The organism is Verrucomicrobiia bacterium, assembly GCA_019634625.1.
Taxonomy (GTDB): Bacteria; Verrucomicrobiota; Verrucomicrobiia; order Limisphaerales; family CAIMTB01; genus CAIMTB01.
In genome coordinates this window covers 173,015-288,357 of sequence record JAHCBA010000002.1, presented here as the reverse complement: position 1 = coordinate 288,357, position 115,343 = coordinate 173,015, and the positions used below count along the sequence as shown (strand labels likewise).

The window sequence follows — 115,343 nt, the reverse complement described above, 5'->3', positions numbered from 1 at the left end:
ATGGCCTCCAGTTGGGAGGCCATCATGAACGCCGAACTGTGCAGGGTGGTGACAGTGGCCGGCAAGGTGACCTCCCGCAGGCCGGTCCATGCGAAGGCCATCTGCCCGATGCTCTGCAGGTTCTCAGGAAGCGTCACGTGGACCAGGTCGACACAGCGGGTGAAGGTCTCCGGCTCGATGGCGGTGATGCCGTTGGGGATGACGATGCTGGTGATGCCGCTCATGGAGAACGCCTGGGAGCCGATGGCAATCAGGCCTTCCGGCAGGGTGATCTTCTTGAGCCCGGTTTTGCCACGGAACGCTCCGCTGGTCACCCGGGTCACCGGCATTCCGTCGATCATGTCGGGAACGGTCAACTCGGCGGCGGCACCGGTGAAACCCGTGATGGTGATGGTTCCGGCGCTGCTGGTGGTGTACTCCCACACCACGGGCGGGGCCGAGCCGCCTTTCGCCTCGGCGAACGTGGTTGCCACCACCACATCGTCCACGGTCACGGCCCCCATCCCGTTCCCGCTGATCAGCCGTTGCCGGAAGGCGAACGCCTCGATCACCCCCGGGGCGCCGCCGTCCGAAGGAAACACGACTCCCGTGTCCTCGCTCTCGGGATCCACCCACAGCCGGGCGCCGAAGCCACCGGCGATGTCGAGTCGAACGACGACGCGGTAGGGTGTGTCGAGATTGAGATTCACCGGGTGAGTGCCGGTGGGAAAATGGAGGGCGGAGGCGATTCCGATGCGGAAGGTTCCTTCGGCCGCGCCCTGGGTGGTGGTGTAGATCCGTCCGACGGTTCGCGGGCCGTTGGCGGCGGAGAATGCGGCGAAATCGCTGCCTGTTCCGGAGGGCAACGTGGTGACCGTGACGGTGAAGCCCGCATACAAGGTGGAACCCTCCCCGTACGGCCCTCCGGGGAGGGGTGCTTCGACGATCTCGAATTCGCCTTCAACCGCCCGCAGGGCGCCATTCACAACCCGGATCTCGCCCGGTGCACCGGTCAGGGTCCGCCACACGGCACCCCCGGTTTCCACCAGCGGTCCGTCGGGATAGGAGAAGTTGTCCGAGAAGAGGATTTCAGCGGTCGCCGGAAGGGAGGCGGCGAGGGTTGCGGAAAGGACAAGGCGCCACGCCCTGCCCCTGAAACGATGCCCGGGGGGTAGTCGTCCGGGTGATGGAATTCCGGTGACAGGGGTTCCTCCGGGCGGGATGGCGGTCGTGGAGAAAGGACTGGGTGGGTGTGCGTTCATATCGGCGATGGTCGATGTCACTGTCTTTGCGCGACATATCGGGGCGATATGGGCCAAGAATATTGCGAGAGGTGCGAGGATCCGCAGAGGGACGCGGATATGGGAGGGGAGCGTCGGGTTGAGGACCAGTCCCGGGGCGTTGCCCCAGGCTGGTATGGAGATGCGCCGTTGGCGCGGAAGATGGTACACGCTTCAGCGTAAGCCTCCCAAACCACCCCGACACGCTGAAGCGTGCACACCCAACGAGGGCCCGGGGTGTGGGCTCGGAGGGCGGAGTTCCACGAGGCCGCAGGGGAGTGGTGCTTTGGGTTGAGGACTCGCGGAGCTCGTCCCTCCGATTCGCTCGATTCGCTTCAGCGGGAGGCGGACCGGGTGGGGTGTCAACGCCGGCGGGCGCGGTGGAACTGATGAGGGGTTCCGGCAGGGTCCGGGATCTCGATGTCCAGGGGGCCGGACTGCAGTTCGGCGTCGATCCAGGGAGTCCAGGTCCGGAGGTCGTCGCTCCGTTCCAGGCTGAACCCGAGTCCGGGAGGTCCTCCCACCTGGAGACTGAAGGCGCCCTGTCCGGGCCGACGCGTAAGGGTCAGCGTCAGAGGCGGTGGCGCGACCGGGTCGGCGACGAGGATGAGGCCGGCAGACTCGTGGGTGAGGAGGATATGGCCGTTGTGGGCGAGGAATCCCGAGGGAGGGGCGCCGGTCACCAAGGCCGCCACCTCCACCGGCTGGGCGGGGTTGGCGAGATCGTAGATGCGGGTCGGTTGCCGTCCGGTGACATAGAGATGGGTTGGAGTCGTCGCCACCGCTGTCGCGAAGCCGGTCGGAAAGGGCCCGAGGTATGCGGGAGCCGCAGGATTGGAGGCATCCACGATGTCCACCCCGATCGTGCCGATGGCGTAGTAGGCGTGGTGGCCGGAGACGGCGAAATGCTCGATGGGCGGCAGGCCGGGCATCATTCGGAGTGCGGGATGGTCGGGGTGGGTCAGGTCATAGATGGCCCGCATGCCCGATCGCTGGCTGGCGTAGAGCTGGTTCCCTGACACCACGAGGGTATCGGGCGCGACGGCAGCTCCGAGTTCCGCGGGGAACCGGACGGTGCGAAGGAGGCGGGGTTGGGTGGGATCACTGACATCGACCACCTGGAGGCCTGCTTCGCCGGCCACCGTTCCTCCCACATAGCAGCGATCTCCGAGTCCCAGCACTGCGCCGGGAGCGCGGATGTTGGCGATGGGCAGGGAACCCACGATCTGCGGGGTGGCCGGCTGGCGGATATCGATGACACTCAGGCCCGCTTCGCCCACGGCGAAGGCGAGATCGCCGGCCACGGATACCCCGGTGATGCGTGACCCCACGGTTGCCACCCTGACGGGTTGCTGTGGCTGCCCCAGGTCGATGACGTGCAGGCCCTGGAGCAGGTCCGGCACGTAGGCATGGCGTCCGGAAACGACCGGCCGCAGGGTGCTGCCAAAGGCTTCCTCGAAGCCGTCCTGTCGGCGGGCGGCCGGATCGTCGAGCGGATGAACCCGTCGGGGTTGGGCGGGGTCGCGAAGGTCGATCAGGCGGATTCCGCCGCCTCCCAGCGAGCCGATGTCGGTGACGAAGGCGTGGTGGCCTGCGACGACGAGGCCCTGCCAGTCGCCTTCGGCCGGACCCAGTTGCAGGTGGCCGGTGCGGATGGGGGCGGTGGGATCGGAGACATCCACCGCTCGCAAACCGCCGGTTCCGGCCGCCACCCAGGCCTGAGTTCCGACCACGGCGACCCGTCCCCCGTTGGAGAAAGGCGCGCCTTCGTTGCCGGGTTCCTGTCCAAGGAGGACCGGGGCCGCGGGGTCTGCCAGATCGAACACGGCCAAGGCGCCGGTGACGGCATCGAGGGCGTAGCCACGTCCGTCCAGAAGGGCTTCAAAGAGGACGGTGGTCGAGGCGATCCGGACGGGTTCGAGCGGCTGGGTGAGGTCGAAGAATTCGCCGCCGTCGTTGCCCCAGGTGAAAGCCAGGTTGCCCGAGACGAGAATCACCCAAGGAGATGGCCCGGTTTCGAAGGTCCCGACCTGGCGCGGGCCGGTGGGTTCGGAGAGGTCAAGGATGGCACCACGGTCGGATCCCGGGTCCACGACGTAGGCGAGATGCCCCTGGATGGCGAGGGCGCCACCCGGGACGTCGAGCGCGCCGACGGCGACGGGACGGGCCGGATCGCTGATGTCCAGGACGTGAAACGACTGGCCTGTGGCGTAGAGGTGATTTCCCGCGGTGGCGAGACTGCCAAAGCTGGTGGGCTGTTCGAAGACGCCCAGCCAGGCGGGCCGGGAGGGATCGGTGAGGTCGAAGCGGGACAGTCCCTGGGCGGAGACATAGGCATGCCCGTGGGTTACCACCAGACTTCGCGCCCAGCCGCGCGGGAGTTCCGGCCATTGTCCCACGATTTCGCCGGGAGGGATCGCCTGCACGGCAACGGCCTGGAATCCCACCAGGCACGCGAGCATGGCGGCGCCGTGGTGGGGTTTGGGGCGGACCGGGAGGGATTCGGGATTGGCACCCTGGCGGGGAGTCGAGGGATGGTACGGCGGGTGGAGGGTCAATGGATGGGGGCTGGGTGTCGGATTCATCGGATTCGTTCGAGTGGGTTGGGCTGATTACGGGGCAGCATCGGGATGGGAAGGACGCAGCAGGAGGCGGGCTTCCTGGGCGGCCAGGGCGAGGATGAAGTCGTTGCAGGTGAATTCGTTCATCGGGGGCACACGGCCATCCACTGGCCATGGCCTGGCGGTCTCGAGACTCTCCTCGAAGAGCTGTCGTGCCTGGACTGCGTCGCCCGTGCGGGACAGGCACATGCTCCGGTAGAGGCGGATGATGCCGCGGAGGCGCACGCGGTTCACCAGGCCGATCTGGCCGGCAGCGTCGTCGGCCTCGATGAGGGTTTGCACGGCGGCCGGGTACAGTCCGCTTCGGTACTGGGCCATGCCGAGGGCCAGGAGGAACCAGGAGTGCATGGGATGTTCCCGACCGGTCTCGACGGTCCGCTGGGCGAGGGCCAAGGCCTGGGCGGCTTGGGAAGGGTTGGGGTAGTCCCGCAAACCGGCCAGGCGGCCGACCCAACCTCCGTGAACGGGGTTGACGATGCCTGGAGACCAGGCGAGCAGGCGGGCGCGGGTCCGCTCATGTCCCTCGGGATCGTTGCGCCAGAGCTGGAGCACGGCGAGGTCGAGTGCGGACTCGGGATTGAGGTTGTCGCCCGTCGAGAGGTTTTCCAGGAGCTGCATCGCCTCGTCGGGTCGTGCCACCTGGAACAGCGCGGACGCCAGGGCGAGTCCGGCGCGGTAGGTGTTGGGGTCCTGACTGCCGAAGAGGCGGCTGAACAAGGGCAGGGCGGCTTCGAGGACACGAATGGCCTCGTTCGGGCGATGGGCGGCACCGAAGGCGCGGCCGAGGCTCACCAGCCAGAAGGCGGTACCGCGGGAATCCGGTCCGAAGGTTCTGAGAACCTCCCGTTCGGCCTCGGCACACAGGGCAGCCGCTTCGTCGTGACGTTCCACGTGGGCCATTGCGGTGGCCAGCAGGGCGAGGCGGCTGGCGGTGAGGGTGCTGTTGGGGTCATGGCGCCGGGCGATGGCATGACTTTCCTCCAGCACCCGGATGGCGTCGTCCCAGCGGGTTCCGCCGGAATGGTGGAGGTAGAGGTTTCCGAGGGCCTCCATGAGGCCGAGGCTTTCGGTATCCCCGGCGGACTGACGCATGCCCAGGACGGCGGCCTCCCCGAGTTCGGCGGCCTCGTCGATGCGGCCGACCCGGGCGTAGGCTTCGGCGAGTTTCATCTGGGCCTGCAGGGTGTTGGGAGCATTGGGATCCGAGAGCTTCCGACCGAGCGCGACCACCTCCTCGAACGACCGGATGGCGTCCGCGGTGCGGCCGGCACCGAGTTGAAACCAGGCGAGGTTGTTCAGGATGGTGCGAGTCTCCTGATGTTCCGGTCCCAACACGCGGCGGGACAACTCGAGAGCCTGCTCCGACAACCGGATCTTCTCCGCGCCGGGACTGGCATCTCCGAAGGGGGTATAGAGCGCCAGGCGCATCAGGGCCCCGATGGTATCGGGGTGTTCCTGACCCTTCTCCCGCCGGGTCTGTTCCAGATTGGCCGCGGCCAGTTCGGTATGGCGCTCGAAGGAATTCTGGGTCGTTCCGCCCATGTAGAAGAGGCTCAATTCGGCGTTCCGGGTGTCCGTGTGGTCCGGGCCCAGGTGTTCCCGCCGGATCTCCAGCACTTCGCGAACCATTCGGAGGGCATCCTCCTGGCGGTCGATCATGCGGTTCCAGGAATAGGCGAGTTCGATCATGGCGCTGAGGCGGTCGGGATGTTCGGGCGGCAGTTGCCGGTTCCGGACGGTCACCACCTCCTCCCGGAGTGCCGCGGCCTCCTGCCAACGTCCCAGGCCATGGCGGGCCGAGGCCAGCTTCGCCTTGAGTTCAATGGCGAGCGGATGGTCCGGGCCCGAGACTTCGTGGCGATACGCCAGCACCTGTTCGAAGAGGGGAGCCGCCTCCCGGAACAGGCTCAGGCCCAGGTAAGTCTCGGCCATGGCGGTACGCAGCGTCGCCTGGCGCCCAGGCTGCCCGGCCAGCTCCCGTGCCACCCGTTCCGCCGCCCGGCCCAGCGTGGCGGCCACGGTGACGTTCCGGCCCTCCACGTTGGGATCCGGGCTCCGGAAGAGGTCTCCCAGGAAGCGCGCCAGCGCTTCGGCCTCTTCGCGTGCCTCCGACTCGGCGTGGGCCCGGGCCACCGCCTCGCGGCGCGCCTCGCGTTCGGAATGCGCCGCTTCTCCGGCACGTTGGGCCTCCCGGCTGGCCCGTTCCGCCTGCCAGGCGCTGAACGCGGTGGCCATCACCAGCACGCAGGCAATGGCCAATGCCACGCCGAACGCGGCGCGGTTCCGCCGAAGCGCCTTCCGCAACCGATAGGCCGCGCTCGGTGGCCGGGCCAGGACGGGTTCGCAATTCAGGTGCCGCCTCAGGTCGTCGGCGAGTCCGTTGGCTGTCTCGTAGCGACGGGTCCGGTCCTTTTCGAGGCACCGCATCACGATCCAGTCGAGATCGCCCCGAAGCTGGCGCAGCAATCGTGGCGGCTCGGTGGACCGGCGCTTGGCGGTGGTGCTTTGTTCGTCGTTCCCCAGGGTTGCCAGGCGGGTGCTTGGGGGCACGGGTTCCTGTTCCCGCACCATCCGGCGCATGGCATCCAGGCCGACCGCCATCAGGCGTTTCGGTTCGAACGGGGTCCGGCCCGACAGCAGCTCGTAGAGCAGCACTCCGAGACTGTAGATGTCGCTGCGGGTGTCCACATCGAGGCTGGTCATCTCCGCCTGTTCCGGACTCATGTACGCCGGTGTGCCGATGAACTGGTGGAGCTGCGTCACGACGGTCGCGTCGCCGAGCTTGCCCTCCGTCGCCTTGGCGATGCCGAAGTCGATGATCTTCGGCACCGGCACGCCGTCATGATCGCCGACCAGAATGTTCGAGGGTTTGATGTCGCGGTGGATGACCCCTTTTTGGTGGGCGTGCTGGATGGCCTGGCAGACCTGGATGAAGAGGTTGAGGCGATCGACGGTGCAGAGGTGGTTCTGATCGCAGTACTCCGTGATGGGAATGCCATGGACCCGTTCCATCACGAAATAGGGGCGGCCGCGCGCGGTGGCGCCTCCATCGAGGACCTTGGCGATGTTCGGATGGTCCATCAGGGCCAGGGCCTGGCGTTCCCCTTCGAAACGGGCGACCACCGACTGGGTGTCCATCCCGAGCTTGATGATCTTGAGCGCCACGCACCGTCGCACCGGCTCGGTCTGCTCGGCGACATACACCACGCCGCAGCCGCCTTCGCCGAGCTTCTCCAGCAACTTGTACCGCCCGATGACCTCGCCGGGTTGTTCGCCGGGCGACGCGTTGGCGGGCAGGGGAGGATGGGGTCCCGGTTTGCCTGGCAGGAAGGCCGTGGCCACCTCGTGCGCCACCAGCAGCGCCTGAACGCGTTCGAGCAACGCATCGTCCCCGGCGCAGCTCTGAAGCAGGAACGCCTCCCGCTCCGCCGGGTCGCCGATATCGAGGGCCTGCTCGAAGATCTCCTTCTCGCGATGGGGGGGCGTCATGGGAGAAGGGGGGGCCGGGGGCGTGTTGGTTGGAAGACCATGGTGGGGGTGGATGATGCCCGGCGTGTCCAAGCCGGCGAGTCACCCCCCCAGCGCGCCGTTTCAGAGGGAAATGGGCCAGGGAAATTGGAAGGGCGGCCGTTGCGGGTTTCAGCGCGGCGGGCGCTGGAGGTTGGGCGGCGGCGAACGGCGGAGGACGGAGACCGGGGTCGGAACGGGTTGCGCCCGTTGCCCGGGCTGCATGGATACGGCTGAGGGGCTTCGGCGACCCAAGGCAGGGGTGACGCTGCCGGGATTCGAAGCCTCGATGCCGGGTTCGAACGCTGGCTAGACTCTGGAACCCGTTCGGGCTTCCCCGAGCCGCAGGGCCCGAGGCCAGGTGGGGAGGGTCGGGATCAGCGTCCGCAGCACTGTTTGAACTTCTTGCCGCTTCCGCAGGGGCAGGGGTCGTTGCGGCCGACCTTGGGACCGGGGCGCTGCTGGGGTTTGGTGCTGCGGGAAACCTCGTCGGCGACCTCGTCCACGACGGCAGCGCCGCGTTCGCGTTCCTCGGGGGAGATCTGGGCGGCGGGGGAGGGGGCGGGACCGAAGGCGCTGACCTCGGCGTGGAGGGTCTTCTGGGGGAGCTTCCGGAGGAAGTTCTGGAAGGCCATGAGGCTGGAGGCGGAGAGGAAGATGTTGCGGCAGATCTCGCTCTTCACGTTGACCATGAGCTCCTCGAAGAGCTTGAAGGCCTCCGACTTGTACTCGATGAGGGGATCGCGCTGACCGTAGGCGCGGAGGGAGATGGACACGCGGAGGCTGTCCATGTTGTAGAGGTGCTCCTGCCACTGGCGGTCGATGGCGCTGAGCATGGTGTAGCGCTCGACGGTTTTGAGGGCGTCGGGATTCTCGACGCTGATCTTGAGATCGTAGGCGCGGCGGACGGCGTCGCAGATGAAGGTGGCCACCGCGAACTGATGGGCGGACAGGCCATCGAAGAGGGACTGGGGCAGCGGGGTTTCGGTGCCGGAACGGGCGGCGGTGAGGACTTCCTCCTCGGGCAGACCGAGAGGGAAGGTGAGGTTCGCCCAATCGACCAGGCTGCGGAGGTTCCACGAATCGAGTTCATCGCCGTCGTCGGTGAACTGGCGGACCTTGTCCACCACCACCTCCTCGAGGATGTCCATGAGGCGGTCACGGACATCGTCGGAGCGGATGATGTCGTTGCGGAAGCCGTAGATGACCTCGCGATGACGGTTCATGACGTCATCGAACTCGAGGGTGCGCTTGCGGATCTGGAAGTGGTGCTGCTCGACGCGTTTCTGGGCCTGCTCGATGGAACGGTTGAGGAGGGGATGCTCGAGTTCCTGACCCTCCTCCAGGCCCATCTTTTCCATGTAACGGATGATGCGGTCGGAGCCGAACAGGCGCATCAGGTCGTCCTCGAGGGAGAGGAAGAAGTGGGAACTGCCGGGATCGCCCTGGCGGGCGCAGCGGCCGCGGAGCTGGCGGTCGATGCGGCGGGCCTCGTGGCGTTCGGTGCTGACGACGTGGAGGCCGCCGATTTCGGGGACACCGGGTCCGAGTTTAATGTCCGTTCCGCGGCCGGCCATGTTGGTGGCGATGGTGACCGAGCCGCGCTGACCGGCGCGGGAGACGATCTCGGCCTCCTGCTCGTGGAACTTGGCGTTGAGGACGGAGTGGACGATGCCGGCCTTCTTGAGGAGGCGGGCGAGATGTTCGCTGGCCTCGACGGAGACGGTGCCGACGAGGATGGGGCGGCCCTGTTGATGGACTTCGGAGATCTCGCGGATGACGGCGTCCCACTTCTCCCGTTTGGTCTTGTAGACGGTGTCGTGGGCATCCTTGCGGAGGCAGGGTTTGTTGGTGGGGATGACGAGAACGCCGAGGTGATAGATGTCGAGGAACTCCTGGGCCTCGGTTTCCGCGGTGCCGGTCATGCCGGCGAGCTTGGTGTAGAGGCGGAAGTAGTTCTGGATGGTGATGGTGGCGTAGGTCTGGGTCTCGCGCTCGATTTCGACGCCCTCCTTGGCCTCGACCGCCTGGTGGAGGCCGTCGCTCCAGCGGCGGCCGGGCAGGGCGCGGCCGGTGTGTTCGTCCACGATGATCACCTTGTTTTCGTGGACCACGTAATGGACGTCCTTTTCGAAGAGGCAGAAGGCCTTCAGGAGCTGGGAGATGACGTGGATCTTCTGGGCCCGGGACTCGAATTCCTTCTGGGCGGCCTGCTTGAGTTCGAGGCGCTGGCGGGCCTCGAGTTCGGGCTGGGAATCGATCTCGTGGAAGCGGGTCCCGATGTCCGGCAGCATGAAGGCGTCGGGATCGTCGGGGCGGAGAATCTGGCGTCCCTTTTCGGTGAGGTCGGAGTCGTGGCCTTTTTCGTCGATGGCGAAGAACAGTTCCTCCTTCTCGCCGTAGAGGAGTTTCTTGGTCTGGTCGGCGTGGAGGGAGAGCTCGGCCTTGTTCATGAGGCGGAGATTCTCGGCCGATTCGAGGAGGCGGAGGAAGGCGGGGAGGCGGGGTTGGCCCTGCTTGACGCGGAAGAGGAGGATGCCGATCTGGCGTTCGAGTTCGTCCTTGTCGGCGGGGTTGGAACCGTCTTCGGGGTGGAGTTTGCGGATCAGGGATTCGGCCTCCGACGCGAAGCGTTCGCAGAGGCGCCGCTGGGCATCGACGATGCGCTGGATGGCCGGCTTGAAGTCGTCGTAGATCTTGTTGTCGGTGTGGACCACCGCGGGGCCGGAGATGATGAGCGGGGTGCGGGCCTCATCGATGAGGATGGAGTCCACCTCGTCCACGATGGCGAAGTAGTGTTCGCGCTGGACCTGTTCGGCATGGGTGGTGGCCATGCCGTTGTCGCGGAGGTAATCGAAGCCGAACTCGGAGTTGGTGCCGTAGGTGATGTCGCAGGCGTACTGGGCGCGGCGGACGTCGGGGGATTGGTTGTGCTGGATGCAACCGACGGTCAGGCCGAGGAAGCGGTAGATGGCGCCCATCCATTCGCTGTCGCGGGAGGCGAGGTAATCATTGACGGTGACGACGTGGACGCCGCGGCCGGTGAGGGCGTTGAGGAAGGCGGGGAGGGTGGCGACGAGGGTCTTGCCTTCGCCGGTGGCCATTTCAGCGATCTTGCCGCTGTGGAGGGCCATGCCGCCGATGAGCTGGACATCGAACGGGATCATCTCCCAGACGATGGGGTGATTGCGGACGATGACCTCGGTGCGGCGTTCGGTGAGGCGGCGGCACGCGTTCTTGACCATGGCGAAGGCCTCGGGGAGGAGTTCGTCGAGCCGGGCGGCGAGAGCGGCCTTGTCGTCGATGGCCGACAGCTCCGCCTTCCAGGCGGCGGTCATATCGCGGAGTTCGTCGTCCGACCGGGATTGAAGGCCCTGTTCGAGGGCATTGATGCCATCCACCAAGGGACGGAGGCGCTTCACTTCGCGCTCGTTCTTGGTGCCGATGATTTTCCGGACGAAGTAACCCAGCATGGTCAAGCCCCGTTTGAAAAAGGGTCGGCCAAGCTACGCCCCGGCCCGGGTAGCGTCAAAGGCAATCCCGGCGGGGATCAGGCCGTCCGCGAATCCGGGAGGGGTGGGGAGGAGGCGGCGCGGCGAATCGGAGGGACGAGCTCCGAGAGTCCTCAACCGTCCTCAACCCAACGCTCCACCCTGTTGCGGCCTCGTGGAACTCGGCCCTCCGAGGCCACGCTTCGGGAAGCTCGCACTTCTTCCTACCACTCGGGGATGCACCGTCAGGCGGCGGCCGGTGCGTCGGAGGCGGGCGGGAAGCGTTTGGCGACGATGGTGTCGGTGATTTTGCGGGCGAGGTCGGGTTTGTCGGCGAGGGTCTTGCGGGCGGCTTCGCGACCCTGGCCGATCAGTTCGCCGGCGAACTGGAGCCAGGCGCCCTTCTTGTCGATGACGCCGGCTTCGAGGCCGGCATCGAGGACACCACCTTCGCGGTCGATGCCGTGGTTGAAGAGGATGTCGAATTCGGCCTCGGCGAAGGGTGGGGCGACCTTGTTCTTGACGATCTTGGTCTTGACGTGGTTGCCGATGGCGGCGCCGGAGGGGTCCTTGAGGGTTTCCTTGCGGCGGATGTCGATGCGGACGCTGGCGTAGAATTTGAGGGCCTTGCCGCCCGGGGTGGTTTCCGGGTTGCCGAACATGACGCCGACCTTTTCGCGGATCTGGTTGGTGAAGAGACAGGTGGTGCGGGCCTTGCTGAGGATGGCGGTGAGTTTGCGGAGGGCCTGGGACATGAGGCGCGCCTGCATGCCCATGGTGGCCATGCCCATTTCGCCTTCGAGTTCGGCCTTGGGGACCAGGGCGGCGACGGAGTCGATGACGATGACGTCGAGGGCGTTGGAGCGGGCGAGGGTTTCGCAGATGGTGAGGGCTTCCTCTCCGGAATCGGGTTGGGAAACGAGCAGATCGTCGAGGTTGACCCCGAGGCGGCGGGCGTAGTTGGGATCGAGGGCGTGTTCCGCATCGATGAAGGCGGCGAGGCCGCCGGCCCGCTGGGCGTTGGCGATGATGTGGAGCATGATGGTGGTCTTGCCGGACGACTCGGGGCCGAAGATCTCGACCACCCGGCCGCGGGGCACGCCGCCGACGCCGAGGGCGAGGTCGAGGCCGAGGGAGCCGGTGGGAATCACCTCGATGCGATGACGGGCCGCGACCTCGCCCAGGCGCATGATGGCGCCGTCGCCGTACTGCTTGGTGATGGTGGAGATGGCCGCATCCAATTCCCGTTGACGGGGGTGAGCGGCGGCACGGGCGGCGTCGGTGGGCTTGGAGTCGGCAGGCTTCGGGTCGGCCGACTTCGCGTCATTCTTGGGCGGCATGTCAGGGATTCCTCCGGCACTGTCTTAACTCGAAGGCGGGTGGACGTAAAGGACGGGTAAGTGAGTGGAGTGAGTTCGGGGAGCGAGTGAGTGGGCTTGGGACGGCGATGGAAAATTTGTCTGACTTCGGTTTTGACACGCCCCCGGCTTCCTGATAACCGGCAGGCGAACGCGGACACTTCGTCCGTGTCAAGGAGGTAAGCAAACCATGAAGCAAACCGCAGGACTGCTGCGGCTGGCAGTGTCTATTGCCGCCGCCATCATGGCCGTTTCCGCCAATGGGCAGGGGACGAGCCAAACGGGGCCTGGAAAGGCCGCAACCCTGACTCCCACGAACAGCGCCGCCGCGGTCGAACGACCGGCGACGGGAACCCGGAGGGACACCTATCCCTTCCGGGGAACCATCGCGAGGGTGGATCTGGAGGAGCGCACGGTGATCCTGGAGGGCCGGCAGGCCCGTCGGGTGATCCGCGTGCTGGAGACGACCCGGCTGGAACGGGAGGGTCGGCCCATGACCCTCGAGACGCTGAAGCAGGGGGAACGCGTGGGGGGCACGCTGCGTCGAAACGCCGCCGGGCAGGAGGAGGCCACGTTGGTGCGGGTCGTGGCGACCCGTGTCGAGGAGGAGGGCCGGGCCGGGCGGGCGCCGTCGCGAACGGCAGAGGGGAGGGAGGAGAGCTAGGGAACGCAAGGCACGACCCTCCCAGGGGGAAGGCAGGGCGCGGGCCCTGCCTTCTTTTCCTCCGGGGATCGTTGTTTGACCCCCGTTGGGGGGCTCCCTAGCATGCGGACTTCATACATGATGAAGATTGTCGTGTGCGACCCGGTGTCGCCGAAGGGGATCGCGCTGCTGCAGCAGCGGGCCGAGTTTCAAGTGGATGTGATCGGCCGGAAGCTGCCGGAGGCCGAACTGATCGAGCGCGTTCGGGACGCCGTGGGCCTGGTGGTACGGTCGGAGACGAAGATCACGCGGGCCGTGATTGAGGCGGCGTCCGTGCTGAGGGTGGTGGGCCGGGCGGGAGTCGGGGTGGACAACGTGGACGTCGAGGCGGCGACGGAGCGGGGCGTGGTGGTGATGAACACGCCGGCGGGGAACACGATATCGACTGCGGAACTGACCTTTTCGATGTTGCTGGCGCTGGCGCGCAGGATCCCCCAGGCCCACGCATCGATGAAGGCCGGGGAATGGAATCGCAAGGCCTTCTCGGGAACGGAGGTTCACGGGAAGGTCCTGGGGGTGCTGGGGATGGGGCGTATTGGAACCGAGGTGGCCCGGCGGGCACGAGCCTTCGGAATGAGGGTGCTGGCCTACGATCCCTACCTCTCCCAGGCCCGGGCAAAGTCCATCGATGTCGAGTTGGTCGAGCTGGAGGCGGTGTATGCGCAGGCGGACTTCGTGACGGTGCATCTTCCGATGACCGACGAGACCCGGGGAATGATCCATGCGGGGGCGATGGCGCGCATGAAGCGGGGGGTGCGGCTGCTGAACTGCGCGCGCGGGGGGATCATTGTCGAGAGCGACCTGGCGGCCGCGATTGCCGGGGGCCAGGTCGCGGGGGCGGCGCTGGATGTGTACGAGACGGAGCCGCCGCCGGCGGATCTGGCCTTGAGGACGTTGCCCCAGGTCATCATGACCCCGCATCTGGGGGCGAGCACGGAGGAGGCGCAGGAGAACGTGGGCATCGAGGTGGCGGAGGCGATCACCGCCTACCTCCTGGAGGGGGAGGTGCGCAACGCCGTGAACGTGCCCGCACTGGATGCGAAGACCTTCGCGGTGCTGCGTCCGTACCTCCAGTTGGGCGAGAAGCTGGGGCGCCTCCTGGGCCAGCTCGCGCCGCGGCAGATCGACCGGGTGAAGGTGACCTATGGCGGGGAGGCGCGGAATCTGCCCGCGACGGATCCGGTGACGCGGGCGATTCTGCGGGGGCTGCTGGAGCCGGGAAGCGGTCCGGAGGTGAATTTTGTCAATGTCCGGTCGATCGCGGCCAACCGCGGGCTGGTGGTGGAGGAATTGCGGTCGGACGAGGCGGTGACCTTCAACGAGTGGCTGCACGTGGCGGTGCACACGGGAGACACGAAGGTCTCCGCCGGCGGTACGTTTTTCGGGTCTCCGGACAATCCGCGGATTGTCCGGTTGTTCAGCACGCCGACCGAGATCCCGATCAGCGGGGTGCTGCTGCTGTTGCGCAACCGCGATCGGCCCGGGATTGTGGGTCACTTGGGGACGCTCCTCGGGCGCCACCAGGTTAATATCGCCAGCATGACCCTGAGCCGGGACCGGGTCGGAGGCGAGGCCCTGACGTCGGTGGTGCTGGACAGCGTGCCCCCGGACGAGGCCTTGACCGAGCTGGGGCGGGACCCGGACATCACCCATGTGCGGGTGGTACGGCTATGAAAGGCAACGGCATGGCAAACGGGATTCCATTCGGACGATCGACGGCACGGCTGACGGGGTTGCTGGTCCTTGGGGCGGCGGTGTGTTGCGGACCGGTGGCGATGGAATCGGGGGCGGCGGTGCTGGCGCGGGGCCGCGGGGTGGAAGTGACCCAGGAGCAGTTGGACGAAGCCTTCATCAACCTGCGGGCGACGCTGGCGGCGCAGGGGCGCGGCATTGCCGAAGGGCAGCGCCGGACCATCGAGCGGCAGTTGGTGGAGAAGCTGGCGCTGACCCAGTTGCTGTTGCTTCGGGCCACGGACGAGGATCGCCGGGTGGCCGGGGAGAAGGTGGCGCGCCTGATCGACGAGCAGCGGGCGAGGGCGAAGAGCCAGGCGCGCTTCGAGGCGCAGGTTCGTGCGGCGGGACTCGATCCGGAGAGCTTCGAACGGCAGTTGCACGAACGGGCCATTTGCGAGGAGGTGCTGGGCCGCGAGCTGAAACCCCTGTTGGGGGTGACGCCTGAGCGGGTGCGGCGGGTGTATGACGAACGGTCGGAGGAGTTCCGAAGACCGGAGCGGGTGCGGGTGCGTCAGGTGGTCATCGCATTGCGGGACCCGGCGGGGGGGGAGTTGAGCGCGACGGAGCTGGCCGAGAAGGAGACGCTGGCGCGAAGGCTCGCGGATCGGGCGCGGCGCGGGGAGGACATCGGGGCGCTGGCGCGGGATTTCTCGGATGACCCCGCCGGCCGGGAGCGGCAGGGGGAGTATGTGTTTCCGCTGGGGCGGATGGTTCCTGAGCTGGAGGCGGCGCTGCGGAAGCTCGAACCCGGGAGGGTGAGCGACCTGATCCGGACCGAGTTCGGGCTCCACGTGGTGAAGCTGGAGGAGCGTCTGCCGGGCGAGAAGGTGCCCTTCGAGGAGGTTCGGGAGGCGTTGGAATCGAGAATGGAGCTGGAGGCGACGCAGGAGGCCTTGCCGAAGTACCAGGAGACCGTGTTCCGCGAGGCGGGGATCGAATGGGTGGGATTTCCTTAGCCGTAGCCATGCAGCAAGGTCGGGGGCGCTGGCTTGATCTTTTCGGGCAAGCGCTTCGTCGTTTGCTCGTTACGTATCTGGTTCCGATACGCGCCTCGCTCACTCCTCGTCCTGCCCGAAAATCTGCGGCGCCATCGCTTTCCTCCTTACTGCATGGATACGGCCCAGGTTCGTGGCCGAATGGGGAATGGGGTGGGGGTGGCAATGGGGTTTGTCAGGGGGGCGGTCGAGGTTAGGCTGGCGGCCATGATTCGGAAGGCGATCGTCGGCGGGTTGGTGGCGGGGATCTGTGCGGCGGGGGGCTGGGCCGGGGCGGAGGAGCAGGAAGGAGCCAGGAATGGGCGAGTCGGATTGCCGGAGGCCCCGCCGGTGGCGCCGCCCTGGATGCAGCGGGTGTCGGACGCGGGCGCGGAGTCGTTGCGCCGGGCGGGAAGCTCCCAGCACGACATGGGGGATCCGAGCGACGAGGAGCAGCTTTATCTGGAGTTCATCAATCGGGCACGACGGGACCCGAGGGCGGAGGCGGAACGGTTGGCGGCGACTTCGGATCCGGATGTGATGTCGGCGATCGAGTTCTTCTCAGTGGATCTGGAGTTGATGAAGGGGCAGTTCGAGACGCTGGCGCCGGCGCCGCCGCTGGCGTTGGAGGCGCGCCTGACGGAGGCGGCGCGACGGCACAGCGCGGACATGTTCGAGGCCGAGTTCCAAGGGCATGGCGGGTCGGATGGGAGCACGAGCCAGCAGCGGATCGAGGGCACCGGGTACCCTTGGAACCGGTTTGGGGAGAACGTGTTCTCGTATGCCCAGGGGGTCTGGCATGGACACGCGGGATTCAATATCGACTGGGGTCTCGGACCGGGCGGAATTCAGGAGCCGCCCGGGCACCGGCTCACCATTCACAACCGGGAGTTCCGGGAGATTGGCATTGGGGTGGTCCTGGGCAGGAAAGGCCCGGTGGGTCCCCAACTGGTGACCCAGGTGATGGCCAGTCGGAACGGGCTGCCGGCCCTGTTGACCGGGGTGGCGTACTACGATCTGGATGGCGACGCATTCTACGGGCTGGGCGAGGGGATCGGAGGGGTGACGGTGCGCCTCGAAGGGAGCGGGGCCGAGACGGTGACCTCGCGGTCAGGAGGTTACGTCGTGCCTCTGCCCGGGAATGGCAGTCACTCGGTGGTCTTCTCCGCGCCGGGTTTGCCGGCCGAAACGCGGGTCTTCGAGGTGACCGGGGGCGCGAATGTGAAGGTGGACTTCACCCCGGCCTATGCGCCGCCCCAGGTCGAGGGACCGTCCGTGACAGGGACCGGGAGGGACCGGACCTATTCGGTGACGCCGGTGGGGGCGGCCACGGGGTACGACTGGCGATGGCGTCAGTACTGGCCCTGGACCGAGCCGGAGGGGGGCGAGGATGGCCTCGGCATGCTGGAGGCGAGCGTGGCCGGGGGATATGCCGTCGTGCAGGGCGAGGTGCGACAGGCAGGCAACGCCGCTTTCCATCTCGCGCATGTCGAGCCCATCGATCAGGTGCTGCGAGTCCGAAGCCCCGTGCTCATCGGCGTGGACAGTGTGTTGTCGTTTTGGAGCCGCCTGGGCTGGGCTTCGTCGGCGCAGCGTGCGCGGGTCCAGGCCATGACCAACGCGGCGACCGGTTGGGCAACGCTCTGGGAGCAGGCGGGGACGGGCAACGCCGGCGAGACGTCGTTCGTGAGGCGGGAGGTGCCGCTGAGCGGCCTCGCCGGCCAGATGGCCGAACTGCGGTTCGTGTACTCGACGGGACGGGGGAATTACTTCCCCCAGTCGGATCCGGGAGTGGGCTGGTATCTGGACGAAATCCATGTGTCGGATGCGGCGCGGGTCGGAGAAGCCACCGAAGGGCCGGTGGGCGAGGGTCGAGACCTGACGTTCCGGCCGGTGTCCGAGGGACGCTTTCTCCTGTCGGCCCGGGCGCGGATTGGAGATCGGGTGCTTCCCTGGGGTCCGGATCGCGAAGTGGTCGCCGAAGAGGCGCCGCCAGGCCCGAGCGCAGTACGGTTGATCCGCGTGGAACGGGATGGGTTGGGGGCCCTGCTGGTCCGGTTTGTCGTGGAAGGGGGAACGGCGGAGGCCCTTGAGATGGAAGCTGCCGGAACGGTGGCCGGTCCGTGGCAGTCCATCGACGATCCGGGGGTCGAGCCGGACGAGGGGGCGGGGGCGTATCGGGCAAGGGTGACGTTGGATGGCGGGGTGCCGGCGCGTTTCTTTCGGGTGCTGGCCCGTTGAAGGGAGAGGGTGGGACGGGCCCCGGGCGGTCGTGTCCGAAGGGTCAGGATCCGCCCAGGCGTTGGCCTTCACGAACCGTCTGGCCGGCAAGAAAGTCGCGGGCGGGGAGGGGCCGCCGGCCTTCGCGCTGAAGGACGTCCAGTCGCAACGCGCCTTCGCCCGTGGCAACGATGAGTTCCGAACCCGAGGCGCGCAGAACGACACCGGACGGTCCCTGCTCCGGGACCGGGGTGGCTCTCCAGATCTTGAGCAGGAGCGGACGACCGGCAGGATCCGGGAAGGTGGTGAAGGCGCCCGGCCAGGGATCCAGGGCACGGATGCGTCGCCCCAGGGCAAGGCAGGATTCGGACCAGTTCAGGCGACCGTCTTCCTTGGTCAATTTGCGGGCGATCGTGATGCCTTCGGCAGGCTGGGGCACCGGCGGGAGACGGCCGGCGAGCCAGTCCGGGAGGGACCGGACAAGCAGGGACGCGCCAAGGTCCGCCAGTCGATCATGGAGCGTCTGGCTGGTGTCCGTGTCCTGGATCGGGATCGACGAGGTTGCGAGGATGTCGCCGGTGTCGAGTCCGGCGTCCATGCGCATCAGGGTGACACCGGTCAGGCGGTCGCCGGCGAGGATGGCCCACTGAATGGGGGCGGCGCCGCGCCAGCGGGGGAGGAGGGAGGTATGGAGATTGAGGCAGCCGTGGCGGGGAATGGCGAGGAGGTCCGGGGGGAGGAGTTGGCCGTAGGCCGCCACAACGATGACGTCGGGCGCGATGGCCCGGAGGCGGTCGAGGAAGGCCGGATCCCTGGCGGATGAAGGCTGATCGATGGGGAGACCGCGGGAGACGGCCTCCTGCTTGACGGGAGGCGGCTGGCAGGCGAGGCCGCGACCGCGCGGCTTGTCCGGCTGGGGAACGACAAGTGCAATGTCGCCAGGGGTCTCGTCCGCCAGCGTGGACAGGACGGTCCGGGCCAGAGTGGGAGTGCCCATGAAGACCAGGCGCGGGCGATCGGAGGGCATGCCGGGGAACGACCGGGTTGACGGAGAGGGGAAAAGGACGGGAGCGGGAAAAGGCGGAGTTCAGGAAGCCGCCTGATCGAGTTGCTCCGAAAAGGTCGTTGTCCCGTCGCTGATGGCGGGTTTGGGCAGGCGCGCCAGAATCTTGAGGATGTCGAGAAGGACGCGGAGGGGTTCCTGAGTCGAGTCGATCTGGTGAATGATGGACTCGGGATAGCATTCCAGGACGGCCCGCGTCTCGCGCTTGTAGGTTTCGAGGCGGCTGCGGATCACCTCGACATTCGCGTCGTCGAGGCGGTTCTCACGGACGGCGCGCCGTTGGAGGCGGACGACCAGCTTGTCCATGACGGGACAGAAGAGATTGAAGACCGCCTTGACGTCGATGACGTCGTCCATGAGGCGGACCTGGTTGGGGTTGCGGGGGATCCCGTCGAGGATGAGGGTATCGGCCTCCTCGTTGAACCGGCCGTTGGCGATGAGGCCTTGAACGGAATGATGCCAGAGTTCGATGGTGGGCTCGTCGGGGACGAGTTGACCGCGGGAGGCGTGCTGGACGAAGACACGACCGAGCGGGGAATCGACGCGGAGACTGCGGAAGGCGTCGCCCGACGAGAAGTGGACGAAATTTGGGATTTCGCCGAGAATCTTGCCCTGGGTGCCTTTTCCGGCGCCGGGGGCGCCGAAAAGGAGGATGGCGCGGTACTTCAGCCGCGGCAGTGGACTAGGAGGATTTGGGTCGAACATGGACCTCGGAGATTTCGCCGAAGCGCAGTTGGACCTCGTTGCCCTTTTGCGTGACGAGGCCAATCTCGTTGGCACTGATCCGGGAGATGCGTATGGCGACCACCTCGCCCTTGCTGGACTTGACCGCCAGAACGGCATCCTTGTCGGAGTCGCTCCGGGTGAGGCGGAAGAAGAGGGGGAAGGTCCGTTCGAAGAAGCTGCGATTGAATTCGACTTCGCTCCCGCGGTACACGGCGGCCTGGGCGCCCTGGGAGGGTGAGGATGCCTTACTGGCGCTGAGGGACAGGGCGGAGCCCGCCAGACCGGCGGCGGCCAGTTCCTGTCTGCCTGTCGTTTCGACTTCCTGGGGCGCCTCGAATTGACCCATCGGGGTCGGGGCGTCATGCAGTACCCGGGTGGGCATGCACAGGAACAGGAGTGGGCCGAGCCAGGGGAGGATCACGGAAGTGCCCATGACCGCGGCAGCCGGGTAATTCCGAAATACGGCGATTTCGTAGGCGGCGTACAGATTGGCTCCAAAGAGGACGAGGAGAATGAACCAGCCGGCAGGGGTTGCCAGGGCAGAGAAGAAGCCGGGACGGCGGTCGGGTCGGTGGAGTTTGCCTGGGGGCGGGCGGACCACGACTTCGGGGACAACCGATTGAGCCGGTTCAGGGTGATCGATGAATGCCTCGACGAGCTCCCTGAGGCGCGGATCGGCGACCATTTCCAGGAGGGTTTCCTGGGCGAAGAGATCCCAGCTCAGCCGGCCGGTGAGGCCCCCGGAGGCGCGGCGGATCACGGTGCCGTCTTCATTCGGAGCGACGAGTTCACCCGTAATCACAGAGCCATCCGCCATCTTGAAGTCCGGCGCTGGCGCTGGCAGGGCGATCAGACAGAAGAGCAGCGCGAGCGCGGTTCGGAACAGCTGACGCATTGTTCGCAGTGGATAACAGACGGTTCCCCGGAGGAGAAAGAAAAATTCCGGAGCGAAGGAAGGAGGCCGTAAATCGGAGGGACGCAATCCGCAGGTCCTCAACCCAACGCTCCACACCGGTGCGGCCTCGTGGAACTCGGCCCTCCGAAGCGCAGTTCGCAGCTCTCCCCACAGTCCCGGGATGCAGGGGGTGGGAGGGGGCGGTCGGGTTGGGGTTGGGGGTTGGAAGACACCATGGATTGAGTTGGGGATGTTGAGGGAGGGATGGGACAACCGATCCGTGAAAGAAGCCCGGCAGAAGAGTGACCTTGACCCCAGCCTTCTCTGGATCGAACCCGGCATAGTGTTGTTGACGATCCGGATCAGGGCAGCCCCAGCGCCCCAATGGGATGGCTCCGTGCCTGGGAAGTGTTGGGAGGAGCGTGACGTCAATAATACCGTGCCTGACCAAATGAATAGCGTTGTCGGGTCATAAGGTCGCAAAGTCAACAACATGAGGCCGAATCGATTATCGTGTCGCGTTAGCGCCATTGGGGGATGGGTGGCTGGCCAACAGCCCGGAGCCCGGGCGAATCGAATTGTCAATGTCCGATGGGCCTGTTACAGAATTCCTAATTCATTGTACGCGACAAGATCATGAGAAATGCGATCGCCGGGGAGACGCTGGAGCCCACGACTTCTCGATACGCTCGGAAAGAGGCGATCGGCTTCACGCTGATCGAGCTGCTGGTGGTCATCGCCATTGTGGCGATCCTGGCGAGCATGCTGCTTCCGGCCCTGGCGCGCGCCAAGGTGAAGGCGCAGTCAGTTCAGTGCGTGAGCAACCAGAAGCAGCAGTACCTGGGTTACCACATGTATGCGGACGACAACCGTGACCGGTTTCCGGTGCACGGGGACTGGGCGACGGTTGGAGGCATGATCTGGACCAACCATCGTCCGCGGGTGCATGACACGCAGGGCGAGACCAACCGCCCCCTGAACATCTACGTACCGGCCCCGCTCACCTGGAAATGCCCGTCTGACCGGGGTGACAGCTACTGGGCCGCGGAGTCGAGACCAAACTGTTTCGGGGCATGGGGTAACAGCTACCTGCCGATGTGGGCGTTGGACTGGTTTGGGGTGAAGCACGTCACGGGGGACAAACTGGCGCCAGCAGGCAGCGCCCAGGCCCAGCCCATCGGAACGGCCGAGATTGCGCAGCGTCCGGCCACCAAGATCATCCAGGGAGACTGGCCCTGGCATGGCACGCGGGACGCCGGCGATGGGCGCGTGCATCCGCAGCACCGCGAGAAGGGGCTGTGGCACAACAACCGGGGGAAGCGCGGCTGGAATATGATGTACGGCGACGGGCATGTGCAGTTGTTCGTGTTTCCGGCGGCCTACAACGCGGACTGGATCAACCGACCGGTCAACATCAATCACGACTGGTGGTAGGGGTTGGGTGTGTCTGATGGGATCGGCGCCGGGTTTCTTGACGCTCGGAGGGCCGGCCACTAGGTTCGCCACCCAATGCAAGCGCTGAACGAGGGGGGATTCTTGGTACCGTACGTGGTGGAGCAGACCGGACGTGGGGAGCGCGGCTACGATATCTATTCCCGGTTGCTGGTGGATCGGATCGTGTTTCTGGGAACGCCGGTGGACGACATGGTGGCCAACGTCATCATCGCGCAATTGTTGTTCCTCCAGATGACCGATCCGAAAAAGGACATTCACCTCTACATCAATTCACCGGGGGGCAGTGTGACGTCTGGGTTGGCCATCTATGACACGATGCAGTTTCTCACTTGCGACGTGAACACCTACTGCATCGGGCAGGCGGCCAGCATGGGGGCGGTTCTTCTGGCAGCGGGAACCAAGGGCAAGCGTTATGCCTTGCCGAACGCCCGCATCATGATTCATCAGCCTTGGGGCGGCGTGCAGGGGCAGGCCACGGATATCAGCATCCAGGCAAAGGAGATCCTGCGGCTCAAAGACCGGCTGAACGAGATCCTCTCCTCCCACACTGGAATCTCCCTTGAGCAGATCGGCCGGGATACCGATCGCGATCGCTTCATGTCGTCCGAGGAGGCCAAGGAGTACGGGTTGGTGGACGAAGTGGTCAAGTCCCGCAAGGAACTGACGGAAGCGACCAAGACCGCCTGACTCGCGTGGCCCGCCCAACCCAACTCACGATGTGCAGCTTCTGCGGCAAGTCGCACGCAGAGGTGAAGAAGTTGATTGCCGGACCCGGAGTGTACATCTGCGACGCTTGCGTCGCTGTGTGTAAGCAGGTGCTGGACAAGGAGTTAGCAGGCGAGGACCGCAAGCCGGCCCCGCGTCTCTCGATTCCCAAGCCCTCGGAGATCAAGCGTCATCTGGACCAGTATTGTGTGGGACAGGACCGCACCAAGCGCACGTTGGCGGTGGCGGTGCACAATCACTACAAGCGGATCGCGTCGAACCCGCCAGTTGCGACCGGCAAAGACGGTGCGCGAGAATCGGAACCTGCCAGGGAGGGGCCTCACAGCGAGGTGGAAATCGAAAAGAGCAACATCCTGCTGCTGGGTCCGACGGGCTGCGGAAAGACCTTGTTGGCCAGGACCTTGGCCAAACTGTTGGATGTTCCCTTTGCGATTGCGGATGCCACGACGCTGACCGAGGCGGGATACGTAGGCGAGGACGTGGAGAATATCGTTTTGCGGCTGCTGCAGAACGCCGACTACGACGTGAAGCGGGCCCAGTTGGGCATCGTGTATATCGATGAGATCGACAAGATCGCCCGCAAGACGGAGAACGTTTCCATCACCCGGGATGTCTCCGGCGAGGGGGTTCAGCAGGCGCTGTTGAAGATGCTGGAAGGGACGCTCTGCAATGTTCCTCCCCAGGGCGGGCGCAAGCATCCTCACCAAGAGTATATCCGGATCGACACGACCGGGATTCTGTTCATCTGTGGGGGAGCCTTTGTGGGGATGGACCGGATTATCCAGCGTCGGCTGGGACGCCGGGTCCTCGGGTTCGGGGCCGAGTCGGGCCCGGAGTCCAGGGCATCCCAGGATCCGGAGCGCCTGATGGAGTGGATCGAGCCTGAAGATTTGCTGAACTTCGGTTTCATCCCGGAATTTGTGGGTCGGCTCCCCATCGTCAGTGTTTTGGAACCGCTCGATGAGGCTCAGTTGTCGGTCATCCTGACGGAACCGCGCAATGCCCTGACCAAGCAGTTCGCCAAGCTGTTTGCGATGGACGATGTGGAACTGGTGTTCACGGCGGACGCCGTACGGGAGATTGCCTTGCAGGCGATGAAGAAGGGGACGGGTGCGCGGGCGTTGAGGGGCATTTTGGAGAAGCTCATGTTGGAGCAGATGTTCGAGATTCCGGGATCACCGGAGATCGAATGCGTGACGGTGACCCGTTCGGTGGTGCTGGGCGAATCGGGTCCGATCATCCGCCGACGGCAGGAGAAGGCGGCGGCCTAGAGCCTGTGTTTGTCCATCCGCAGGCGTACGATGTCATCGTCGTGGGGGCCGGCCACGCCGGCGTAGAGGCGGCCCTGGCAGCGGCCCGCATGCAGTGTCGTACACTGCTGCTCACCATCCAGTGCGACACCATCGGGCAGATGTCGTGCAATCCCGCCATTGGCGGTTTGGCGAAGGGGCACCTGGTTCGGGAGATCGATGCGCTGGGTGGGGAGATGGGCAAGACCACCGACCTGACCGGCCTCCAATTCCGGATGCTCAATACCAAGAAGGGACCGAGCGTCTGGGCGCCTCGCGCTCAATGCGACAAGAAGGCGTACCAGTTCCGGATGAAGTGGGTCTGTGAACGCGAGCCCAATTTGGATGTGCGGCAGGCCCAGACGACGTCCTTGATCGTGCATGACGGAGAGATTCGAGGGGTTCGAACCAGTCTGGAGGTGGAGTACCAGGGTCGATGTGTGGTCATCACGACTGGAACTTTCCTGCGGGGCCTGATGCACATCGGGGGGAATCGGCAGGCGGGCGGGCGGGCGGGCGAAGCGGCGGCGATGTCCTTGAGTGACTCGCTGAGGGAGCTCGGAATGGAGCTGGGACGGCTGAAGACGGGGACCCCTCCGCGGCTGCTCAAGCGGACGATCGATTTTGGGAGGACGGAACGGCAGGAAGGGGACGAGCCACCGCCCCGGTTTTCCTTCACATGGGAGGAATTGTTCCACGTGGAACATTCCGGTGAAGAGGAGGAATTGGGCGATGGGCGGGCGTGGCTCCCTGGCGGGCTGACGGAGCAGCCCCACGATTCCTTCTTCCGGACGCGGGCTTATCCGGGGATGACCGGAACAACGGGAAGGCAGGTGCCCGAGATCCCGACCCGCTTGCCAGGTTCCATTCTGGCCCAGATCGGCAACCAACTGCCGTGCTACATCACCTGGACCACCTCCCAGACGGCCGACTTGATCCGCGCCAACTTGCACCGATCGCCCATGTACGGCGGGGTCATCGAGGGGGTCGGGCCGCGGTACTGTCCGTCGATCGAAGACAAGATCGTTCGCTTCGCGGAGAAGGAGCGACACCAGATCTTTCTTGAGCCGGAGGGGATTGGAACGGACGAGATCTATGTGAACGGGCTCTCGACCAGTCTGCCCTACGACGTGCAGGTCGAGGTGATCCGGACGGTGATCGGTTGCGAGGAGGCCGAGATCCTGCGTCCGGCCTATGCCGTGGAGTACGACTTCGCCCCACCGACCCAGCTCCATTCCAGTCTCGAGACCAAGTGTTGCCACAACCTTTTCCTTGCCGGACAGATCAATGGAACATCGGGGTACGAGGAAGCAGCGGCGCAGGGGTTGATGGCAGGGATCAATGCGGCCCGGCGGGTGCGCGGAGAACCGCCTGTGGTGCTGGGACGGGACCAGGCGTACATCGGGGTGCTGATCGACGATCTGGTGACCAAAGGGACCACCGAGCCGTATCGGATGTTTACCAGCCGGGCGGAGTACCGGCTCCTGTTGCGGCAGGACAACGCCGACTTTCGGTTGAGTACGCTGGGCCATCAGCTGGGGCTCCTGCCGGACCGTGTGTACCGACGGTTCCAAGCGAAGCGGGAGGCGGTGGAGAAGGAATTGCTGCGCTTGCGCGAGAACCGGGTCCATGGCCAGACCTTGGCGCAGGTGCTCAAGCGTCCTGAACTCGGTCACGGGGATCTGCCCGGCCCGTCGCCATCCCTGGACCCCGAAGTCGTCCGGCAAGTCGAGATCGCCATCAAGTACGAGGGGTACCTGCAGCGCGAACAGGCGGATGTTGCCCGGTTCCGTTCCCTCGAGGATCGGCCGATTCCATCGGGATTCGATTACGAAACGCTCCCCGGTTTGCGCAGCGAGGCCCGCCAGAAGCTTGGGGCCATCCGACCGGGAACGGTGGGACAGGCAGCCCGGATCTCCGGCGTGACTCCCAGCGACATCAGCCTGGTCCTCGTCTGGTTGAAGCGCGGCTCCGGGGTGCGCGGAACCTGATTGAAAGGTGGGACGATCCTCCGGATGGGGAGGGCGTCGGGTCCCGCCGTTCTGACGCGCGCATTGACGTTCGGGTTGGGCGCAGGATGATCGAGGGCATGGCACGCAAGCAGACCGGCAAGGAAGAACTCCTGGTGCCGACGGTGTACGACTGGCGGACGACGGACGAGGAGGAGATTGAGCGGAGGCGGTTGCGGGCGCAGACCGAGACGTTTCGAATTCTCAACCGCGATCCGCATCACCCGATCTTTTCGAATTTCGAGGTTCTATCGGGGAGCGGACTGACCTACTCGGTGGAGATCCGGCGTCTGCGGGAACGCCAGGTCGCCTGCACCTGCGTGGATTTCCGGATCAACGGCCTGGGGACCTGCAAGCATGTCGAGGCCGTATTTCTCCTGCTCGAGGGGCGCTTCCGGAAGGCGTTTCAGTTGGCGTTGGAAGTCGGATCGGACCGGTTGGATCTCTTCCCCGATCCCGCCACGGGACGCTGGCGGATGGAGGGCGACCGACGTCGGTTGCCGAAGGTCTTGCGGCAACGCATCGATCCGGACGGGTGGTTGCTTGGTGAACCAAGTGAGGACGAGATCAAGGCTTGGAGGAAGCTGTCCCAGAATGGGTGTCCTTCCTTGAGGGTGTCGCAGGAGGCGGACTCATGGCTGGAACGGCGATGTCGGGAGGAGGAGCGTCACCGATTGCGTCGGGAATACGAAGCCAAGGTGCATTCCGGGGAATGGCCGAGCCACGAGACGACGGTTCCCCTGTATCCGTACCAGCGGGAGGGAATGCTGCACCTGGCTTTCACGGAGCGGGCGATGTTGGCGGACGAGATGGGGTTGGGGAAGACCATCCAGGCCATTGCGGCGTGCGCGTTGCTGCACCGGCTGGGGAAGGCGGAACGGGTGTTGGTGGTCACGCCGGCATCGTTGAAGACGGAATGGGAAGAGCAGGTCCAGCGCTTTACGAACTTATCGTTACAGTTGGTGTTCGGACCTCAGAAACAGCGACTGAAAGCCTATCGGAACGCCCCGTTTTTTACGGTGGTCAACTACGAGCAAATGCTCGCCGATGCCCTCGAGGTCAACGAGCACCTGCACCCGGACGTGGTGGTGCTCGACGAGGCCCAACGGATCAAGAACTGGAACACCAAGACCGCACGGGCCATCAAGCGCCTGCGGAGCCGGTACGCCTTTGTTCTCACCGGCACCCCGATCGAGAATCGGATCGACGAGTTGCATTCGCTGATCGACTTCCTCGACCCCGCCGTTCTGGGTCCGCTCTTCCGGTTCAACCGGGAGTATTACGTGCTTGATGATCGGGGACGACCGGATGGGTATCGCAACCTTCAGCAGCTCCACGATCGCATCCGTCCGCTGATGGTGCGGCGCCGCAAAGCGGATGTGGAAACCGAGCTGCCGGATCGCACGGACAAGCATCTCTTCGTCCCCTTAAGTCCATCGCAAGCCGTTAATTACGAAGAACATATAGTTATCATCGGACGGCTCCTCCAAGCGGCACGCCGGCGGGCTCTGACGCAGGGTGAGCAGGAGAAGCTCTTCAAGCATCTGGCCATGGCCCGGATGACCTGCGACACCAATTACATTCTCGACCGGACGGACCGGACGTGCCCGAAGCTGGGGGAATTGGAGAAGCTGCTTGAGGCGGCCCGGGACAATGGGGCGAAGGTGATCGTGTTTTCCGAGTGGGAGGGGATGTTGGAATTGGTGCGGGACCTCTGCAAGCGGATGAATCTCGGGTACGCCTGGCACACGGGGAGCGTGCCGCAGCGGCGGCGGCGGGCGGAGATCAACGCCTTCAAGGGCGATGCGAATTGCCGGGTATTTCTGAGCACGGATTCGGGATCGACCGGGTTGAACCTCCAGAACGCCAGCGTGGTGATCAACTGCGATCTTCCGTGGAACCCGGCCCGGCTGGAGCAGCGGATCGCGCGGGCCTGGCGGAAGCACCAGACCCAGCCGGTGACCGTGTACCACCTGATTGCGGAGAAAACGATCGAGCAGCAGATGCTGGAGACGCTGGCCGGCAAGCAGGCGCTCGCGGATGGCGTGCTGGACCTGAGGGGCGACCTGGCGGAACTGAAACCACGCGGCGGCCGGCAGGCGTTCCTTGCGCGGCTGCGGCAGCTTTTCACCCAGCGACAGGATGGCGAAACCACCCCACCGCCTCCCCGTGGACCTTCCCTGCCGGCAGACCGGTCACTGGGATTTGCCGAAACCGTTCACCAACGCATCAACGGGGCCCTGGTCCAGTGCGAGGAGCGCTTCCCGAAGGAAGGCGCCCATTCCGTGTTGTACGTCGTGGTGGAACGGGATGCGGGCGTGCATCGGGAACGGTTGGCGTCGTTGCACCAGGAGTATTTCGGCGAAGGGCGTGCTGACCCGCTGGCTCCGGTACGCCTCGAAGTGGTGGATCGGGCAACGCACGATGCGTTGGAACGGCTCGCGGCGGCCGGCCTCATCTGCGCCACCACCCGTGGGGCCCGGCCTCTCTTCCCGGGAGGCGATCCGGCGGCGAAGGCGTTGACGGACGAGGAACGGCGCCGCCTGGCGGAACAGGCGGGGTGGGCGCAACGGCAGGCGCGGTTGGCGCGGGTCCTGGGGGCGGCCGGGTTCGTTGCTGAGGCCCGGGACAAGGCGTTGGAAGCCCTGGTGGCCGGGGCACGGGCGGTGGCGGTGGCGGGGCGATTGCCCGAACCGGGCTCGCCGGAAGAGGCGCTGCAGGCACCCGTGGCAACGGCGTGGGGAGCGGGTTTGGAACCCTTGCGGGCATTCCAGCAGACCGCCGCCGGCCCATGGGAACCGGCGGTTGCCGAGATCGAGCGGGTGGCGAAGGAATTGACGGCGCAGGCCGGGGTGAAGGCGTGAGGTCCGCCGGCCTGGTTCAGGGTCCCCAACGAAGGCGGTAGGTGCCGGTCCCGGCGTGGGTATCATCGCCGACCACGATTGTGTACTGGCCGGGCACGGCCAGATGGACGGACCCCGGGTCTGTGCAGCCGAGGCAGGCGGTGAACAGCGCGGTTCCGGAGGGATCCAGGAGGCGCCAGGTGACGGAAGTCAGGGCGGCCACGGCATCCATGGCCTCAAAGCGCAGCGTCGTTCCGGCGGCGAGGTGGAAGCGATAGATGTCCGCAGTCCCGGGCGTTTCGAGGTGGCCGGCGCCGGCACCGGGTTGCCCGGGAGCGATTTCCGCGGTGGGCCCGACTTCAAACGTCTGCGGGGTGGCATCCCACACCGTGAAGGCGTAGTCGCCCGTGGCATCCGCCATGCCCCGAACGGAGATGGCGTACTGCCCGGATTCCGGGAGGGTGAGCCGTCCGGCATGGCGTCCGCACCCGGTGCCGCCGAGGGTTTCTTCGAAGAGAACATCACCCGATGGCGACGTGGCACTCCAGCGGAAGGGCGAATTGCAGGTTCCCAGCGGTTCCTCGAAGAAGACACGCTGCCCGGCGCTGCCCTGGAAGTGGAACAGATCGCTGGAACCGGGGGTTTCGATGCGGCCCGACCCAGGCGTCGGTTGCCCGGCCAGCACCGGCGTTCCCACGGTGATGGAGACAGGCTGGGCCTGGGGAACATCGTAGAGGGCGATGCTCCACGGGTGGACGACCCCGGGTTGTCCGTCGATGACGATCTGATACGTGCCATCCGCCGGCAGAACCCGCAGGCCGGCATCGACGCCACAGCCCAGCCCGCCAAGGGTCTCCTCGAAGAGCACCGACTGGTCCGGGGCCACACAACGCCAACGGATCCCGCTGGTACAAGTGCCAGTCACTTCATCGAAGTAGAGGGCCTGACCGGCGCGCCCGACGAAAGCCAGTTCGTCCCTGACCCCCGGGCGCTCGATGGCGCCGCTGGCCGCGACGAAGCCGCCGCCGGTCAGGTCGGCGTGGACCACATGGAATTCCCAGGTGACGGCGTCGCGGAGGCGGTTGCCCGCGGGATCGGCGATGTCGGGGGTCAGCACAGCGCGGTAGGTGCCGGGCGGCAAGGATTCGGGAATGCTGCGCCAGGCGGTCTGGACATCGGCCCGATACCCGGCGCGACCGGACTCGATCACCCGTTCGTCGGCATCGCCGAAGCCGCCGGTGGGACCGGGCGCCAGCAGCCGGAACGAGGTTGTCGAGAGCGTGGCCGGATCCAGATGCTTCGAAAATGCCGCGCCGATCACGATTCCATCGAGGCTGGCGAAATGCCGTCCGTCGCCCGGTGCCGTGAACATGACTTCGGGGGGCTGGGTGTCCGGGGACAGGCTGACAACGAAGGGGTCGCTCCAGGCGGCGTTACCGGCGACGTCGATGGCCCGTGCCCGCAATGAGATCGAAGTGCGGTCCGGTGTGCGGAGGGGCGCCAGGATCGTCCGGGTGAAGGGCGCCCGCCCGGCCGTGGCAGCCAGGGTGTCGTCGAGGTAGAACTCCACCGCCCGGACCAGGTCATCGTCCACGGCCCGCGCGGCCACGCTGAAAGGCTGTCCCTCGGCGACCGCCGTCGGATTGCCCAGGGCCGGATCTCCGAGGGTGACGAATGGAGGTGTGGCGATGTTCTGGGGCGGGCGGAAATGAACGACCTGAAGACCGGCGCGGTCGTCGGCGACGTAGGCGAGGCCCTTCCATGGTGCCACGGCGACGGCGACCCCCGGGGTGGTCAGGGTGGTGAGGAAGACGGCGTTGGTACCGGTCGGACCGAGGTCGTAGAGGTGGAGATGGTGGGCGTTGCCTTCGGTCGAATCGGGACCGAGCGGGGCCACGGCGAGGCCGGGTTGGACCGGCACGAGCTGTTTCCATCCGAACTGAGGCGTGACGTGGTCCTGCAGCGCGACCGGGGCGAGCGGTTGGGCGACATCGAAGACGGTAAAACCCTGGCGATGGCTGGCGTAAAGGCGGTCTTCGGCGGCCGCGAGGCGTTTGCGACGGAACGAACCCGGAAGCAGTCCTGGCGCGGAAACCCGGCTTGCGACCTCGACCGGTGGGAGGCCACGGGGCATGGCGAGCAGCTCCGTCGAGGTCAGCACGTAGAGAACCTCGCGATGAACGATGAGATCCTGAATCGGCTGGCCACCGGTCAACCGGGTGCGCCCGTGCTCCAGGCCGGTGAAGAGATCCACGGCCACGATCTCGCGAGACTCCAGCGCGGCGAAGGCCGTGCCGCGATCGGCCGCAACCGCAACGACGGCGGAACCGAGGTTGAGTTGCTGCCGCACGCGAAGCGGCAGGGCGGCGGTGAGATCGAGGATGGCGAGTCCCTGCGGCCCGTCCGCCACGGCAACATGGCGCGCGGACATCGCGACGCCCCGGGCGTCGCCCGGGGTATCGACCTGGGCGGCGAGAATGGGGCGAAGGGGATTGGCGAGATCAAAGACGGCAACGCCACTCTGACCCGCGGCGACGATGGCCAGATCATCGTCGGCTGCGACGTCCACGGCCCTGCCCGGCATCTCGACGGCAGCGATCACGCCGGGACGGACGGCGATGCCATCGAGTGGATCGGCGCCTTGCGCGACCTCGGTACCGTCCGGGACGCCGTCGCCATCGGTGTCGGGGTTTTCGGGATGGGTGCCCAGGACGACCTCCGCGAAGTCCGGCAGTCCGTCTCCATCGCGATCGGGTGCATCGACGGGAAGGGAGTGCAGGTGCAGGCGTGGGGCCTGGAGGGCGGATCCGGGCGACCGATTGGGGAAGACGATGGCATAGGTTCCGGCGCGCGGGTCGTAGAACTCGATGTGCAGCAGGAGCCCGTCCTGCGGCACAAAGAACTGGTAAGCCCCGAACGCCTCGGTCTCGCCCCGGATGGAGAACAGTCCCTCCGGTCGATCCACCACGGCACGAAACGGCACCGGATAGGGAGGCGCATTGCCGGGGTCCTCACCGAAGGACAGGAAGACGGCCGCCCCCAGCTCCTCGGTGAGAAGGCCTTCCCGGAAGAAATGCATCCCGAGGTCGCCACCGGCCCGGGATTCGGCTTGGGCGATCCAGCCTTCGGCCTGAAGGCGTGCCGCTTCGGGAATCTCCTGATCGTTCATGACATACGAGGCCAGCAGCGCCCCGGCCTGTTCCAGAAGTTCGAGGAGGTCCTCGGAGGCGCCCGGCACGCCGTGGGGCCGGACGGACGACGCCGCACCGGCCGGATGGGGCATCGGCCCGGCCAGCAGGGGCGACGGCATGACATCGCCGGGGACGCACGGGGCGCAGGCGGCGGTGAAGTCTGTCTTGAGTTGATTGCAGTTGAGCGTCGCCTGGAAGTAGAGGCGCGCGTAGGAGTCGAGGCAGGCCCGGACGGCGGGATGATTGCGGCCCAGGCGGCGTTCGGCCTCCTGACACTGCTTGCCGTACTTGTCGAGGGACGCGTGCTTGGCTTCGTCGCAGCGCTTCTTCTCCGCATTGGCCCGGGCCAGGCACGGGTCGAGGCCGCCCTCGGGACAGGAAGGTTCGGAATCCGCGCCGCCGCCGCCTCCACCCCCCGGTCCACCGCCTCCCGGCCCGCCCCCGCCTGAACCGGAACCACTGCCCGAACTGCCGCCCGGACTGGGTCCGCCCCCGCCTGAACCCGGAGAACCGGGGTTGTGCCCGCCGGGTGCGGAACCGCCCAGGACTCCGTCGCCGCCGGTTCCCGAGCCGGCCCCACCGGAAGAGCCTCCGGACGCCCCTGCGCCCGTGCCGGTACCGGTGCCGGGTCCGGAACCCACATTCGGGGAACCGCGGAAGGCCGGGACGCCGGCCCCATGCCAGCCGGGTTCGCGGATGCCGACGCCCGGGTCCGTGCAAAGCAGCGAGCCGTCGGCGGCCACGGACATGGGCCCGACACTCTCCCAGACGCCCTTCTTATGATCGAACGAGATCAGGTCGCGTCGCGTTCCCGGCGGCAGCGGGGCACCAGGAACCATCTGGGGGATGTTCGGGAGGCACACGGACGCCGGGCGGTCGAAGTTGCCCGGACCGTCGGTCTGCACGGTGAAGACCGACGGCAACTCCAGTCCGGTCGGCAGCGGACCGGGCAATCGATCCGAGGGGACCGGGGCGAGCCCGATGCGACCCCCGCGGTTTCCATCGTTCGCGTACAGCGAGTTGGGTGGAACCACGATCCGGGCCTGGGCCAGTTCGGGATGGTCCTCCACCACAGCCGGGGCAAAGGACACCACGGTGGCCTGGCTGGCGCTGGCGGAGACCATGGCATCTCCCTGGATGCGCGGCAGGAAGATCTCCCCGGTGCCCCCGGCGAGGTTGGTGGTCACCCCGGCCACGGCGTCCCAGGACTTGCCGACCGTCGGATAATACGCGCCGTTCGGATAGGCGCTGTCGAGGGCGGTGCGGCCGTCGATGTGCACGAAGAAGCGCCCCGCCGGGACCGGTTGAAGGCGGAAGAACCCCTGGGCATCCGTGACGGCCCGCAGATCCTGTTCCCGTCCGTCCACCGAGACAGTGACGCCGGCCAGCGGGCGGTTCCGCGATGACCCATCGGCGCCGGTCTCAGGCTCCGCGGCATACACATTTCCGACGACGGCGGTTCCGGCGATGGCCGTGAGGTTCAGGGTATCGAACCAGAAACGCGCCTCGCCTCCGGGGACGCCGTCGCCATCGGCATCCAGGGGCCAACCCCATTCGTCCTGCAGATCGTCGCCATTGAAGACCACGGTCAGGCGGGCGTTGCCCGGCAATGGTTCGAGGTAGAACAGCGTGGCGCGTCGCCGGTCCTGGGAGACCTCCACCCGTGTCAGCAGGCGGCGCCCGGCATGCAGCGCGTAGAACCGATCCAGCCCGACGGTCGCCGTGGACGCCAGGGCGGAACTGAACCGCACGACCGTCTCGCGACCGACCGAGACGCCCAGTTCCCCCTGCCGCGGCGAGGTCTCCGTCACCTGGGTGAGGGGCAGCCGCAGGCGGTAGAAGCGGGCATCCGCTCCTGGCAGAACCTGGACGCGGAATGTCCCCTCCGACTCAGTGGCGGCCCGCTGGACCGGTGTCCATGAGGCGGCGGCGGGAAGGGCGGGCGCCGACTCGAGTACGAACCGCGCGAAGGGGGATTGCCAGACCAGGTGCAATGCCCCGGTAGGGGTAGGTTCCAGGAACAGGGTCGGCGTCGGAGGCGGAGACGCCACCGCACTTGCGGCAAACAGGCCAGCCAGCGTAACGAGTGGAATTTGGGTGGAGCGGGGACGAACAAGGCTTTTCATGGACCGTCGATCTTCGCGATGCTGATCGGCAACGCTGCAGCCCGGGAATACCCATTTTGAGGGATGGACCTTTTCCGGGCCGGCATGGTGACGCCCCCATGAAGATCAAATGTCATCTCGAGGACTACCGGATCGAGCCCGGGTCGAAGGTCGATCTGACACGGCGCCCGACCGAAGTGAAGCCGTTGTACCAGACCAAGAAGGAGTATGCGCAGCGGCTCGAGGAGTACGTGTCCGAGCTGAGGGACCTTCAAAGCGTTCTGTACGCCCACAACCGGTATGCTCTGCTCCTGATCTTCCAGGGGATGGACGCCGCGGGGAAGGACGGCGCCATCCGGCATGTGATGTCGGGCGTCAATCCCCAGGGCTGTCAGGTGTCCAGCTTCAAGGAGCCGAGTTCGGAGGAACTCGATCACGATTTCCTGTGGCGCACCCATCGACGTCTGCCGGAGCGGGGCCGCATCGGGATCTTCAACCGGTCCTACTATGAGGAGGTGCTGATCGTGCGGGTGCGTCCGGATGTGCTCGCCCGGCAGCGCGTCCCCGAGGAATTCGTCCGGCCACCCGCACTGTGGCGCGAACGGTACCGGGATATCGTGAACATGGAGGATTACCTCCACCGCAACGGCACGCGGATCGTGAAGTTCTTCCTCCACCTCTCGAAGGAGGAGCAGCGTTGCCGCTTCCTCGCCCGAATCGATGAGGGCGAAAAAAACTGGAAGCTGGGCCCGGCGGACATCGAGATGCGAAAGCACTGGGACGCCTTCCAGGATGCCTATGCCGACTGCCTAGGCGCCACCAGCACAAGCCATGCGCCCTGGTATGTCGTTCCCGCCGACGACAAGAAGAACGCGCGGTTGATCATCTCGCACGCGATCGTTGAGACGCTCAAGACGCTGAAGATGGCTTACCCTGAACCCACGGAAGCCGATCGAAAGGCCCTTCGTGAAGCCCGTAAAGGGTTGAAGAAGTGAAGGGTCAGCATGCGATGGGGGCGCATGTGCTCCCTGCGGGCTTGCGGTGCGGGGCCGTTGCCGTTAACACGCCACGATGCGCCCCGGAATCCTGCTCCTCCTCGCCCTGATTCCCTGGCTGGCCGCGGAAGCCGCCACGAACGTTGCGCAGGTCCGGCTCTTCTCCCTGTCGGTGCGGGTCGAACCCGGCACGGCTTCAACACTGGGCCTGACGTACACGCTCGCCTTTGGGTCGGCGGATCCGCGGACGCCGAACCACGAATTCTTCTCCACCTTCGAGGATGACCTGACCCACGGCACCTATTTCCGGATGGATGGCCCCGAATTCCCGGAGCCGCTTCTCGGCGAACTGGTGGTGCCGGCTCCCGAGCATCTCGATGCGAACGAGAACGGGATTCCCGACTTCTACGAGGTGTCCGAGGGCATCGACTCGTGGACAGGCACGGCGTACTGGGCCACGGAGATCACGTGGGGTGAGGGAACGATCGCCTGGCAACGGGCCCCGGGCGATTACCACGGCATTCTCAGGCTTCGCCTCGAAAGCGACGAGTTCGGGGCGTTGCCGGAGTTCACCCATCGGTTCGAGATCATCGAGTACGCCGGCACCCTGACCTATCAACCCAGCCCTGATCCGGTCCTCGGCCACCTCATGCTTCGGCGCGTCGGCCTCGAGGAGGTCTTCATGGCCGGACCCATGAACCTCACCCGGGAGCCCACCAATCGCCTGAACCATTTCGCGATCGGCGAGAGCACCCTCACCAATCACCTCGGCCAGCTCATCGAGATCTCCCTTGGCGATGTCGAACGGGACCCGGACTACGCCAAGGACTACTTCGGGGCCCTGGCCTTCTGGGATGGCGATCCCGGGACGCCGGAGCCGGACTTCGAGATCTACTTCATCGGCATCGATGATCCCAACGACGCCAACGGCAACGGGATTCCCGACCTGACCGACGACACCGCACCACCGCCCGACCCGCCCCTGCTGGAAGTGGGCCGCCACGCCGACGGATTCCTCCTGACGGTCCGCGGGCAGATCGGAGTGACGTACGTGCTGCAACGCGCCTCCGGGCTCGATCCCGATCTGTGGGTGGAGGATCGGAGGATCACCCCGGCCGCCGAGCACGAAGAGATTGTCCTGCCGGCACCGGCCGCTGCCGAACGATTCTGGCGTCTCCGGTGGCCTTGAGCGGGTGGACCCCGGGCACCCCCTCTTCACGCACGATTCTCTCGGGAGCGGACTGGAAAGCGGGAGGATTGGCGGGGCCGGTCTTGGTGATGCACCGCCCATTCCCGGTTCGCGGCTTCTTCGTCCTCGCGCCCCAATCGCCAGGATCCAAATTGTTGACCCATAACCCTGTCCCAAGGTCCGAAGTCAATAAACCAAATAGAAAGACCGGCTAGATACAGTTGACCCAGAATTAACATAACAAGTCAGGCTTAATAATGTTGTCGGAAATTATATAAAGGCAGGCAGGCTCTTATTGACCCACCGGCAATATCGGAATCCACTGCGGCCTGAAGCAACTCATGGCCGCTCCGGGCTGCAACAGGGCGTCAGCAATTATCTGCCAGGCCTTTTAAACCAGGCGTTCTAAACGGCGATCAATCCGACGGCTCGGCACCCGCTGAAGCGCGGACACCCAACCCCAGAACCGCCCAAACCGCCGCTCTCCATTCCACTCGACTCCGTGTTGAGCGCCTTGATACCGGCCTGAGGATCCGATCGCCGGCGCGATCGTGTCGCGCATTCCAGACTCGCCCCCGGGCTTCGCGGTGAGGAACGCTCAACCCAACGTGCGATATGCAAACCTATAAGAACCTCATTGGCGGCGAATGGGTGGGCGCCGGGGACGGGCGCACCTTCGAGACCCTCGATCCGTCCGACATCCGGCAGACGGTGGCAACGTACCCGAGTTCCGGTCGGATCGACGTCCGGCAGGCCTTCGACGCAGCGGCCAAGGCATTCCCAGAATGGGCCGCACTGACCCCTGTGGCCCGTGGACGCATCCTGAGTCAGGCGTCGCAGGGACTCGCCAGTCGCAAGGCCGCACTCGCCGAGCGGTTGACCCGCGAAGAGGGCAAGACCCTGGCCGAGGCCACCGGCGAAGTGCAGCGGGCCATCGACATTTTCCGCTATTACGGTGCCCTGGGGTACGTGCTTGGCGGACAGACCCTGCCCCACGATCTGCCAGCCAACCTGCTGTACACCCGCAGAGATCCCCTGGGGGTCGTGGCCCTCATCACTCCCTGGAACTTTCCCGTGGCCATCCCGGCCTGGAAGGCCGCCCCCGCCCTCCTTTGCGGCAACACGGTCGTCCTCAAACCCGCCAGCGCCGCCCCCGCGCTCGCCCTCGAACTGGCCCTCGCCCTCGTCGAAGCCGGGCTCCCCGCCGGCGTGCTCAATGTGGTCACCGGCCAGGGACGCGATTTCGGCGAGGAAGTCGTCGCCCATCCCGCGGTGGCGGCGGTGAGTTTCACGGGTTCACGGCAGGTCGGCACCGGACTTCACACCGCGCTGGCCCCCCGCATGATCCGCAACCAGATGGAAATGGGAGGCAAGAATCCCACCCTGGTCCTGGCCGACGCCGATCTTGATCTTGCCGCCCGGCTGGTGGCCACCGCCGGTTTCGGGCTCACCGGACAGGCCTGCACCGCGACCAGCCGCGTCATCGTCGAGCGCCCTGTCCTCGAAGCCTTCACCGAGAAACTCGTCGCCCGGGCCCGCGCCGTGGTCGTCGGATCGGGACTGCGGGACGGAGTGACCATGGGACCCGCTGTCAGCCAGGCCCAACGCGACACCGATCTCGACTATGTCCGCATCGCCACCGACCAGGGCGCCCGGGTGCGGTTCGGCGGACGCCGCCTCGACCAGGGCGAGCATGCCCATGGCTGGTTCCTTGAACCCACCGTGCTGGACGAGGTCCGACCGGACACGCGGCTCGCCTGCGAGGAGGTGTTTGGGCCGGTGGTCGGCATTCTGGCGGCGGACGATTTCGACCATGCGATCGCGCTGGCCAACGGGGTCGAGTTCGGCCTCAGCGCCAGCGTGGTGACCCGCGATTTTGCCAAGGCGCTTCGGTACGTGGACCGCATCCAGGCCGGAGTGGTGAAGGTCAACCAGATCAGCACCGGCCTGGCACTCCAGGCCCCGTTCGGCGGGGTGAAAGGCAGCAGCACCGACAGCTTCCGGGAACAGGGCCTCGCGGCGCTCGATTTCTACACCCGGACCCGGACGGTCTATCTGGACTACTCCGCCTGACACCGGGAGACCGGGGAACCGGCGGCGGGCGGTCAGACGCGGCCAAACCGACGATCCAGTTCGCGGAGGCTCATCTCGATCAGCGTGGGGCGGCCGTGGGGACAGGTGTACGGCATGTCGCACCGGCGCAGGTCGTCGAGCAGCGCCTCGATCTCCGGAACGGCCAGCGGATCGTTGGCCTTCACGGAATGGCGGCACACTGTCTTGGCCACCACCGCTTCGCCGAGCCGCCATGCGTTGACCGACGACCCGGCGGCCCGCAACTCGTCCACCAACTCCAAAGCGAACTGCCGCGGCGCCGCCGACTTCACAAAGGCCGGCAACGCATCCAGCAGGAAGGTCCGCTCGCCAAACTCGCTCAAGCCCACCCCCAGCCGGCCCAGCGCCGTCAGGTTCTCCCGCAGAAACGCCGCGTCGCGCGGGGACAATTCGAGAGTCTCGGGAAGCAGCAGCCGCTGGGACGGTGCCCCGTCACCCTTCTCCATCCGTCGCAGCATCTGTTCGTACAACACCCGTTCGTGGGCCGCGTGCTGATCCATCAGCACCAGACCGCGATCCGATTCCAGCACCACGTACAACCGGCCTACCACCCCGACCACCCGAAGCGGAATCGCCAGCAGCGGCAAGGGCTGAACCAACGCCGGCGCCGTCGTCGCGGCCCGAGCGGACGCGGACGGGACACCGGCCGGACCTGCGGATGAGCCTGCGGAAGGGATCGTGGCAGGCGAATCCGGTTCCATCCGCGACCCTGGGTCCGCTTTCACCCCGTCGATCGGACCTGACACAGCGCTCGTTGACGCAGCGTCTCCACGAGGAGCACTTCCCGCCGGCGGGTTTGGTGTGGGCGCAGCCAGCGGCGCTGCGGTCGAGGGGCGGGCGGGTTGCGTCCCCGTCACCTGGTGCCACTCCGGTTGCACCGGAGCCGGCGGCAACCGCGTACCTGACTCCGATCCGACAGCGGCCGGACCGTGGGCTGAGATGGGGTTGGGCGGGACGGCCGAGGGGGTGGAGTTCCCGCCGGTGGCCGAAAGGTGCCAGTCCTTGAGGGCTTCGCGCACGGCGCCGGCCACGAACCGGCGCACCGCCCATTCGCGGTGGAACTTCACCTCGCGCTTGGCGGGGTGAATGTTCACATCGACCTCGGCCGGATCGAGTTCGAGAAACAGGCAGGCCATCGGATAACGGCCCTTCATGAGGGCGTTGTGGTAACCCTCGAGAAGCGAGGCGTTGAGCCCGCGGTTCTCGACCGGGCGCCGGTTCACGAAAAGATGCTGATCGTCCCGCGTCGCCCGCGAAACCCCGGGCGCGCCGATCCAGCCCCAGATCCGAACGGGGGACGGCGGCGAGGTTTCGGGCGGAGCTTCGGGCCGTTCGGGAGCGACGCGGGCCGCACCGAGTTCCCCTTCGGCATCGACGGCCACCCACTCGAGTCCGTCGCCCACCAGCAGGCGCAGGCGTTCCCGAAGACTGCGGTGGACGTCCGCGGGCGTCTCACGCGCCGCCTCTGCCGGAAGGTGCCAGACGGTGCGCCCTTCGACCGACAGACTGAACGCCACATGCGGATGCGCCAGAGCGGCGGTCGTCAGCCAATGCTGGATGTGGGCCCGTTCCGTCTCGTCGCTTCGCAGGAACTTCCGGCGGGCCGGCATATTGAAGAACAGCCCCCGCACTTCAATGACCGTGCCCGGTGCCCCACCCGACTCCCGGACTTCAAGAATCTTGCCGCCGTGGATCACGATCTGCGTGCCCGGCGCCGTGCCGTCCCCCACGTCCCGCTCGCGCGTCGTCAGCGAAAACCGCGAGACGCTGGCAATGCTCGGGATGGCCTCGCCCCGAAACCCCATCGTGGTCACCCGGATCAGGTCGTCCGCCGCCGTGATCTTGCTCGTGGCATGCCGTTCGAGGCACAGCAGCGCATCGTCCCGGCTCATTCCCGAGCCGTCATCCGTCACCCGGATCAGCCCGCGCCCGGCCGCCGCAATTTCCACGGCAATCCGCGTGGCTCCGGCATCCAGGCTGTTCTCGACCAGCTCCTTCACCACGCTGGCAGGACGCTCCACCACCTCCCCCGCCGCGATCTGGTTCGCCACCTGTTCGGAGAGAAGGCGGATACGGTTCATGACGACAGGCCGGCGGACGGATACTCCAGCGACATCGTTGGAAAGCCTACGTCCCCGGCCCGACGCTGGAAAGCCGGCTGGCGTCCGAAACGCCTGCTTCGCTGCATCCCGATCCGATTGACCCCGGGGACGGGGAATATAGGATCCCTATATGGGCAACGCCGTGTATCCCCTTCCACTCGATGAGCACCTGGCGCGGGACGTTGCCAAGGCCGCTGAAGAGACCGGTCTGAGCCGCGCCGAACTGATGCGCCAGGCTCTCGCCTTCGGACTTCCGAAGGTCGTGGAGGCCTTGAAGCGTTCCGCCGGCAGGCTGACCACCGTCGATCCCTGGCCCGCAAGGACCGCCCGGGCGCTGTACCGGCAGGAAGACGACGATCATGAGCAGATCCGCCGGCTGATCGGAGCCCAGCGCTTCAAGGAGGTCGATTGAAGGCCTGGGACATCCATACCGCCGAGGTTTTCGGAGACCATCCGTGTGTTCTGGTGTCCTGCCAGGCGGCGTGAGATCGCACAGCGCATCCTCCAAGGCCTGGCCATCGCCGGCATGTAACGCGTCGGCCTGAGCGCGGAGCGGGAGCCCATCTTCACTTGGGAGGGATCAGATCCGGGAGTCCTCAAGCCCATCGCACCACTCCCATGCGGCCTCGTGGAAATCGGCCCTCCGAAGCACCTCTCCCCACCACTGCGGGATGCACCCGCGGGGCGGTCGCTTCCGGCACCGCGCTTGTCGGTTTGGGATCGGCTGGGCATGGTCCCCCACTCATGCGCCGTCCTGCTTCACGTCCCGCGACCGAGGACAAGTCCGCGCCGGCCTGGTCGATGCGCGGCACCGGGTTCCTGCCGCTGGTCCTCGTGTTGATCGTCGTCCTCGGCTTCCTTTTCCGCGACAGCTTCCGCCCCGGCATGGCGCTGTTCGCGAATGACGGGCCGCTGGGACTGGTGGCCTCCGAGATGAACGCCATGCCCGAGGGGTGGAGGAGGGTCTGGCTCGACCTGAACTGGCTGGGCTTCGATGGTGTCAGCCGCCCTTTGACCTGGAATTTCCTCTGGCTCTGGCTGCTCGGGCCGCACGGCTACATCAACTTCGCCCCAGCCCTGGCAAGTCTGTTGCTTGGTGTCAGTGTCGGATTGTTCTGCCGCGCCTCCGGTCTTCGTTCCGAGATCGCGCTTCTGGCAGGGCTGGCGGGCGCCTTGAACTCCGATTTCTTCAGCTACGGGTGCTGGGGGCTCCCCACCCTGACTGTCTGTGTGGCCTCGGCCTTCCTGGCCCTCGCGGCGTTGCAGTGGAAGACGAGACCGTTCTGGGTCCGAGGAACTCTCGCTGGCGCGGCGCTGGGGCACGCGGTCATGGAGGGCTTCGACAATGGCGCCATTCTCAGCCTGTATGTCGCAGCATTTGCCGTGTTTCAAGCGTGGAACGAACGGGGATCAGCCCCTGCCCTGGCGCGATTGGGAGCCGGACTCGTTCGCACGGCGGTGATGGCCCTGGCGGCCGGCGTGGTGGCCATCCATGTGATGCTGGGTCTGATCCAGACTGGAATCACAGGGACGGTCGGCATGACCCAGGATACCGAAAGTCGGGAGGCCCGGTGGGGTTATATCACCCAATGGAGTCTTCCTCCGAAGGAGACACTGCGCGCTGTCATTCCGGGTCTCTTCGGATACCGCATGGACACGCCTGGCGGTGGTGAGTACTGGGGCAAGGTCGGCATGGATATCGCCTGGGACGATTACTGGGCGTCGGATCGTCGGGACCCCGCGGACGCGCCACCGGCTCAATTGCGACATTCCGGAGCGGGTCACTACGCCGGCGTGCTGGTGGTCTGGGTCGCGATGTTCGGAGTGGTCCTGAGTCTGCGTCGGAATTCCGACATCTTTACGCCGGTCGAGCGGCGCTGGATCTGGTTTTGGGGAGTGGCGGCGATTGTCTCCCTGCTGTTCGCCTACGGGCGTTTCGCACCGTTCTACCGGATCGTCTATGCGATCCCGTACCTGAACACGATCCGTATTCCGATGAAGTTCCTGCATCCCTTCAACATCGCCCTGGTCATCCTTTTTGCGTACGGATTGCAGGGGCTGTGGCGGGGCTGGGTTGCACGTTCGCCGATAGGGCGAGGCGGTCTGGTGAGTTCCTTTCGTGAGTGGTGGCCCAAGGCCGCGTCATGGGAACGGGGTTGGATGTATTTCTCGGGGCTGGCGCTCGCCGCGGCGATCATGGGCTGGCTGATGCTGGGATCGACCCATGGGAGCCTGGCGCATCTGAGACACCTGGCTGAAGTGGGATTTCGCGGACCGGACGCCGAAGCCGTCGCGCGCTTTGCTCGTGGCGAGGCCGGCACCTTCGTGATGGTGCTGGCAGTCTGTGTGTTGCTGATGACCGCCATGCTGACGCGCTGGTTATCCGGTGACCGCGCCCGTGCTGCCACGATCGCATTGGGGCTTTTCCTGGTCCTGGATCTGGCTCGGGCCAATACCCCCTGGATCATCCACTATAACTGGAAGGATCGCCTGGCCACGAACCCCGTCTTCGACACCCTCCGCGCGGAGCCCCATCTCGGCCGGGTCAGCGGGCGCATGCCGTTCGCCATGCCGGGAGAGGCCGGGCAGCTGCTGCGAACCCTCGGAAGCGTCTATGGCGGGGAATGGCTTCAACATCAGTTGCCCTATTATGACATCCAGGCGCTGGAAGTGGTCCAGATGCCGCGTCCACCAGCCGACTATATGGCCTACGCGGGCGCTCTTCGTGCCAATCCCCTTCGGGAATGGGAACTGACCAATACGCGCTACCTCCTGGCGCTCGCGCCTCTTGTGGAGGCGATGAACCAGCAGCTGGATCCCGAGCGGCGGCGATTCCGTGTCCACACGGCATTCACTTTGGGGCAGACTCCGGACGGGTTGATTCAGCTCAGCACCAATCGCGAGGGGCCGTTTGCACTGATTGAATTCTCGGGCGTCCTTCCCCGAGCCATGCTGTTCGACCAATGGCGGGAAGGCATTTCCGACGAGGATGCGCTGCGGCTCCTGGCGTCCCCGGAGTTCGATCCCCGGGCCGAGGTCCTCGTGGCGCAGGCCATCCCGAAACCCTCGGTTGAAACCTCTCACCAGCCGGCTGGTACGGCAGACTACATCGAGTACGGACCGACCCGCTTTGTGATTCGGACGGAGGCCAGAACGCCGAGTGTGCTTCTCGTCAATGACCGCTTCGCCCCGGGATGGCAGGTGAAGGTGGATGGAAGGGATGAACCCATGCTCCGGGCCAATTACGTAATGAGGGGTGTCTATCTCAGCCCAGGTGCTCATGAGGTGGAGTTCCGCTTTGAACCCCCTGCCAGGACGCTTTGGACATCGCTCGCGGCGCTGTCCGCCGCGTTTGGCATCCTCGGATGGGCTTCCACAGGCCGGTTTCGGGACCCGCTCCGCGAGGTGTCCGCCGCTGGCAAATCCTCCACCTGAAGTCCAATCCAAGGTGTGAATGGCCGCCCCGTGGGGCGGACCACGCCGGGCAACCGGTCAACGCCGCTGGCGCGGCACCGGCGTGAACGATCGCCGGTTGCGGAAGGTCCACTCCGGATTCCATGTCGAATAGCGAAATCCCTCAAGCGCCCGCGCCAATCGGGGAAAGCGCTCGAGCAACAGGCGCTTGATCCGGTCCAGCCTGGCCGAGGCCAGTCGGTCCACTTCCCCGCTCTGGGCTGGAGTTGCCTGATTCGACCACTGAGCACTGCAGTCGCTCTGTTGCGGGTCGTCCCGCAGGACCGCGGTCATGGCGGTGCGGCGGGCCCGGACGAAGAGCATCACCGGATACGTGTTGATCAGGGCGACCCGTGCGCGGATCCGGGCCGGGTCGGCGACCTCGTACCAGCGCCGGCGGGGTCCGTATTCCACGGCCACCATGCGTTCGACACAATACCCGTTGGCTTCGCACAGCACGCGATGAAACAGCTCGGGACTGAACTGGTAGAAGCCGTGGCCCAAAAAGTTGTTGGCGGGTGTCATCAGGAACAGGTGCCCGCCCAGATCCACCATTTCCATGCAGTTCTTCAGCGCCACCGGGAGGTGGAACACATGCTCAAGCGTCCCAAGATCGCACACCGCATCAAAGCGCCGGTGCCAGTCATCCGGGATGGGCCGGTTCAAGTCGTGTACCCACGTGGCGCCTTCGTAACTCGAGGCGTCCAGCATCACCAGCTCCTCGGTGCCAAGGACCTCCCAGAAGTCTTCGGAGTATCGGTACCGCGAATACTGCTGCGCGAAAAGCTTGGGAAACTGCGCCGGGTCGATCCCGTTCTCCCGCAGCAGGACTTCTGCCTCCCGATTGCCGAGAAAGTAGTTCTGCCGCCCCAAAGTGACGCAGCGCCGGAACGACGCTCCATCCCTCCGGCTGGACAGGAGGAAGCGGGCCGTTTCGGTGTCTAAACCCATGGGATCAGCGGTCTTTGATGGTGTCAGGTCTTCGGCAATCCGCCCGGTCCGTCTCGCGCATCGCGCGGGGGACAACGACGCTAGGAACCTGGCACCCGAATGCAAGACTCTCCTCCGAGGTTCTCCCCCCGCCGTGCGACGATGCAGTGGCCAATTGTCGCTTGCCACGATCCGGGCCGCCTGATAGTCAGCACCATCGAGCCGATTACATTCGCAAGTTAGAACCCCCCCCCCTGCCATGAAGGCGCCCCTTCGTAAGCCGCTACGGTCCGCATCGAGTTTGCATGCCACCCGGTTGCGTCACCCATATGGGCCGTGCCCGGCCCTTCTCCTCGCTGCTTTGCTGCTTCCGGGAGGGCTCGCTGCGCACGGACAGATTCAGTGGCAGAAGGTCAATGCTCCGGCGATCGACTCCGTATCGCGGTCGGTCCTCACCGCTGCGTGGGGAGATTACGATGGCGACGGGCGCCCGGACCTCTACATGGCTGCGGTCGATGTGGGCAGTGGAATTCTCATTCGGAACCGGTCCGAGGGATTTCAACGGGAGACCACAGGGCCCGTTGCCACCGATATCGCCTCGCGGAGCGGCGTGGCATGGGGGGATTGGGATAACGATGGACGCCTGGATCTGTTCGTGGCAGCCGCTGGTGCAACGCCCGATCGTTATTACCGAAATCTGGGTTCAGGAACCTTCGAGGTCGTCTCGGGAGCGACCGAGCAGGCCGGCCAGGTGGGCATGAGTGCGATTGCCTTCGACTACGATCGGGACGGATGGCTGGATCTTTTTGTGGTCAACGGCGGCGGGGCCGCGCCCCAGGGTGATTACCTGTATCGCAATTCGGGCAACGGCACCCTGGTGTGGGTTGACGATGTTCCCGTGGTGACGGAAGCGATGTACTCCCATGGTGCGGCAATCGGGGACTACGATGGCGACGGGAATCCGGATATCTATGTGGGACATGCGTGGACCCAGGTCAGTTCCCTCTTTCGCAATCTGGGGAGCGGACGGTTCGATCGAGTGTTGGTGCCCCCCATCGCCGGACCCGACTCCCCCGCAGGCGTGGCGACGGTGGCCTGGGGGGACTACGACAACGATGGCGATCTCGATCTGTACATTGTCGGAACCGAGAACCTGCTCTTTCGCAATGACGGGCCGGCTGGGTTTACACTGATCAGCAATCAGCCGGTCACAGGGGCCGGTGCTGATTCGGCCGGGGCGGTCTGGGCAGACTTTGACAATGACGGTTGGCTGGATCTGCTGGTGAGCAGGCGCTCCGGTGGGCAACGGCTGTACCGATCGCTCGGGAACGGGCAGTTCAGTCCTCTCCCCGCTGCCGTAAGCGCATTGCTTCCGAACCGGGCAAATGGGGTGGCGATCGGCGACTACGATGGCGACGGACTGCTCGATGTGCTTTTCTCGAACTGGGAAGCTTCCGACGGCGCCCCCTCCCTCTACCGCAACACCTCCTCGCCGACCAACGGCTGGTTGCGGGTGCAGCTCAGGGGGGTGGAGTCGAATCGCCTTGGGATCGGGGCGGTGGTCCGGGTCGAGGCCACGATCGGGGGGCGCACGTTGCGGCAGATGCGTCAGGTGGGCGGCTTCGACAGCGTGGGCACCCATGAACTGGCGGCCCATTTTGGCATGGGCGATGCCGCGATCGCCGACACGGTCCGGATCGAATGGCCCTCGGGGATCGTGCAGGAACTCCACCAGGTGGCGCTGAACCGGGTCCTCGAAGTAGCCGAAGGTCCCCTGGCACCGATCGGGTTCACGCCGGCGGGCGGTTCGTTCACCAATTCCGTCCGGGTCACCCTGACCGCCGGGGTTCCGGGTGCCGAGATCCGCTACTCGATCGACGGCTCGGAACCCGTTCTCGACTCCAACCTCTACGCGGCCCCGTTCACCCTGCATGCCACGACCACGGTGAGGGCGCGGCTTTTTCTCAACGGGTTTCCCGCGAGTGACATTGTGTCCGCGGTTTACACGGCGGATCCGGGGCTCCGCTTCGTGCCCAACGGCGGTCTGTTCACCAACCGGCTGGAGGTCTCCGTGGTGACGCGGCTCGCCGGGGTGTCGCTGCGGTACACGACCAACGGGACCGAACCGACGTTGCAGTCGGCGGAGTACGGCGCGCCGGTATCCATCACCGCCGCCACCACCTTCCGCGCGAGGGCGTTCCTGCAGAGTTTTCCCGTAAGCGAGGTGATCACCGCCGTGTTCGAGCGGGTGTACGCCTTCGACAACGACGGCATTCCGGCCGACTGGCGCATTCGCTACTTCGGCGAGGGCTACCGGACGGATCCGCGGGCCGCGGTGGATGCCGATCCGGACGGCGACGGCTCGACGAATCTCCAGGAGTTCGTGGCCGACACCGATCCCCTGGATCCGTTGTCCGGTTTCGCGGTCGGGATCCGGGCGGTGCCGGAGATCCGCTTCGCCTCGGTGCCGAGCCGGACCTACCGGATCCTGCGCCGGACGTCGGTGACGTCTCCGGAATCCACCGTGGTGGCGACCGTGGTGGCGACCGGCGACGCGGTGGTCCATGTGGATCTCGAGGCAGGTCTCGCCGTGAACCCGTCGCTGTACGTGGTGGAACTGGTGGAGTGAGCGGCGGGACACGATGGGCGGGACCCTGGCATGCGAAGCCGGGGACGTGTCTGGGGCTGGGGCGTTTGCCAGCGGGGATCCCGGTTCCCGGGCGACCGGGGTTCCAGGTCTCCGTCAACGTTCCCCGGCGACGAAATCCACGCTGATGCCCCAGTCCGCCCGTGCCTCGGGATCGAGGCCGCGCGGGAAGTCGTCGGGTGGGAGGAATGGCCACCAGCGCCGGGGTTCGTCCGGTCCCACTTCGATCTGTCCGTGCGGGGCGGAGATCAGGTTGCGACCGGATCCGAGAAAGACCCGGGCCGGCTGGCGGCCGAGGGGTTCGCGCATGTGACCGGTGGCCCAGAGGGTCCAGGCGCCGTTGGTGGAGGGGCGCAGGTGGAACTGGCGCCAGGCATGGGCGCTGCCCGGATCGGGGATGATCGAGAAGGTGAGATCGGGCAAATCGATGGGAATACCGTTCGACCAGGCCGTGAACCGGGCCTCGATCGGCCCTGCCGGGATCCGGCGGATCTGGGCCGTGGCCTGCAGCCCTTCCGTGGCGTGGCGATGCGGCGGGGGGCCCGATGCAGCCAGCAGTTCCTTGCGGAGAGCGATGGCCTGACCGATTCCGGCCGTCACCAGGCAGGGTGGCAGGAGAAGGATCCCCGACGTTGCCAACACCACCGGCCAGCCCGTCCGACGTGAGCCACCGCAAGCCCAGCGCCAGGCCCCATAGGTCATCGCCATTCCGATCAGGGTTCCCGCGACCACGGCAACGGGGATCCACCAGAACTCTACACGGAAGGTCCAGTTCCCGCCCTCGGCCAGGATCCAGCGGGAGGGACGGGACGGTGCTGCGGCCGTGAGGATCATGGCCAACCCGCCTCCCACCACCAGGCATGGCCAGGTCATGGTCCCGAGCAGCGCCCGGGTCATGCCACGTCGCCCGCCCCGGGCCTCGCGCAATTCCCCGAGGGCCCCCATGCCGACCAGGGTTCCGATGAGGCCGGGAACGGCGAGGATCAGGCCGGGAATCAGACCCAGGAACAGGGCCCAGCGCGGCTTCATCGAGTGGGATCCCTCGTCGGTGCTCCGCGTTCCAAATCCAAACCCCACGCTGGGACGACCGCGATCGACTCCCAACGTCACGGGGTCCATCTGAACCGACGTCCGGAGATGCGACCTCGCGACGCCATTGAGACCGAAGACCAGCAGGAACCCCAACGCCAGGATCGCGCTGCTGAGGCTTAACACGGCCGACAGAGTCGCGCCCCGCGCCGGGGTTTCCCGGGCCGGTCGAAGCGGTGCGGGTGAGGCAGGGGCAGGCGCGGCACGGGCAATCGGCGGCACCGGGGGCGGTGGGCTGGGAGGGCGGCCTGAAACCCGCTCGACTTCGGTCGCGAACTGCGTGGCGCTCTGCTGGCGGGCTTCGCGTTCCTTGGCGAGGGCGCGCAGGACGATGGCATCGACCCGCTGATCGAGGGGCGTCCGGGCCGATGGCGGCACGAATCGGCCCAGAGGCAGTTCGCCGGTCAGCAATTCGTAGAGAACCACGCCGAGGGAGTAGATGTCGGCACGGTGATCGACCGAGGCCGGGTTCTCGATCTGTTCCGGAGCCATGTAGGCCGGGGTGCCGAGACTCGATCCGCTGGACGTGAGGATGGGTTCCTCCCCCGGCCCGCCCTGAAGCCGGGCGATGCCGAAGTCGGCGATCTTCACGCGGCCGCGGCGGTCGAGGAGGATGTTCTCCGGCTTGATGTCGCGGTGCAGGACGCCCTCGTCGTGGGCGAATTGGAGCGCCTCGCAGATCCGGGGAACCAGGGCCAGCGCTTCCACCGGAGTGAACCGGCCGGCCCGCATGGCCTGGCGGAGATTGACGCCGTCCACGTACTCCATCAGCAGGAAGCAGAGTCCGCCCGTCACCCCGAAGTCGTGGAGGGTCACGATGCTGGGATGGTTGAGGCGCGCCAGGAGCCGGGCTTCCCGGTGGAAGCGCTCGACGAACTCGGGACGGACAGCCAGGGATTCGGGCAGGATCTTGAGGGCCACCCAACGGTCGAGATGGGGTTGCCGCGCCTTGAACACCGCTCCCATGCCGCCCAACCCGATCAAGCCTTCAATCTGCAGATGGGGGAATGCGGCGGCCACCCGTGCGAGGGACGGCACCGCGGGACGCGTACCGCCGATGCCGGTTGCGGGTTCGGTGGGAACCGCGGCCCCGGCAAGCAGGCAATTGGGACACATCCCGCGCGGGGCATCGGCCGGAATGAGGGCGCCGCAGGTGGGGCAGACGGCGGTGGGGGGTGTTGAGGGCGTCGTGTCCATATACCCCTACCTGATGAAATTCCGGCTGCAGGTTACCGGCGTTCTCATGAACTCAGGGTACGGACCAGATGACGCAATTCCTCCTCGACCTGGGCCGGGTCCGCCAGGGTCTCGGCGATCTCCGCCTTGACCGCGTCCCGGAACCGCCGCCGTAGGCGGTGAATGGCCACCTTCAATGCCACCACGCCGAGCCCCAGCCGCGGTGCCAGCTCGGCCTGGGGCGGCGGCGGTTCGGGTCCTGACAGATAGGGCTTCAGCCCCTCGAACTGGGCGCTCCGCCCCTCGGCGCGCATCTCGCGCTCGAGCCGGTCGAGGGCCCGTTCCAGGAGTGCATTCGCCCAGCGCCGGTCGAATTCGGTCCCGGCCGCGACGGACGTGGGATCCGGAAGTTGCAGGCCGGATTCGGTGTCGGTGTCAGAATCGGGTCCGGCTTCCAAGGGAACGTGAACCAGGTCCCCGCCCCGTTTGGCGGCGCGCCTTCGGACCCGTTCATCGTGGAGGAAGTGCTTCACCGCCCCCAGCAGGTACGACCGGAACCGGCCCCGATCCGGGTTCGCACCGGCGACCCCGCCACCCCGCAGCAGCCTGGCAAAGAACTCCTGGGTGAGATCCGGCGCCTCGCCCGGATTCGCCGCGTGCCGTCGAAGGAAGGCTTCCACCGGCGCGTAATAGGCCTCACACAGCTCTCCGAGGGCCAGCCTCGCCCCCTCCCCGGTGCCGCACGCCCGTGCCACCCGCGACCATCGCGTGGTGAGGAACCGCTGCCGATCGGTGGTGGAAACGGGGCAGTCGCTCGTCATGGCGGGTGCCCATTTTAGACACTCTCCCTGTGCCGGGCGATCCCCGATCCCCGGGGCCCACGCCTTGCGGTGCATCCCGGGGTTGTGGGTGAGGAGACAGCGCATCGGAGGGAAGAACTCCGCGAGTCCTCAATCCACGGCACCCCTCCGCTGCGGCCTCGTGGAACTCGGCCCTCCGAGACGACGCTTCGCGATGTTCGCAGCTCTCCCCAGACCTCCGGGATGCACGACACGCCTTGTCGTTGGAGCGGCAAATAAAAAGCGCCCGGCCCATTTTGGAGGGCAGAGTGTTGAGTTTTGTTGACGACCCCGATTATGCGCCAGACGCGATGTTGCTGACGCATTGAGCTCAGCTTTCTGCTTTGTTGACGATCTAGTCTATCAGCCAGGCGCTTTGTTTTTGACGCTCGGCAGTTAACAGGCCAAGTGCACAGGATAGTATTGTTGACGGCTCAACTCCCGAGCCCAGGTGCGCTCAAGAATGTAAGTAAACTTATTATGCCAACCTATGGAGTTATGAGTCGTTGATGATTCAAAGATTAAGGCAGGCGCAGAGTTGTTGACGGATCGATTCCCGGGCACAGGCACGCTGAAGCGTGGACACCCAGCCGCCGGTCCCCCTTTCCTCGTCCCCGCTGGGTGTCCCGGTTTCAGCCAGGCCGAAGGAGTGCTCCAGCTCCCTGGTCGAGCGGCAGAGAATGCGCCAGACGCTGTTTGGTTGACTCGATTCCGATGTCGTGCGGGGGCGCGGACCCGTGATGGACACGTGGGTCCGAATCGGGGCAGCGTCTCGGTGGCGGCGTGGCGCGCATGGAAGGCACCCAGCCAGTGACGACGATGACGGACGGGACGGACTCCTCACGGGTGCGTGCGCTGTTTCGTCTCGCGCTGGAGGAGAACGACCGGCGAATTCTGGGTCCGGAACTGGACCACGGCCGCGGTTTGGTGGAGGAGCGGACGGCCCTGCACTCCCGGCAGGTGGCGGCCTGGGCTGCGGACCGGCAGCGGGCCTTCGGCTATGACCGGCCATTCGCCGTCGTCGCGCTGGGGGGTACCGGACGGCGCGAAGTGACCCCGGCGTCCGACTTGGACTACGCGCTACTGTTCGATGACGCGCTGGAGGGCAACGGGTTTCTGCTCAGCCTGCAGGACGAACTGCTCCACACAGGGCGCTTCGAGGAGCAATTCGGATTCCGATGGCAGGCCCTGCCCTTTCAATTGGAGGACGCGCCGCGCCTTGCGGAGAAGCAGCTCAACTCGTTCCTCGATCTTCAGCCCGTCCATGACCCGACCGGTCTGACCCCGCGGTTCCGGGAGCGGATCCGGGCCACCTACGATGCCTTCGAGCATTTCCTGCATGTGCGCGGCTTCTGGCAGGATCGATGGGAGAAGGCGGCCGGACAGACCGAGCGCCTCGACCGGTTTGACATCAAGAACGACGGGTTGCGGGTCTTCCTGGCGGGGATCTGGACCTGGGCTGGCAAGGGATTCGAATCGAGCCACGACGTGTATGCGCGCCTTGAGGACCCGCGCGACCTCGCCGCCTACGAGTTTCTCCTTCGCATCCGGTGCTTTGTTCATCTCCGCCGTGCCCGGAGCGGGGAAGTCCGCCGTGGGGGCGATGACTCCCCGGATGTGCTGCATTTCGACGACTTTCTGGCGTTTGGAGAGATGTTGGGCCCCGGGGCGACGGAGCGGGAACGATTCGAATTTGCCAATGAAGTGCGCGCACGGCTGCTGGCGGCCCGCCGCCGGGTCGCACGGTTCGCCAAGGCCGTCATCGAACGGGAACTTCGCGAGGGTCGGTCGGCCATGCCCGGCGGACGGGTGGTGTACGGCCTCGGCGGGCTCACCCATGCGGCGTTGCCGGCGTCGGCCACCGACGAGGAACGCAGCGGGGCCGCGTTGACCCTGGTTCTGGCCGCCCAGCGGTACGGGGTGCCGATCGACCCGACGGAATTGCAGCGGACCTTCCGTCAGGCCGGCGACTGGCTGAAGCCGGTGCCCGAACTGACGGCGCTGCTGTACGAGGAGCGCGGGAACCTGGCGGATTCATTCGGCTTCCTGTCCCAGTTCGAAGGTGCGGAGGATCGGTTGTTCCCCGGCTATGCCCGGTTCGAGGCTTCCCTCGACGCCAGGGTGATGGCCGAGGGACGCTCTCTGCGAAGCGGCCTGGAGCGGGAGAAGCTCCGGACGCTGGAGGGGATGGTCGCCGACGGGCGCCGCAAACTTGCCGAGGCGGTGTCGCCGGGGCGGCTGACGGACGTGCTGCGGACAATCGATCCGGCGGTGGAGGCGGCGTTGCTGGACGCCGACCATCTGGCGGCGGTCAAGCTCGCCCTCAAGACCAAGCGCCTCCCGCTGACCGCGGAGGACCTCCGTGCGCGGGACGACGCCCGCCTGCCCCTGTATGAGCGGTACTCGTCCGGGATGTCGGACATTCCGCTGGCGGAGTATTACCGGCCGTACTGCCTACGCTGCCGGCTTCCCGAAGAGGTGGCACGCCTGACGGAGTCGCTTATCGCCAACCGTCGTGCCTTCAAGGAATACGCGGAAACGCCCAATGACGCGATCCAGGTCGAGGACTTCGCGCGGCGCTGCGGCGACGCCGGTTTCCTGCGGGCGCTGTTCGTATTCACCTGCGCCGACCGCGCCCATTGGGAGTCGGAGCGGGACGATCCGGCCCGCTGGTTCAACAGCCGCGAACTCTATTCCAAGACCCTGGTGCGCTTTTGTCCCATCCAACGCCCGGCGGATCGCATCCATCTTCTGGGTTGCCCGGAGGAGGATGCGGAGGTGCTGCGGGATTTCGGGGAGGACTTCTGGGCCGGGGAATATCGGCAGTACGCCACGGTCTTCGTCTCGGCGCTCCGGGCCATGATGGAATCCGGGAGCGCCACCGCTGCGAAGGCGGTGCTGTTGTCGCGCGGCACCTCGCCCATCCTGGGAATCGCGGCCCGGGACTATCGCGGCCTGGCGGCGTCGATCACCGGGGCCCTGTGGGGGGCCGGGGTGGATCTTCGCCAGGCCCATCTTTTCTCGGCCGGCCGCCATGGACTGGCATTGGACTTCTTTCACCTCACTCCCAACGGCCAACCCTGGGGTCGCGAACTCCTCAGGACTATCGAGGAGGCCGTCCGCGAACGGCGCCACATCCCCCACGAAGCCCCGCCGGATCTGCCCCGTCTGGCCGGCCGCCTCTCCCTCACCCAATGGCGTCCGGGCCTTTACCGACTCCGGTACGAGACTGGACAGAATGCGGGGGGGCTGGTGTACGCCCTGTCCTACCTCGTGTACCGCCACCTCGGCGGCAACATCTTCGGCCTCGTCGCCCACGCCGTCCGTGGCGGCGCCTTCGTGACCGTGTACCACAGCCTGCCGCCCGGACTGGAACTGGATCGGGCCCAGGCGATCGTCACCCAGCGCTTTTGCTGAAGCGCTTCGGATGCGGCCTCGCCGGCGCCCATCGCCGTGCGGCGCCGACCGAAGCGTGCGCTCTCCAGAAAATGGTCGGTCGTCCCACGGTCGCGCTTGCCCGCCGCCCCCAATCCCGGAAGCATCCGCCCCACCATGAATCCCGCCGCCTTCCCCTGCTCCCGTCGTGACTTCGGTCGCACGCTGGCCGTCGCCGCGGCCGGCACCGCGCTCACACGGTCGCTGCCCTCGCTGGCCCAGGCGCCGCAGACGCGGATCAAGCTCGGTCTCGACAACTTCGCCGTGCGCGCCATGAAGTGGACCGGCCGCCAGTTGGTGGACTATGCGGCGTCGCTCGAGATGGACACCCTGTTCATCACCGACCTTGCGGGCTTGGGGTCCCTCGAGGAGGCCGCAGCCCGGGAGCTTCGCCGCTACGCCGCAGACAAGGGAATCGAGATCCTCCTCGGCTCATGGAGCATCTGCCCGACTTCCCGCACGTTTCGCAAGGACTGGGGCACCGCCGAGGAGCACCTTGCCCTCGGCCTGCGTTTGTCGAAGGCCGTCGGCTCCCCCGCCTTTCGCGTGGTCCTTGGCTCGCGGGAGGACCGCCGCACCCCCGGTGGCATTGACGCCCGTATCGAAGACACCGTCGCCGTCCTCAAGTCGCAGCGCGCCCTCGCCCAGGATCTCGGCGTGAAAGTCGCCATGGAAAACCATGCCGGGGACATGACGGCGGACGAGTTGATCACCCTGATCGAGGCTGCAGGCCGGGACTGGGTGGGCGCCAACATGGATTCGGGCAATGCCGTCTGGACCCTCGAGGATCCCCTCGACAGCCTCGAAAAACTGGGCCCCTACGCCCTCACCACCAGCCTCCGCGACAGCGCCATCTGGGAGACCGAGAAGGGGTGCCGGGTTCAGTGGACCGCGATGGGCGACGGCGGGGTCGTGGACCTTAAGCACTACTTCGCCCGATACGCCGCATTGTGCCCGGGGGTCGCGGTCAACATCGAAACCATCGGCGGATTCGCCGTCGAGTTCCCCTACCTCGAACCGTCCTTCTGGGAGGTCTGGCCCAACCGCACCGCTGCCGAACTCGCCCGGTTCCTCAGTCTGGCCAAGCGTGGAACCCCCCGGGAGACCTACAACGCCAATGATCCGGACCGGCAGCGCGAAGACCTCGAACGCAGTCTCCGCTATTGCCGCGACGTCCTCGGACTGGGCGTCCGTGGGCGGGCCTGACGAATTCGCTTACGCACTTTTCGTGTTTTGTCCGACCCTGCGGAAAGCCTTTGACTGGAAGAGGGGCATTCAGGCGAAGATACCGGTCAGAGCGGTCCCGTCGCTCGAAGGTCTCAAGGTGGCCTTCGGACCTTCGGACCAACCGCCGCCCCTAAATCCTCTGAACGCCAGATGAACTCCACCCAGTGCCCGGTTTCGGATTCGTGTGTCCCCGTCCGGTCCCCGTCGCGGACGCCCCGGTGCTTGTCAGCCATCGCCCTGCTGGCGGCCCTGCTTGGATCGGGGGCCTTTGTGGCCCAGGCCGCGGTTGTGTACAGCGGGCCGCTGGATATCGACATCGACCGGTTCGATGCCCCGACCATCTCCATCGATCTGAACGGTGGCGGCAACGACTTCCATTTCTTTGTGGATGAGCTGCCGGATGGCGCCTCCCAAAATGTGGAAGTCACCGGCGCCATCCCCCATCTCATCCTGATTGCGAATGTGGCCGAGAATACGGTGATTGGACCGGACACGACCGGGTATGCCTCGTCGGGAGCCCTGGGCTTTTGGGAGGAGTCCCCCCCCAGCACCGGAGGACCGTTTCTCGCCACGCGCGGCTTCCTGCCCATCGCTCTCAACACCGGCACGCCCGGCGATTATCAATTCGGCTGGATCGACTACAGCGTCGCCCCCGATGCCAACACCGCCACCATCCACGGCTGGGCCTACAACACCGATGTCAACGCCACGATCCTTGCCGGCCAGGTGCCCGAACCCGCCACGGCGGCGGTCGCTTTCGCCCTGATTGGCCTTGGAGTTGCGGGAGTGCGCCAGTGGCGGCGGCGCCAGTCCTGAATGCCCTGAAAGTTCCGGGCCGGATGGATCGCACCCGGCCCGGTGTACCCAGTTGGAAACAGCGAGTCTAGGCCCTCCTCTCCCGGGCCCGCTTCATCCGCTCGGAACGCCCGCGCCCGCCCGGCACGCGCCGGAAGTAGCGAATGGTCACCGTGCCGGTCCACCTCCCGGACCCGGTTGGGAAGCGAATCGGTTCCGGCCGAACCAATCCAGGATTCTCAGGATTCAGTCCGCTCCGAATCGAATGGCCCCCCGCAGCGACGTTCCCTTCAGGTTCATCGCCGAAGCGGGCTCCCGTTCAAGCGGAGAAACCCGGCGAATCCCGCCAGGATTTCTTCCGAATCCGGCACACCGACCCTAATGCGACCCTACTGCGCGGTTGTGGGTCAGGGTCCCGCGGAACTGCCGATCCCCGTTCGAGGCGCGCGAAAGACGTGGATGCCCCCATTGCCCATGGGCCAGCCGCCGGCACCGGTCAGCCATTGGTCGTCCGGCGAAAATGCCAGATCGGAAAGCACCAGTCCGACTTTTCGGACGCTCAGCAACTCCTGAAGCGACGCGAGATTCCAGAGCTTCGTCGTGCTGTCGTCGCTCGAGGACGCGAGCGTGCGCCCATCCGTCGAAAAGGCGAGCGACCGCACGCCCTGTTTGTGTCCCAGTAGCTGCCCGCGCCCGTCGCCCGTGCGCGTGTCCCACAGGCGAATGGCGTGATGGGGATCGTTGGGACCGCCGCTGACCGCCAGCCAGTTCCCATCGAACGATAGCGCCCCGGCCAGACCCGCGGGCGGCTCCACCGGGAAGCCTGCAACCTGGGAGCCGGTCGCCATATCCCACCGCGCCACGCTTCGGAAGTCCGGGAGGGCGATCAACGTGCGCCCATCCCCGGCAAACAGCAGCCGGTGCCCCTCGATCTGCACGACATGCGGCCATCCGGTCCCAACCAGGTCCTGAACCGTCCACGGCCCGGTCCAATCCCGACCCAGCAGGTACCGTCCATCGGGGGAGAGTTCCAGATGCACCACCGGCCGGTCGGAGATTCGAACCCGACGGGGGACGATACCATCCCGCTCCCAGATCTGGACGTCGCCCTGTCCATCGCCCACCGCGAGGACGCCCGGCCCGGCCGCGTAGGCAAAAGGACGTCGGAGAGGCTCCGCGAAGCCGGGAACCCGCCGTATCGCCCCCACCTCGAACCTCTCCAAACCGATCTCGACAATCGCGCCCTCGCCAGGATCCAGCACCGCCAGCCTCCGTCCGTCCCCCGTATAACCCAGGGGCACCTTGAACCCGGCCAGAAACGCATCCGCCCTGGGCTCCTCCACCGGCCACAGCCGCACCTCGCCGTCCTTGGCGCCGCTGGCGACCATCGCGCCGTCCGGAGAAAACGCCACCGCCCAGACCTCGTTCCTGGAACCTTGCAGCGTGGCCAGCAGCCGCCGGTTCTCAATATCCCATAACCGGATCGAATGATCCCAGCTCCCGGTCGCGACAACCGGTCGCGTCGGGTGGAACGTCAGAGCGGAAACAACCCCGGTGTGCTCCACCCGGTCAGGGTCGGCCGGAAGAACCCCCCATTCCCTCCCCGTGCCGGCTTCCCACGCGCCCACCACGAACAGTCCCTTGGCCGACGGCACATTCCGGGCCGCGACAATCCAGCGTCCGTCTGGAGCGACCGCCAGCACCGACGCGGTGCGCAACCAGTGGCGTCCCACCGCCCATGCCATATCCGAATCCTCCAGGAGCCCCATCGCGTTCCCGTCCTCCACCCGCCACAGGCGCAATCCGTCCTCCGTTCCGCTGACCAGCAGGGCACTGTCCCCGGAGAAGGCCAGCGGTCCCGCAGCTCCGGCCAGAAGGCGGTTCTCCCGTTGGCGGGTCAGGTCGCGGAGCCATACGCCGTCCCGGATGGAAATCGCCAGCCAACGTCCATCCCCCGATACCGCCATGGGTGCCCCTTCGTGGTGCCAGCTCTCGACCTCCGTTCCGTCGTCCAGATCCCACAGCCCGGCCGACTCGAATCCCGCCGTCGCCAGGAACCGGCCATCGGGCAGGAAGGCGAGGGAGATTCCCCCGGCGGGAAGCACCCGCAACCGGGTCCGGGATGACACCTCCCACACGTGCACCGCGTCGCGCAGCCCGACGGCCAGCCGGTTGCCGTCGGGGGAGAAGGCGACCGCATGGACACTGCCGTCATGGGGCGGCAGGGCGACATGGGGATCACCCTGCACGAGGTTCTTCAGGTAGCGCCACTCGAAGCCGCGCAAGTCCGTCGCACCGGCCCGGACCGCGTGTTTCTCGACCAACTGGGATGCGCGCCCGAAGTTGCCCGCGGCGATCGACTGCTGCGCCAGGTTGATGTCGGCGACGTACTCATTGAGTTGGGCCAGGGCGCGTTCCCGCTCCGCCTCGCGCCGCAGCCGTGCCTCCTCATGTTGTCCATCGAAGGCGCGACGCTCCGCACGGGTGGCGCGCACCGCCTGCCAGGAGCTGAAGGCGACGCCCGCCAGCAGCGTGACCAGCACCGCCATCGAGGCGGTCACCACACCCCGATGGCGCCGGGTAAACCTTCCCAGCCGGTACCACGGGCTGGGCGGCCGGGCCACCACCGGCTCCGCGGAAAGGTGCCGTTCGAGATCCTCCACCAGTGCGCTTACCGTCGCGTATCGCCGGGCGCGATCTTTCTCGAGGCACTTCATCACGATCCAGTCGAGGTCCCCGCGCAACCGGCTCAGCCGCCGGGCCACCTCGGGATCGGCGGTTCCCGGGCGCGACAACAGCCGCCGGGAAGGCCGTTCGGGTTCCACCTCGCGCAGAATGCGGCGGCACTCGTCCAGACCTGCCCGGGTCAGCATCTCCGCCTCGAACGGCGTGCTCCCTGCCAGCAATTCATAAAGCAGCACCCCCAGCGCATACACATCGCTGCGGGTGTCGATGTCCCGGCCCATCGACGCCTGCTCGGGACTCATGTACGCCGGTGTGCCCAGGAAGGCGTGCATCTCGGTGAGCAGCGTCCCCTCCCCGGGCGCCGTCTCCATCGCCTTGGCAATGCCGAAGTCGATGACCTTGGGCAGCGGCGCCCCGTCCTGGTCGATCACCAGGATGTTGGAGGGCTTGATGTCCCGGTGCAGCACCCCCTTCTGATGGGCATGCTCGATCGCCTGACACACCTGGACAAACAGCCGCAGGCGGGCCTCGGTGGAAAGCCCGCGACTCTCCGCGTACTCCGTGATGCGCTCGCCGCGCACCCATTCCATCACGAAGTACGGTCTCCCGCCCGCCGTGGTGCCGGCGTCGAAAACCCTGGCGATGCACGGGTGATCCATCAGCGCCAGGGCCTGCCGCTCCGCCTCGAACCGGGCGATGACCTGCCTCGAATCCATCCCCGGCTTGATCACCTTGAGCGCCACCCGGCGCCGGACCGGTTCCTCCTGTTCGGCCAGGTACACCCGCCCGCACCCCCCCTCGCCGATCGGTTCGACCGTCACATACCGCCCGATCCGCTCGCCTGCCTCCAGACCAGAAGATCGATCCGTCTGGCGCCCGGCCCCCAGCGCCGGCTGTTCGAGAAATCCGCCCAGTTCCGTGTGCGCCTGAATCAGCGACTCCGCCCTCGCCCGGAGATCCGGACACGACCGGAACGCTTCGTCGAGGAAGGCGGTCCGTTCTGCCGGGTCCTCCCGTTCCAGTGCATCCAGCACCACGTCGCGCCAGTGCGAATCGGCCGGAAACCGGCGCTCGGTCGTTGCCGGACGTTGAGGGGAGGCAGCCATGGTCGGGGGAACGTCCGGGTCGCACGCCCGTGGACGGAGTCTATCCGGCGGGTGCCGCCCGGGAATCCCCATTTGCCGTCCCCGTCTCGATGTCCGGCGCCAACCGTCCGGCCAGCCGGCCCCTATCCGTCTCGATCGCCGACGGCTCGTCCGTCTCCCATCCGAACCGCCACCACCGCACCGTCCCCACCACCCGCCCCTGAATCCGGTCCTCCGCCACCACCGCGTGCACCAACTGGTTCGCCGGCAGGGCAAAGTTGTCGCCCAGGACGGCAAACCGCCCCTCGGCGAGCCGTCCCCGGCCGATGGTCAGCAGGCCTTCCCGGATCGGGTGGTCCGGATCGAGGCGGCGCCCATCGATCAGCAGGGTTCCCTGCCGGACTTCGACCTCCTCCCCCGGCAGGCCCACCACCCTTTTCACCAGCGTATCGTCGCGGTGCGAGGCCACGACCACGTCGCCCCGGCGGGGCGGGGCATCGCGGTAGGCCAGTCGGTTCACGATCAGCAGATCCCCGGATCGGAAGGTTGGGCTCATGCTTTCGCCGATCACCTCGACCCTACATGCGGGATTCGCCGCCCGATCCCGCCAGATCCTGACCTCGTTCCAGGATCCGCACCGCCGCCTGTCGGACCTGCTCGACCAGTTCGGGCGGTTCCAGGGCGACCGCATGCCCGCCCCAACCGAGCACCCAGCGCTGGATCTCGACCAGGCTTCCGAGACTCAGCCGGAGTTCCAGCCCGCCATCCGGCAGGTCCGTCAGCCGCTGCGACGGATGCCACCGCTTCTCCCGGATGTAATCCGCCACGGTCTCATCGAAGCGGATCCTCACCTCGAACCGTCCGTCGCTGGAGAAGATCCCAAAACTGTCCCGCAACTGCCGCTCGAGGACGAAGCGGTCCGGTCGCTTGAAGGTGGCCCCGGTGGGCGTCGCCTCGAGGACACGCGCAGGCACGAAGGTCCGGATCGCTTTCCGCAGGTGATCGTACGCAAACAGGTACCAGTCCCCGTTCACGTTCGCGAGTTGGTACGGATCCACCACCCGCGGCTCCACCTCCCGCGCCCCGGGCTTGCGGTAAAGGAGCCGCAACTGGCGCCGCTCCTGAATGGCCCCGGCCAGCCCCTCCATCACCGCCGCGGCCACGATCGGTTCCGCACTGGTCCGGAAGGAGATCGCGTGGTCCCACTCGGACAGGTTCAGGGACACCGTGTCGGGCAGGGCCCGTTCCAGTTTCCGCAGGGCGCTCACCAGCCGCTCCTCGAACGGTGTGCCCCGGTACTGTTGCAGGGCCTTCTCGGCCACCATCAATGCAAACAGCTCGCCCTCGCTGATCTGCAGCGACGGGAACGATCCCACCTCCTCCGTGTACCGGTAGCCGTTGCGGACCGCATCGTACTCGACCGGCAACCCCAGCCGGTCCCGCATGAAGTCGATGTCCCGGTGGACGGTCTTCACGCACACTTCCAGTTCCCCCGCCAGCCGCGTGGCGTTCGGGTGATGCCCCGCCTGCAACGCCCGGTGGATCTGCATCATCCGATCCAGGGGCGGACGCGAGGAGAGGGGAGGGCGCGGCCCGCGGCGCCGTAAGGCGGGTCGCTTTTTTTTCGGGGCGGCCGGCATGACGTTCCGCGCCAGGCGCGCCGCCCGCGCCTTACAGGGCCGCCGCCACCAGGTCGCCGACTTCGCTGGTCGAATACCCCATCCGGCCGGCGGCGAGGTCCTTCAGCTTGTCGCGCACGACCCCGATGATCGCCTTCTCGATGGCCTCGCCGGCCGTCGTTTCACCCAGGAACTCGAGGAGCATCTGGGCGGCGGCAATGGCGGCCAGCGGATTGATGACGTTCTTGCCGGTGTACTTCGGGGCGCTGCCGCCGATCGGCTCGAACATCGACGTGCCGGTCGGGTTGATGTTGCCGCCGGCGGCGATCCCCATGCCGCCCTGGATCATGGCCCCGAGGTCGGTGATGATGTCGCCGAACATGTTGTCGGTGACGATCACATCGAACCACTCGGGGTTCTTCACGAACCACATGGTCGTGGCGTCCACGTGGGCGTAATCGCGGTTCACGTCCGGGTACTCCTGCTGGCCCAGCTCCTCGAAGGCCCGGAACCACAGGTCGAAGGCGTAGGTCAGGACGTTGGTCTTGCCGCACAACGTCAGCTTGCGCGCCCGGTTCCGGCGCCGGGTGAACTCGAAGGCGTACCGCAGGCAACGCTCGACGCCGCGCCGGGTGTTGATGCTCTCCTGCACCGCCACCTCGTGCGGCGAACCCTTGAACAGACTGCCGCCCGCGCCCGCATACAGCCCCTCGTTGTTCTCGCGCACCACCACGAAATCAATGTGCTCGGGCTTCTTGTCCTTCAGCGGACAGAACCGCTCGTCGTAGAGCTTCACCGGACGGAGGTTGATGTACTGCTCCAGTTCGAAGCGGGTCCGCAGCAGGATCCCCTTCTCGAGGATCCCGGGCTTCACGTCCGGATGCCCGATGGCGCCCAGCAGGATCGCCGGGAACTTCCGCAACTCGACCAGCACGCTGTCCGGCAACGCCTCGCCCGTCCGCAGGTAGCGGTCGCCCCCCAGGTCGTAGTGCGTGTAGTCGAACTTCAGGGAGAACTTCTGCGCCGCGGCGTCGAGGACCTTCAGCGCTTCACGGGTCACTTCCGGCCCCGTTCCGTCCCCGGGGATCACGGCAATCTGATAGCTTTTCATTCGTGGTGGACCGGCGCGTCGCTCCCGACACGCGGGAGGCGCAGGCTACCGGCCGCGCCCCGGCTGGCAACAGGCGTTTTCAGGCGCCATCCTCCTTCCATGCGCATTCTCCTCGCTGGCTGCGGTTACCTCGGCCTCGCCCTCGGCGCCCGCCTCGCCACCGAAGGCCATCATGTCACCGGCCTCCGCCGCTCCCCCGACGCCGATTCCGTCCTCCGCAAGGCCGGCATCGAACCCTGGATCGCGGACTTCACCCAGGCCGCCTCCCTCGCCTCCCGTACCCCGGACTGGGACTGGGTCGTCCATTGCGGCGCCCCGGACGCCGGCGATCCCGACGCCTACCGCGCCACCTACCTCGAAGGTTCCCGGCAGCTCCTCGCCTGGCTCCGTCCGCGCCCCCCGTCCGCCTACGTCTTCACCGGAAGCACCGCCGTCTACGCCCAGACCGACGGCTCATGGGTCACCGAGGACTCCCCCACCACCCCTGAATCCGCCACCGCCCGCATCCTCCTCGAATCCGAAGGTGTCCTCCGTCAGGCCGCCACCGAAGGGTTCCCCGCCCGGATCCTCCGCATCTCCGGCATCTACGGACCCGGCCGCAACCGCGTCGAGATGCTCCGCCGGGGCGCGCCCTGGCCCTCCGGCGATCCGCAACGCTGGCTGAACATGGTCCACCGTGACGACCTGGTGGAGGCGATCCTCCTCGTCGCCGCACGCGGCGTCCCCGGCAGCCTCTACAACGTCTCCGATCTCACCCCTGTCCGGGCGGAGGCGTTCGAAGCCTGGCTGGCAGAACGTCTCGGCCCGGAATTCCTCCCGAATCGCAGCGCCGCCAGTGCCGCCCGCTCGGCCCGCGGCACCGCCAACCGCCGGATCGACACCGTCCGACTCCGACGCGAACTCGGCTGGCAGCCGCGTTATCCCAGCTTCCGCGAAGGCTACGCCGCCTGGGTGAAGCCCTGAAAGCCACGGGCATCTCCGAGGTGTGGGTGAGGAGGCAGCGAATCGGAGGGATGAGCTCCGCGAGTCCTCCATCCCATCGCTCCGCTCCCCTGAGGCCTTGCAGAGCTCGGCCCTCCGATATCACACCGTCCGTTTCGCAGAATGAATGGCATGCCCAGCGCACGCATGGTAGGCAACGGGCAGCCGGCGGGTCATGGAATCCCTTCCCGTTCCTGCCCGATGGCTCGGGCCTGACGCACGGGCGGGAAGGCGTGCGGCTTTGCCAGCAATAACCCCTGTCAACCCATGGAAAGCCGGCCGGTGCGCCATTCGGATTCGGAGCTGGAGTCGCTCCTCTCAAGCCTCGAATCGGATTGGGTCGAGCGGAAGGAAGCCTGGTCGGGGATGCGCCGGACAAGGGACGCCAGGCCGTGTGCGCCTTTGCCAATGACCTTCCCGGCCATCGGCAGCCCGGCGTTCTTTTCGTCGGGGCCAGGGATGACGGGTCTCCTTCGGGCCTTCCGGTCACCGATGAAATGCTCCGGACGCTCGCGGACATGAAAACGGACGGTCAGATCGTCCCGCCGCCAACCCTGCTGGTCGAGAGACGCATTCTCAGGGGTGCGGCGATGGCCGTCGTGACGGTCCAACCCGCCGACGCGCCGCCCGTCCGTTACCGGGGACGCATCTGGATCCGGGTGGGGCCCCGTCGGGCGATCGCCACGGCCCAAGACGAACGCCTGCTCAACGAACGGCGCCGTCATCGGGACCTGCCTTTCGATTTGCAGCCTGTCTTTTCGGCAAGCCTCTCCGACCTCAACCGTCGATCCTTCGAGGAGGATTACCTCCATGCCGCGTTCGCACCGGATGTCCTTGCCGCCAACGATCGAAGCTACCCTGAGCGCCTTGCTGCCTGTCGCATGATCACCGGAGTGAACGAGCCATTGCCGACCGTGATGGGAATCCTGACCCTTGGCACGCGACCCGAGGATTACATCGCTGGCGCCTTTGTTCAGTTCCTCCGGTTGGATGGGCCACGGCTCAGCGATCCCGTGCGCGACTCCCGACGGATCTCAGGACCCCTCCCATCGATGCTGAGGGAGCTGGATCTCGTCCTCGCCGCACAAACGCGAACCCGGGTGGACATCACTTCAGCTCCCACAGAACGTCGCTCTTCCGACTATCCGCTGCCTGCACTCCGCCAGTTGACCCGTAATGCGGTCATGCATCGCACCTACGAAGCGACCCATGCACCCATCCGAATCCTGTGGTTCACCGATCGCCTTGAAATCCTGAGTCCCGGAGGCCCGTTCGGGTTGGTGACGGTCGAGAACTTTGGCCGTCCAGGACTGGTGGACTACCGCAATCCTGGCGTGGCGGAAGCCATGCGCGTGCTGGGCTTCGTGCAGCGTTTTGGTGTCGGTCTCGCGATTGCCCGTCAGGAACTGTCCGACAACGGCAACCCTCCCATGGAGATCGAGGCCACGGCCCATCACGTCCTTATCTGCCTTCGCCCTGCCCCATGAGCGTTCCCATCGTCACGTTCTTTAACAACAAGGGCGGCGTCGGCAAAACATCGCTCGTCTATCACCTCGCCTGGATGCTCGCGCGACTCGGCAAGCAGGTGGTCGCCCTCGACCTGGATCCACAGGCCAACCTCAGTGCGGCATTCCTCGATGACACCGAAATGGAGCGTATCTGGAACAGCCCGGATGGCCCGGGCACCGTGTTCCAGGCGGTCGAACCGCTTATGCGCGTGGGAGACATCGAGCAACCGGCTCTCCGTGCTCTCAGCGACCGACTTCACCTCGTGGTTGGGGACGTTGCGCTCTCGAGTTTTGAGGAGACGCTCTCAACGAGCTGGCCGGAGAGCATGGGCGATCGCAATCTCTATCGGCCCTTCCGCATTCAGACGGCCTTTTGGCAGATCGCCCAGGGGGCGGCCGAACGCGTCCGGGCAGACCTGATCCTCGCCGATGTCGGGCCGAATCTGGGTGCCATCAACCGTTCTGCGCTCATCGGCTCCGACCACGTGGTGATTCCCCTCGGGGCGGATCTCTACTCGCTTCAAGGCCTCCGAAATCTGGGCCCAACCCTTCGATCCTGGCGCAGTCAGTGGAACAAACGCCTCGACAACTGGCCCCATCCTGACTTCCGACTTCCCCGCGCCGCCATGCACCCTCTCGGCTACGTTGTCCAGCAGGCCAATGTCCGACTGAGCCGTCCCGTAAAGGCCTACGATCGGTGGGTCAATCGCATGCCGGGTGTCTATCGCGAAACCGTCCTCCAGGAGCCGGGCACGGACCTCCCCACCCAAGCGGATCCGCACTGTCTCGCCACACTGAAACATTTCCGAAGTCTGGTTCCCATGGCCCAGGAAGCCCGTCGCCCCCTCTTCGATCTCACCCCGGCTGATGGCGCCATTGGCAGTCATGCCATCGCCGTTCGCGACGCCTACAGCGACTTCGAAGAGCTTGCCCAGCGCATCCTCGCCCGGATGGAGGATGCGGCACCCGGTGCATCCCCAAGTTGTCGGTGAGGAGGCAGTGAATCGGAGGGACGAGCTCCGCGAGTCCACAACCCAAAGCACCCCACCCCTGCGGCCTCGTGGAACTCGGCCCTCCGAGGCGATGCTTCGCGAAGTTCGCGCCTCTACCCACACCTCCGGGATGCACCGTGCAGCACCCGATCCCCAGACCCGCCCCTTGTCAGCGTGACGCGAATCGAGATACTCGGCGCGTCCCGAACCGGCCACCGCGACGAACGTGACGAACGTGACCAACGCATGGCCGCCCAGCCGGGAGCCGGCAACGCAGGGGAACGGAAACCAACAAGCCATGTCAGGTGACGAAGTCTTTGTGGCCGGGGCGTGCGCCGTGGTGGTGGCGGCGAGCACCGGGTTGACCAGCACCGCCTGGATGCCGCCCCTCGCCCTCCGGCGTACGGCAGGCCTCGGACTGGTCCGGCTGGCCATGATCCTCGCCATGGCCTGGCTGCTCCTGGTGCTCATGCGTTACGCCGATCCCAGCGTGCAGGGGATCTACGTGGCGTTCTATCTCCTGATGGGCTTCGCCGCCGTGCGCGGCTTCGGCGTCCTCGCCGCCCGCTTCTTTGGCGTGCGCCTCCGCGTGGACGTCGTCGAGCGGGCCAATCCCGCCGCCGCACGGCTCGCTGCGGCCATGGTGCTGGGAACCGGCATGATCTTCGGAGGCTGCCTCTGGGGCGAAGCGGACCCCACCGGCGACGACGAAGGCGGCTGGTGGATCCCGGTCGGCTTCTTCTTCGCCGGCTGGCTGGCCTGGCTCGGGGCGATGGCGTTGTTCTTCTGGCGGGAACCCGGCCCCACCCGGTTGCGGATTCGCCGCGACCGGCGCCTCCCAGAGGCGCGGGCGGCAGCCATCTACGCCCTGGTGGCAGCCTGGGTCCTGACCGAGGCGGTGGCGGGCGATTTCTACGGATGGCGGCACGGGCTGGTGGCGGTGGGTGGCGTGGCCGTCCTGCTGGGGGTGCGCGAGTTGTTCACCCTCGGACAGAATCGCCTGCTGACCTCGGGCGCCGACGGCGGGCGGGGATGGGAGGGCATCGCCTACATCGGGTCCGGGGTGGCGTTCTATTTCCTCAACCGGATGCTCGAAGGGCGCCTGGCGGAGCTGGCATGAGGACGCAGCCGTGGGGACTCTCGAAGGACGATTTCCGGGAGGTCATCCGGCGGCTGCGTTTCCGGTATCGGAAATGGGATGTGCGGGCGGGCGGACGTTGCCTCGTGCTGCCCGAGTCGCTGGTCCTGACCGTCGAGGAACACCGTCGGGTGGTGGCAACGGTCGAACGGTTCTCGGGGCTGCTGGCCCGCGTGGAACGGCGCCTCGCGAACTCCCGCGAGGCGCTCGAAGGGCTGGGCATTCCCCGTGAATCCATCGAACTGCTGCTCCGCGAACCGGCGGACGGTCCCCTCCAGCTCGCCCGCTACGACCTCTTCCCCTCCACCGACGGACGCTGGTGGGTCTCCGAATTCAACGAGGACGCGCCGGGCGGGTTCAATGAGGCGGTCGGCGTGCCGGAACTCCTCGGCGGCCGGGCGCCGGGCGGACGCTTCCTGGGCGACTTGCGCGGCGCGTTACAGGAGGCGTTTCGCGCATCGCGACGGGTCGCCTTCATCCATGCCACGGGCTACGCCGAGGATCTTCAACACATGCTCGTCGTCCAGGACTGGCTGGCCCAGGCGGGCATCGACGGCGTGCTCTGTTCCCCCGCCCATCTCGAATGGCGGTGGGGACGCCCTTCGTTCCTCGGCAAGTCCGTGGATCATGCGCTGCGATTCTATCCCGGGGAATGGTTCCGCTGGCTGCCTAACCGCGACACCTGGGCCCGTGCCCTGCCCCACCTGCCCATGATGAATCCCCTCCGGCGCCTCATCCGCCAGAGCAAGCGCCTCTTCATCGACTGGGGTGGCGGCGATGGCTGGACCGACGACGACCGCCGCTGGGTCCGGGACCATGCCCCGCTCAGCGAACCCTATCGCCCCGATCAACTCGACCGCTGGGTGGCCGAACGTCCGCGCTGGGTGCTCAAGGAGGCCTTCGGGCGCATGGGCGATTCCGTCGTTCTCGGCGCCATGGTCGGGGAGGCCGAATGGACCCGAGCCCTCACCGAGGCGGCCAAACGGCCCGGGGATTTCCTGATGCAGGAACGGTTCGAGGTGGCGCCAATCGGGTTCGAGGAGGGACCGATGTACCCCGCCCTCGGCGCCTATGTCGTCAACGGCCGCTTCGCCGGTTACTACAGCCGCGTCGCCGCCCAACCCATCACCACTCACGAAGCCTATCATGTGGCAACCCTGGTCGAAGATACTTGAGGCCCTCGGGCGGTTCCGGATCCCCTTCGGACCGTCCCGCGCGGCGGTGACGGTCGGACAACCCGGCGCCACGGACGCCCAGGGCGGTTCCGAATGGATGCGGTATCGCTCCGGCGAGGCGCTCTGCGATGTCTGGGGGCCGCTGCCCGAAACCCCCTGGGAATGCTTTCACTGCGTCCCCCTCTTCGCATCGCTCGATGCCCTCGACCGGGTCGGCACCGACAAGGGCGCCCGCAACGAACCCTGGCCCACCGCCCCCGAGCAGGCGGCCCATCTCGAATTGCCGCCCCACCTCGACACCGCGTGCCAGGGTGAACCCTTGGGGGACGACTGGGTCCGGTCCGGCGTCTGGGTGATCCTCGACCTCGCCGGGTATCCATCCATTGCCCTCGCCGCGCGTCTGGTCGCCGCCGGGTATCAGCCGGTCTGCACCTTCAACCACTGGCCGCATCCGCAGGGCCTGATCCGGGCGGAAAACCTTCTCGCCGGCCTGCTCCGCTTCGCGCCCGTGATCTCCGCCGTGCGCCATCGCCTGAGCCCCGCCAGTCCACCGGTCTGGATTTGCGACCGGGATCGCCTGGGTCAGCGGCCCGCCCGGCCCCGCGAATTCGACAACCGGTACTACCTCGACGACGCCTCCCTTCCCGGCCCGGAGACGCTGCGCCGCGCCGGCATCCGGCACCTCGTCTGCATCGTGCCCGAACGGTCCTCCACCCCGATGGCCGATCTCCGCGCCTACTTCGCGGGACTGCGGAAGGAAGGCTTCACCGAAATCCACGGCGCCGCCCTGAGCGACCCCGACCTGACCCCGTTCGATCTCCGCGCCGCCCCCGAGGACGAAACCTTCAAGGATGCCGAGTACCAGCGCTCCGCCTCCGGCGGCTTCGGCCGCCTCATCCCGGAACCCTCCTCGGGCGGCGGTTGAAGATCGGAATGGGGGCCGCCAGGGTCACATCTCTGATTTTGACAATTGGAAACTGTCCAACCGCAGTGCGCAGGCAATTGTCAAAATCAGAGATGTGACCCTGGGGTCCGGAATCTGTTGGTCAGGGTCTGTCCGACGGCTTAGACATGCCCTAAATGGATTCGATCACCGCACTGTACCGGGCGTGTGCTCCGGATGAGGCGCTCAAGGGCGGCGATGAGCGATGGGTGGACTGCGATGAGGCCAGGGGCAGTCATGTGGTCACACTTCTTGCACGGGCCCTCCGGCGCGCAGATCCGGCAAGGCCCGAATTCAAACTCTTCACCGGGCACCGAGGGATTGGAAAGAGCACCGAACTCTTTCGCCTCAAGCATCTGCTGGAGAACCCGCACCGGAACGAGTCCCGGTATTGTGTGATCTACATGGACGCCACGCAGCACCTCGACATCGCCGACCTGGACTCCCCCGATCTGGCGGTGATGATGGCTTCACAGGTCCAGGACCAGTTGCAGCAGCAGAAGATCCCGGGATTTTCGCCGGTCACTGTACTCTTCGAACAGGTCTGGGATGCCTTCCGTGCAACGTTGAAATCGGAACCGAACGTCCAGAAGTTGGATGTCAGTGCTGGATTACTGAAACTCACAACCGAGATCAAGGGCTCCCCCACCGCCCGACAAAAACTCCGTCAGGCCATCGAACTTCAGACCACGACCCTTCGCCAGGCCACCAACGACCTTCTCAGGACCGCCGCACAGGCCTTGCAGGCTGCCAATCTGGGAGGACTGGTGCTGATTGTCGATGGCCTCGACAAGCTGCCGACCGACCGGCACGAGCGGATCTTCTGCGATCGATGCGATCAGTTGGTGAACTACCAGGCGAGCATCGTGTACGCCGTGCCCATCTCCCTCGCCTACGGGCCTCGCTTCGCCGAAACGCGTCAGACGTTTGGCGAGGACTGCGTTCCCGTACCCATGTTGCGCATGGAGGAACCAGCCACCGGCCTGACCACGATGGAGGAGATGATTCGCAAGCGCTGCCAAGCCGCGGGTGTTGATCCGGAGCACGTCTTCGACAGTCCGCAGACCCGGCAGTACCTGTGCAGACAGACCGGTGGACACACACGCCATCTCTTCGCCTTTCTGCAGGCGACCCTGAACCGTGTCGATGCCTTCCCGGTGCGACAAACCGACGTCGAGGCGGCCATCCGCGACTATTCGGATAGCCTGGCGCGTGAGATTCCCGCCGAGTGTTGGAAGTGGCTGCGCATGTTCCGTAGCGGCCGACTCGACCGCCTGCCGGCGGAACTGCCCGATCCCCTTCGCCGCAGCATGCTGCACTGGCTGTATATCTTCGAGTATCGCAATGGCGAGCCGTACTACAACGTGAACCCGGTGATCCGGAATCTTTCCAACTTCACGCCATCGTGAGCACTACGGGCACGAAGACCGGCGCGGATGCCATGCGGGTCCTTCGTCGCGCGGTCACCCGGGCCGAGGGCTTCGCGTTGCATCTGGCGATCTGCAATCACCCGGCGGCGCGGGCCGACTGGATCGCCGCGTTGGCCGAGTCCCTGCCCGGCCATCTCGCCCGTGTCATTCCCCTGGACGCCCAAACCGAGGATGCCTTGGAAGTCGTGCTGGCACGGAGCCGCGATACCGACCCTGGCAACCCATCCGTCACCCTCGATGCCACTGTGCTCATGGTGGTGGACCTGGAACTGGCGGTGCCTTCCAACGGCAGCCGGCTCCAGGCGATCCACAACTTGAATCTGCGCCGGTCCGAATGGCGCGACAGGATCAGGTGTCCGGTGGTGTTCTGGGTGCCAGAATACCTCGCCGCTCTTTGCACGCGGGAAGCCCCGGACTTCTTCGATTGGCGGCGGGAGACGATCCGGTTTCCCGATCATGCGATGGACCGACACGGCGTGATTCCAGAGGAGATTCGCGGGACGGACAGTTCTCTGCCTCCGGCTGACTTCAGGTTGCGTCGCCTCCAGGAGCTGGAATCCAGACTTCGCCTCCCCGCCGGAGCGCCGTCGGCCGGGCAGGTCCTCCGGCATGTCGAATGGCAGGGTGAGGCGGCCGGGCACGAAATCTTCCTGGGCCGCCGGGATTCCGCCAGGGCCCGTATTGCCGAGGTCACCCGACAATGCCGTCAGGCGGGCCTGGACGCCCCCCTGGCCCGGCTCAGCGCCGAGTGGGGCAATGCCCTGGCCCAGACAGGCGACCTGGCAGGGGCACACAGCGCCTATCGGGAGTCCCTGGAGGTGAGTCAACGGCAGGCGGCCGCGGACCCGGACAGCATGGTCTGGCAGCGGAACGTGAGCGTCGGGCAGATGAAGATCGGTGACGTGCTCCAAGCCCAGGGGGATTCAGATGGGGCGCTGGCCGCGTATCGGAAGGGATTTGAAGTCTTTCAGCGGCTGGCGGCGGCGGACCCTGCCAATGCACTCTGGCGACGAGACGTGAGCGTCAGTCAGGAACGAATTGGTGGGCTGATGTTCGATCAGGGGGACTTGGCCGGCGCCATGGCCGCATGTCAGAACGCGCTGGAACTGAGTCGGCAACTGGCGGCGGAGAATCCAGGGAACCCGGTCTGGCAGCGGGACCTGAGTGTCAGCCTGGACAAGTTGGGCGATGTGCTGCACGCGCAAGGTGATTTCGACGGGGCGATGGCAGCCTATCGGGAGGCGCTGGCGATCAGTCAGAAACTGGCAGAGGGCGACCCGGGCAACCCGGTCTGGCAGCGGGATGGAAGTGTCGGCCTGAACAAGGTGGGCGACGTGCTGCGTGCCCGGGGAGACCTGATCGGAGCGGAAGCGGCCTATCGGGAGGCCCTTGCCGTGAGGCAGCGGCTCATGGCCGAAGACCCTGACAATGCGGTCTGGAAGAGGGACGTGGCCATTTCGTGCGAACGCCTTGGAGACCTGGCGCAACTGCGTGGCGACCGTGCCGAATCGATCCTGGCGTACACCCGTGCGCTGGACCTCTTCCGGCCCCTGGTTCAAGCGGATCCAACCAACGCGGCATTGGCGCGAGGTCCAACCTACGAATTGTACCAGTTGGCCGAACTGTTTGCCGGTGATGGAATGACGGAAAAGGCGCTGGCATGCGCTGAAGAGGCCTTGGCCATTCGCCAGCGCCTGAGCCAGCTCGATCCCGCCCATCCGCCGAAGCGACACGACGTGGCCCTGAGCCGCGCCCAGGTCGCCCGACTGCGGCAGACGCCGGCATCGCCGACCCCTACCCCCGGTGCCACCCATCCGGCGACCGCCGGCATCCCATGATCTGGATCCTGTGTTGAGGGTAGCCAGGCTCGTTCATTGCGCTGGCTCTCCTGTTTCACGGTTGCTTCCCCAATCCCCTGGGTTCCCCCGGTAACCAGGGCACGTTTGCCGGCGAACTCCTTCGGGTCGCAAATGGTTCGGTCTGCACTCATGGCGTTTGTATTCAGGTTCCCGGGTCATTCCGCGATGAAGTCGTAAAACAGCAGTCGTTGAGAAAGCGGAAGGAAGGTCTCCTGCGCGGCCTTCTCGTGGACCGGATGCCTGGCGTAGCGGTCCATGGCCGCTTTGTCCTCGAACTGGATGATGAGGCAGATGTCGAAGGAGGAATCAACGTACGGACTTGTGCTGGGAGGCGACTGGCCAACCGAGATGGATTGGACTTCGGGTATCGCGCCCGCGAACCCATGCGCCGCAGAGATGATCCTCTGGCGGTGCTCCACGTTGCCCGGCTCCTTCAACCAGACGAGGCCGATGTGATGGAACCTTCCGGGCGTCGCCACCTGGCGGGCAGTGCCACATCCGAGAATCATGGGCACCGCCGCCAGCGCCAGCGCCACGAGCATCCGATGGGGGTTCTTGCAGGTTCGTTCACGCATGCGAAGAACCTAGCTCGCGGCGCTGACAACCCTGTGTCAGGAGCCTTCAACTTCCTGTTCGTGATGCAACGCCGCATGACGGGCTGCCTCCACCAGCGACGAACGCAATGCCTCCGGGGCGATGACGGAGGCATTCCGCCCCAGGGAGAGAAGCCATCCCACCAAGGGCTCCCACTCGACGGCTGCCAACGTCAGGATCACGCCCCCTGGCGTTGGGCATTCCTCGACAATCCCCGGCCACCATTCGCGTTTCGCCCGGTCGGCAGCGGACGGTGTGAACCGGACTCGTGCTCTCAACGCCGGTTGGGGCATGGATCGAACATAATCGCGGAGGGAGAACTCCTCCTTCGGTGCAAAGGTCTGGCTCGACAGGGTAACCTTGTCCATTCGGTCCGTCCGAAAATCACGGAGGCTCCGGCGGGTCCGGCACCATGCGATGAGGTGCCAGCGTTCGAGGTAACGGATGAGGCCCAGGGGTTCGACTGTCCGTTTCGTTGGCTCCGATTGGCTTGGAGCCTGGTAGGTGAACTGCAGGACCCTCAGTTCCGCCAATGCCCGCTGGAGGAGACCGAGACCGGCTTGCTCGGGCGCATTGACCGTGGCCGTCAAGGTCATCGCCCGTTCCAGTCGAATGGCACGGTCCTGTTGTTCGCGGGGCAGGATGGCCCGGACCTTCGCCAGAGCCGACTGCATCTGCGGGCGAACCGAGGCATCGGTGAGATGTCCGACCAGCATGCCCCCCGTGACCAGGGCATTGGCCTCCTCCGCCGTGAAGTTCACCGGCGGAAGGTGAAATCCCGGCCGCAGAGTGTAGCCGACGCCCGCTTCGGCAACGATGGGAACCCCGATCTCGCCCAGGGCAGCGAGGTCGCGGTAGATGGTCCGCAGGCTCAACTCGAAGTGCCGCGCCATCTGATCGGCGGTGGTGACACGGCGGGATTGCAGGAAAAGGAGCAGGGCGAGCAACCGATCCACCCGATTCATGTCAGGACTCTACCAAGGCCATCGCCCGGCAACCAGCAGGGGGTTGTAAGGGGATTAACGGGTTCGTTCTCAGGGCTAAAACGACGCCGAAGTGGATCCGGGGAGCGACGCTGGCGCGCTGCGCTCCTCGACGTCCGAGGCGTCCGGTTCGAGGGCTGTCGCGATCACGCGCTCGGTGACGTCCGCAAGGTACTGACGGAGAACCTGGCTCAATTCCTGGAACTCTGGCCAGAGCACCTCATCGACGAACTTTTTTGGGACCCGGGCCATGACTGTGGTGTGTCGTTGTCGTGGGTACCGATAGGGGCGAATCTGGTACCGTCGCAACAGGGCGACAAGAAGGCGATGGGACCAATGGTCGGCCACCTTGAAGCTGTACTCGACCGGGGCTTCCTCCGACTGGAGTTGACGCAGGCGATTGCGGATGCGGTCACGTGCCGCCGCCGCCGCATCCCGCTCGCCGGCCGTGGCGGCCCCGGAATGCAGGGCTTCGATCAGTGCCAGTTTCTCCAACAGTTGTCGCTCATCCATGACTTCGTCCGGCGACGATTACCCACTGGCCAGCTCCGTGCGAGCACATCGATTGCACCGGGGTCACATCTCCAATTTTGACAATTGGAATGAACTCAGCCGCAGGGCCGGTGCAAGTGTCAAAATCAGAGATGTGACCCCGTTCCCCGTCTCGGAGGGCCGAGTTCCACGAGGCCGCAACGGTGTGGAGCGTTGGGTTGTGGACTCGCAGAGCTCGTCCCTCCGGTTCGCTGCCTTCTCACCCGCAACTCCGGGATGCACCGCCAGAGCGCGGTTCGGCGGAAAGGCGGTTGATTGGGGGACCCCATCGGCGTCATAAACGCCGCTCCCATGAATCCACCTCCATCCCCAGGGATCGCCCGGCGACAGTTCCTTCGTCGTGCCGGATGCGGCGTCGCGCTTTTCAACATCCTGCCCGGAGTTCGTGTCGGGGGCGCGGACGGGCTTCCGGTGGGCGAGAAGCTGAATCTCGCGGGCGTCGGAATCGGCAGCCGCGGCGGGGCCGTGATCGATGAGGCGGCGTCGCTGGGACACAACATCGTCGCCTTGTGCGACGTGGACGAGAACTACGCCGGAAAGCAGTTCGAGAAGTATCCGAAAGCGCGCCGGTTCACCGACTACCGCGTGATGCTGGACCGGATGGGCCCGGGGGTGGACGGGGTGGTGATCGGGACACCGGACCACACGCATGCGGTGATCGCCATGGAGGCCATGCGACGGGGCAGACATGTGTACTGCGAGAAGCCGCTGGCCCATTCCGTGGGCGAGGTTCACCGGCTGATGGCGACCGCGCAGGAGCATAAAGTGGTCACCCAACTGGGGAACCAGGGGAATTCCAGCAACAGCATCCGCCGGGTGTGCGAGTGGATCTGGGCGGGCGCCATCGGCAAGGTGCATACCGTCCATGCCGGGTGCGACGCCTTTCCGCAGGTGTACTGCCAGATTCCCAACCTGCCGAAATTGCAGGAGCGCCCTCCTGTCCCGGCCGGGCTGGATTACGAACTCTGGGTGGGACCGGCCCAGTTCCGGCCTTACTCGCCGTTGTGGGTGCACTGGAACTGGCGGGGCTGGCTTCCCTTTGGCGGCGGCGCGGTCGGTGACTGGATCTGCCATGTCGTGGACCCCGCCTTCTGGGCGCTGGACCTCGGCGCTCCCTCCAGCATCCGCGCGGAGGCGGTGGACTACGATCTCGCGACCCAGGGCCTGACCTACCCTCCCGGCACGAGGATCACCTATGAGTTTCCCGCCAAGGCGGATCGCGGCCCCGTGCAACTGGTCTGGCATGATGGCCGGACGCGCATTCCCCGGCCCCCCGGGCTTGCCGCCGATCATCCCGTCCCCGGCACGGGAGCCATCCTCCACGGTGACCAAGGGATGATCGTCCATGGTTCCCACGGCGGCGGGAATGCCGTCCTGCTGCCCGAAGACCTGATGGAACAGTACTCGGGCAGCCGGGCGCCGGCGGAGAGAGTTCCCAGGGTGCGCGGCCACGTCTGGGACTGGGCCGAGGCCATCCGGACCGGCCGGCCGGCGGGATCCCGGTTTGCCTACGGCGGCCCCCTCACCGACCTCGGATTGCTTGGGTTGATCGCGCTGCGGTTCCCCGGGGAGAAACTCCTGTGGGATGGCGACGCCCTGCAGTTCAAGAACCACGCCGCCGCCACCACGCTGGTGAACCCCCCTTATCGGGCGGGCTGGACCCTCTGACCGACGCGGGAACCCGCTCAACCGACCTTGGCGCCATTGCCCTGGGCCTGTTCCAAGAGCGGGCCCCCTCGTGGGCAACGAAGGTTTAGCCGTATCCATGCAGTAAGCCACGGCGCCATGTCGGCAGGAGGCCGCCCGGGGTCATGACCCCAGGGTCGTCTTTCGAGGAAGACGCCCATGTTGACCCCTTGCTGCGGTGGCATCGACAACCCTAGGATCGGGCGGTGGTCCGTCAGGGATCACACCAGACGAGAATCGAATGGGCCTTCGACAGTGCCTTCCGGTTCTTTCCTGTCGAACCCGACCCTGAGTTGGGATGGCGCCTGAATTTCTGGGATGCCGCAGTGAACAAGGTTCTGGCCTTTGCTGGGCGAGCCGAAATTCGCGACTGGATCGACGTCCTCCACCTTCATCAACACCATCTTCACCTGGGTGCTCTGGCTTGGGCCGGCACCGGCAAGGATCCGGGTCTCTCACCCGAAGCCATTGTCCACTGGGCCGGTCGGCACGCGGTCTATCGTCCGGAGGACCTCGCCGACCTTGCCTTGGAGGTGCCCCTGCGTCTTGCCGAACTCAAGGACACCTGGCTTGAAGCCTCCATGGCCGCCCTCGAAATCATTGCCAAACTGCCTCCTAAGAGCCTGTCTGAAAACTGGAAGGGGCCCTGCGACGAGGAGTTTTGGCCTGGGCCAAGGCGGCGAGGCCGGCGCATCCCCGCAGCGGGCTGTAACGGTCGAGCCAACGCAGGCCCAGGCCGAAAGGACCGTCGCCCGAAGGGTTGTCGCGGAAAAGGCCGGCTGGCTTCGTGGCTCCTCGGTCACAGACCGCTGGCGGGTATGCTCCCTCCTCGCGCCTCGCCATCCGGTCTTTTCCGCGACAACAGGGCCCCTCCCAGTTTTCAGACAGGCTCTAAAGAAGTCGGTTGTCTTTATCTGGATGAGAAGGGCGCACCCGTGAATCCCAACCCGGTGTTAAACACGTTCCCAACACTGATTCGCCACTTTGGCTCCATCAGGGGTGCTTGGCCCACGATACTGCCCCCTCGAATGTAGACACTTGCGATTGGAACGGCAGACCCCGGGCGACAGCCGGCTTGGCCGGGTGATATCTCAAGCGGAGCGCGCACAGCCTTGTCCGCGGGGTGCAGGTCGGAGGGGGGAAGAGCGGACAGGCCTGTCCGCGCTCCTGCATGGGGTGGGGTGCAGTGCGAGGGGAGGCGGGGAGGGCCGCTTCCAGGGAGCCTGCCATGCAGCGGCCAACTGGACCTGTGTCGGACGGACCCAGGGACCGGATCGCAACGACCGGTTCAATCGATACGACCGGCCGCAGAAGCAACTCATGGAGCTGCTGCCCCATCCATCCCAGCTCAACTGCGACGAAACCGGCCACAAGGACAACGGCCGGCCCTACTGGATCGGGTCAGAATCCTGTGAACGGTTACGACGGAACGCCCTTCTTCCTTCAACTCGAGATCCGTTGAGGCGCAGGAGGGAAGGCACGGTGCGGCCACCGGGGAGATCGGTGCTGACGCCGGCTACCCAACGATGTTGAAGCGGGTACGGCTGGGTTCGATTGGGGGCCGGGACCCGGTGGCCACACCGGATGTGCCAGCGCTCGAACCTGAAGAACGCCGTCAGGGTTCCTTATTGGTTGGAGCGCGTCGGCATGGGGTATTAACGTCCCCACATCGCATGGCGGAAGATCGGATCGAGCCCGGCGCTGCAACGTTCGCCACCACCCATTGGAGTGCCGTTGTGGCCGCAGGGGACTTGGCCAGTGAGCGATGTCGGGCCGCCCTGGACGGGCTGTGTCGGGCCTATTGGTTTCCGCTCTATGCCTTTCTCCGTCGCAAGGGTCTCTCACCCGAGGAGGCGCAGGATCTGACCCAGTCGTTTCTCGCGGACTTCCTCGCCCGCAATCAGCTGTCGCGGGCAGATCGCACGCTGGGACGGTTCCGGTCCTTCCTGCTCGCGTCGATCGAGAACTTTCTGCACAACGAGCGGCGGCGGCGGTCGGCCCAGAAGCGGGGTGGCGGGCAGTTGCCGATCTCGCTGGACACGGTCAGCGCCGAGGCACGCTTCGGGGCCGGGGCGGCCGAACCCGAAACCCCGGCGACCGCCTACGACCGGCATTGGGCCAGAGCCCTGATCGAGCGGGTCATGGAGCGACTGCAAGGCGAGTGGGAAGCCCAGGGGCGCGGCGCCCTCTTCCATGAGTTCCACCAGCACTTGTGGGGCGATGCGACCTCTGTGCCGTACGCGGAGCTGTGCGCCCGGTTCGATCTGACACCCGTGAATTTGCGGGTCACCTTCCATCGCTTCCGGCAACGCTACCGGGAACTGCTCCGGGAAACCGTCGCAGAAACCGTTGCCACCGAAGCCGAGGTCGAGGATGAGGTCCGCTTCCTCATGCGCGTGGTCAGCCGCTGAAACCGGCCTCACCGTGGGTCCGCCGTGTAACATTTGCCGCCGGGCGGGTCACTACTCATCGTCGGAAACGCGGATCGAATGACGTGGCACCCCTTCCCCCACAGCCCCTGACCTGCCGGACCTGCGGCCATCCGGTCACGGGTGTGGCGGGCGATGTCTGCCTGGCCTGCCGCTTGCGTCCGGGGCTCCCAATGGCTGGCGAGGTCTTTGCGCAATTCCTGGCCCGTCAACCTCAGGCCGGGCCGGAGGGCTTTGCGGCCCTCTGCGCGGCCTATCCCGAACTGGCGAAGGAACTGCGTCGCTTGCATGAGGCTGCCGGCCTGGGCGGCCAGCCCCGGCCTCAAACGCCTCCCTCATGCGGGGACACCACGGCCGACCCGGACGTGGAACCTGGCGCCTCAAAACCTCCTCGAACCCCGGTCGTGGAACCTTCCCGGGGTGGGCGCTACGAAATCCGGGGCGTGGTTGCCCGCGGTGGCATGGGAGTGATCTACGCCGTGCTGGATCGCGAGCTCAACCGCCAGATCGCCATGAAGGTCATCGGCACGAATCTGGCCGGCACGGAACCGGTCTCGCTCGATTCGCTGCCTCCCGCCTGGGTGGACCGCTTCGTGGAAGAGGCCCAGATCACCGCCCAGCTCGATCATCCGCACATCGTGCCGGTGCATGAGATCGGCGTCGACCCGCACGGCCGCATCTACTTCACCATGAAGCTGGTGAAGGGGCGCGCGCTCAACGAGATCTTCGCTCTCGCCCGGGACCGGCTCGAGGGATGGACCCTCCTTCGTGCCGTCCACGTCATCGTCCAAGCCTGCCAGGCCGTCGCACACGCACACGAACACCGGGTGATCCACCGCGACCTCAAACCCCAGAACATTCTCGTCGCCCGACTCGGCGAGGTCTATGTGATGGACTGGGGCCTCGCGCGGCGACTGGATCGTGGCGATCTGTACAACCTCCGCCCGTCCGACCGATCCAAAACCCCGGCCTCCCCATCCCCTCAGCCGGGATCTGCCGGCGCCGAATCCGCGGCGAACCAGGGTTCCCCTTTGCTCACCGTGGACGGAACGGTCCTGGGAACCCCGGCCTACATGTCGCCCGAACATGCCGAAGGCCGGATCGAGGACATCGGGCCCGCCTCCGATGTCTATTCGCTCGGCGCCATCCTCTACGAGCTGCTGACCGGTCACCCCCCCTTCCTCGGTTCCGGCCAGGCCCGGACCCCGAAGGCGGTGATCGAGGCCGTGCGATCCGGCCCGCCGGATCCTCTCGGCGTGGCGGCGCGACACCAACCCGCCGAGCTGCTGGCAATCTGCAGCAAGGCCATGAACCGGAAGGCCCCCGCCCGTTACCCGAGCGCCACCGAACTCGCCGAGGATCTCCAGGCCTGGATCGAAGGTCGCGTGGTGCGCGCCCACCGGACCGGTGCGCTGGCCGAACTGAAGGCATGGATTCTCCGGAACCGGCTCGCCGCGTTCAGCCAGGCGGCGGCGGCCATGGTGATCGTCGGCATCCTGCTCGCCGTCGCCGCCCACCAGCATCGCACCAATCGCCAACTGTCGGCCCAAGTCTACGCCGCCACCACAGCCGAAGCGACCCTCCAGCTCGAAGCCGGACGCCACGCCGCCTCCGCCCGGTTGCTCGCTAATTGCCGCCCCGAACTGCGGGGTTGGGAATGGTGGCATCTCCGGACGTGGGCGCACTCCTGGCGTTCCATTCCCCTCTGTCAGGAACCGGCCGGCCTCACCGCGGTCGCCGCAAACGCAGGTCAGGGTTGGTTCGTGACCGCCGGCGAACACCAACCCTTGCGCCTCCGGTCCTTGTCCGACGGCAGGGAACGCCGAACGCTGGGGCTCACCAACGCCGCCTTCCTGGCGGTCAGCCCCGCCGGAACCGTCCTGGCCGCGGCCACCCGGAACGGCGAGGTGACGGTGTGGCAGATGCCCGCCGGCGAACTCCGGGCACAGTGGACCACGACCTCCCCGATCCGGGCCTTGGCGCTGTCACCCGACGAAATCTGGCTTGGGGTCGCCACCGGCGATGGCCAGGCTCAGGTCTGGACGCTCCAAGGACGCCAGGAAGCCGGGACCTCTGTCGCCGTTCCCATCACCGACCTGGACTTCACCGGGGCGGCCACGCTGATCCTGGGCGACGACGCCGGCGGGCTGTGGCGCTGGGAACCGGGTTCCAATCCCCTCCTCGATCGCTTGGGACACCAGCCCGCCCACGTGATTGCCGTGGCGGCGAATCCCTCGAAACCCCAGGTGGTCAGCACCGGACGCCGCCTCGCGGGAGGCTCCGGACTGCGCCTGTGGAACGTGGAGGCCCGATCGAGCCACGATCTGTTCGTACCGGCGGGGCTGTCCGAATTCTGGAGCACGGCGTTCGATGCGACCGGACGCCGCCTGCTCGCGTGTGCCTACTTCGGACAGGTGGTCATCACCGACGTGGACACAGGACGCCTTGACGCCGTCATCGCCCTCGACGGGCGTTCGGAGGCCGGGGCTGTGTTCCTCGACGACAGTCCGGCCATTCTGACTTGGGCCGCCAGCGGCGAAGTGCTTCGCCTGGAACGTCCTCACCCGGATCACCTGCGGTTGACCGGACCGCCGGGCCAGTTGCGAACTCTTCGGTTCACGCCCGATCGGCTACGTCTGCGGGTAGCCAGCCTCGCGGGTGAACTCCTCGAATGGGACCTCCACTCGGCCTCGCTCACCCGCCGCATCCAGTTCGACAACACGTTGATTAACGCGATCGCCCAGACGGCCGATGCAAGCCGGCTCTACGCCGCTGGGACCGCCGGCCGACTTCATGGCGTCAACGCCGCTTCCGGCGAGGTCGAGTTCCAGACGGACACTGCAGACGGTCAGCCTGCCATCTGGTGGCTCGATCTCAGCCCGGACGAGCGCCGCCTCGTCGCCGGTTGCACCGACGGCACCTTGCGGGTCCTGGACATTGCAACCCGCCGGTGGACCCGCCTTCCCATCCCCGCCCATGCCCGCGAGGTCGAAGGCGTGCGCTTCTCCGCCAATGGGTCCCTCCTGGCCTCCTGCAGCAACGATGGCTCCGTTGCCCTCTGGCGCACCGACAACTGGTCCAACGCCTGGCGGCAAACGAACGTCTCCAGCACCACCCGCTGCCTGGCGTTCAGCCCGGACGGCACCCGGCTGGTTCATGGAGCCGGGGATGGCGCCACCCATGTGCGCTACGTCCGCGACGGCGCTCTGGCGCTTCCACCCCTGACCGGCCACGACGGAAGGGTCCTGGCCGCCACGTACAGTCCCGACGGCACCCGCATCTTCACGGGCGGCACCGACGGCACCATGCGTGTCTGGAACGCCGGAACCGGCCAATTACTCCTCAGCCTCCAGGTCACGACCCAGAGCCCGGTCTGGGACGTCGCCGTCAGCCGCGACGGCACCCACGTCGCCGCCTCCGACGGCGAGGGCACCGTCACCGTCTGGTTTGGGGCGCCATCGGCACCCTGACGCCCAGAGAACCGCCGCCGCCCGCTCTCGAAGTTCCGCCGTCACGGTTCCTGTAACAGATCGAAACTTCCCGGTTAATGAGAGGTGGGCGGCCCGGACACGAAGGGGCCTGCACGGTCTCGGGCTGCGCCTCATCCTGTGCAGCCTGGTCCGTGCAGCCTGGTTCGCGCCCAACCCCGTTGCCTTGAGCATCCCGCTGTCATTGCGATTGTCCTCCTGCCGCCGTCGGAGCACCCTCGTCCATCTCCAGAAAGAGGTCCGAAGAAACGCCGTTCCTTCGTGGGCCAGCGCCAGCTCCAAACCCCAAAAGAGAAAAGAACCATGTCCCAATCGACCGAACCCCAGCCATCCTCGGTTAAGCCCTACCCCGGGTGGAAGGAAGGACTACCCAGCAGGCCGCAGTTCGGCATTCTGTCGAAACTCCACGGCACCTGGGTGAACTGGAAGGGCGGCCCGACCGGGCTGCACACCACACCCATGCCATCGCCCGGCACCTCCTCGGAAACCATCTTTGGCGTCTTTCACTTCAAGTCCCAGGAGTACCGCGAGCACCTCAAGTTCACCCAAGTCAACGCCCCGGTCCGCAACCGTGCAGGATCCAACGAACAGTTCAACGGTGCCGTGAAGTACGAAACGGCGATCATCGACAACGAGAACGTCCTCCAGCACTTCGAAAATGGAATGTACCTCTGGCTGGGCGACAACCAGATGCCCTGGGATCCCACGAGCCCCTTCCAAAACCCACGGAATCTGTTCAGCCACCCGTCGGATCCGGAATCCGTGAAGACGGACGCCGCCGAGCCTGTGCTGGGTCCCGGGGCACTCGGCCCACAGTTTGTGCCGCCTCATACCATCTCACGTTCCGGCGTGATTCCCCATGGCACGACCATCCACTTGACCGGCAATGTGACCGAATCCGACATCAAGAACCAGGCGCCCGCCGTTGCCGATCTCTGGGAGCCCCAATACCTGGCCGTGTCGCCCACCATGGGGATCAACCCCGCCAAGGACCTGATCCCAGGATCACGCGACAAGCCGGACTGGACCAAACTGCCCCGCGAAGACCAGGCAGACGGCGGGGTGAATAGCGGGCGGGCCTACTTCCAACAGATCTTCAACTATGACCAGTTCGGAGCCAGGTTCCCCTACACGGTTCAGCCCAACCTGAAGTTGATCGATGCCAATGCCGGCCTGCGCTTCAAAAGATACGACATGATCCAGCTCGATTCACGCCATGACACAGGGGTTCAAGGCGCCACCGTCAACAACGTGATGATTGAACGCTACTGCCGTGTCACCCGGATGCGCCTCCGTATGTGGTTGGAGGAGATCTTCGAGGAGGAGACCGGCGACGTCATCGACCAGTTGCAGTACGAGCAGATCGTGGACTTCGAGTTCATGTTTGGCTCGAATGGCGGCACGACGCAGTGGCCCCACATCCAGGTCAACACCCTGCGACGCGAGAAGGACATTCCACCCGCAAAGCGCCTGCCGCCGATCCAGCTCCCGACCGAAGCCGCTCACGAAGCAGTGGGGGGACCGGAGCCTCTCGTCTGCCCGATGAAGCACACGCGTGCCTGAACCCAGTCCGAGGGGTCGCCTGGTCACCTGACGTCCGAGGCAGCCTGCTGCCCGGGGCAGGGAGTCCTCCGGCCGACTCCACCACCGCAATCTCAAGGAACCCGTCCATGTCACACTTCACCAGCGCTGAACTCTCCCACACTCAACCCATCCCCAAGACGGTGGGCACCCTCGTGGTGGGCGCCGGCATGTCGGGCCTCTATTCCGCGTGGCGCATTCTCCAGAATGAGCCGGGGGCGGAAATTTTGATCTTCGACCGCTCCAACCGCACGGGCGGAAGACTCGATTCGGACCTGATCCACTTCGGGGAACACGAAACCGTGAAGGAGGAGGAAGGCGGCATGCGCTTCACCTTCGACCTGATGGACAACCTCATGAGCCTGCTGCTGATCTTCGGACTCGACAAGCAGGTCGTGCCGTTTCCCATGAGCGGCTCGGGCACGAACCGGCTGTGTTTCCGCGGGAGAAGCTTCACTCTGGAGGAGTCGCAGGCGAACAACTACGAAATCTGGAGCCGCCTCTATCACCTGGCGCCCTCCGAACAAGGCATCAATCCTGGATCCATCGTTGACACGATCTTCAACAGAATCCTGGCTGCCAACCCCCAGTTCACCGAACGGCCCGAACTGAAGTCGCCCGAGTTCTGGCAGAGGTTCCGCCTGGAATGCAGCTGGAAGGGCGTCCCGCTGATCGACTGGTCGCTGTGGAACCTCTGCACGGACATGGGCTACTCCGGGGAGTGCATCCAGATGATGTATGGGCTGGCTGGATTCAACGGCACCTTCCTCTCCCGAATGAACGCAGGCGAGGCCTACCAGTTACTCGAGGACTTCCCCGCAAATCCAGACTTTCATACCCTGGAAGACGGGTTCAGCACCCTTCCGAACGCGCTCGTCCAGGCAATCGGGAAGGAACACATCCACCTGAATACAAAGGTGGACAGCATTGTGAGCCGCGATCAGGACGGGTACGTGGTGCAATACGCGCGTGGAGACGGCAAGGGAGGAAGCCACACGGGCACGATCAAGGCCAGGAAGCTGATTCTGGCGTTGCCGAGGCTTCCCCTCGAGCAGCTGTTCTGGACGTCACCGGTGCTGAATGCGCAGCCGGACGGCAGGGCCGCAAAGCTGTGGGACACACTCCAGACAACCACCAACCAGGCGCTGCTGAAGATCAACCTGTACTATGATCGGGCCTGGTGGGGGGACGGTCTGAGCGGGCGGGAGGCGGTGGGCTATGGCCCTAACTTCTCGGACCTGCCCCTCGGCTCCGTGTACCCATTCTACGCAATCGATGAAGAGGCCTACGCGGCGCTCGAGTACTCCTGCGTGCTGCAGGCGCGACACGAGCAGCCCACCCAGGACATGGCCCGGAAACTGAGAAACATCGCTGAGAAAAAGTACAACGCCCCGGCCGCGCTGACCATCTACTGCGATTACATGAACATCAACTACTGGAAGGCGCTTCAGGAGAATGGGGAAAAATTCGATTCGCCGATGCAGCAGAAATACAGGATGAAAGTGCCCCAGACGCTGTTTGCGGCCTCCGAAAACGTCGTGGAGGCGGCCACGGGCTTCTTCCGGCAGCTGTTCAACACCCACTACGTCCCAAGACCGGTCCTCACGAGTGCACGAATATGGGATGGATCCCGAATGAGCCAGGTTCCACCCAGCGAAAACTTCGATTACGGCGTACACCAGTGGGGTCTGCATGCGAAAGACGACGAGGTGATCGCCTATCTGACCCAGCCGCTCGAAGACCTGTATGTGTGCGGCGAAGCGTTCTCGGACTACCAGGGATGGGTGGAGGGCGCCCTGCGGTCCGCAGACCGCATCCTCGCCAGGGGCTTTGGGATGAAGCCGATTGCGGAGGTTTATGAAGAGGAGCACAAGATCAGTCCTTCGGCGCAGATGAAGGCTTCCTATCAACAGCGGGCGACGGCAATGATCCGGAAATACATCGATCCGAATTTCACGACCCATCCCGCGATCGGTGAACGGAGGCCCCGGACGGGTTACGCCGTTTCGTTGAGCTACTTCGACCAGAGGTGACCGTCAGCCGCAGGAAACCACCATGCGCTGGACGCTCGCCCAATATCTCAAGACCAGGCTGGAACAGATGGGCCTCGACCGCCTGTTCGGAGTCGCCGGGAACTATACCGCCCCGCTGCTGAACACGATTCTGGCAGACAGGAAATCGCCCATCCTCATCACCCACAATGCCAATGAACTGTGCGCCGGATATGCCTGTGATGCCTATGCGCGGCTCAAGGGCGTCGGGGCGTTGCACGTGACCTACAGCGTTGGGGCGTTCACCCTGCTCAACACGATTGCAGGGTCGTATGCCGAACAGGTACCGTTGCTCCTGATCAATGGGGCCCCGACCCACAAGGAAAACCTGGTCGAGCAGAACGCCGGGCTGCTTTACGCCCACACCACCGGTGACAGGATGACCGATATCAATGTTTTCCGTCCGGTGACGGTCGCCGCCGAGCGGATCTCCGACGCGCATCGCGGCACCTTTCAGATTGACTCGGCGCTCACCGCGATGCTGACTCATAAGAGACCTGTCTATCTGGAGATCACGGAGGATTGCTGGCGCGCCCCGTGCCAGGCCCCGGTTGGACGCTTGCGCTCGGGCGCGAAGGCCACGATTGCGATCAGCCAGACGAAGCAGGCGGTGGCGGCGGCCATGACTCTGATCCGCAGCACGAGGAAATCCATTTTCTGGGCCGGGATCGAGTTGCAGAGATACTCGCTGACAAAGCAGTTCCTGAAACTTCTTGATTCGGTCAATGAAAACGTGCCGCCCGGGAAGGATCCGGTTCAGTTCGTGACCACGCCGCTGAGCAAGTCGGTGGTGTCGGAGGATCACCGGTATTTCGGAGGCTGTGTGACTCTTTCAAACGCGGAAATTCAGAAGCTGCTGGGAACCGATGGGTGCGTGATCGGTCTGGGGGCATGGACGACCGGAAAAGACACGGGCAACGAGAACATCCGGGGCCCAAACAGCATCCTGGCCGCGCACAACGGTGTGTGGGTTGGTGCGGACTTCTTCCCAGTCGTGAGCCTGGAGGCGTTCATCAACTCGCTGCGCCTCGCCCTCCTCGCGTCGGCAAAGGCGGGCGACGGCCCGCAGCTCCAGGGTCTGCGGATTCCCCGCCGGCCGCTGGCGGCTGGAAAGGCGCCGGCTGTGGATTCGGGCCTGACCTATGACTCGTTCTTCTCGGCGCTCAACGCATGGATCGGTAAGGACGATGTCGTGGTGGTGGATGCGGGCTTTCCCCTGGTGGGTGCCCAAGGCCTGAAGATCGTGGCGCAGGACGGCTTTGTGGCCCAGGCTTCATGGCTGGCAATCGGCTACTCCGTGGCGGCAGGGACGGGCGTCAAGTGCGCCAAGCCCGATAAGCGGGCGGTTGTGATCGTCGGCGACGGGGCATTCCACGAGACCTGCCAGGCGGTGTCAGATCACCACGCGAACGGCCAGAACACGGTCGTGTTTGTGCTGGTCAACGGGCTCTACGGCATTGAACAGAACATCGTGAACCCGAATCCGTTCCGGTCGCCAGCGGTGCAGTACAAAGACAAAATGCTCGATACGGTCTATCCATACAACGTCCTGCCCCGTTGGAGATACGACAGGATCCCCGAAGTGTTCGGCGGCATCGGGCGGAAAGCCGGCAATGCGGACCAGCTGAAGGCGATCCTTCACGAGATTCGGGCGACTCCCGGCAGCAATTTCGTGGTCGAGATAACGGTCCCCGAATTGGATATCCCTGGCGCAATCCGGGCCGGAATCGAAACCGATGTTGGCGAGGATGAGATAGAAAATCCAGGCTGGCCGCCGGTTGGTGTTTACTAGATTACCCATATGAGCAAGTCCATGACAACCTACCGGATTCACCCCGCCATCGGGTTCGCGCGGGTGGGTAACGCTCCGGACTCGTACTATCTGGAGCCCACCGCCGTGGGGACGCTGCCGACCGAGTACGACGAGAACCACAGGGAGATTCCAGTCAGGCAGTTCAAAGACGCCGGCCAGATCCGTCGTCAGGCCGCACGCTTTCGCATCTACCGCGAGGAGCCTGGAAAGGCCCCGGTCGAGGTGCGCCCCGGACACGGCCTGAAGTCCGTGACCTGGACCGTCCATGTCGCCAACAAGAAGTCGGCCTGGTGGAACTTCTCCGAGCTGCAGGGCGACACCATGCTCGGCCCGAACAACACCTACCAGTATCAGAGCCAGTTCTTCATGGGCCCGACGCTCCGCAACGCCTCGGTGACTGACCGCCAGTCGCTGATCACGGATCCGGGACCGCGCACGCTGACGAAGCCGGGTGACTGGATCGAGCTGGACGCGCTGTCGGCGCCGTCGGGCTACAAGACGAACTTCCCCAGTCAGTCGATATCACCCTATCCCGTCACAACGCTGGGTCGGGTGCGCCTGACGGAGCGCGGTGAACTGCTCGTGCTGGGCGGCTACGGCAACGCCGGCGGCCCGAAGGGCGGAACAATCACGTCGTTCGCCGGCGGCGACGGCTGGTTCGACGACGTGGGCGATGGCCCGGTGACCGCCGAGGTCGAGACCGAGGACGGCAGTACTTTGAAGCTGCATGCGTGGGTCGTGAGCGGCTCGCCGAAGTTTGCCCCCGAACTGAGAAACATCGCGTCCCTCGCGGACACGTTCATCGACGTTGGGGTGCGCCTCATGGGCCTCTGCCCGGCGCTGTTCGCGGATGGCTCGTTCCAGGACAGCTACACCGCGTCCTTCAACCGCGACATCAGGCCGATCTTCGAGGCCATGAAGGGCTATCGATGGGTCGCCAACGTCGATGCGATGGTCAGCATCGCGTCGCCGGGCTTCGATCTGGCCGACGCGTCGGACGCAACCCGCGAGAATCGTCGCGCCGTCTTCTCGATGTTCCGCAATCCAGGGCAGGGTAAAACCACGCCGCCCGAGTTGACCCCCGATCACCAGCGGCTCTTCGCGGACAATGGCTTCCCGATGATGCCGATGAACTCGGGCGACAACTCGATCCGAAACTACTACATCGAGAAGTTCATGGCACTCACGCCTACGCAGTACCACCTCCTGCGCCAATGGTCCGAGGGCAGGTTCGTGCTCGATCGCCCGGACGACTGGGCCCCGTGGGTCTCTCCGCTCGATGTCGCGACAGCGGGCAATGCCGTCGGCGAGCCGATGGCGCCCGGGATCGAGGTCACCTGGACCATGCGTAACCCCGCCGTCCTGATGCCGGGCGATCCGTTCCGCATCAAGCCGTTTCCAGTGACCCACCTGCCCCTGAGCCCGAATCGCGACGAGACGATCGATGGCGATGGCTGCGAGCCCGGCGATCTCACCAAGCGGATGGCCACGCCGTGGCAGGCCGATTTCTTTGACTGCACCGTGCAGGACGTGAACTTCACAACGCCCAGGACCAACAAGACGGTCAGCAACCTGAACTTGATCCCGTTGGCGCCCACGTTCTTCGCCTACTGGTGGCCGGCGCAGAGCCCGTTCAACGTCTACAGCGGCGCGATGACGGCCGGCGATCAGGTTCTCGATGGCAACGCGCTCATCGGCAACAGCAACTCCGGCCAGACCCTCGGTCAGAACCTGCTCTACCACCGGGGGCTCAACAGCTTCGGCGATGCGATCGTCGGCTGGAAATACCTAGGGTTCGTGCTGAATCGGACCACCGGACCCCATCGCGCCATGCTCCAGTTCTTCGTCGAGAGCGAGCGGTCGTATGAAGCGTTCCAGTCGGGCTACTATGGACTGATCTCCGACGGCAGCATCCTGACCACCCAGCCGACGACGGTGACCACGACGGCCCTCGTCAACAGCAACAGCCAGAACGTGTTCCCTGTGCAGTGGCTGATCGGGAACTGAACGCTTGAGCTGCGACCCTCGATCTTCGATCACCATCGTCGGGGGAGGTCCGGCAGGGTGCGCTGTGGCGCTGACGCTGCGACGCTATGTGCCCCATCTGGACGTCACAATCATCAGCCAGCGTCCCGCCGGGCGCGCGGTCGCCGTCGGCGAGACGCTGTCGCCCGGCGTACTGCCGCTGCTGCGCTACCTCTGCCTCGATGAGGCGTTTCAGCGTGGTGGCCACCTGCCGTCGGGCGGGACGGCATCGGCGTGGGGTGCTCCCCACGTGACCGAGCGCAGCTACCTCTTCACCGGCAGCGGGCACGGGTTTCACCTCGACCGCGCGAACTTCGATGCGTGGCTCCTCGATCACGCACGGGCCCTCGGAGCGAGCGTGGTGGAAGCGCGGGCGGTCCGCGCTGAATGCGCCGACGGCCGGTGGACCCTCGCGCTCGGGAAAGGCGACCCCATCGTGAGCGCTGCGATCGTCGACGCGACGGGCCGAGCGTCGTGGCTGGCCCGCCAGCAGGGACAGTTGCCCCGGCGCAACGATGCCCTCGTCGCCGTGGCCCAGTGGTACCAGCACGACCGCACCGAAGTGAGCACCGATGGCGCCCTCGTCGAAGCCGTGGCGGACGGTTGGTGGTACTCCGCCTCGCTGCCCGGAGGTCGAGGCGTAGCGATGCTCATGACCGATCACGACCTGCGCGCCAGCCGCGAGTGGGCAGAGCGGTTGGCAGGCGCGCCGGCCACCAGCGCGCGGATCGCGTCGTGGCACCCGGACGGCCCAAGCGTGGTGAGGGCGGCCAATTCGCAATCTCTGGAGGCGCCAGCCGGCCAGGGGTGGACGGTCGCTGGCGACGCTGCTGCCGCGTTCGACCCCATCTCGTCCATGGGCATCGGCTTTTCGCTCCGATCTGGCATGGAAGCCGCCCGCGTCGCCGTCGGCGCCCTCGAAGGCGACGTCGAACCCGCTGCACACTACGCCGCGTCGATGCGCCGCATCTACGCTGACTATCTGCGCCGTCGTTCGGCCATCTACGCGATGGAGCGCCGATGGCCGGAAAGCCCCTTCTGGGCCCGGCGGCACGCGGCAGGCGCCTGAAGATCGAGTCACCCCTGGCGCACTGCACTCGCGCATCGGGATCACCGCGTCCTGCCCGGCCAGGTTCCTGCCTGGGAAGGATGGCAACGGGCTCTCGTCGTGGCCGGGCGTTCCGAACAATCGATCTCCGGCAGCCCGCCACAACGCACTTGAAGGGCGGAGACCTGACGGGAGCAATCCACGGGAACCGGCGTGGACTCGGTTGGTCCCGCCGGAACCCACCGAGACAAACCTCCAGCACCATGCCCCACGTCAGACTCTTCTCCGGCGAACCCCTGCCGCTCGAAATGCACAAGGTCCGCATCGTGCAAAAACTGGACCTGGTGCCGATCGAACGGCGCCTCGAAGCGATCTCCGAGGCCGGCAACAACACCTTCCTGCTGAAGAACCGGGACATCTACCTGGACATGCTCACCGACAGCGGGGTGAACGCGATGAGCGACCGGCAGTTGGCCGCCATGATGGAGTCCGACGACAGCTACGCCGGCTCGACCACCTTCACCAAACTGGAGGACAAAGTCCGCGAGATCTTTGGCAAGAGCCATTTCCTGCCCGTCCACCAGGGCCGCGCCGCCGAGAACATCCTCGCCCGCGTCTTCGTCCGTCCCGGCACGATCGTGCCGATGAACTACCATTTCACCACCACCAAGGCGCACATCCTCCTCAACGGCGGCTCGATCGAGGAGATCCCGGTCTCCGAGGCGCTGGATGTGGCCAGCGGCTTTCCGTTCAAGGGAAATCTCGACATCGCACGCCTCGAAGCTCTGATCCGCCAGCACGGCGCCGAACGGATTGCATTCGTCCGGATCGAGACCGGCACCAATCTCATTGGAGGTCAGCCGCACTCGCTCGAAAACCTCCGCCAGGTCCGCCACGTTTGCGACCGCCACGGCCTGATGCTCGTCTTCGACGCCAGCCTTCTCGCGGATAACCTGCACTTCATCAAGATGCGCGAGGACGCCTGCCGCGATCGTTCGATCCGGGAGATCACTCGGGACCTCGCCGACCTGTGCGACATCATCTACTTCTCCGCACGCAAACTCGGCTGCGCCCGCGGTGGCGGCATTTGCACCAGCGACCGGGAAGCCTACCTCAAGATGCGGGAGCTGGTGACGCTCTACGAGGGCTTCCTCACCTACGGTGGCATGTCGATCCGCGAGATTGAGGCCATCGCAGTCGGCCTCGAGGAGACCATGGACGAGAACATGATCAACCAGGGCCCCCAGTTCATCGAGTACATGGTCCGCGAACTCGACCGCCACGGGGTGCCCGTGATCACTCCGGCAGGCGGCCTCGGCTGTCACCTCGACGCCCTCCGCTTCCTCCCCCATGTCCCTCAGACCGAATACCCGGCCGGTGCCCTGGCTTCCGCCCTGTATCTCGTGAGCGGTGTCCGTGGCATGGAACGTGGCACCGTCTCCGAGCAGCGTGACGAGCAGGGCCGCGAGACGCTGGCCAACATGGAACTCCTCCGCCTCGCCGTCCCCCGCCGGGTCTTCACGCTCTCCCAGCTCAAGTACGCCGTGGACCGCATCGTCTGGCTCCACCGCTGCCGCGACCTCGTTGGAGGCCTTCGTTTCACCGAGGAACCCAAGCTGCTGCGTTTCTTCTTCGGCAAGCTCACCGCCACGTCGCCGTGGCAGGAACAACTCGTCCGCCGCTTCCGCCACGACCTCGGGGACAGCCTCTGACCCAACGATGAAGTCCATCCATGCCATTCTCCGCGCCGCCATCCTCGCGGCGTGCACGCTTCCCGGAACCGCCTTGGGTCAGCCTGCCCCAGAGTCGCCGACGACTGTCCCGGTCCGCGACTTGTTCGCCGACTCCTGGGTGGCCACGGACGATCTCGGTCGTCGCCTGCCCGGCCACGACGAGACCGGCCCGCCCCGCTCCGACCGCACCGTGGCGTTGTTCTATTTCCTCTGGCACGGGGCCCACATCCGGGGGGGACCCTACGACATCACCCGCATCCTCGCCGCCGATCCTGACGCCATCCATCAGCCCGGCCACCCTCTTTGGGGGCCCCTCCACGCTCCCCATCACTGGGGCGAGTCCCTCCTCGGCCACTACCTCAGCGACGACGCAGCGGTCCTCCGCAAACACGCCCAGATGCTCGCCGACGCCGGTGTGGACACGGTGGTATTCGATGTCACCAACCAGATCACCTATGGCCGGTGGTACCGCGCCCTCCTGCGCGAATGGTCGTCGCTACGACGCCTCGGCAACCCCACGCCGCAGGTCGCCTTCCTGGCCCCCTTCTGGGATCCGGCGAAGGTCACCCGGGAACTCTGGCGCGACCTGTACGAACCCGGGCTGCACCCCGACCTCTGGTTCCGCTGGGAAGGGAGGCCCCTCATTCTGGCGGACCCGGACCTCCTGGACACCCGCGAGGACCGCGCCCAACAGGACACTCCGGTCGAACTCGAACCCGGTTCCACACTCGGCCAGTCCTTCACCACCGACCACCCGCTCACCGCCGTCGGCGCCCGTCTCCCCACGTGGCACACCCGCGACGCCGCGGTCACGCTCACCCTCCTGCACGGCGGCCCCGGCGGATCCCGCATTGCCTCGGATCGATTCCATTTCGTAGGCGACAATTCATGGCCCCTGCTGCGTCTCCCGGAAACCCTCCCGCCAGGCCGCTATTACCTCGAAGCCTCCGAACCCGGCGGTCGCATCGGCTGGTGGAGTCATTCCCAGGACACGGACCCCACCGGCCAGGCCTTCCGGCACGGGACCCCGGTTCCCGGCGACCGCACCCTGCGCCTGGTTCGCGCTGATCCCGAGGTGGACCGCATCCGCGCGTTCTTCACCTTCCGCAAGCCGCAGCCCGACTACTTCCGCGGCCCCACCCGGCCGGACATGTGGAGCTGGCTCGAAGTCCATCCCCAGCACGCCTTCACCAATGCCGCCGGGATGCCTGAGCAAGTCTCGGTCGGGGTCGCCCAGAACGCCGTGGCCGGCCGCCTCGGCTCCATGAGCGAACCCGGGGCGCATGGCCGAAGCTGGCATCGGGGCGCGCGGGACACCCGGCCCGGGGCCGTCCGCCTTGGCCTGAACCTCGAGGAGCAATGGCGCCGCGCCCATGCCATCGATCCCCGCGCCATCTTCATCACCGGCTGGAACGAGTGGATCGCCGGACGCTTCGCCGAGTTCAACGGCGTGAAGCACCCCGTCATGTTCGTCGATCAATTCGACCAGGAACACAGCCGCGACATCGAACCCATGCGCGGCGGGCACGGCGACGATTACCACTGGCAGATGGTCTCCTGGATCCGCCGTTACAAGGGCACCCGCCCCGAACCCGTTCACCGCCCGGGCACCATTCGCATCGATGGCGACTTCGCCGATTGGGACGCCGTGCAGCCGGAGTTCCGCGACACCGTCGGCGATCCCATGCGGCGTGACCATCCCGGCTGGGGCGAAGGCGTCCGGTACCAGGACACCAGCGGACGCCACGACCTCATCGCCGCCAAGGCCAGTCTCGAACCCGACGCTGCAGCCTTCCTCATCGAAACCCGGGAACCTCTCGAAGACCCGCCGCCCCCGGGCCAGACCACGTCGTGGCTGGTGCTCCTCCTCGACATCGACGCCAATCCCGACACCGGCTGGCTCGGGTACGACTTCGCTGTGAACCGCCGCGGACCCGGCTCGCTGGATCGTTCCCTCGATCGCGGCGGCGCCTGGCACCCCGAAGGAACCGTCGAATGGCGCGCCGCCGGCAGGCGCCTCGAACTCCGCATTCCGAGGAAGCGCCTTGGCCTGACAGGGCCGCCCGCCGCCCTGGACTTCAAGTGGTACGACGCACATGCCCCCCTCACCCACGTCACCAACCTCCTCGTCCAGGGCGACGCCGCCCCCAATGATCGCTTCAACTACCGCGCCCGTCCCGCCTCCACTCGGTGAGGCTCTCCCTTGGGTCAAATCCGTGCTCTTACAAAGTGCGGTGACGAGGGCTGCAGAAGCGAATCCGATGCCGTTTGCCTCCCGGATCAGCAGGAGAGTCGGAGCAGGGCGACTTCGAGGGCCAGGGATTCCTGCACATTGGTGTGAAGGTGGGACTGGGCTTCTTCGAGGAGGCGGAGATTGGATTCGGCGCGGTCGGGGTCAAGGCGGGCCGCGACGGTGCGGGATTCGGCTTCGAGATCGGGCCAGTCGAGCAGGCTGGAAGGCTGGCCGACGGTAATCATCCAGACGTCGCGCCACCACGACTGAAGGGCTTGGAGAGCCTCGCCCCGGCGCCGGCGGTACTCGCCTTCGGCGGCCGCCTTGGCTTCGTTCTCCCACTGTTCGGCCAGATCGCGCTCGACCTCCTCGTGCTGGCGCGCGGGTGACCGGGCCGCGACGGCTTCCTCGGCGACCGTGCGAAGGGCGGCCAGCCTTTGGAGGAGAATGCCCAGCAGACGGTATCGGGCGAGCAGACTGCGTGGGGGATGGGCCAGTTGCCGGGCGAAGTCGCGGATCCATTCCGACTCCAGCCGGTGGAGGGCGGAAGGACCGGGAAAGGCGAGGCGCAGGCAGCGGGAGAGAAGCGTCTCGAGGAGGCGTCCGGGTTCGGTGCTGAGGAGGATCAGCAGGGAGCCGGCGGGAGGTTCCTCGAGGGTCTTGAGGAAAGCGTTGGCGGCCTGGGGGTTCAGGCAGTCGGCGCCCACCAGGATGGCAACCTTGCGGCGGGCTTCGGTGGCCTTGAGTTGCACCGCGTGCATCAGGTCGCGGACCTGCTCCACGCGGATGATGCGCATCTTCGATTCCGCCCGGAGCCAATGCACATCGGGGTGCACTCCGGCCTGGATGCGACGGCAACTCGAACAGCGGCCGCAGGCGGAGACCGGGAATCCTGCTGGGGCATGGGCGGCGGCGTCGGTGCAGTTGACGGTGGTGGCCAGTTCCCGGGCGACAGCTTCCAGGAGTTCAGGATCCTCCCCGGAGAACAGGTAGGCGTGGCCCACCCGGCCCCGCTCCAAACTGCGCCGGAGCAGGGCCACGGAATGGCGGGCATCGGGATAATCATCCCACGACACGCGAAGCTTCTATCAGTGTCCGCCCCGCGGGAAAAGCCCGGCCGCTCGGAGAGCACCGCCACCCGAATCCTTCCCGATCCTGTCGGCCTGAGGACTATTGCGGCCTTCCGACGAGCCGGAGGGTTCGAACTGTCGCAATGGGGCAGGCCCTGCGGAGCACGGGCAGGCTTGGAAAGACCGTCGGGACTACAAGACGAAAATTGGCGTGGGAGGGAAGCCCTCAGCCAATGAGCTCTGCAATAAGTCAGGCACAGTACTGTTGACGTCGTCTTGGCCAAAAACACTGCCAAGTTCTTGCTGACATGCTGTTCAGAATGCCTGACCCATTATGTTTTGTATTGTTGACGAGCGGCGACGGATTCTACCCCCGCGGCCGCATGCTGTGTCGGCGCCTACCGGGCAGAAGTACGGCATTGGCCAAATCGTCGGATTCGTGGGTGGGACCGCGAGGCGGTCCAACAAGAACCAAATAGGCGTGCAATTCATTGCTGACGACTGGCTCCTGCCCGGTATCGCCGATCTGGTCTTCTCGACCGATGGCATCCATTGGAAAGCCGCGGCACGCTCCTCGATCAACCGACGGCTTCTTGTGGTGCCAGTCCTTGTCCAAGGGCGATTCGGGGGTATCCGGCCATGATGCTTCGACGCGGCGCTTCGGGGCGACGCCTTCTACGCCGCGGCGCGGGATTGGCGGGCGACCTTCCAGGGAACCGCGACCTCCATCCCCAGTTCGCTCGGTTTCCTGCCAATCCAGATCGCAATCAGGTCTCTCCACGCCGAAGGCACCGAATTGTGGAAAGCTGGGGGAACGGCGCTGATGCATCTGGGTTCCTTAGCAACGCCGGCGGGACCAAAGGGCGAGAAGTGAAGGGCAACGGACGGTTGGTGAACGGTTGGGGGGATCTGGAAGAAGAAGGCCCCTTATGCGAGCGACCCACTCCTCCCATGCCGGGTACGTCACGGCAACCGCGCTGGCCGCAGCCCTGCCCGTGTTGTCGGGCGTTGCCGCCGACTGGAAGACCGACGCGATCGCGCCGGTGACCAACCCGATCTTCTTTGAGGATCCGCACATTCACAGCGAGGTGCGGCCGATCTTCGCCTATCACAACATCCACGACGATTTCATCACCCGGGGCGGCTCGGCGCAGCTCTACGCGATCCAGCTCCGATGGGCGATCACGGACCGCCTGGCGCTGATCGCCACCAAGGATGGCTACATCAACCTCAAACCGACGGCGGTGCTGCCCGACGCGGACGGCTGGGCGGACCTGGGCGCCGGACTGAAGTACGCGGTGATCGACAACCGGGAGGCCGAATTCATCCTGACACCGGGCCTGACTTTCGAGTTCCCGACCGGACGAACCCGGGTGTTTCAGGGCAACGGCGACGGCGCCTGGAACTTCTTCGTCTCAGCCGGGAAGGGCTTCGGAAACCTGCGCCTTCTGGCCAACGTTGGAGGGATCGTGCCGCACGACTTCGATGAGGAGACAGCGCAGCTTCACACCAGCGCGCAGGTGGACTACACGGTGTCCCGGTACTTCACGCCGTTCGCCGCGTTGAACACCTTCACCGTGCTGAGCGAGGGGAACGTGCTGCCCCTGAATGTCGAGGGGTTCGATCTGTTCAATTTCGGGTCGTCCGACGCCAAAGGTTTCACCCAAGCGGTAGCCGGCGTCGGTTTCCGGTCGAGACTGTTCCCACGGTTCGACGTCGGCTTCGCCTATGAGTTCCCGATCAGCAAGCCGCGCGGGCTGTTCGGAGACCGCTTCACCGTGGATGCCATCTGGCGCTTCTGAGGGACTTCAATACCCGGCACGGTCATGGGATGCGATGCAGACGTGTCACGCCCCGCAGCCCGAGCACCGAGAGGAGGCCCAGGGTGAGCGCGATCAGGACCGAGCCTGAGTCGGGCGTTACGATTCGGGTGGTGCCCAGCGCGAAGAAGACCGCCGGCAGCTCGTTTTGGAAGACAAGCCCGCCCGTTCTGAGCGAGTACACGAACAGATTGCGGTCGAGGTCGCTGAGGTAGAGGTATTCGTAGTCGCTGGCCATGCCCACGATGCTGTCGCTCGGACTGACCGAGAAGTAGGTAGGTTCCAAAGTCAGCGGATCGATCTGATAAATGGCGTACTCACCCTGGGGCACGCCGTCCACCAACCGGTCGGCGTAGGTGAAGATCGGGCTTCCGGCGTCGCCGGCCACCGACCGTGGATCGACGATCCCGGGCACGATTTCCGGCTCCTCGGAGGCGATCAGGTCCCGGTGGCGGTAAAGGAGCCCAGTGGCGGCGTCCGCGGCAAAGAACGCACCGTCCCACAGCCCAAGACCCGAGATCTGCACATCACCCAGATCGAATTCCATGTCGCTCATCACAACTCCCGAGCGGGTGTGGATGGACTGCACCCGTTGCGGCGCCCGTTCTCCCTGCACCAGGAAGAGGGTCCAATCGTTGTTTCCCGCCAGCCCGAAGATGGTGTCGGCCGGGTCGATCCCGGGGATCGGGAACCGGGCGAGGACCCCGGTTTCGCCATAGCCAAAGACGCTGTAGTACACGAGTTCCTCGCCCGGACTCGATGGGTCAATGCCCCAGACGGCGGGTGCCGGGAGGGGGTTGGCATGGACCTGGCCGAAGGTGAAGCAGGAGGCAACCAGACCGAAGCACGCCTTGGCATTCATGAAGGATCCTTTCCGAGAGTGGAGTAAGTGACCACGGAGCGTCGGATTCGCAGGCGATGACACCTTGGCACGAGCCATGTCGCGGGCAACGATTCTGGGGCCAACCGTCCTGATCCCGCTCAGGGCCCGGCGAAGTAGCCAAGTTCGCGGAGCGACACATAATCGCGCGGCCGTTCGGTGGTGCGAAGTCCGAGGATGATGTGGTCGAGGACCTCCATGCGTAGAAGTTGACCGGCGCGGATGAGGTCGCGGGTCGCCCGGACGTCCGCCTCGGACGGCGTGGGATCGCCGGAGGGATGATTGTGCGCGAGGATGATGGCGGAGGCGTTGGCGGTGATGGCGCGGCGAAAGACTTCGCGCGGATGGATGAGAAGTGTGTCGAGGGTACCCTGGGTGAGGCGCTCGGCGAGAATCAGGCGACGCCGCGTGTTCAGCAGGATGAGATAGAAGGTCTCAACCTCCAGGAGACGGAACTCCTCGCGAAGAAGTTCCGCGACGCGTTCTGGGGTATCGAGCAGGGGCGTGTCCCGGCGCGCCTCCAGCGAGAGGCGCCGGGCCAGTTCGAAGGCGGCCTTGAGCGTGACGGCCTTCTCCGGACCGATTCCGGCAATCCGGCGCAGATGGGCCAGCGGCGAACCGGCGAGCCGGGTGAGCGAATGGTCGAAGCTGTGAAGGAGTCGTTCCGCGACGGTGGTGACCGGCACGCCGGCCATCCCCGTGCGGAGGAGGATGGCGATGAGTTCGCTGTCCCGGAGCGTGTCCGGACCGAGAGTGGCCAGGCGTTCGCGGGGGCGTTCGTGTTCCGGTGTGTCGCGCATGAGGATGCTCATGGAGTAAAGTGGCCCACCCGGCACCCTCGGCGGCGGAAGTGAGGGTCGGCCGTCGGGTGCGCACCGATCCATGCGTCTTGGACCGGCACGGCGCCGCGTGGTTTTGGGGCCGCGCGAAACCCGACTCTTTCCAGTCGTCCAACCCCGAACAGGAAAGGCCATACGCCGGGTGGGAGATTGTCAGCACGCCCGGATAACGCGGCGTGGGCGGGATTTCTTACAAAGAAAATTCAAGGGGGGCGATTTTCTTGAAGGTGGGCGTTGGGAAGCATCCGCTCCCGCCCCATTTCCTCCGGCCACACTGAGCGCCGTCGCATGGAGTGCCCCCGCCCATCCCCCTGACGCCGGATGCCGACTTGAGTAAAAGTTAATGTGTCTGACATTTTGCCGTTCGTCGCCCGTCGCCCCCCTCCCTGCCCCCGGAATCGCGGATGGTAAATAGCAAAGCGCCTGCCTATTTACTGCCAAAGGCCGATGCCCGGACGCGTTGCACTACGACGAACGTCGGCAGGTCCGGCAACCCAATGCCGTGGGGTTCCTGACCCCTATGCGGCGACCGGTCTGCAATCCATCCATGAAGGGCGGGCATGGGCGGTTGGGGTGCCGGACTGTCCAATGTCCAAGATCAGCATTGCGCGGGGCGAGTCCGGCTGATTGACTTCGATCCGGATCGAGTCGGGACGTAGCTCAGCCCGGTAGAGCACCTGGTTTGGGACCAGGACGTCGCAGGTTCAAATCCTGTCGTCCCGACCAGTCTTCCCTTCCCGCCGCGATTTCCGGGAACTGCGGCCCTCAACTGCGGCCCTCAACTGCGGCCCTCATTCGCATCCCTCCCATCCGATTGCCCAACGGGAGACGTTCTTTTCGTGGAAGGAAACGGCCCTGCCCGGATCCTGGGATCTCCTTTCACGGGATCAGGCGTAACGAGATCCGCGCCGGAACGGTGGCGCTTGGATCCGGATGGCCTGCGGGGACGCTATGACAGGACTGGCAGGACATCAGGGTGCGCACCGTGGTCGCCGGTGGTGCCTTGGGCGCATGGCATTGCATGCAGTCCGAGGACCCGTCCCGCACCATGAGGTCGCGCCGGGGTCTGCTGCGATTGCCATTGAGCAAGTCGACAGTGTGGCGGGTGACGTCGGCGCTGAGCCGGCGGCAGCGTTCTCCTCGATCGGACGAGTAGGGGTTGGACTGCGCGACCGTGCACCAACGGGCAACCGAGGCATGGCAAAGGACGGATCCGGCAACGGAGACGGGAACCGCCGGTTGGTCCGGGGGCCTGTGCTGGGGCAGAGACGAGTGTTCGTACCACTTGAACAGATCGACGAGCAGGACATCGCGGACGCGCTGGCTGGCCTCGAACAGACCCACCGCGGCCGCCGCCCCGTTGAGGGCACCGCAGAGCGTTCCGTAACCCGCCACCCCTCCATGGCCGTAGTCCATCATTTGGTAGGGGAACGATTGGAGGGAGGTGCCGTGGGTTTCGCGCCAAGTCTCCACAATCCCTCGAAATACCGCATACATGCAGCCGTGGCCGGGATAATGGCGATAGGTGCCCTCCGCCGCACGTTCCGGGCTAATTGGGACATACTCCCAAGCTTCCGGTGGGCACGGGGCCATCTCCGCGGGCGGGGAGGACCCCGTCCTAGCGGCGGTCAGCGGGGCCAGTGCTGCGCCGCTCGAAAGGAGCCCGATCCTGCGAAGGAGGGTGCGTCGAGGCATACCACTCATCGCCTGCCACCCTCAGCTTGCCTGCCATTCTGTCAAACGTTTCGGGATGACCGGCGCCTTCGGCGTGCGGCGGAAGACCCGTTGTGTTTGGCGTCGCCGCCGGGATACTCTGGGTTCCCGTCCGGCGTGCGGATCCGGGCAATGGAGCCCGGCCGCTTCGGTGGCGGATTCGATACGCGTGAAACGATTGCATCTCGTGGGATTGGCATTGGGATTAGCGGCGGCAGGCGCGGTGGTGAGCGGATGCGGGCCCGGCCCGCAAGGGGCGGCGTTCACTGACCTGGGAGCAGTGGAGGGTGCCAACGCCGTCTGGCAGGTCAGTGTCGGCGGACTTCATTGTGACGGCTGCGCCAGCGGCCTGCGCAAGGAGCTGCTGCGCACCGAAGGGGTGACGGGAGCGCAGGTGCATTTCGGGCGATCGCTCGCCCAGGTGGCGGTGGACACCAACCGGGTGACGCTGGAAGCGGTTGCCAAGGTCATCGCCGACGCCGGCTATCAGATGGGGGCGCATCAGCCATGAGGCCGGCCCCTGTTGCGGGATCGGGCCGGTGGACGGTCCGGCGGCAAGCTGGGTTCTCTGTCGTGGTTCCCTTCCCAGATTGGGTTCGACTCGCTTGTATCGTGGGACTCGGCTGGGCGATGGTGGGCTGTGATCGACCAGCGGGAGAGGCGACTGCAGCGCGGCATGTTCACGAGACGCGTGGGGAGGTGCGGGAGATAGCGGCGGATCGCCGCACTGCGGTCATCCGGCACGACGAGATTCCGGGGTACATGCCGCGCATGACCATGGATCTGAACGTGCGCGATACGAACGAACTGGCGGGGGTTCAGGCGGGCGACGTGGTGACGTTCCGGCTGCTGGCCGACGACGCAACGCACTGGATTGACAACCTCCGGGTGGTCGGCCGGGTTCATGCACCAGAGGATGAGGGGATCGATCCGGAGGAGGCCGCCTTCACGCTGCTGCCCGTGCGCGAGTTGAACCCGGGCGATCTGGCGCCGGATGTCGAGTTTCTGGACGAGAACGGCCGGGTTCAACGGTTTTCGCGGCTTGCGGGCCGGGCGGTTGCATTCAGCTTCATTTTTACGCGTTGCCCTTTGCCGGACTTCTGTCCGTTGATGAACCGCAGTTTCGCGGAGGCGCGGCGCCTGCTTCGGGCCGATAGCAAGGCCCCGACGAACTGGTTCTTCCTTTCGCTCTCGTTTGATCCCGAATTCGACCGGCCGCCCGTTCTGCGGGCTTACGCCCGAGGATATCGGGGCGCCGATGAGGATCGGTGGCGGTTTGCCGTGCTCGGCACCAACGCCATCGCCCGGTTGGCACCGGCTCTCGATCTGCGGCTGATCCGAGAGCAGGGCAGCATCTCGCACAATCTCCGGACCGTGGTCCTTGATCCTCAAGGCCGCATTCACCGGCAGTTCGACGGCAATCGATGGACTGCCCGGGACCTGGCCGACGCCCTGATCGAAGCGGCCGGGAAGGTGAAGCACACCAATCCTTAGTGGTTCATTCCTCAAATCTGGATACGTATCTAAACGCGCTCCGTTGCGGCGGTTGCGCCGTGGATGGACCGGCGATGAAAACGCCAAGCCATGCCGAGAAGAAGCCCATTTGCCATCCGGTTGTCACCTGCCGAACAGCGCGAGCTCCATCGAAGAGCCACCAAGTATACGTTGCCATACTTTCAAGTCCTCCGCGCCCGGATGATCCTCCTCGCCGCCCAAGGCGTCCCCAACGACGAGATCGCCACCCGCCTCGACACCCATCGCGAGGTGGTCAGCCAATGCCGCAAGCGCTTCTTTCTTGAGCGACTCCGCGGCCTCGAAGAACTGCCACGCCCGGGTCGGCCACGGGCTTTCCCCCTCGGAACTGGTCGTCCAGGTCAAACCCCGGGCCTGTGAAATGCCTCGCCAATTCGGCCGCCCGCTCTCGCTTTGGAGCCTCCCCGAACTGACTCGCAACGTCGTCGAGTCCTGCTTGGTGGCCCAGATCAGCGGCAGCACGCTCTGGCGTTGGCTCCACCACAACGTCCTCCGTCTGTGATTCCATCGCTGCTGGATCTTTCTGCGCGATCCACACTTCGTTCGCAAGGCCGGCCGCCTGCCCCACCCTCTACGAATGTCTGTGGGAGGGCCAACCGTTGCGTGAGGACGAGTGCGTCTTTTCGGCCGACGAAAAGACCAGCGTTCAGGTCCGGGCCCGCATCCATCCCGGTACGCCCGCTCGCCCCGGCTGAGCGATGAAGGTGGAGCACGAATACGAGCGCAAGGGAGCCTGCTTCTATCCGGCGGCGTGGGACGTGCTCCCTGCCAAGGTGTTCGGTCGTTGCGAAGCGCACAGCGGCATCGCTGCGTTCGATCGCCTGGTCGATCAGGTCATGCAGCAATCTCCCTACCGGAAAGCGCGGCGGGTCTTCGGGATCGTCGACACCGAACGGTGGGGCACCACACAGGTGGAGGCACTCGGCGACATCGGCTCAGCCGAAGCGACTTACCCCACCGCATCGACACGGAGATCGCGTAACACGGTCAGCCCAGGGATGGGAGCGCCCCGGATGGTGCGGGCGCCGCTCTTGCGCCGCTTGCCGAACTTGTCCCGGTGCCGCTCCCACATCTGGTCCACGAACTCCTTCGATCCCAGGAACACCCCGTCGGTCATGTGCCGGATCCGTAGCCGCAGGATCTGCCCCAGCGGCAACTCCCCGCCCCGCGCCAGCTCCGCCCGGATCGCCTCCGGGTCCAGCACCCGCTTGTCGCTCCGCCCCGACGTCCCACCAATCACGTAAAGCGCCAGGCGATATTCTGCTGACGCCACGCTCCAGTCGGCTGCGCCCAGAAAGCCGATGATTCCGCGGCGGATGACCTTGTCGCCGGTGAGGGCGGCGGCGTAGCCGCAGAAGCGGTAGTCCTTGGGATCGTTGACCAAGCCGGCGCGGACGGGGTTGAGGTCGATGTAGGCGGTGATAAGTGAGTGGTGCTGGGACAGTCTTCTCCACCAGACACCGCGGAAGCGCTCGCCCCAAAGGTAGCCGGCGTGGCCGTGACGGCGGTTGTACCAGCGGGAGAAGCGTTGTTTGAACTCCTGGAGGAAGATGGAGAGGTCGGCGATGCGGGAGAGGACGGCCTGGCGGATGTCGTCGGGGATGGGTTGGCCCTTGTTGAGGGCGGCGCGGGCGAGGGTGGGGAGGGTGGCCTTGGGCCCGTAGAAGTCCTCGAGTTTGGCGAGGATGACGTCGTCCGGGATGGAGTCCGGGAGGGGCTTGGGCGGGACGCGGATGAGGAGGTGGAAGTGGTTGGACATCATGCAGAAGGTGATGATGTCGATGTCGCAGAAGCGGGCGAGGTGGTGGAGGATGTTAAGGAGCTTGTTCTTGCCGGAGTCGTCGAGGAGATGGAGCCCGCCGGCGACGCGGGACATGCAATGGTAGGTGGCGGGGAGGGCGGGGTCGGCCGTGATGCGTGGGGTTCTCATGGTGGGATGGGTGCGTTAGGGACGGCGGTGCAAGTGCACGAGGCGAGTGCGGAGGAGCCGAACGATGGCTGAATGGCGGAAAGGATAAGCAATGAGCGGCGCGAGCGTCAAACTCAAAATGCCTGTCTAATAGATTGCAGCACTCTGAAGGAGCTCGCGGAGCTATACCGGGGCCCCGAGCCCCGACGAAGCCCAGCCGGCAGTTCACGGAGCGCTTGCCAATGGGCGCCCGGGACCGCCAAGCTGATTCTCCCGGCAGCGCGCAGGATTCAAGCCGCGCTTCATGCCGGTCCGTCCGTTTGTGTCATGAGCGACAAGCCCGAAATCGAACTGGATCTTGACCTCCAGTTGCTACCGGCCTGGGCACGACAGCCGCAGGCGACCAACCGTTACGCCAATTTCGAGGGGGGAGGTGACCGGGACCGCCGGGGACCCCAGAGCCGCGGACGCGGTGACTCGATGGGGCCTCGTCGCGAGTTTCGCGGGGAGCGACGACCGGGCCCGGGCGGGCCCCGACCCCAGGGTGGTCCCGGACGCGGGCCTCGTGACGACGCCCGGGGCGGACGGGGACGGAGCGGCGGGTCCCGGTTCGAAGGACCCCGCCGTGAGCCGGTCGAGGAACTACCGGAGGGAATCTCCGCAGACCTGATTCCGGAGCCGAACGGTGTGGACTCGTTGACCCGGCAAATCCGGCAGACAGGGCGCGCCTATCCGCTCTTCGACATCGGCCACCTCATCCTGAAGCGGCCCGATCGTTACCTCATCGAGTTCCGAGCCACCGGCAACCTGGCCGACGGCTCGCCGCGACAGTTGTATGTCTGCAACCTGGATGACTCGGTCTGGATGACGGAATCCGAGGCGGTGCGGCACATCATGGCGCATCACTTCGACACCTTTTACCAGACGGAGAAGATCGCGGTCGATCCGCCGAAGGGCACCTACACCCTGGTCGCCCAGTGTGGGATGAGCGGGGTCGTCCTGGGGCCGCCAAACCTGCACGAGTACCAGATCAAGCTGCAACGGTTGCACGCCGAACGGTTTTCGCGGCTGCCGTTCGATGTGTACAAGTCCCGGGTCAAGATGGTCCGCGACGAGGCGGTGGTGAAGCAGTGGATCGAAGAGCAAAGCTTCAAGTACGAGTACAACTGCCTCAACCTGCCCGAACCCCTCAAGCTCCCCAACCGCGAGGCGGTCGAGAAGCACTTCCGGGAGGTGCACCTCTCGAACATCCTCCGGCCCGTCAACCGCCATACCGTCCGCACTCCGGCTGCCCGGGAGGCGTTGCCGCCGCCGCTGCGCCGTCTGGCCCGGCGCGAATTCGACCTGCAGCAGCGGTTCCCCCTCAGACTGGTCACCCGCCTGAGCGACGACTTCGCCCATCGCGGACTGCACTTCTTCAAGGTCAACAAGACCGTTCTGCATGTTGCCGTTGCCCGGCCCCGGTTCCTGGATCTCGAAAGCACCCCGGTGGGTGATGGGATCCGAAAAATCATGCAGGCGATCGACGCGACGCCGGACTGCACCCGCCGACGGTTGCTCGAGAGCCTGGGAGTTCCGCTGCCGCCCACGCCGGAACCGGGTGCTGAACCGGCCGCCGCCGAGGAACCGCCTTCTCCCGAACTCCAGGCGATCGTCACGGATCTGCACTGGCTCATCCACGAAGGGCACGTCATCGAGTTCGCCAACGGCCATCTCGAATCCGCCAAGCGTCCGGCGCCGCGTCCGCAGCCGCTTCCCAGGACCCCCAAGGCCCCGCCCGCCGAAGGTGCCGGTGCCACCCAAAGCCCTGAACCAACACCCGAAGCGCCGACCCTTGGGGAAGGCGTGCCGGTGGAATCCACAGCGGCCGAGGCGACTGCAGCCGCCGACGCGGTTGCCGTGTCCCCAGAAGCCCCCGTCAATCCAGGTGCCACGGATGCCAACGCCCCTGCTGGTACGGAGCCGCTGCCGGCTTCCGAACCGCCCGCCGCCGCGGTGACCGAGTCGCCGGCTCCCAGCCCCCAAGCTGTCCCTGCAGAGCCGTCCGACCCGTCCGACCCGTCAGCCGTTCCGGTGGCGGAGATGCCCGCGGCGGATGCGCCCGCGGCGGAGGCACCCGTGCCGCAGGCCACCCCGGCGGAACCGAAACCCGGCGACCCGACGGCCTCCGAGGGCGAGGAAAACCGCTTCAATCCTTCCTGAGTCACCGGGGTCCCGGTGTCTCCATGTGAGGCGCGTGACCGGCCAGGAAGGTTGTCCGGTAGCGCGCCGGATTGGTGCCCTTGGCGGTCAGGATGAGCACCGGACCGGATTGCACCCGGCGGAACTCTGGCGAACAGAGCCCGAGCAGGTCGCCTTCGACGGGAAAGGCCACGGTGCCGGTGGTTTCAGGAATGAACCGCACCTGCCGCCAGGCGGCATCGATGCCCACTGTGAACGGCACTCCCCGACGTTCCCCCAGGTATCGGTGGGGATTGTTCGGTTCCGGCTCCAGCCGGGTTCCTGGCGCGAACTGCCAGCACACCCGAATCAGGTCAGCACATCCGCCCTGGCCAGGTTCAATCACATCGTCCACCTGCCATCCGTCCCGCCCACCCCCTGAAAGGCGGGTGACGCGTCGCCGGACCGTCCCGTGGGGAAGCTGCAATCCGGCGTCGATGCCGCCCTCCGGAGAGACGCGCCAAGTGGGAACGGCATGCGCCTGTTCCCACAGGAACGGACCCAGGCGCCGCGGGAAGTTGAAGGCTGGGCCCGGGACATGCGGTCCATTGTGAGCCCCCCAGGAGGCCAGCCAGGACCGCAACCGGGTATCGCCGTAGTAGGCGCCCGTGCCGGGATCGATGACCAGGGCCACACCCCGAAGCCATAGGGACAGATGCAGCGCGTCCAGATGTCCGTGGGCTGCCATGGGTTCGAGTCCCAGCGGTGACAGGTCCCACCGCCCCAGCCAGTCCCCGCTCCAGCAGATCGCCTGGCCGGACTCCGGATAAACCAGCCAGTCATCTGCGGTCCGCACACAGGCCGGCGGTTCGACGGGCGCGGGCGGATCGCCCAGCCACCATTGGAGGCCCGGGCTTGAGGCGGACGCCGAGAACCACGCCCACCACTCCCTTTCGGAGCAGGTCGGATCCAGGGCCCAGGGCGTGACGGTGGCGCTGTCGGTATCGCCGTAGTCCCAGGGGTCCGATGGCGCCTGCACGGTGACAAAGAAATCCGCGGCCCGGCGCAGTCGCTCCTCAACCTGGGAGGAGACCGGGCGTCCGGCGGCGGTGAGAGCGCGCCAGGCGGCCCAGCAGAGTTCCCAGGAGAACAACTGGTAATGCAGCGCCTGTTCCCGATTGCCGCCGTCGGGGGCGAACTGCCGCAGCACCTCGGCTTCCCATTGCCGGTGCAGCGACTCGACCGGGCCGCCCCAACGTTCCAGGGCCGGCCACCGGGTTTCCGCCACCAGCAACCCCGCCAGTTCCCCGAGCAGATGGTTGTTGGCCGAGGAGCCGAAGGACCGGTGCCGCCACACGTACCACACATGCGCGGGCAGGATGCGTTGTCGCAGCGTCTCGATCTCCGATCGCTCCGTCCCGGCCGCCTCCAGCAGCGCGTCGATCGACGCGAAGTTCAACAGCCGCACGCCCGCCTCCAGCGCGCTGGTCCAGTTCCAGCCCAGGTAGGGTGGATTGCGCCGCACCCAGTCCGCCAGCCATCGCACACACGTCGCCGCCGGCTCCGCCTCGCCCAGCACCCAGCCGGCCTGGGCGAGACGCACCAGTTCGCTCCAGCGGCTGATCTCCCAGATCGGTTTGATGTCCGTTCCGCGCGGCAGTTCCCGGTGGTTCAGCCGGAACCCGGGACGGGCGGTCGGCACCTCGCGCCCCGCCGCGTAATCCATGAACCAGCGCGGCGGATCATGCACCGTGATGGACAGATGACCGAACAGCCGCCATCGCCCGGCCCGAATCGCCTCAGCCTCCTGCGCCAACGCCTCCCGGACCACTTCCGGCGCCGTCTCGTGCACGGGCAACGTGGGCCAGCTCAAGGAAGCGGGCTCACCTACCGGCACGGCGCTGAAATCCGGCACCCTCCTGCCATCCGCCGCCTGACGCCACCGCTGCGCGAGGCGTTCCCGCAACTCCGCCCCTCCCATGGCCCGCAGCCGGTGCCAGTACCACCGCAAACCGTGCTTCATGTGCGGATACCGTGGCCAACCCCCCGCGCACGTGTCCAGCGGTTGCCCGCTTGCCCTCGCCGGGTCCCGGGGCCGAGACTCCCGGCATGTCCGCGCCGACCGGCCGCATCCTGATCGCCGATGACCAGGCCGATGTCCTCGCCGCGCTCCGTCTCCTCTTCAAGGGCGAAGGCTACGAAATCGAGACCGTCTCCTCCCCGGCCGCCGTCCTTCGAGCCCTCGAGGAACGCGATTTCGATGCGCTCCTCATGGATCTCAACTACAGCCGCGACACCACGTCCGGCCAGGAGGGACTCGATCTGCTGGCCCGCCTCCAGGCCCTCGATCCCGCCCCGGCCGTGGCCGTGATGACGGCCTGGAGTTCCATCGATCTGGCGGTCGAAGCCATGCGCCGCGGCGCCCAGGACTTCGTCCAGAAGCCCTGGGAAAACGCCCGCCTCGTCACCATCGTCCGCAACCTCGTCGCCCTCCGTCGTTCCCGCCGCCAGAGCGAACGACTCCAGGCCGAAAACGAAATCCTTCGCGGCGTCCGACCCGTCCTCATCGCCGAGTCGCCCGCCATGCGCCCCGTCCTCGACCTCATCGAACGGGTCGGTCCCTCGTCCGCCAACGTCCTCATCACCGGCGAAAACGGCACCGGCAAGGGCGTCGTCGCCCGCGCCCTCCACGCCGCCTCCAGCCGCGCCGCCAAGTCGCTGGTGACCGTGAACATGGGCGGCATCACCGAGGCCCTGTTCGAGAGCGAACTGTTCGGTCACGTGAAGGGCGCCTTCACCGACGCCCGCACCGACCGCGTCGGCCGCATCGAACTGGCAGAGGGCGGAACCCTCTTCCTCGACGAAATCGCCAACCTCCCCCTCGGTCAGCAGGCCAAACTCCTGCGCGTCCTCGAGACCGGCGAGTTCGAACGCGTCGGCTCCTCCCGCACCCAGAAGGCCGATGTCCGCCTCATCTCCGCCACCAACGCCGACCCGCGCCGCGAAGTCGAAACGGGCCGGTTCCGTCAGGACCTCCTCTTCCGGCTCAACACCATCGAGATCCACCTTCCCCCCCTTCGCGAACGCACCGAGGACATCCCGCTCCTCGCCGACCACGGCCTCCGCGAACACGCCCGCCGCTACCGCAAGGAAATCGCCGGCTTCGACGATGCCGCCCTCCAGGCCCTCCGAAACTACCCCTGGCCCGGCAATGTCCGTGAACTCGAACACGCCGTGGAACGTGGGGTCCTCATGTGCCGCGGCGATCGAATCCAGGCCGCCGACCTCGGACTCCGCCCCGCCCGGGACGCTGAACCGCGCCTCGAGGATCTGAGCCTCGAAGACGTCGAGCGCCTCATGATCCGCAAGGCCATGGCCCGCTTCGATGGCAGCGCCCAGAAGGCCGCCGAGGCCCTCGGTCTGAGCCGGAGCGCCTTCTACCGGCGTCTCGAAAAATACCAGCTCTAGCCCCCCCAAGCGTGCCTCCCCGCCGCCAGTCCGCCGCTCCCGGATCCCGCCGTCCGCTCGCGGTTGGCGTCTGGCTGCTGCCCTTGCCCGGCCTGATCGCGGCCCTCGTCCTGCTGGGCCTGACCTCCACCCCGGTGTCGTGGCGCCTTCTCGGCGGCGCGGCGCTTGTCGGGGCCACGTTGGGATTGGTGATGCTCTGGCGGGAACGGACCTCCTACTCGATGCGCACCCTTGCCAGCGTCGTGGCCGCCCTGCGCGATGGCGACTTCTCCATCCGCGCCCACGCCGGTCCCGGACGTCATGCCATCGAGGCGCTCGCGGGCGAGATCAACGCCCTCGCCGACACCCTTCGCGAACAGCGCCTCGGCGCCCTCGAAGCCTCCGCCCTGCTCCGCACCGCCATCGAGGAACTGGACGCCGCCATCTTTACCTTCGATGACACCCGCCGCCTCCGCCTCGCCAACCGCGCCGCCGAACGCCTCCTCGCCCGTCCCGTCGAACAGCTCCTCGGCCGCACCGCGGACGAACTCGGCCTCGCCGCCTCGCTCGAAGGCGAAGCCAGCCGCGTCGCCCCGATGACCTTCCCCGGCGGCATCGGGCGCTTCGGCTTCCGCCGTTCCCAGTTCCGGCAGGGCGGCCGTCCCCACCAGCTCCTCGTCGTCGCCGACCTCAGTCGCGCCCTCCGCGACGAGGAACGCCAGGCCTGGCAACGCCTCCTCCGCGTCCTCGGCCACGAACTCAACAATTCCCTCGCCCCCATCAAGTCCGTTGCCGGCACCCTCGCCGACCTGTGCCGCCAGGACCCGCCCCCTCCCGACTGGCGGGAGGACGTCCGCGACGGCCTCGCCCTCATCTCGGCGCGCGCCGAGGCCCTCTCCCGGTTCATGCAGGCCTACTCCCAGCTCGCCCGCCTTCCCGCCCCGCGCTGCGCTCCGATGGAGGTCGGACCCTGGATCGAACGGGTCGCCGGACTCGAAACCCGCGTTCCAGTCCTCGTCCGCCCCGGCCCCCCCGTCACCCTCCACGCCGATCGTGACCAACTGGAACAACTTCTCATCAACCTGGTCCGCAATGCCGCCGACGCCGTGATCGAAGCCGCCGACCAGGGCCCACCCGATCGTGACAACGCCATCGAGATCCAGTGGGTTCGGGTCGGGCGGGAAGTCGAGGTCCGCATCACCGACACCGGACCCGGACTCGCCAACCCCGCGAACCTCTTCGTCCCCTTCTTCACCACCAAGCCGGGCGGCTCCGGAATCGGGCTGACCCTGTGCCGGCAGATCGTCGAGGCCCACGAGGGACGGTTGACGCTCGAAAACCGCCCCGACCGCCCAGGCTGCCTCGCCTGCCTCCGCCTTCCCTGTCCGTCGCCCCCCTCCTCCGAACCCGGGTAGGAACCAGATCAAGCCAGCGCGCCCGACCGTCTTGCATGGCTACGGCTCAGACCTCACCGCAGAGATGGACCTGCAGGCCCAGCTCGGAGAGGGCGGCGGCCTTGATGCGGCAGGCGCGATGGACCTGCCGTTCATTGGGCGCATACACCACCTGGATGTGGTTCGCGGGATGCCGCGCCATCATCTGGTCGCGGGTGATGCCCTGCAGGACGGCATGCATGATCGGCCATTGCGGGGTGGTCTCGCGCCAGCGCCTGGCCGTTTCCTTTTCCGGCAACCGCACCACCTCGGCCACCCCGAGATCCGCCTGCAGGCGGTTGTCCTTCACGAAGACCCGGCTCCACACCACCCAGCCGGGCTTGCTCACCCCCTTGAGCGTCCCGCCCCCCAACCGGAAATACATCGGCGGCTGCCGTTCGCTGCTCGCCCCCTTCCAGCCGCCCGTGAAATGCGCCGGCGGCGCCGCGCCCGAGATCAGGAACACCCAGACATAGGCATCCACGCCCGCCCCCCGGAACGCCTGGCCCCACCGCAGGTCGTGCAGCGTGTTCTCCGGTGCGAACCCGAGTTCCCGCCACAACCGGTACGTCACCAGCCCGTCCAGGCCCGCGCACTCGTCCACTTCGTTGAAGTGCGGCAGCGCCTCGCCCGGATACAGAACCCGCCCGTCCGCCGACCGCACCGGCGGTCGATCGACGTTGTTGAGCGTGCCTTCGACAAGGTCGCTGGCCGGGGCGAGATCCTTCAGCCCCTGCTGGTACTGAATCCCGATGGTGTCGCAGCCGAAGGCGTCGGCGAGGCGCAGGGCCGCGATGTACATCCGGCACTGGTCGAGCGTCTGGGCCTCCGTCAGTTCCGTCGCCTCGTCCCGCCCCCAGCGAAACGTCAGTCCCTTGCGCCGGTACCAGTCCAGCACCTCCCGCGCCTCCGCTTCGGTCACCTCCCGCATCGCGGCGTACAGCGTGGACTGGCTCAGGCGCTCCTTGAAGATCCCCGTCGGGTGCAGGAGTTCATCGGGAATGATGGCGTTGTACATCCCCATGCAGCCTTCATCGAACACGCCCATGATCGCCTTCCGCTGCCGAAAGACCCGCGCCCACGACCGCCCAAGGAACTCGTCCTCCGCCGGCAGTTTCACACGATCCAGATCCCGGACGTGCGAGGTGTCGTGCCGGACCCGCCCCGTCTCCAGCCACTGCCGCAGGCCGTCCCGGAAGAACCGGTCGGTGAAATCCTCGCTCCACAAGGTGCTGTACGGGACACCCGCCTTGGTGAGCGTACCGTTGAGATTCAGCATCCCCACCAGACCCGGCCACGTGCCGGACCAGTTGGCCACGGTCAGGATGGGACCGCGATGCGTGGTGAGCCCGGCCAGCACATGATGACTGTACTGCCACACGCTCTCCGCCACGATCAACGGGGACTCCGGATCCAGCGAACGAAACACCTCCAGCCCCATCTTCTGCGAATCGATGAAGCCGTGCCCGCGCGCCCGATCCACCGGGTGTCCGCGCACCGCCTTCCAACCCTCGGCCGCCAGTGCCCTCCCCAGCGCCTTCTCCATCTTCGCCTGTTCCGGCCAGCACAGCCGGTTGGCGGAGGAACGAAGATCGCCGCTGGCAATCACAGTCACGCGACGTCCCGTCCTCGAACCCGTGGTCTTCATCCCGGAACTCCAGAAGACCCCTGCCCGGAAATCAATCCCGCAGCTCGACCCCGGGCAGGCAAGAAAGTCTGGCCGATTCGCCCGCCGATTCCGACCAACACGCTGAAAGGTCCGCCGAATGGATTCCGATGAACAACACCGCATGTGGTGTCGCCAAGCCCTCCAGGGGGATCGCGACGCCGCGTCCCAACTCCTCCACGGGCACTACTCACGGATCTACGCCTATCTGCGCCGGTTGGCGGGCAACGACGCGGACGCCGCGGACCTCACCCAGGAAGTGTTTCGAAAGGTCTGGAAATCCCTGGAGCGTTATCGGGAAGCCTCGTCCATCAGCACCTGGATGCACCGGATCGCCTACCATACCTGGGTGGACTGGCTGCGCCGCCATCGACCGGCCACCCCCCGGTCCGAGCACTGGTGGCGGGAACTGCCGGGCGACCTCCCATCGCCGCTCCAGGCCGCCGCCACGGAGGAAAGCCTGCGCGCGCTGTGGGCGCAGGTGGACCGACTCCCGGAAGAGGAGCGGCAGGTCATTCACCTGCATTTCGGACAACAACTCACCCTGGTGGAATCGAGCGCGGTGATCGACATGCCATTGAGCACGCTGAAGCTGCGGCTTCGCTCCGCCCTCGATCGCCTCCGCCTGCGCCTGAAGGAACGCTCCGGCGACCCTGTAAACACACACCCTTGAAGCGAGGACTCCATGAACACTGACCACGACATCGAAACCCGGCTGCGCAACACACCTCCGCCCGAGCCACCCGCCGATTTGCTGACCCGGCTGGAGCGGGACATTAACGTGTCTCCGTCCTCCGGGGAAGCCATCGACGCACGGACGGGCAGCGCCACCCTCCCCATCTGGTGGCGTCGCCTCTGGCTGCCCGTCACCGGAATTGGCACCGCCACCGTGGTGCTGATTCTAGGCCTGGTTGTATTTCCCGGCGGAAGTGGACGTTCCATCGCCGCCGCCGGCGAGAACCTGAAGCGGGTCCAGTCCGTCCGGATTCTGACATACAACCGCTCAGGCCCGTCCCAGCCCGTCCTTCGGGACCGCTCGAAGCCGGTCAATGTCTGGCCGAACTTCAGTACCTCCCAGCATCCCGACAATCCGCTCGTGGCCACCGAAATCTGGTTCCGCACCGGGACCACTCCGTCCGGCAACGGGGAGATGGTCACCCTCCGCGAAACCGAGACCCTCTGGAATCGGGACAACTGGGAGCTGAGTGTCGATCGCACCACTGGAAACCGTCACTTCCGGTTGAACGCCCAGCCCCTCGACATCGACAGGCTGGCTTCGCCGGTCTTCGCGATCAGCGGACTTGTGTTCAGGGCGGCCTCCGACGTGGATGCCACGCACGCCGGTCCGGAACTCGATGTGTCCCACTGCTGGGTTGGCGAATACCGCCAGCCCGGAACCGAAATGGGCGGCAAACGCCCCAACTACCTGATGCGGGTCTGGCTGGACGAATCGGCATTCCTGGCGCGGAGGATCGAATGGTTCAGTGACGACTACACCCCCAACGCGGAACCGTGGATCTTCCAGGCCTACGAGTTCTACGACTTCGACCAGCCGCTTCCCGACGAACTGTTCGAATTCGAGATCACCGACGCTGACGTGGCGGCCCTGGGATTGACCCTTGCAGAACTGCAGGCGCTGTCCGTCAGGGCCTTCTCCGCGGAACTGACCGGGGAAGCGGGCGCTGAGTTCCACGGCACGATCCAGGACTCCCAGGGATCACGGACTTTCGCCGGCCAGATCCCGTTCGTCCTGGTCCACGATCCCGTCGGTCCGACCACCATCGAGATCCACTTCAAGGACGGCCAACAACACAGTGTCGGGATCCAGGTCAACGCCATGAGGATGATGACATCGGCATCAGGACTCCGTGCCGAAATTGGAGACGCCGGCATGGTCTCCGCGCAGTCGCTGCGTTGAAGCCGGGTCCGCGCCTGTGCGACGCACGGGCGACGAAACCCCAAGGCGGTTCAAC

Annotated in this window: 72 protein-coding genes, 1 tRNA gene and 2 pseudogenes (1 of these 75 cut by a window edge); 47 read left to right on the top strand and 28 right to left on the bottom strand. The window is 66.2% G+C overall.

Going from position 1 to position 115,343, the window contains the following annotated elements; translation table 11 throughout:
* The 5 genes from KF833_02095 to recA all read right to left on the bottom strand — a co-directional run.
* A protein-coding gene (locus KF833_02095) for a leucine-rich repeat domain-containing protein (GenBank protein MBX3744076.1) crosses the window boundary here: on the bottom strand, positions 1–1,241 show its 5' portion. 862 nt of this gene lie to the left of the window's left edge; only the first 1,241 of its 2,103 coding nucleotides appear in the window; the start codon lies at positions 1,239–1,241; its stop codon lies beyond the left edge, outside the window.
* 380 nt (positions 1,242–1,621) lie between these two features.
* Positions 1,622–3,844 (bottom strand): hypothetical protein, encoded by a 2,223-nt coding sequence (locus KF833_02090; protein ID MBX3744075.1) that lies wholly within the window; start codon positions 3,842–3,844, stop codon positions 1,622–1,624.
* Between the two features lie 27 nt (positions 3,845–3,871).
* Positions 3,872–7,369, bottom strand: a complete 3,498-nt coding sequence (locus tag KF833_02085; GenBank protein ID MBX3744074.1) for a serine/threonine protein kinase — start codon at positions 7,367–7,369, stop codon at positions 3,872–3,874.
* A 395-nt stretch (positions 7,370–7,764) separates the two neighbouring features.
* Positions 7,765–10,860: a preprotein translocase subunit SecA gene (gene secA / locus KF833_02080; GenBank protein ID MBX3744073.1), complete on the bottom strand. Its 3,096-nt coding sequence runs from the start codon at positions 10,858–10,860 to the stop codon at positions 7,765–7,767.
* A 263-nt stretch (positions 10,861–11,123) separates the two neighbouring features.
* The gene (recA, locus tag KF833_02075; GenBank protein MBX3744072.1) at positions 11,124–12,218 is read right to left on the bottom strand and encodes a recombinase RecA; all 1,095 of its coding nucleotides are present in this window, start codon (positions 12,216–12,218) and stop codon (positions 11,124–11,126) included.
* 208 nt (positions 12,219–12,426) lie between these two features.
* Here recA and KF833_02070 point away from each other — a divergent pair, with 208 nt between their 5' ends.
* The 4 genes from KF833_02070 to KF833_02055 all read left to right on the top strand — a co-directional run bounded on the left by KF833_02070 (position 12,427) and on the right by KF833_02055 (position 17,888).
* Positions 12,427–12,900, top strand: a complete 474-nt coding sequence (locus KF833_02070; GenBank protein ID MBX3744071.1) for a hypothetical protein — start codon at positions 12,427–12,429, stop codon at positions 12,898–12,900.
* Between the two features lie 120 nt (positions 12,901–13,020).
* On the top strand, positions 13,021–14,613 hold the full coding sequence (gene serA / locus KF833_02065; GenBank protein MBX3744070.1) for a phosphoglycerate dehydrogenase: 1,593 nt from the start codon (positions 13,021–13,023) through the stop codon (positions 14,611–14,613).
* Between the two features lie 11 nt (positions 14,614–14,624).
* Positions 14,625–15,629: a peptidyl-prolyl cis-trans isomerase gene (locus KF833_02060; protein ID MBX3744069.1), complete on the top strand. Its 1,005-nt coding sequence runs from the start codon at positions 14,625–14,627 to the stop codon at positions 15,627–15,629.
* A 246-nt stretch (positions 15,630–15,875) separates the two neighbouring features.
* Positions 15,876–17,888 (top strand): hypothetical protein, encoded by a 2,013-nt coding sequence (locus KF833_02055; protein MBX3744068.1) that lies wholly within the window; start codon positions 15,876–15,878, stop codon positions 17,886–17,888.
* Between the two features lie 43 nt (positions 17,889–17,931).
* Here KF833_02055 and fmt read toward each other — a convergent pair whose 3' ends face one another.
* The 3 genes from fmt to KF833_02040 form a co-directional block, all read right to left on the bottom strand.
* Positions 17,932–18,864 carry a methionyl-tRNA formyltransferase gene (fmt, locus tag KF833_02050; protein MBX3744067.1) on the bottom strand — a complete coding sequence of 311 codons (933 nt, stop codon included), beginning with the start codon at positions 18,862–18,864 and terminating at the stop codon, positions 17,932–17,934.
* Between the two features lie 90 nt (positions 18,865–18,954).
* Positions 18,955–19,599 carry a nucleoside monophosphate kinase gene (locus tag KF833_02045; GenBank protein ID MBX3744066.1) on the bottom strand — a complete coding sequence of 215 codons (645 nt, stop codon included), beginning with the start codon at positions 19,597–19,599 and terminating at the stop codon, positions 18,955–18,957.
* Positions 19,600–19,612: 13 nt separating this feature from the next.
* Positions 19,613–20,551, bottom strand: a complete 939-nt coding sequence (locus KF833_02040) for a hypothetical protein (protein MBX3744065.1) — start codon at positions 20,549–20,551, stop codon at positions 19,613–19,615.
* A gap of 636 nt (positions 20,552–21,187) precedes the next feature.
* On the opposite strand from KF833_02040, the gene KF833_02035 reads away from it, so the two are divergent.
* From KF833_02035 to KF833_02010, 6 genes and pseudogenes are all read left to right on the top strand, one after another.
* Entirely contained in the window at positions 21,188–21,985 is a 798-nt protein-coding gene (locus tag KF833_02035) for a type II secretion system protein (protein ID MBX3744064.1), read from the top strand.
* 75 nt (positions 21,986–22,060) lie between these two features.
* On the top strand, positions 22,061–22,693 hold the full coding sequence (gene clpP / locus KF833_02030; protein MBX3744063.1) for an ATP-dependent Clp endopeptidase proteolytic subunit ClpP: 633 nt from the start codon (positions 22,061–22,063) through the stop codon (positions 22,691–22,693).
* Positions 22,694–22,722: 29 nt separating this feature from the next.
* Positions 22,723–24,003 carry an ATP-dependent Clp protease ATP-binding subunit ClpX gene (gene clpX / locus KF833_02025; protein ID MBX3744062.1) on the top strand — a complete coding sequence of 427 codons (1,281 nt, stop codon included), beginning with the start codon at positions 22,723–22,725 and terminating at the stop codon, positions 24,001–24,003.
* A 5-nt stretch (positions 24,004–24,008) separates the two neighbouring features.
* Positions 24,009–24,713: pseudogene (locus KF833_02020) on the top strand (FAD-dependent oxidoreductase).
* A gap of 117 nt (positions 24,714–24,830) precedes the next feature.
* Positions 24,831–26,012 carry a tRNA uridine-5-carboxymethylaminomethyl(34) synthesis enzyme MnmG gene (locus KF833_02015; protein MBX3744061.1) on the top strand — a complete coding sequence of 394 codons (1,182 nt, stop codon included), beginning with the start codon at positions 24,831–24,833 and terminating at the stop codon, positions 26,010–26,012.
* A gap of 98 nt (positions 26,013–26,110) precedes the next feature.
* On the top strand, positions 26,111–28,894 hold the full coding sequence (locus KF833_02010; GenBank protein MBX3744060.1) for a DEAD/DEAH box helicase: 2,784 nt from the start codon (positions 26,111–26,113) through the stop codon (positions 28,892–28,894).
* Positions 28,895–28,910: 16 nt separating this feature from the next.
* Here KF833_02010 and KF833_02005 read toward each other — a convergent pair whose 3' ends face one another.
* On the bottom strand, positions 28,911–34,058 hold the full coding sequence (locus KF833_02005) for an Ig-like domain-containing protein (GenBank protein ID MBX3744059.1): 5,148 nt from the start codon (positions 34,056–34,058) through the stop codon (positions 28,911–28,913).
* A gap of 230 nt (positions 34,059–34,288) precedes the next feature.
* On the opposite strand from KF833_02005, the gene KF833_02000 reads away from it, so the two are divergent.
* From KF833_02000 to KF833_01990, 3 genes are all read left to right on the top strand, one after another.
* On the top strand, positions 34,289–35,164 hold the full coding sequence (locus KF833_02000) for a polyphosphate kinase 2 family protein (protein ID MBX3744058.1): 876 nt from the start codon (positions 34,289–34,291) through the stop codon (positions 35,162–35,164).
* Between the two features lie 76 nt (positions 35,165–35,240).
* Positions 35,241–36,353 carry a hypothetical protein gene (locus KF833_01995; GenBank protein MBX3744057.1) on the top strand — a complete coding sequence of 371 codons (1,113 nt, stop codon included), beginning with the start codon at positions 35,241–35,243 and terminating at the stop codon, positions 36,351–36,353.
* A 615-nt stretch (positions 36,354–36,968) separates the two neighbouring features.
* Positions 36,969–38,426, top strand: coding sequence for an aldehyde dehydrogenase family protein (locus tag KF833_01990; GenBank protein MBX3744056.1), 1,458 nt, complete (start codon positions 36,969–36,971; stop codon positions 38,424–38,426).
* Between the two features lie 32 nt (positions 38,427–38,458).
* Here KF833_01990 and mutL read toward each other — a convergent pair whose 3' ends face one another.
* A complete protein-coding gene (gene mutL / locus KF833_01985) occupies positions 38,459–40,546 on the bottom strand; it encodes a DNA mismatch repair endonuclease MutL (protein MBX3744055.1) in 2,088 nt (695 codons plus the stop codon).
* Between the two features lie 151 nt (positions 40,547–40,697).
* Between mutL and KF833_01980 the strand changes: the two genes are divergently transcribed.
* Together KF833_01980 and KF833_01975 are read left to right on the top strand one after the other, a co-directional pair.
* On the top strand, positions 40,698–40,979 hold the full coding sequence (locus tag KF833_01980; protein ID MBX3744054.1) for a ribbon-helix-helix protein, CopG family: 282 nt from the start codon (positions 40,698–40,700) through the stop codon (positions 40,977–40,979).
* 332 nt (positions 40,980–41,311) lie between these two features.
* Positions 41,312–44,002: a hypothetical protein gene (locus KF833_01975; protein ID MBX3744053.1), complete on the top strand. Its 2,691-nt coding sequence runs from the start codon at positions 41,312–41,314 to the stop codon at positions 44,000–44,002.
* Between the two features lie 57 nt (positions 44,003–44,059).
* Here the strand turns inward: KF833_01975 and KF833_01970 are convergent, their stop codons facing one another.
* Positions 44,060–44,971: a hypothetical protein gene (locus tag KF833_01970; GenBank protein MBX3744052.1), complete on the bottom strand. Its 912-nt coding sequence runs from the start codon at positions 44,969–44,971 to the stop codon at positions 44,060–44,062.
* A 238-nt stretch (positions 44,972–45,209) separates the two neighbouring features.
* Between KF833_01970 and KF833_01965 the strand changes: the two genes are divergently transcribed.
* On the top strand, positions 45,210–47,579 hold the full coding sequence (locus KF833_01965; GenBank protein ID MBX3744051.1) for a VCBS repeat-containing protein: 2,370 nt from the start codon (positions 45,210–45,212) through the stop codon (positions 47,577–47,579).
* 114 nt (positions 47,580–47,693) lie between these two features.
* Here the strand turns inward: KF833_01965 and KF833_01960 are convergent, their stop codons facing one another.
* Both KF833_01960 and KF833_01955 read right to left on the bottom strand, forming a co-directional pair.
* Entirely contained in the window at positions 47,694–49,883 is a 2,190-nt protein-coding gene (locus KF833_01960; GenBank protein MBX3744050.1) for a protein kinase, read from the bottom strand.
* Positions 49,884–49,927: 44 nt separating this feature from the next.
* On the bottom strand, positions 49,928–50,683 hold the full coding sequence (locus KF833_01955) for a sigma-70 family RNA polymerase sigma factor (GenBank protein MBX3744049.1): 756 nt from the start codon (positions 50,681–50,683) through the stop codon (positions 49,928–49,930).
* 801 nt (positions 50,684–51,484) lie between these two features.
* Here KF833_01955 and KF833_01950 point away from each other — a divergent pair.
* The 3 genes from KF833_01950 to KF833_01940 all read left to right on the top strand — a co-directional run bounded on the left by KF833_01950 (position 51,485) and on the right by KF833_01940 (position 56,179).
* Positions 51,485–54,118, top strand: coding sequence for a hypothetical protein (locus KF833_01950; GenBank protein ID MBX3744048.1), 2,634 nt, complete (start codon positions 51,485–51,487; stop codon positions 54,116–54,118).
* Positions 54,119–54,253: 135 nt separating this feature from the next.
* Entirely contained in the window at positions 54,254–55,342 is a 1,089-nt protein-coding gene (locus tag KF833_01945) for a sugar phosphate isomerase/epimerase (protein MBX3744047.1), read from the top strand.
* Between the two features lie 243 nt (positions 55,343–55,585).
* Positions 55,586–56,179 carry a PEP-CTERM sorting domain-containing protein gene (locus KF833_01940; GenBank protein ID MBX3744046.1) on the top strand — a complete coding sequence of 198 codons (594 nt, stop codon included), beginning with the start codon at positions 55,586–55,588 and terminating at the stop codon, positions 56,177–56,179.
* A gap of 386 nt (positions 56,180–56,565) precedes the next feature.
* Here the strand turns inward: KF833_01940 and KF833_01935 are convergent, their stop codons facing one another.
* From KF833_01935 to KF833_01920, 4 genes are all read right to left on the bottom strand, one after another.
* On the bottom strand, positions 56,566–59,949 hold the full coding sequence (locus tag KF833_01935; protein MBX3744045.1) for a serine/threonine protein kinase: 3,384 nt from the start codon (positions 59,947–59,949) through the stop codon (positions 56,566–56,568).
* Positions 59,950–59,989: 40 nt separating this feature from the next.
* The gene (gene lepB / locus KF833_01930) at positions 59,990–60,484 is read right to left on the bottom strand and encodes a signal peptidase I (protein MBX3744044.1); all 495 of its coding nucleotides are present in this window, start codon (positions 60,482–60,484) and stop codon (positions 59,990–59,992) included.
* A 22-nt stretch (positions 60,485–60,506) separates the two neighbouring features.
* Entirely contained in the window at positions 60,507–61,481 is a 975-nt protein-coding gene (locus KF833_01925; GenBank protein MBX3744043.1) for a WYL domain-containing protein, read from the bottom strand.
* 118 nt (positions 61,482–61,599) lie between these two features.
* Positions 61,600–62,658, bottom strand: coding sequence for a 3-isopropylmalate dehydrogenase (locus tag KF833_01920; GenBank protein MBX3744042.1), 1,059 nt, complete (start codon positions 62,656–62,658; stop codon positions 61,600–61,602).
* A gap of 99 nt (positions 62,659–62,757) precedes the next feature.
* On the opposite strand from KF833_01920, the gene KF833_01915 reads away from it, so the two are divergent.
* The 8 genes and pseudogenes from KF833_01915 to KF833_01880 all read left to right on the top strand — a co-directional run bounded on the left by KF833_01915 (position 62,758) and on the right by KF833_01880 (position 72,663).
* Positions 62,758–63,621, top strand: coding sequence for an SDR family oxidoreductase (locus KF833_01915; protein MBX3744041.1), 864 nt, complete (start codon positions 62,758–62,760; stop codon positions 63,619–63,621).
* 285 nt (positions 63,622–63,906) lie between these two features.
* A pseudogene (locus tag KF833_01910) lies at positions 63,907–65,126 on the top strand (putative DNA binding domain-containing protein).
* Entirely contained in the window at positions 65,123–66,139 is a 1,017-nt protein-coding gene (locus KF833_01905) for a ParA family protein (protein ID MBX3744040.1), read from the top strand. The pseudogene KF833_01910 and the gene KF833_01905 overlap by 4 nt, the downstream one beginning before the upstream one ends.
* A gap of 298 nt (positions 66,140–66,437) precedes the next feature.
* Positions 66,438–67,259, top strand: coding sequence for a hypothetical protein (locus tag KF833_01900; protein ID MBX3744039.1), 822 nt, complete (start codon positions 66,438–66,440; stop codon positions 67,257–67,259).
* Positions 67,256–68,452, top strand: a complete 1,197-nt coding sequence (locus tag KF833_01895; GenBank protein ID MBX3744038.1) for a glutathionylspermidine synthase family protein — start codon at positions 67,256–67,258, stop codon at positions 68,450–68,452. The genes KF833_01900 and KF833_01895 overlap by 4 nt, the downstream gene beginning before the upstream one ends.
* Positions 68,424–69,377, top strand: coding sequence for a hypothetical protein (locus tag KF833_01890; GenBank protein MBX3744037.1), 954 nt, complete (start codon positions 68,424–68,426; stop codon positions 69,375–69,377). The genes KF833_01895 and KF833_01890 overlap by 29 nt, the downstream gene beginning before the upstream one ends.
* 155 nt (positions 69,378–69,532) lie before the next feature.
* Positions 69,533–70,804, top strand: coding sequence for an ATP-binding protein (locus KF833_01885; GenBank protein MBX3744036.1), 1,272 nt, complete (start codon positions 69,533–69,535; stop codon positions 70,802–70,804).
* Positions 70,801–72,663, top strand: coding sequence for a tetratricopeptide repeat protein (locus tag KF833_01880; GenBank protein MBX3744035.1), 1,863 nt, complete (start codon positions 70,801–70,803; stop codon positions 72,661–72,663). The genes KF833_01885 and KF833_01880 overlap by 4 nt, the downstream gene beginning before the upstream one ends.
* A 176-nt stretch (positions 72,664–72,839) precedes the next feature.
* On the opposite strand, the gene KF833_01875 is transcribed toward KF833_01880, so the two are convergent.
* The 3 genes from KF833_01875 to KF833_01865 form a co-directional block, all read right to left on the bottom strand.
* The gene (locus KF833_01875; GenBank protein MBX3744034.1) at positions 72,840–73,226 is read right to left on the bottom strand and encodes a Dabb family protein; all 387 of its coding nucleotides are present in this window, start codon (positions 73,224–73,226) and stop codon (positions 72,840–72,842) included.
* 69 nt (positions 73,227–73,295) lie between these two features.
* Positions 73,296–74,243, bottom strand: a complete 948-nt coding sequence (locus KF833_01870) for a YafY family transcriptional regulator (GenBank protein ID MBX3744033.1) — start codon at positions 74,241–74,243, stop codon at positions 73,296–73,298.
* Between the two features lie 75 nt (positions 74,244–74,318).
* Positions 74,319–74,774 (bottom strand): hypothetical protein, encoded by a 456-nt coding sequence (locus tag KF833_01865; GenBank protein ID MBX3744032.1) that lies wholly within the window; start codon positions 74,772–74,774, stop codon positions 74,319–74,321.
* Positions 74,775–75,104: 330 nt separating this feature from the next.
* Between KF833_01865 and KF833_01860 the strand changes: the two genes are divergently transcribed.
* The gene (locus KF833_01860; GenBank protein MBX3744031.1) at positions 75,105–76,481 is read left to right on the top strand and encodes a Gfo/Idh/MocA family oxidoreductase; all 1,377 of its coding nucleotides are present in this window, start codon (positions 75,105–75,107) and stop codon (positions 76,479–76,481) included.
* Positions 76,482–76,720: 239 nt separating this feature from the next.
* Here KF833_01860 and KF833_01855 read toward each other — a convergent pair whose 3' ends face one another.
* Positions 76,721–76,909: a hypothetical protein gene (locus tag KF833_01855; GenBank protein MBX3744030.1), complete on the bottom strand. Its 189-nt coding sequence runs from the start codon at positions 76,907–76,909 to the stop codon at positions 76,721–76,723.
* Between the two features lie 1,263 nt (positions 76,910–78,172).
* Here KF833_01855 and KF833_01850 point away from each other — a divergent pair.
* From KF833_01850 to KF833_01810, 9 genes are all read left to right on the top strand, one after another.
* Positions 78,173–78,910 (top strand): sigma-70 family RNA polymerase sigma factor, encoded by a 738-nt coding sequence (locus KF833_01850; GenBank protein ID MBX3744029.1) that lies wholly within the window; start codon positions 78,173–78,175, stop codon positions 78,908–78,910.
* A 422-nt stretch (positions 78,911–79,332) separates the two neighbouring features.
* Positions 79,333–82,398: a protein kinase gene (locus tag KF833_01845; GenBank protein MBX3744028.1), complete on the top strand. Its 3,066-nt coding sequence runs from the start codon at positions 79,333–79,335 to the stop codon at positions 82,396–82,398.
* Between the two features lie 321 nt (positions 82,399–82,719).
* Entirely contained in the window at positions 82,720–83,979 is a 1,260-nt protein-coding gene (locus KF833_01840; GenBank protein MBX3744027.1) for a hypothetical protein, read from the top strand.
* Between the two features lie 107 nt (positions 83,980–84,086).
* Positions 84,087–86,030, top strand: coding sequence for an FAD-dependent oxidoreductase (locus KF833_01835; protein MBX3744026.1), 1,944 nt, complete (start codon positions 84,087–84,089; stop codon positions 86,028–86,030).
* A gap of 22 nt (positions 86,031–86,052) precedes the next feature.
* Positions 86,053–87,840, top strand: a complete 1,788-nt coding sequence (locus KF833_01830) for an alpha-keto acid decarboxylase family protein (protein ID MBX3744025.1) — start codon at positions 86,053–86,055, stop codon at positions 87,838–87,840.
* 9 nt (positions 87,841–87,849) lie between these two features.
* Complete coding sequence (gene lodA / locus KF833_01825) at positions 87,850–89,868, top strand: CTQ-dependent lysine 6-oxidase LodA (GenBank protein MBX3744024.1); 2,019 nt, start codon at positions 87,850–87,852, stop codon at positions 89,866–89,868.
* 64 nt (positions 89,869–89,932) lie between these two features.
* Positions 89,933–90,955, top strand: coding sequence for a tryptophan 7-halogenase (locus KF833_01820; protein MBX3744023.1), 1,023 nt, complete (start codon positions 89,933–89,935; stop codon positions 90,953–90,955).
* Positions 90,956–91,197: 242 nt separating this feature from the next.
* Entirely contained in the window at positions 91,198–92,646 is a 1,449-nt protein-coding gene (locus KF833_01815; protein MBX3744022.1) for a tryptophanase, read from the top strand.
* A 7-nt stretch (positions 92,647–92,653) separates the two neighbouring features.
* The gene (locus KF833_01810; GenBank protein MBX3744021.1) at positions 92,654–94,861 is read left to right on the top strand and encodes a hypothetical protein; all 2,208 of its coding nucleotides are present in this window, start codon (positions 92,654–92,656) and stop codon (positions 94,859–94,861) included.
* 86 nt (positions 94,862–94,947) lie between these two features.
* Here the strand turns inward: KF833_01810 and KF833_01805 are convergent, their stop codons facing one another.
* Positions 94,948–95,976, bottom strand: a complete 1,029-nt coding sequence (locus KF833_01805) for a hypothetical protein (GenBank protein ID MBX3744020.1) — start codon at positions 95,974–95,976, stop codon at positions 94,948–94,950.
* 923 nt (positions 95,977–96,899) lie between these two features.
* On the opposite strand from KF833_01805, the gene KF833_01800 reads away from it, so the two are divergent.
* Positions 96,900–97,772 carry a hypothetical protein gene (locus tag KF833_01800; GenBank protein MBX3744019.1) on the top strand — a complete coding sequence of 291 codons (873 nt, stop codon included), beginning with the start codon at positions 96,900–96,902 and terminating at the stop codon, positions 97,770–97,772.
* Between the two features lie 22 nt (positions 97,773–97,794).
* On the opposite strand, the gene KF833_01795 is transcribed toward KF833_01800, so the two are convergent.
* Positions 97,795–98,652, bottom strand: a complete 858-nt coding sequence (locus KF833_01795; GenBank protein ID MBX3744018.1) for a hypothetical protein — start codon at positions 98,650–98,652, stop codon at positions 97,795–97,797.
* Between the two features lie 119 nt (positions 98,653–98,771).
* Entirely contained in the window at positions 98,772–99,554 is a 783-nt protein-coding gene (radC, locus tag KF833_01790; protein MBX3744017.1) for a DNA repair protein RadC, read from the bottom strand.
* A gap of 604 nt (positions 99,555–100,158) precedes the next feature.
* Here radC and KF833_01785 point away from each other — a divergent pair.
* A tRNA-Pro gene (locus KF833_01785) sits at positions 100,159–100,235 on the top strand.
* 153 nt (positions 100,236–100,388) lie between these two features.
* Here the strand turns inward: KF833_01785 and KF833_01780 are convergent.
* Positions 100,389–101,102 (bottom strand): C-GCAxxG-C-C family protein, encoded by a 714-nt coding sequence (locus KF833_01780; GenBank protein MBX3744016.1) that lies wholly within the window; start codon positions 101,100–101,102, stop codon positions 100,389–100,391.
* A 289-nt stretch (positions 101,103–101,391) separates the two neighbouring features.
* Here KF833_01780 and KF833_01775 point away from each other — a divergent pair, with 289 nt between their 5' ends.
* The 3 genes from KF833_01775 to KF833_01765 all read left to right on the top strand — a co-directional run bounded on the left by KF833_01775 (position 101,392) and on the right by KF833_01765 (position 103,115).
* A complete protein-coding gene (locus tag KF833_01775) occupies positions 101,392–101,733 on the top strand; it encodes a heavy-metal-associated domain-containing protein (protein MBX3744015.1) in 342 nt (113 codons plus the stop codon).
* 101 nt (positions 101,734–101,834) lie between these two features.
* Complete coding sequence (locus tag KF833_01770; GenBank protein MBX3744014.1) at positions 101,835–102,716, top strand: copper-binding protein; 882 nt, start codon at positions 101,835–101,837, stop codon at positions 102,714–102,716.
* A 171-nt stretch (positions 102,717–102,887) separates the two neighbouring features.
* Entirely contained in the window at positions 102,888–103,115 is a 228-nt protein-coding gene (locus KF833_01765; GenBank protein MBX3744013.1) for a helix-turn-helix domain-containing protein, read from the top strand.
* A gap of 589 nt (positions 103,116–103,704) precedes the next feature.
* On the opposite strand, the gene KF833_01760 is transcribed toward KF833_01765, so the two are convergent.
* Positions 103,705–104,685 (bottom strand): transposase, encoded by a 981-nt coding sequence (locus KF833_01760; GenBank protein MBX3744012.1) that lies wholly within the window; start codon positions 104,683–104,685, stop codon positions 103,705–103,707.
* Between the two features lie 306 nt (positions 104,686–104,991).
* Here KF833_01760 and KF833_01755 point away from each other — a divergent pair, with 306 nt between their 5' ends.
* The gene (locus KF833_01755; GenBank protein ID MBX3744011.1) at positions 104,992–106,866 is read left to right on the top strand and encodes a hypothetical protein; all 1,875 of its coding nucleotides are present in this window, start codon (positions 104,992–104,994) and stop codon (positions 106,864–106,866) included.
* Position 106,867: 1 nt separating this feature from the next.
* Here the strand turns inward: KF833_01755 and KF833_01750 are convergent, their stop codons facing one another.
* The gene (locus tag KF833_01750) at positions 106,868–108,847 is read right to left on the bottom strand and encodes a heparinase II/III family protein (GenBank protein ID MBX3744010.1); all 1,980 of its coding nucleotides are present in this window, start codon (positions 108,845–108,847) and stop codon (positions 106,868–106,870) included.
* A gap of 86 nt (positions 108,848–108,933) precedes the next feature.
* Here KF833_01750 and KF833_01745 point away from each other — a divergent pair, with 86 nt between their 5' ends.
* Positions 108,934–110,292 (top strand): sigma-54-dependent Fis family transcriptional regulator, encoded by a 1,359-nt coding sequence (locus tag KF833_01745; protein ID MBX3744009.1) that lies wholly within the window; start codon positions 108,934–108,936, stop codon positions 110,290–110,292.
* An 11-nt stretch (positions 110,293–110,303) separates the two neighbouring features.
* On the top strand, positions 110,304–111,686 hold the full coding sequence (locus KF833_01740) for a PAS domain-containing protein (GenBank protein MBX3744008.1): 1,383 nt from the start codon (positions 110,304–110,306) through the stop codon (positions 111,684–111,686).
* A 46-nt stretch (positions 111,687–111,732) separates the two neighbouring features.
* On the opposite strand, the gene KF833_01735 is transcribed toward KF833_01740, so the two are convergent.
* A complete protein-coding gene (locus tag KF833_01735; GenBank protein ID MBX3744007.1) occupies positions 111,733–113,352 on the bottom strand; it encodes a fucose isomerase in 1,620 nt (539 codons plus the stop codon).
* Between the two features lie 142 nt (positions 113,353–113,494).
* On the opposite strand from KF833_01735, the gene KF833_01730 reads away from it, so the two are divergent.
* Together KF833_01730 and KF833_01725 are read left to right on the top strand one after the other, a co-directional pair.
* The gene (locus KF833_01730) at positions 113,495–114,043 is read left to right on the top strand and encodes an RNA polymerase sigma factor (protein ID MBX3744006.1); all 549 of its coding nucleotides are present in this window, start codon (positions 113,495–113,497) and stop codon (positions 114,041–114,043) included.
* A 12-nt stretch (positions 114,044–114,055) separates the two neighbouring features.
* Positions 114,056–115,288: a hypothetical protein gene (locus KF833_01725; protein ID MBX3744005.1), complete on the top strand. Its 1,233-nt coding sequence runs from the start codon at positions 114,056–114,058 to the stop codon at positions 115,286–115,288.
* Positions 115,289–115,343 lie beyond the last annotated feature (55 nt).

Coding starts and splice junctions, on each gene's coding strand:
- KF833_02090 (MBX3744075.1), bottom strand. CDS start 3,844: ATGAATCCGACACCCAGCCCCCATCCATTGACCCTCCACCCGCCGTAC.
- KF833_02085 (MBX3744074.1), bottom strand. CDS start 7,369: ATGACGCCCCCCCATCGCGAGAAGGAGATCTTCGAGCAGGCCCTCGAT.
- secA (MBX3744073.1), bottom strand. CDS start 10,860: ATGCTGGGTTACTTCGTCCGGAAAATCATCGGCACCAAGAACGAGCGC.
- recA (MBX3744072.1), bottom strand. CDS start 12,218: ATGCCGCCCAAGAATGACGCGAAGTCGGCCGACCCGAAGCCTGCCGAC.
- KF833_02070 (MBX3744071.1), top strand. CDS start 12,427: ATGAAGCAAACCGCAGGACTGCTGCGGCTGGCAGTGTCTATTGCCGCC.
- serA (MBX3744070.1), top strand. CDS start 13,021: ATGAAGATTGTCGTGTGCGACCCGGTGTCGCCGAAGGGGATCGCGCTG.
- KF833_02060 (MBX3744069.1), top strand. CDS start 14,625: ATGGCAAACGGGATTCCATTCGGACGATCGACGGCACGGCTGACGGGG.
- KF833_02055 (MBX3744068.1), top strand. CDS start 15,876: ATGATTCGGAAGGCGATCGTCGGCGGGTTGGTGGCGGGGATCTGTGCG.
- fmt (MBX3744067.1), bottom strand. CDS start 18,864: ATGGGCACTCCCACTCTGGCCCGGACCGTCCTGTCCACGCTGGCGGAC.
- KF833_02040 (MBX3744065.1), bottom strand. CDS start 20,551: ATGCGTCAGCTGTTCCGAACCGCGCTCGCGCTGCTCTTCTGTCTGATC.
- KF833_02035 (MBX3744064.1), top strand. CDS start 21,188: ATGAGAAATGCGATCGCCGGGGAGACGCTGGAGCCCACGACTTCTCGA.
- clpP (MBX3744063.1), top strand. CDS start 22,061: ATGCAAGCGCTGAACGAGGGGGGATTCTTGGTACCGTACGTGGTGGAG.
- clpX (MBX3744062.1), top strand. CDS start 22,723: ATGTGCAGCTTCTGCGGCAAGTCGCACGCAGAGGTGAAGAAGTTGATT.
- KF833_02015 (MBX3744061.1), top strand. CDS start 24,831: ATGACCGGAACAACGGGAAGGCAGGTGCCCGAGATCCCGACCCGCTTG.
- KF833_02010 (MBX3744060.1), top strand. CDS start 26,111: ATGGCACGCAAGCAGACCGGCAAGGAAGAACTCCTGGTGCCGACGGTG.
- KF833_02000 (MBX3744058.1), top strand. CDS start 34,289: ATGAAGATCAAATGTCATCTCGAGGACTACCGGATCGAGCCCGGGTCG.
- KF833_01995 (MBX3744057.1), top strand. CDS start 35,241: ATGCGCCCCGGAATCCTGCTCCTCCTCGCCCTGATTCCCTGGCTGGCC.
- KF833_01990 (MBX3744056.1), top strand. CDS start 36,969: ATGCAAACCTATAAGAACCTCATTGGCGGCGAATGGGTGGGCGCCGGG.
- mutL (MBX3744055.1), bottom strand. CDS start 40,546: ATGAACCGTATCCGCCTTCTCTCCGAACAGGTGGCGAACCAGATCGCG.
- KF833_01980 (MBX3744054.1), top strand. CDS start 40,698: ATGGGCAACGCCGTGTATCCCCTTCCACTCGATGAGCACCTGGCGCGG.
- KF833_01975 (MBX3744053.1), top strand. CDS start 41,312: ATGCGCCGTCCTGCTTCACGTCCCGCGACCGAGGACAAGTCCGCGCCG.
- KF833_01970 (MBX3744052.1), bottom strand. CDS start 44,971: ATGGGTTTAGACACCGAAACGGCCCGCTTCCTCCTGTCCAGCCGGAGG.
- KF833_01965 (MBX3744051.1), top strand. CDS start 45,210: ATGAAGGCGCCCCTTCGTAAGCCGCTACGGTCCGCATCGAGTTTGCAT.
- KF833_01960 (MBX3744050.1), bottom strand. CDS start 49,883: ATGGACACGACGCCCTCAACACCCCCCACCGCCGTCTGCCCCACCTGC.
- KF833_01955 (MBX3744049.1), bottom strand. CDS start 50,683: ATGACGAGCGACTGCCCCGTTTCCACCACCGATCGGCAGCGGTTCCTC.
- KF833_01945 (MBX3744047.1), top strand. CDS start 54,254: ATGAATCCCGCCGCCTTCCCCTGCTCCCGTCGTGACTTCGGTCGCACG.
- KF833_01935 (MBX3744045.1), bottom strand. CDS start 59,949: ATGGCTGCCTCCCCTCAACGTCCGGCAACGACCGAGCGCCGGTTTCCG.
- lepB (MBX3744044.1), bottom strand. CDS start 60,484: ATGAGCCCAACCTTCCGATCCGGGGATCTGCTGATCGTGAACCGACTG.
- KF833_01925 (MBX3744043.1), bottom strand. CDS start 61,481: ATGATGCAGATCCACCGGGCGTTGCAGGCGGGGCATCACCCGAACGCC.
- KF833_01920 (MBX3744042.1), bottom strand. CDS start 62,658: ATGAAAAGCTATCAGATTGCCGTGATCCCCGGGGACGGAACGGGGCCG.
- KF833_01915 (MBX3744041.1), top strand. CDS start 62,758: ATGCGCATTCTCCTCGCTGGCTGCGGTTACCTCGGCCTCGCCCTCGGC.
- KF833_01905 (MBX3744040.1), top strand. CDS start 65,123: ATGAGCGTTCCCATCGTCACGTTCTTTAACAACAAGGGCGGCGTCGGC.
- KF833_01900 (MBX3744039.1), top strand. CDS start 66,438: ATGTCAGGTGACGAAGTCTTTGTGGCCGGGGCGTGCGCCGTGGTGGTG.
- KF833_01895 (MBX3744038.1), top strand. CDS start 67,256: ATGAGGACGCAGCCGTGGGGACTCTCGAAGGACGATTTCCGGGAGGTC.
- KF833_01890 (MBX3744037.1), top strand. CDS start 68,424: ATGTGGCAACCCTGGTCGAAGATACTTGAGGCCCTCGGGCGGTTCCGG.
- KF833_01885 (MBX3744036.1), top strand. CDS start 69,533: ATGGATTCGATCACCGCACTGTACCGGGCGTGTGCTCCGGATGAGGCG.
- KF833_01875 (MBX3744034.1), bottom strand. CDS start 73,226: ATGCTCGTGGCGCTGGCGCTGGCGGCGGTGCCCATGATTCTCGGATGT.
- KF833_01870 (MBX3744033.1), bottom strand. CDS start 74,243: ATGAATCGGGTGGATCGGTTGCTCGCCCTGCTCCTTTTCCTGCAATCC.
- KF833_01865 (MBX3744032.1), bottom strand. CDS start 74,774: ATGGATGAGCGACAACTGTTGGAGAAACTGGCACTGATCGAAGCCCTG.
- KF833_01860 (MBX3744031.1), top strand. CDS start 75,105: ATGAATCCACCTCCATCCCCAGGGATCGCCCGGCGACAGTTCCTTCGT.
- KF833_01850 (MBX3744029.1), top strand. CDS start 78,173: ATGGCGGAAGATCGGATCGAGCCCGGCGCTGCAACGTTCGCCACCACC.
- KF833_01840 (MBX3744027.1), top strand. CDS start 82,720: ATGTCCCAATCGACCGAACCCCAGCCATCCTCGGTTAAGCCCTACCCC.
- KF833_01835 (MBX3744026.1), top strand. CDS start 84,087: ATGTCACACTTCACCAGCGCTGAACTCTCCCACACTCAACCCATCCCC.
- KF833_01830 (MBX3744025.1), top strand. CDS start 86,053: ATGCGCTGGACGCTCGCCCAATATCTCAAGACCAGGCTGGAACAGATG.
- lodA (MBX3744024.1), top strand. CDS start 87,850: ATGAGCAAGTCCATGACAACCTACCGGATTCACCCCGCCATCGGGTTC.
- KF833_01815 (MBX3744022.1), top strand. CDS start 91,198: ATGCCCCACGTCAGACTCTTCTCCGGCGAACCCCTGCCGCTCGAAATG.
- KF833_01810 (MBX3744021.1), top strand. CDS start 92,654: ATGAAGTCCATCCATGCCATTCTCCGCGCCGCCATCCTCGCGGCGTGC.
- KF833_01800 (MBX3744019.1), top strand. CDS start 96,900: ATGCGAGCGACCCACTCCTCCCATGCCGGGTACGTCACGGCAACCGCG.
- KF833_01795 (MBX3744018.1), bottom strand. CDS start 98,652: ATGAATGCCAAGGCGTGCTTCGGTCTGGTTGCCTCCTGCTTCACCTTC.
- radC (MBX3744017.1), bottom strand. CDS start 99,554: ATGGATCGGTGCGCACCCGACGGCCGACCCTCACTTCCGCCGCCGAGG.
- KF833_01780 (MBX3744016.1), bottom strand. CDS start 101,102: ATGGCCCCGTGCCCACCGGAAGCTTGGGAGTATGTCCCAATTAGCCCG.
- KF833_01760 (MBX3744012.1), bottom strand. CDS start 104,685: ATGAGAACCCCACGCATCACGGCCGACCCCGCCCTCCCCGCCACCTAC.
- KF833_01755 (MBX3744011.1), top strand. CDS start 104,992: ATGAGCGACAAGCCCGAAATCGAACTGGATCTTGACCTCCAGTTGCTA.
- KF833_01750 (MBX3744010.1), bottom strand. CDS start 108,847: ATGAAGCACGGTTTGCGGTGGTACTGGCACCGGCTGCGGGCCATGGGA.
- KF833_01745 (MBX3744009.1), top strand. CDS start 108,934: ATGTCCGCGCCGACCGGCCGCATCCTGATCGCCGATGACCAGGCCGAT.
- KF833_01735 (MBX3744007.1), bottom strand. CDS start 113,352: ATGAAGACCACGGGTTCGAGGACGGGACGTCGCGTGACTGTGATTGCC.
- KF833_01730 (MBX3744006.1), top strand. CDS start 113,495: ATGTGGTGTCGCCAAGCCCTCCAGGGGGATCGCGACGCCGCGTCCCAA.
- KF833_01725 (MBX3744005.1), top strand. CDS start 114,056: ATGAACACTGACCACGACATCGAAACCCGGCTGCGCAACACACCTCCG.